This is a genomic window from Aestuarium sp., from assembly GCF_023253315.1.
GTDB lineage: Bacteria > Pseudomonadota > Alphaproteobacteria > Rhodobacterales > Rhodobacteraceae > Marivivens > Marivivens donghaensis.
In genome coordinates, this window is the sequence record NZ_JALRGW010000007.1 from 1 (window position 1) to 93,011 (window position 93,011).

Here is a 93,011-nt window from a genome sequence, read left to right on the forward strand (position 1 = left end):
CGATGTGACCTTCCTCTTTATGGGCGCTATCGCGGCCTTTGGGTTCATCAGCGCGATGATCCTATGGCCTGCGAATGACCCGCAGGTGATGGAACATGACCACAGCGACCTACCACCCGATCACCCCCACCTACGGGATCACGGCAAAATCCACTCTCACCCCCTGATCATCGATGACCTCCACCGCCATTGGCCGCGTGGAGCATAGGGCCGCCAGAGCACTTGAACGACCAAACGCTCTGGCAGTCATTTTCGTCCTCAGTTGATCCCGTTAGCGCGCTGCAATTCGCGGACATATGCAACGATCGCAGTCAAATCACTGTTCGTCACTCCCGCTTGCGGTGGCATGTTCCCAAAGGGCCAATGGTGCGCCTGCACTCCGTTCTGAACAGCCATCAGAAACGCCATATCGCCATGGTGATTGGGTTCATAAATTGGGTGAATCAACGGCGGCCCAAATCCCATCTTGCCCGTCGCATTGCTACCGTGGCAGGTGGCGCAAACCGCATCAAAGGCAGTTTTGCCGAGCTGCGCTTGAGCCGACAATTGATCGGGCACTACAATACTGACAAGCGGAGCCCCCTCGGGAGGGAGCGCAGAGCCTGCGGTCGAGGGTGCAGGTGTTTCGGGAATTGCCAGATATGCAGCAACGGAAAGGGCAGCGATTGCAGCGCCCACAATAAGTAGTTTTTTCATGATCATGTCCTGAATGGCCCTGCACTGACACAGGGTTGAAAAGCCATGGAACCGCGAGGGCTCCGTTTGATTTCAAATGATCAGGCGCGTGGAGGTGGCAGGTCTGATTGTGGACGCAAGCTCTGCCATGAGGGTCCCGCCTGCACTGGATGTGCAATCGCTATCGGCTCAGTCGGCCGAGTGTCCACATTTGGAACTATTGCATTGAACAGCCCACAGTGACCTTTTGCACAAGACATCCCATGGTCCGCAGCGTTGTCCATGTCATGCGCGCTATCAGGACAGGCATCGCAATCACTCATCGCCATGTCATGCCCCGAATACGCCTGCGTCATGCTCGGCAAAACAAGCATGGCCGACGTGAGCAGCAACAGAAGGGCAAAGATAAATCGCAAAACGATTTCCATTGTTCAGGCCCCAAACTATGGCCCCGTTTGTCGGCTCCGGTCAATGGGACGTGGCGTTGATCACGACATTGGGAAGGGTGGTCGCCCTGCTACCTATCTCGAGGATGGTCCTGTATGGCTGTTTCGGCCATTAGTATTAATTGTCAATGACTACCTCATTGACATTTGTCGTAGTAATCTAGGGACCGCTTTCGGGACCATTTCCCGGGAAAAGCTTCTCCCTAACTCTCTATATTCCCATAAGAATTTGCGATAGTCGATTGCCCTTCAGCGGCACCAGTTTTTCTGGAAGAGTATTGAGCTATTGTTTCTAGTGGATTCAGTCCGCCAGAGACTCAGCCCGCCACATCAGCGCCGTTACATTCAACCGATGCCAATGGTGCGGTCATGGCAAAGATGTCGACCAGACCGCAGTTGCCTTTGACCAGGTCTTCGAGCGTGACGAGGTCAAGCTCGTGAAAGAACGCCTCGAGTGCGCGGCCGATGGCGACGCGAAGGCGGCAGGCTTTTACCAATGGGCAGGTGTTTGTGGCTTCAGAGAAGCACTCGGTAAAAGGAACGTCCGCTTCAAAAATGCGGAACACTTCGCCGATGTTGATTTTGGCCGCGTCCCGCGCCAACCGAACCCCGCCAGTGCGACCGCGCGTTGCGTCCACGAACCCGTTCACATGCAGCGTATGAACGACCTGCGCCAAATGGTTGGCCGAAGCATTACATGCATCCGCAATGATGGACGATGGCGTGATCTGGTCCAAATGTGTGCCGCAATACATCAAAACACGTATCGCAAGGTTTGTGCGTGTGGTGAGGCGCAACTGAAACTTCCTCTTATCAACTGATTAGAGGTCAAAAATCACGTTTCTGTGCGCCCGTAACTGATCCAGATCAGAATCTTGGTGCGTTTTCGCGGAAAACTATAGTCTGATATGCAGAATTTGCCCTGATCCGATTATATTCGGATCAGAGCTGAGGCATTAGATAACGGCCTCGAACAGCGCGCGAACGTTTGCTTCGTTCAGTTCGACGGGGTTGCCGCCGCAGGACGGATCGGCCAGTGCTGCAGGAACCAGTTCGTCGATCTTGTCCAAAGTTGCACCCATTTCGCGAAGTTTGCGCGGGATGGCGAAGCTGTCGTTGAACTCTTGGACAAAGCTGCGGAACCCGTCAAAGCCACCGGACACGCCGATATAGCTGGCTGCGCGATCAAAACGATCAGCGATCAGCGGCGCGTTCAGCTCGAGAACGGCAGGCATACAGACAGCGTTGGTTGTGCCGTGATGGGTGTTGAAAACTGCGCCGATCGGGTGCGACAGCGCGTGAATAGCGCCGAGGCCCTTTTGGAAGGCCACAGCCCCCATCGCAGCCGCTGCCATCATGTTTGCGCGGGCCTCAAGGTCGGTGCCGTCTGCATAAGCGCGAGGCAGGTTTTCGACGACCAAGCGCATTCCTTCGAGCGCGATACCTTGGCTCATCGGGTGATAGAACGGGCTGCTGAAGGCTTCGACACAGTGAGCAAAGGCATCGAGGCCCGTGCCTGCGGTGATGAACTTCGGCATGCCGACGGTCAGTTCAGGGTCGGAAATCACAACGGTCGGCAGAACCTTCGGGTGGAAGATGATCTTTTTGACGTGTGTTTCCGAATTGGTGATGACCGAGGCGCGGCCCACTTCGGACCCTGTGCCAGCAGTCGTCGGAACCGCGATGATCGGCGCGATCGCGTCCGCATCCGCGCGGGTCCACCAGTCGCCTATGTCCTCAAAGTCCCAGATCGGACGGGTTTGACCTGCCATGAAAGCGACCATTTTACCGAGGTCGAGGCCAGAGCCACCACCGAAGGCAATCACGCCGTCATGACCACCCGCTTTGTAGGCTTCAACGCCTGCAGCGAGGTTCAATTCGGTCGGGTTAGGGTCTACTTCGGCGAAAATCGCGCGGCCGAAACCAGCCTCGTCCATGATGTCCAAGGTCTGCTGTGTGATCGCCATGCTGGCAAGACCACGGTCCGTTACCAAGAGCGGGCGCGTGATGCCTGCTTGGGCCAATGCCGCAGGAAGCTCTTTGATCCGGCCTGCGCCAAATTTCACAGCGGTCGGATAGGACCAGTTACCGATGAGGTTCATTTCGTCACCTTCTTGAGATGGTAGGATTTTGGACGTGTGAGGTTATGGTAGCCGATCACGGACAAGCCACCGCCGCGACCCGTATCTTTGCAGCCCGTCCAGCACAAACCTGGATCGAGGTAGTCCGCTCGGTTAAGGAACACAGTGCCCGTTTCGAGCTGATCGCCCACGGCCTGCGCGCGCTCCACATCTTGGGTCCAGAGGGACACCGTCAGGCCGTAGTCGCTGTCGTTCATCAGCGCGACGGCTTCGGCGTCGGACGAAACCTTCATGATGCCAACGACAGGGCCGAACGACTCTTCACGCATGACGCGCATGTCGTGGGTGACGTTGGTCAGGATTTGCGGCGTCAGGTAAGCTGCACCATCGTCACCTTCCATTGTCGGGATATGGGCAACGGCACCAGCCTCAACAGCCTCTGCGATCTGCGCACGGACCTCTGTTGCAAAGCGGACGTTGGCCATCGGGCCAATCGTCGTGTCGCTGTCCATCGGATTGCCGAGCTTGTAGCCCTTAACCACCGCAACGGCCTTTTCGACAAAGGCATCATAGAGGCTTTCGTGGACGTAAATCCGTTCGATGCCACAGCAGCATTGACCAGAGTTGAACATCGCTGCGTCAACCAGCGTATCAACGGCTGCATCCAGATCGGCGTCCTCCATGACGTAACCTGGGTCTTTACCGCCGAGCTCTAGGCCAACACCCGTAAAGGTGCCCGCCGCAGCGCGCTCCATCGCCTTGCCGCCGCCAACAGAGCCTGTGAAATTCACAAAGTTGAAGGCGCGACCTGCGATCAGATCATTGGTTGTGTCGTGGTCGAGGAAGACGTTGATGAACACGTCCTCTGGCACGCCAGCGGAGTGGAACGCCTTAGCCATACGTTCGCCGACCAGTAGGGTCTGCGTCGCATGTTTGAGGATAACAGTGTTACCCGCGATCAGCGCAGGCGCGACCGTATTGATCGCTGTCATGTAAGGGTAGTTCCACGGGGCCACGACGAACACGACGCCATGCGGAACACGTTTGATGTAGCGTTTAAAGGTCGCGTCTTCGCCCACTTGCATGTCCGCAAGGCTGCTTTCTGCGATCTGCGCCATATAGCTCGCGCGTTCTTCAAAGCCGCGGAATTCGCCACCGTAGCGCACCGGGCGACCCATCATATGCGCCAGTTCTGGCACGACTTCATCATTCATCGCGCCAACGGCAGCGACGCCGGCCAGCACCAGATCAATGCGTTCCTTAAGCGGACGCGCGGCCCATGCGGCCTGTGCTGCACGAGCGCGTTCGGCGACGGCAAAAGCCTCATCGCGGCTCAGCGTATCACGGGTGGCGAAAACCGACCCGTCGATGGGCGAAATACACTTCAGTTGCCCTGTCATAGTGTCCTCATAGGGTTAAGAGCGTTCAAAGCCGCGTGCGACTTCGTAATCAGTCACGACGCGGTCAAAATCTTCGATTTCTACTTCTGCGGCGCGGGCGTAATGGTCAACGGCCCAGTCACCGAATGCTTCGCGGAGCATGTCAGATTTCACCAATGCAGACCGAGCATCGCGGAGCGTTTGCGGGATCGACTCGACCTCTGCGTCATAGGCATCCCCAGTGAATGGCGCGCCGAGGGTCAGGCCCTCTTCGATACCTGCGATACCAGCGGCAAGCTGAGCCGCCATCGCGAGATATGGGTTCAAATCGGACCCACCCACGCGACATTCAACACGAACGCCTTTGGTGTTTTCACCGCACAGACGGAAGCCCGCAGTACGGTTATCGACCGACCAGATGATCCGCGTCGGAGCAAAGGTGCCTTTCTGGAACCGCTTGTAGCTGTTGATGTAGGGCGCGAGGAAATAGGTGTAATCCGCTGCGTATTTCAGCAGACCCGCCATGTAGGATTTCATCACCGCCGACATGCCGCGTTTGTCTGCGGGATCATAAAACGCGTTCGCGCCGTCTTTCCAGAGCGACTGGTGAACGTGAGCGGAAGAGCCGACCTTGCTATGGTGATACTTCGCCATAAAGCTCGCCGCGTGGCCGTTCTGCCAAGCGATCTCCTTGATCGCGTTCTTGGCGATGGTGTGGTAGTCGGCTGTCAGCATCGCTTCGGCGTATTTGATGTTCAGTTCTTCCTGGCCCGCCTCGGCCTCACCTTTCGAGTTTTCGATTGGGATACCAGCGGCGTAAAGGTGATTACGGATCGGGCGCATGACGCCTTCTTCCTTGGTCGTTTGGAAGATGTGGTAGTCTTCGTTATAGCCCGAAATAGGCTCTAAATCGCGGAAATCGCTCTTGCGGATGTGGTCATAGCTCTTCTCAAACAAGAAGAATTCAAGTTCGGTCGCCATCATCGCGGTATAGCCCAACGCCTCAAGCCGTTTGATCTGCTTTTTCAGCATCGCGCGGGGGGAGTGTTCGACTTCTTTGTGGGTGTGGTGGTCGATCAGGTCGCACAGAACCATCGCTGTGCCTTCGAGCCACGGCACAGGGCGGATCGTGCTTAGATCAGGCTTCATCACGTAGTCGCCATAACCCGCTTCCCACGAGGTCGATGCGTAGCCGTCAGGCGTTGCCATCTCTAGGTCGGTTGCCAGCAGGTAGTTGCAGCAATGGGTTTCTTCCCACGCGCTGTCGATAAAATGCTGGGCATGGAACCGTTTGCCCATGAGGCGACCCTGCATGTCGATACCGCAGACCAAGATGGTATCGTAAGTGCCGTCAGATACCCGAGCCTTGAGCGTGTCGAAGTCTAGCATGGCGATGTTCTCCGTCGTTTAGATGCCCTGCCGATGGGATACCGGCAGGGCGATTGCTCTTAGCTGTAGCGGTAAGGACGGCCAGCTTTGGCCATGTCCGCGTTGTATTTTTTGATGATTTCAACAACGCGCGCTTTGGTCGGGGATTCTGCGGCGATCTCGTCCCAGAATTCCATCGCTTTGGCTTCGACGGTTGCCCATTCAGCATCCGGAATCGAGGTGAGCTGCATCTTGGTGCCATTGACGCGCAGCGATGCTTCACCGCCCCAATACCACCATTGACGATAGTAGTGCGACTGGTCGGTGCAGACGCGGAACAGGGTCTGGAGATCCTCAGGCAGTTCGTTCCAACGATCCATGTTCGCAAAGAACGACCCTGCCCAAGCGCCAGAGATGTTGTTTGTGAGGAAGTAATTGGTCACGTCAGCCCAGCCAACGGTGTAGTCTTCGGTGATGCCCGACCACGCAATACCGTCCAGTTCGCCTGTCTGCATCGCGACTTCCACGTCTTCCCACGGAATAGTCACTGGAACGACGCCGAACTGGGACATAAAGCGGCCAGCCGTCGGGAAGGTAAAGATACGCTTGCCCTGAAGATCAGCGAGGCTGTTGATCGGGTCTTTGGTTGCAAAGTGGCAGGGGTCCCACGAACCAGCCGAGATGTGTTTGACGCCAACCTTGGAGTATTCTTCGTCCCAGATTTCGTTCAGGCCGTATTGGTTGAACAGCACTGGCACGTCGAGCGAGTAGCGTGATGCGAAGGGGAAGTAGCCGCCGAACACGGTGACTTCTGTCGGGGACGCCATGGAGTCATCGTCCGACTGCACCGCATCAATGGTGCCGCGCTGCATGGCGCGGAACAATTCGCCTGTCGGAACCAGCTGGTCTGCAAAGTAGAGTTCGATCTGCATGCGGTCGCCTGCGATCTTGTTGAACATGTCGATTGCGGGTTTCACAACATGCTCAGCCAGAGCCGGACCCGCATAGGTCTGCATCCGCCAAGTGATGGTCGATTGAGCAATAGCCGGAGCCGCGAGTGGCGTTGCCAATGCGCCGACACCAGCGGTGGCTAGAAACTTACGTCTTGTCGTCATTTCTCTTCTCCTTGTTGGGGTTGATCGGCCCTGTTCAGGCTCTTTTATTGGTTAATTTCCGTAAACCGAGTTTGGCAGCCACATCGCGATGTCGGGAATGATCATCACAAGAGTAAGTGCCAGCACCATCAGCATCACAAACGGCACGATGGAGCGGTAGATATCGCGAAGTCCGATCTCTGGCGGGGCCATGGCCCGCATAAGAAAGAGGTTATAGCCAAACGGCGGGGTCATATATGCGATCTGCGTGGTGATCGTGTAGAGAACGCCATACCAAATTAGGTCAAAGCCTAGTTGATCCACCAGCGGCACATAGAGCGGCGCCACAATCACCAGCATTGCCGTATCGTCTAGGAAGGTGCCCATGATGATAAAGCTCAGCTGCATCAGGATCAGGATTGTCCAAGGGCTCAGGTGCATTTGTTCGGTGAACAGGTCTTTGATAGCGTTCACCGCGCCCAAGCCGTCAAAGATCGCCCCAAAGCCGAGCGCGGCTAGAATGATCCACATGAACATGCACGAAATGCCCAAGGTCTGCTTGACTGAAGTCTCAAAGACCTCTTTCGTCATGCGGCCTTTCAGAACGGCGGCAACAAACGCTGCCATCGCGCCAATCGCAGAGCTTTCCACCAGCGAGGTCCAGCCGTTCACAAACGGCACCATCATCGATGCAAAGATCACCAGCGGCAGAACACCAGCGCGCAGCAGGCGCATCTTTTCAGCGGTCGAGACATTGCGCTCATCCTCGGGCAGCGCAGGGCCGAGGTCGGGATTAATGCGGCAACGGATGTAGATGTAGATGATGAACATCGCGGCCATCATCAGACCAGGCACCACACCAGCGAGCCACAGTTGCCCGACGGGCTGACGCGCGATCATCGCATAAAGCACGAGAACAACAGAGGGCGGCACGAGGATGCCAAGCGACGATCCCGCCTGAATAACGCCCGTCACCATGATCTTATCGTATTTGCGCTTTAGCAGTTCAGGCAGCGCAATCGTTGCACCAATCGCCATGCCCGCGACCGACAAACCGTTCATTGCAGAGATTAGAACCATCAGGCCAATGGTCCCGATGGCCAACCCGCCGCGCACGGGACCCATCCAAACGTGGAACATCTTGTAGAGGTCATCAGCGATCTTTGACTCAGACAGCACGTAGCCCATGAAAATGAACATCGGCAGCGTGAGCATCGGATACCATTTCATCAACTTCATCGCGGCTGAGAACGGCACGTCTACACCGCCCACACCCCAGAGCATCATGCCCGCGGCAGCACCAACAAAGCCGATAGCCCCAAAGACGCGCTGCCCTGTAAAGAGCATCACCATCATGGTGCTGAACATCACTATGGCGATCATTTCATAGGACATCAGAGTTCAACTCCACGAATGCGGCCAATATCTCGGAAGAATTCGGCAAGGACTTGTAGGATCATTAGGAAAACGCCTGCAGCGAGGATCAGCTTGATCGGCCAGATGTGAGGACGCCACGCGGTAGAGCTTCGTTCTAAATAGCCCAGTTCCTCGCCCGCTGCTGTCGGTCCGCCAGTGACAAAGGCGACGATCAGATCTTTGAAATAGGTGATCGGCTCGGTGCCGAAATATCCCAGCGAATAGGACAAAGACCCCAGCGCGCCATAGAGAAGCACGCCCAAATAAAAGAGCAGGAAGAACACGGTAAAGCCGTCCATCCACGCTTTCTGTTTGGTCGACCAATTGCCGTAAAACAGGTCCATCCGCACGTTTGACCCGAGCTGGATCGAGTATGGCCCGCCCAAGACATAGTAAGCGACCATGATGAATTGTGCTGTCTCAAGCGTCCAAAGCGACGGCGTAAAGAAGGTCTTGGACACCGACGACCAGAGCAGAACGCCGATCAGGGCGAAAATCCCATACATCGCAATCCGACCGATAAAGCGATTAATCGCGTCAATCCCGTGGATGTAGCTTACGATCACACTAGGCATTCATGACCTCCAAACTGGCGAGTGCCGGACGTAAAAGTGCCAAGAGTTGATGCGCCACATCGCGCTGGGCATCAGGTGTATCGATAAGGTCATTGCGGACCTCGATCATCACATTGGCGATGCCGTTAGAAATACCATGCAAGCGCAAAGAATGGGTTACACCATCGTCCGGTCCATAGGGCTGGTTGCGTTCAACCCCCAACTTAATGGCATCGGATTGCGCGATCATCGCATCGGCGAGCCGTGTATCGCTGTCGTGCAGGATACCGATCTCAGTCGCACGAGGTTTCCCGAAATAGATCGGGGTAAAGCTGTGCATTGTCACGATCGCCATCGGCTTAGTGCGGGTCGAGATGGCCTCGGCCACCGCTTCGCAGAAGGGCGCATAGACGGTTTCGGTCCGTTCGTCCCTTTGTTCTTGGGTCAGGCCGCGGTTGCCGGGCACTTTGATCAGTTCAGAGGTTTCAGGCATCGCGCTGGGCGCTTCGGGCGGGCGATTGCAGTCATAGACCAACCGCGACACTGCTGAGGCGACCAAAGGTGCATCCAAGGCAGCGGACAAGATTTGGGCAACGGGCAAGGCACCTGGGTCCCAGGCCGCGTGGCTTTTGCGGTCGTTTTCCGCCAAACCAAGGCCATTATACCGTTCGGGAATAGCGTGTGACGCATGTTCGCAGAGAATCACGACCGGAGATTTTCCCTCCGGATTGAACACCTCAACCGCCGATGTTCGTTGCGTTTTCGCCGCTTGGTTCATGCGATTTCCCTGTCGTTTGTAAAAATCTTTCCACACACTTTGCCAATGCGTCAATAATTTTCCTAAACGGTGGTGTTGAATCTTTTCTTGCGGTTTGATCAATCGCAGCGTCTGCTTAGGAAAGCAGCATTTGTGAAAGCGAGGCGTTGTGTCTGAACCCAAAACCACCGTGCGCGAACTGATCCGCGAGAAATACGCAACCCTCACCGCGTCCGAAAAGAAGCTCGCCAATGCGCTGTTGGAAAACTACCCAGCGGCAGGGATCGCCTCTATCACGGTCGTGGCGCAGAACGCGGATGTCTCGACGCCGACCGTGGCGCGTATGGTGGGAAAACTCGGGTTCAAGGGCTTCCCACAGTTTCACCAGTCCTTGCTGTCTGAATTGCAGGCGAAGGTTCAAGGTCCCACCCAGCGCCGCGCGAACTGGGCGACCGAGGCGCCAGAGTCACACCTTCTGAACCGCTTCTCTCAGGCGATCACGCGCAACCTCAGTCAGACACTATCCAACGTCGATCACGATAAATTCGATAAGGCTGCAGGGTGTTTGGCCGATACGAACGGGCGGCTCTATATCGTGGGTGGGCGCATTACGCGTGCCTTGGCCGAATACGCCTTTACCCACTTCCAAGCGATCCGCGAACGCGTCACCCATATGACCAGCTCGTCCGCGACGTGGCCGCACTATGTGTTGGACATGGTCAAAGGCGATACGCTGCTGATGTTCGACATTCGCCGCTACGAGACGAACCTCCTCCGCCTCGCCGAACTTGCCAAAGAGCGCGGCGTTACGGTCATCGTCGTGACCGACCAATGGGCAAGCCCGATCGCCAGCATTGCGGACTATACGTTTAACTGCTGGGTCGAAATTCCCTCGGCTTGGGACTCAAACGTTTCAACGATGATGTTGCTCGAAACCTTGATTGCTGCGGTCCAAGAGGAGAACTGGCCGCGTGCTAAGGATCGTTATGAACGGCTCGACGAAATCTTTGAAGCCGCACGCCTGTTCCGTAAACCCTAGAGCGCGATGATGTGGTTGTCCCAGTTCACGGGATGCTGGGCAATTTGCGTCGCGATGCCATCTCGAACGGCGGCGATATTGCCGAACCCATCGCTGGACAGATAGCCGTCTGCACCCGCGACCAGACCACACACATCAGGCTGGATAACCGCTCCAAGGAAGTTTCCGTTGTCATCAAACCGATGCAAACGGCCGCCCTTGGGCGATGAAATCGCAACCTCGGAACCGTCGGGGGCAAAGGCAATAGACCCCGCGTAGCCTTGCATCGGATATTCGTCAGATAAGGGCGCTTGGGCCAGAATAGGGTCTGATCCGCGACGATGAAGCCCCAACAACGGCGGTAAATAAGACGGGTCATCCTGCCACTGCATCGCAAAGGCTACGAGGCCGTCATCGCGCACTGCCAGATGGCGGATGGAGTTGAAATGCAGGTCCGCTTCGAGCTTGACGATCTCTTCCACACCATCCAGCGTCAGATATACGAGGTTCGGCTGCATCGCGCCAACATTTAGCGGCGTCCGCCCACCGGGGTCCGTTTGAATGCCTCCGTTCGCTACGACCAGCGTCAGCATGTCTGGCATCAATCGCACATCATGCGGGCCTACCCCATAGGTGTCCATTTCACCAAGGCGAGAATAACCGTTCTCGGCATCCCATAGCCCCAATCGCCCCGCGCTATCGCTAGAACGCTGCTCTGTTGTGATCAGAATACGGCCATTGTCGACATAGAGCCCATGACCATTGAAGTGGTTACCCTCGGGGGCATGCAAGTGTTGGAGAATTGATCCACTTACGCAATCAATCACTATCGCATAGTTCCCCGGACGACGGGCAAAGGCGACGGCGATGGGCTGTGTTGGGTGACCTGCGCCAGCATGTCCTCGTGCGGGCAGTGGAACCCGAAATGTGATCGCGCCCTCAGGTGTGAGGCCGAACAGTGCGTAATCGTCCCCTTTTTTCGCGGCGGCGATATAGGACGGGCTGCCCACGCTTGCCCATGTTAGACGAGGCGTCGCTGCGGCAGCTAAAAACGTGGTTAAAAAGCGGCGGCGTGTGGTCATATCAATCCCCGTCAGAGGTGTTAAAGCCCACTGAAATACCCAAGACAGAGCCTATTTCGTTCGAAATCGCGTTCTTAACCCCATCAACCTTCTGGCCGAGGATTTGCAGCTTTAGCCAGCTTTGGGAGTTGTCCGCGATATCGGAAAAGCTCGGGTCAGGGATGGCGTTCGCTGCGTCGTGGAATTCGGCAACGGCCTGCGCTGTAGCAGGCAAAGGTGTGCCCATGAGTTCGACCGCTTGGGCATATGCCGTATCGACCGCCAGCACGATATTGCGAAGCGAACGGTCGGATCGCCATGCCTCGGCCCGTGTTGGGCGCGGACGGGCAAAATCGGCTAGTGGCCGACCCACGCGACTATCGGCGGTGAATTCGAGTGAGTTCACGATCTGCGAATAGAGCGTCGCAAACGCATCGGCATCGGACACAATGGGCAGTGTTTCCCCGTCGCCCTGCCCTTGGATGATCAGCGCATAGCGATCCTGCCAGTCCGTCGCCTGTGCGTGCGCCTCGCGGGCAATGTCAGCGGCGACGCGTTGGACATAGGCACAGGTGTAACTATCGGCATCGTAGCCATCGAACCGGTCGTCAAAAAGTAGCATTTCGAGCGCGAACAAACCACGGCCTGCGATCGAAGACTCGGCAAAGCCTTCGGCATCGTTGATCAACGGGTCAGTGTCCGCAATCATCGCAGAAAGCGTCTTGGCCGTGAAACCACGCTCATCGGGCCAAAACGCGATGTACAGGGCACCATTCTCGGTCGGTCCGATCCGCAAATGTTGAACGCTCATCCAAGCGTCAAACACTGCGTTATACTGCGGACGCATCGTTTCAATACCGCAATCTGCGGTAGCCATTTCGGCCATTTGGGCTGCAACAGTGTCGAATTTTGCGAAATCTGGCAGCACGTTGTTCGACATGACCGACGCGACATCCGCCGCCGCAGGCGTTGCGCAAATCAGGGCAAAGGCGAGTGGGCGTATCATAGGCTCTCCAAGAAACGGATGAGGGCGTCGCGGTCGTCTTTCGGCATGGAAACCACTGCATCGCGATGCGGTTGTGCCTCACCACCATGCCACAAAACAGCCTCAAGCAAGGACCGCGCACGACCATCATGCAGGAAATAGGTATGACCGCTGACCTGTTCGGTCAAACCAATCCCCCAGAGCGGCGGCGTCCGCCATTCGGTGCCCGTTGCGCGAGCTTCGGGACGGTGATCGGCGAGGCCTTCGCCCATGTCGTGCAGCAACAGGTCCGAATAAGGCCAGATCAGCTGAAACGACTGCTCTGGCTGATCCTCCAATCGAGCGGTGACGAATTTTGGAGTGTGACATGCGGTGCAGCCCGTTTCGTAAAAGATTTCTTTACCGAGAAGCACCTCTGGATCATCCAAATCGCGCCGTGCAGGGACCGCCAAATTGCGAGAGTAGAAGGTCACCAGATCAAGCCTATCCGTATCAATTTCCAACCCGTCATGCGCCTCATCACCACCATCAATCGCTGCACGGCACGCGACCTGAGTGTCGGTGCATTCGCCCCACCCAGTGGGGTGCAGCGGGTTTGAAATGCCGATATCACCCGCAAACGCATCGGCGGACTGCTGACGAATGGTCGGAGCGCCCGCTTTCAGGCCGAAACGACCCAACATTGGCTGATCAAATTCGGTAGACCAAACGATATTGGCTCGACCGGAAATCCCGTCACCATCGGCATCATTTTCATCCACATGGGCGAGGATATCCACCGCTGGAATCGCTTCCAAAAGGCCAAGTCCGATCATCTGTGGCGCAATGCGCGGCGACAACATCGCTTCAGGGTGAAGGTCGCCATATCCGAGGTCAGCAGCGCGGTAGGTTGGGTTGCGAAGCGTCACCACTTCGCCGCCAGCCAGTTCGACCTCGATGTCCTCGTATTCAATGTCGAGTCGGTATTCCGCATCGTGGCCTGCGATTCCGAAATCTTGGAGCTGTAGCCCATAGGTCGGATCAGGTGCGGTTGGTATAAAATCGGATATGGCCTTGATCACCTCGTCATCTGACGCGGGGATCGAGATGCGCAGGAACATTGAAATCGCGTTGTCGTTCGGGCCTTCGGGCGGATGGCCACGACCGTCCTTGAGGTGGCAATTCTGGCATCCCCGCGCGTTATAAAGCGGCCCTAAACCGTCAGAAGCGAGCGTCGATGATGGGGCCGAAACCCATATTTTCCGAAACAGCCCGTCCCCGACTTTAAAGTCCAGTTCACGTTCAAAACTGATGTTGCCGGACGGTTGCGAAAACGCGTCAGAGGTCGAATGGACGCGCACCGTCGCGGCACCAGCGGGGCGTTCTTCGAACCGTTCAGGGGTCGTGAAATCCGTCGTCGGCTGCACAATTGCTGCGATACGCGCCGCTTCCGCCGCGGTGCGTGGCACTACGTTCAGGTGAAGGTCGCTGACCTCTTGGGCAACCGCGGCAAAGGGTAGGGTGGTGGCGAAAACAACTGAAGCAAATTTCATGGTAAACCTGTGGTGTAGAGGGCCGCGCAGCGCGCGACCCCCGATAGTGGATTATTGGAATACGGCGTTCGGATCGTCGAGGCTGTCTGACCCCTCGAACGCCACATTGTGCAGGGACAACGCGCCGACAATTTTCTCAAAGCTGCGAGTTTGGTCGATCAAGCCATTCACACCAGCCATGATCAGCGCCTCACCTTCAGCGTTCTGACGGTCGAGCATCTGGTCATACGCCATGCCGTTTTCGGCTGCAGTTACGATTGCGGTCAGGGCACCCATGGTGGCGTCCAGTTTGCCACGCACTTCGCTATCCAGCGCTGGGTTAACAGCAGCGACCAAAGAGGTCAGGCCAGGGCCCTCGACAACGGTGCCATCAATACGTTCGTAACGACCGAGATAAACGTTCTGCACGCCTTTTCCGTCGTAATAGTGACTGTTGTGAGTGTTGTCCGAGAAGCAATCGTGCTCTTCCTCAGGGTCGTTCAGCATCAGCCCTAACCGCATCCGCTGACCTGCTTGCTCACCATAGGACAACGACCCCATACCCGTGATCATTGCGACGATCCCAGCGTCTGGATCGGCAAGCAGATCAGTCCGCGCCGCACCATCTTCGTCCCACTGGTCGATGATGAATTCGAGGTCAGTGATCAGGAGGTCGGTCGCGGCAGTTAGATAATCAACGCGGCGATCACAATTGCCGCCTGTGCAACCGTCATCTTGGATAAAGTCGGTATAGGGACGATCACCCGCACCAGCATCAGTGCCGTTCAAATCCTGACCCCAGAGGAGAAACTCAATCGCGTGATAGCCACGGGCAACGTTAGTCTCGATTCCGTCGGCTTCGTTCAGCACCTCACCGATCAGTTCAGGTGTGATCACCGTTGCGTCCACATCCATGCCCGCGATCGAAAAGGTCGGGTTCGCAATGACGTTGAGCGCGGCGAATTCGTTCTCATCCGTTGGACCGCCATAAGACGCGTCCACGTAGTCCATCAAACCTTCGTCGAGCGGCCAAGCGTTCACTTTGCCTTCCCAATCGTCCACGATCGGGTTGCCGAAGCGGAACACTTCGGTCTGCTGGTAGGGTACTCGGGACGCGATCCACGCGGTCCGTGCCGCATCTAGGGTTTCGACAGAAGGCGCAGCAACGAGCGCATCAATTGCATCCTGAAGCGCCAGCGCGGTCACGAGGCTATCTGAATATCCAGCGAGAGCAATATCGGCGTAATTGGACAAAACGTTCGCGCGTTCATCCGCCAAAGCGCTCGTTGCGGTCAGGGCGAGAGTGGCTGAACCGGCTAAAAATGATCGATACATGGTGGTCCTTTCAATGCAGCTAAACTGACTGGCGAGTCAGAATGGCCATTACCTGACTAAAAATATAAGGATTGTCAATTCTGACAATTTAAGTCGGTTTATTTTGGATTGTGTCAACTCCTCAAATACGCGTCAGGGCAATTGCGCGGAGCCGTAACATTCGTCACAAGTTCTGAACCCCAAGGAGAAATCCCATGCTGGATGCAACAGTCCGAAAACTCATTGATCCGCCTCTGAATACGGCTGGGACAATTCTCGCGCGGTCGGGTGTTTCGGCAGATTTAGTAACGATTATTGGATTGTTGCTTGGCCTCACCGCAGCAGGTTTTATCGCCACGGGTGGGAATACTTGGGCCTTGATTTTTATCGTGCTTAGTCGGGTTGCCGACGGTCTGGATGGCGCAGTTGCAAGGGCCAGTAAGCGCACCGACTTCGGCGGTTACCTCGACATAACTTGCGATTTCCTGTTCTACGGCGTGATCCCGATGGCCTTTGTCATCGCTGATCCAGCGACTAATGGAACCGCGGGTGCCATCCTCCTGACGTCTTTCTATTTCAACGGGGCGAGCTTCCTCGGCTATGCGATCCTTGCCGAAAAGCGCGGCCTAGAGACCGCTGCGCAGGGCGTGAAATCGCTATATTATTCTAACGGTCTGCTCGAGGGCACAGAGACCATTGGGTTTTTTGTCCTTCTGTGCATCTTTCCTGCCAGCTTCCCAATCCTTGCTCTCATTTTTGGCGCGCTATGTTTTCTAACCGGTGCTTTGCGCCTCTTTGGCGCGCGTCGTCTCTTTGTTTCATGAAAGGAAACGCGATGAATTATCTTAGCCTTGCTTTGGCATGTGTTCTCCCAACCGTCGCTCTGGCTGATCCAAACCCATCCGACTGGGCCGCTGTACTCGATGAGGCACAAGGCCAAACGGTCTATTGGAATGCGTGGGGCGGATCGACTGCGACGAACGACTTTATCGCGTGGGTTGGCGATCGCGTTTCAGAGGACTACGGCGTTACGCTCGAGCACGTAAAACTCAGCGACACGGCTGACGCTGTGACCCGCGTTCTGTCGGAAAAGCAGGCTGGTCAAGACGACGACGGCGCTATCGACATGATCTGGATTAACGGATCAAATTTTGCGTCGATGAAAGACGCGGGCCTCCTCTTTGGTCCATTTGCCGAAGACCTACCGAATTGGACCTATGTAGACACTGAAGGTAAGACCGTTCAGACAGACTTTACCGTGCCTGTTGAAGGATACGAGAGCCCTTGGGCGATGGCGCAGGTGGTGTTCATGTATGACACGGCGGATATGGCTCCGCTGGGTGATATGAACGCTTTGCTCGACTGGGCGGTTACACATCCCGGACGCTTTACCTACCCGCAGCCACCAGATTTCCTCGGCACAACGTTCCTCAAACAGGCGCTGGTCGATCTGACTGACGACACTGCGGTCCTGTCGCAACCCGCCACGGATGAAACCTACGCTGAGGTTACGGAACCGCTCTGGCTTTGGCTCGATGAGCTGACGCCGAACCTCTGGCGGCAAGGGCAGGCCTATCCGCAAACTGGTCCAGCGCAGCTACAATTGATTGCTGACGGCGAGGTGGATTTGGCGATTTCCTTTAGCCCAGGCGAGGCCTCGACAGCGATTGCCAATGGCCAGTTGCCCGATACCGTGTGGACTTTCGTTTTGGATAAAGGAACGATCGGCAACGCCTCATTCGTCGCGATCCCTTACAATTCGGGATCAAAGGCGGGCGCGATGGTCGTCGCTGATTTCCTCATGTCCCCCGAGGCTCAAGCCCGCGCCCAAGATCCGAATGTCCTCGGCTACGGTACCGTGCTGGATATGGCGAAATTGTCTGACGATGAACGCGCTGTTTTCGATAGTCTTGACCTAGGCGTTGCGACCCTGACACCAGCCGAGCTTGGCACGGTGCAGGCTGAACCTCATCCGTCATGGATGACCCGTATCGCTGACGATTGGCAACTTCGGTTCGGCAATCAATAAGTGGCCCGAGCGCTGGTCATTCTCATTATGATCGGGCCAGTGATCGCTGGTCTGATCGGGGTGATCTTGCCAGCTCTTGGCTACTTCCCTGCGGCGGGCGCCAATCAGTTCAGTTTAGAGCCTATTCGCGCCCTATTCGCATGGAACGGCCTCGCGTCCGCCATTCGACTGTCCATCACCACAGGTCTATTTGCGACGGCGCTCTCTTGTCTGATCGCACTTGGTTTCACCGCGTCTATGATGGCGTCACCTTGGTGGCGGCGGGTTCAGTCGATACTGGGACCGTTGCTTGCCGTGCCACATGCGGCGGCGGCATTTGGGATGGTGTTCTTGATTGCACCATCGGGCTGGATCGCGCGTGCGCTGGCACCCATCATGGGATGGGACAGACCGCCCGACCTGCTCATCGTAAATGACCCGTGGGGCGTGGCGCTCGTCCTCGGTCTGGTGATCAAAGAAGTTCCGTTTCTTCTTCTCATGATTATCGCGGCCCTACCGCAAGCCGATGCCCCATCGCGGCTAAAGGTCAGCGCGTCACTCGGATATGGGCCAATCGCGGGGTGGATCCTTGCGGTGCTACCTGCCGTCTACAAACAAATACGGCTGCCGATCTACCTCGTCTTGGCGTTCTCAATGTCGGTCGTCGATGTTGCGCTGATCCTTGGTCCGACTACGCCCAACACCTTAGCGGTCCAAGTCCTGAAATGGATGAACGACCCCGATATATCGCTCCGAAGCCAAGCGGCTGCGGGGGCAATCCTTCAATTCGGATTGATCTTCGTTGCGATTTTGACCATGCGGGTATTCGAGCGTTTGATGGGTGGACTGGGGAAATGGCTCATCACAGGTGGGTTTCGTTTGGCCTTGTTAGAGCCGTTCCGCGTGCTGTTGCAATGCCTCGGAACGACGGTGTTCATAACTCTATTTGTCGGTCTTTGCGGTCTGTTGATGTGGTCAGTTGCGGGCTTTTGGGCCTTTCCCGACCTCGTGCCAAACAGCATCTCAATGTCGAACTGGGCCCGCCATTCCGATGGTTTGCTGGACCGATTGGGGCAAACGGCGATCATCGGATTCTCTGCGGCAACGATCGGACTAGTGGTCGCGGTCCTTTACCTTGAATCGACCCGAACATTGCCAAATTGGACCATTTTTCTCCCCCTTATCATTCCTCAAGTCGCATTCTTACCCGGTGTCCAAATTCTATTGTTGAACATAGGGCTAAAGGGCGGCTTGGCGATCGTGATTGCAGCGCATATGGTCTTTGTCCTGCCCTATGTGATCCTGACCTTAGGCGGCAGCTATCGCGCATGGAACCGCGATTTCGCGCGTGTGGGTCATGCCCTTGGAGCTTCACCCAGCAGGGTCTTTTGGCACATTCGTTTGCCCATGCTTTTGGCGCCGCTCGTGTCTGCTTTTGCGGTCGGCTTTGCGGTTTCCGTAGGGCAGTATTTGCCGACGTTGCTGATCGGAGGTGGCCGCATCTCAACGCTCACGACCGAGGCCGTGGCGCTGGCTTCTGGTGGTGATCGACGCGCGATTGCGGTCTTTTCAGTGTTGCAATTGCTGGCCGCTCTGGTGCCTTTTGTGATCGCTTTGGGTCTTCCAATGATCCTTTGGCGCAATAGACGAGGAATGTCGCATGGCTGACGGATTGGGGTTGAGCAATGTCGCTATATACAGGGGCGAAACGCTCTTGTTGTCCGTTGATACCCATATCAATCGAGGTGAGGCGCTGACGATCATGGGGCCGTCAGGTTCTGGTAAATCGACGCTCCTGTCCTACATCACTGGGTCGCTTGACGCTGCCTTTACGGCGAAGGGCAACGTCACCCTTGATGGTGAGAATATCGACACTAAACCAGCCCATTTACGTCAAATCGGGATATTGTTTCAGGACGATCTCTTATTTCCGCATATGTCGGTCGGCGCGAACCTGTCGTTCGGACTAGATCGTTCCATCCCGAGAGCGGAGAGAACAGATCGCATCAACGCCGCACTCGACTCCGTCGGGCTTGCTGGGTTTTTCGATCGTGATCCAGCCACGTTGTCGGGTGGGCAAAGGGCGCGCGTCTCACTCATGCGTACACTTTTATCTAACCCCAAGGCGCTCCTCTTGGACGAGCCCTTTTCACGGCTCGATCAGGATTTGCGACAGCAGGTGAGGGAACTGGTTTTCAATCACGCCAAGGCGCAGTCCTTGCCTGTGTTATTGGTGACCCATGACATGGAAGACGCTCAGGCGGCTGGCGGAGCAATACTGAGGTTAGACCGTTAGCATCTTTCTAAAGAGCTGGTCGAGGTAGGCATCAGCACCAGGGAACGGGTCTACGCCACCCAAAACGGCACGCACTTGCACGTCAAAGTCAGCGTAGTGCTGCGTCATCGCCCAAATCGAAAAGATCAGGTGATAGGGGTCGACGGGTGCGATTTTCCCCGCATCGCTCCACTCGCGGATAAGAGCGGCCTTTTCATCGACGAGAGGCTTCAGACCGTTGGTCAGATCGTTGAGGATACGCGGGGCGCCCTGTAGGATTTCATTGGCAAAGAGGCGGCTTTCACGCGGGAATTTGCGTGCCATCTCCAATTTGCCATGCACATAGGCGAGGATCTCTTCGACGGGATCGGCATCCGCTTTCATCGCACGCAACGGATCGAGCCATGTATCCAGCAAACTCTCCAACAGTTCGACGTGGATCGCTTCCTTTGATGGGAAATAATACAAGAGGTTCGGCTTCGAGAGACCAGATGCCTCTGCAATCTGGTCGAGCGTTGAACCGCGGAACCCGTATTGGGAAAAAATGCCCAAAGCGGCGTCCAAAATCGCGCCGCGGTTCCGTTCTTGAATACGTGTGCGTGTAGTAACTTTTGCCATACTTAAGATCCTCGTTACCTATATGACCCTTAGTCAACGCGAATTGAAACGGAAAATCAGCGTTTAGGCGGGACATTGGTTTACTTTCCCTTGGACCAATTGGTTGCTTGGGGGTTAACTAGATGTAACTGAATACAACCGGACGATTTATTATGACCCGTGTGTTTGCTTTTGTGCTGTTCGCCTGCACCTCTCTCTCCGCCTGCGTGATGAGCGATTTTCCTTTAGATGAGAACGGTCAACCGATCTATCCGCCAGAGATCATCGCAGCTCTGCCTGAAGGTGTGCCGCCTGCGATCGTCTTTTTGGCCGCTGATGGATGTTATGCCTATTCGATCGAGGTTTCAGAGCCAGCCACAGGTTTCCCACTTTATGGCCGTGATGGAAAACGTGTCTGCAATGCAGAAGCCCAAGCGCGGGTCGCTGCGACACCTGACGTATAACAATAGCGCAGCTTTAACTGCGCCCATAGGACGACGAGAATGGAATTTTCGGTCAAGTTCGAGAACGCACCGGGTTTGCCAGAAAACAAAGGTCCAGTGACCGTTGGATGGTTCCTGAATTCACAAAAGGCGGGTGTGATTTTCTATCCGCCCGAACGGTTCCGCAGCACGGAAAAGAATAAGACCCACGCCAAATCGGCATCACGCTGCCCCGCAGTGATCAACATGGAGAGCCGATATTTCGTATTTCGCGCTCCGTTTGACCTGCATCTGCAATTCGTGCGGGACAAGGACGGCAAACCTGGGCTGCGCAACCTGAACGGCGATCTTAGCCCCGTCAGGGCGAATAAGATCAGCCAGCACCTTCACGTGACATCTGAAAAGGAATGGCGGCATCCAAACGTGCCGACCATCCAACTGTCGCTGCCCTATGTCTTGGTCGCGGATGAGCCCGTCTATGCGACCCAGCTCGCGCCGTTTATGCACTACCAAAAGGACCCTTGGCCGGGCACGATTTTTGGTGGGCGGTTCCCGATTAATGTGTGGCCGCGCCCGTTGATGTGGGCCTTTGAATGGTACGACACGTCAAAGCCGCTCAAGATCACTCGCGGTGATCCCCTGTTCTACGTCATGTTCGAAGCCGCCACGCCCGACCGCAGTGTCGCCTTGGTAGAGACTGAATTGACCAAAGAACTGGCCGACTACGTTGATTTCGTGTCGGGCGCTGTGAACTTTGTGAACCAGACGTTTAGCCTGTTTGAACGCGCCGAAGAGGTGCGCCCCGATACGCTGATCAAACCCTTGAAGCGCCGCAAAACAGATGACTGAACGGACGGCCAGAGAGATCCGCTCTGCAGCGATCAGCGCCCATCAATCGGGCAAGCTGGATACGGCTTTGCGAGACTATGCAGACTATCTCGCGGCGCGGCCCGACGACGCCCAGATGTGGTCGAACTACGGGGCGCTGTTGCGGCGGATCAAACAGTATCACAACGCAGAACGGGCACATCGGCGCGCCTATGCCATCGACCCTGAAAATACAGTCGTGCAGGCGAACTTTGCGAATATCTTGTCGGACCTCGGCAAATACGAAGAGTCGATTGCGCTGCGGAAACTGCTGCTCGCTGAAGACCCTAACCTGCCTGAACAGCACTCCCTGATCGGGCGGTGTTTGCGCGGAATGGGGCGTTACGAAGAAGCTGTCGAGTATCTCTCTCCGCTGATCCCTCAGTTTCCCGACTATCACGACATGTCACTTCAAGCGGCTATGTCAGCACTTGCGCTGGGCGACTATGAAAAGGCCTTCGATCTCTACAAGGCGCGTTGGGGCTTGGGCGAGCTCACAAAGCGTGACTTGTCGTTTCCCGAATGGAATGGCGAACCGCTGGACGGCAAAACGATCCTTGTCTTGCCGGAGCAAGGGTTTGGCGACTGCGTTTTGATGGCGCGTCACCTGCCTGATCTGAAACGTCTGGGTGCGAAAACAGTCACTGTTTTGGCTGAAAAACCGCTGTTCCGTCTTTTCCAAGGCCTTTCGGGTGCGGATCGTGTCGTCAGTTCGATCAACGCAAAGTCCGAAGCCGACTACTGGATCAATATGATGGACTTGGGTGGTATCGCGTTGAAAACGGATGCCGATCTGCGCCACCCGACCCAGCTTTCGATCCCCGAAGATTCCCGTATTCGCGCCCGTGCCATCACCGCACCATATCGCGATAAATTCAAGGTCGGCGTCGTCTGGACGGGCTCCGTCACCTATAAGGCCAACGCGTTTCGGTCATTTAGTCACACTGACTTCCTACCCCTAGCGGATGTAAAATCTGTACAGTTATTTTCACTCTACAAGGGCCCGATGGTCGATGCCTTTTACGCTGACGGAAGCGCGGGTTTGATCGTGGATGCGGCGTCATCGGACAGGGACTTTGCCGATTGCGCAGCAACGATGGAAGAAATGGACCTGATCATTTCGTCAGACACGGCCACCGCGCATATCGCGGGATCGCTGGGTTTGCCGACGTGGGTGGTACTGCATTCCGATGCGTTTTGGGTCTATCGGCACAGCGGGGACACCACGCCTTGGTATCCGACGATGCGGTTGTTCAGACAACAAGAGGCGCTGAAATGGGATGAAGTTATGGGCCGCGTTAGGGTCGAATTGGAACGGAAGGTAGCAGCACATGGATGATATTTTGGTTCCGACTGCGCCGGGTGAATTGATCGACAAACTGACCATTCTCCGCCTGAAATCCGAACGTATCTTGGATGCGGCTAAGCTTTCGAACGTCGCCCATGAGCGCAAAGTTCTGCAAGACATCGCTGATCAGGCTCTGCCCGAGTCCAAGAAATTGGGCCTTTTGTGGGAAACACTTTACCAGATTAACGCGAGCCTTTGGGTTATCGAAGATGACATCCGCGAATGTGAATCTCGTCAGGATTTCGGCGCAGAGTTCATCCGACTTGCGCGTGCCGTGTATCAAACCAATGACCGTCGGGCGGCGGTTAAGAAACAGATCAACCTACTGCTCGGCTCGGCCATCGTTGAGGAAAAATCCTATTTCGAGGTGCCATAATGACGATTGATAGCCGCCTACGCGCTGTAAAAACCGAAATCGCCCAATTGCAGGCCGAGTTGAACGGTCTATTGGTCGCCGAAAAGACCCGCAAACGGGGTGCGATTTTACGGGAATTGCATCAACTGCGCCGCGCCTCTGATCCGACATATCACTACATGTCGCAAGCGGGTCAGGACTGGGTCATTGACCGTTTGCTGGACCATAAAACGGGCGGAACTTTCGTCGATGTGGGCGGCTATGACGGCGTAACAGGGTCGAATTCTCTGTTCTTTGAGCAAATCCGCGGGTGGACAGGGGTTCTGGTCGAACCCGTTGCGTCCCAGATCGCAAAGGCGCGGATTGCACGGAAATGTCCCTGCGTCGAAGTGGCCGTCGCCCCCACGGACGGCACCGCATCGTTTATCGCGGTGACCCGCGGCTTCACGCAGATGAGCGGGCTTGCCGATTTATATGATGAAGATTTGCTTCAAACTGTCCGCGATGACCCCCGTCACGCCGAAGAATTGGTCACCGTCGAGACGCGCACCCTGTCCCGCATTTTGACCGAGAGCGGCATCCCTCATCCCGACTTCATTTCGTTGGACATTGAGGGCGGCGAAGTCGCTGTTTTAAAGGCGTTTCCCTTTGATCAGCATCGGGTCGCGTTTTGGTCGATTGAGAACAATTCCAAGACCACCGAGATCGCCGATATCATGCGTGCGAATGGCTACGATCTGATCGAATTCGCAGGCCCTGATGAACTCTACCGTCGCCGGTCCTGAATTTACGACCTGTTAAACCTCTCCCCTTAGCCCTGATTGCGGGTGAATAAAGGTGGATGAGATGGCAGTTCAATCGAACGCGCCGGTGATCATCAAGCGCAAAAAGGTCGTGGTCGGTGACGGTCATCACGGCGGCGCTTGGAAGGTTGCCTACGCAGATTTTGTGACCGCGATGATGGCGTTCTTTATGCTGATGTGGCTTCTGAACTCCACGTCAGAACAGCAACGCACGGGACTCGCGGATTACTTCGCACCCTCGATCCCGCTCAGTCAGGTGTCTGCAAGCGGCGAGGGTATGTTTGGCGGCGTAGACATCGCGACAAGCGATACGTTTATCAAATCTGGTGACGGTGGCACGCCTGATATAGGCGGGGATGGTGGCGCCGTTCCACCCGATGTGGCTGCGCTAGAGGAACTCGAATCCATCCTGATCGGTCAAGGCGGTGAGGTTCTGCTATCTGACCGCATGATGCGCCATGTCGTGACCCGCATCACCGACGAGGGCCTAGTTATCGAACTCTTCGATGTCCCTGACGCGCCATTGTTCGATGGTGTGAACCCGTCCCAGACAACGCAAGACCTCGCAAGGGTTATCGCCCGTGTAGCAACGATGGTGACCAACGGCATTGCAATCGAAGGGCATGTCGCGGCGCGTCCGCTGGTCATCGCAGACAATCCCGTGTGGCAGTTGTCCACGGATCATGCCGCCATATTCCGAACCCTACTCGAAGGGGCAGGTTTGCCGCCAGAACGGCTCCGCCGTGTGACGGGTCATGCGGATCGCGAACCTGCGGACCCGATACCGACAGCCCTGCGGAACAATCGGCTCGAGGTCATCTTACTCCGCGGTCCGCTGCGTTAGGCGACTGTTAAGAGGTGGCGGATATTCTGCCTGAAATCATCGTCCCCGATGCAGAAAGGCTCCGTATGACGATTTCATCTTCGCTTAATGCTTCCGTTGCTGGTTTGGCCGCGAACGCGACCCGTCTGGCTGCGATCTCTGATAACATCGCGAACTCTTCGACTTATGGCTACAAACGCGCCGTGACCGACTTTCATTCCATGGTGATTGAAACGGGCACTGGCACCTATTCCGCTGGTGGTGTGCGCACGACGAACACGCGTTTGATCGACCAGCGTGGCGCACTTGTTTCTACGTCGAGTGCGACTGACTTGGCCGTTCGTGGGCGCGGCATGTTGCCCGTCACGACCGAAGCCTCGGTGAACGTCGATAACGGTGATCACCCGATGATGCTGACCACGACAGGGTCGTTTAGCACCGATGATCGGGGGTATCTCACAACGTCCAGCGGGCTTATCCTCATGGGCTGGCCGGCAAATACCGATGGCACCATTCCGACCTATCCGCGCGACACAGCGGATGGGTTGGAACCTGTCAAAATCAACACGAACCAATTCGCGGGAGAGGCGACGACCTATGTCGATCTTGCGGTGAACCTGCCCGCGACTTCAACCGACTCCTCCGCCGTCGGGGAGACCGAAGAACTATCGGTCGAATACTTCGACAACCTTGGTAAATCAGAGAGCTTAACCATTGAATTCGTGCCGATTGTACCTGCGAGCGGCTCGTCCAATTCATGGACAATGGTCGTGCGCGACAGCGCCTCTGCCAATGCGATTGTCGGTGAATATAACCTGACCTTCGACGACACGCGCGGCGCGGGCGGAACGTTGAAATCGGTCACGCCCGTTACGGGTGGCGCTTACGATGGGACCGATGGTTACATCAGCCTGAACGTGAACGGCGGGCCAATGGATCTAAACCTTGGTATTCTGGGCACCTCTGGTGGCTTGACCCAACTTTCTGACGCGTTTCAGCCTGTATCAGTGTCGAAAAATGGAACCCCCGTCGGCAATATGACCTCCATCGAAGTCGATGCGAACGGCTTTGTCTCGGCCGCCTTTGACATCGGAATCACGCGGGTGATTTACCAAATACCGCTCGTTGATGTGTCCAATATCAACGGCCTCGAATCCCTCGATTATCAAAGCTACCGACCCACCCCCGACAGCGGATCATTCTTCCTTTGGGACGCAGGTGATGGTCCGACGGGTGACATCGTGGCCTATGCACGCGAGGAATCCTCGACCGATGTGGCGGGTGAATTGACCGAACTGATCCAAACCCAGCGTGCCTATTCGTCGAACGCCAAAGTGATCCAGACCGTGGCGTTGTCCTTGGCCGAATTGACCTCTTTACCCGTGGAAATGGTGTCCTGAACCTTGGACAGGTTGCTATTGATCGATTTCAAAGTGTTCAGCGCAACCATTGCGCCGTTGTTCGTCAGAATGCTCGACATGAGTGCGAGTCCTTTTCATGGAGGGGCGCTTTTGCGCCGTGAGTTCAATGGCCATTTCGGCCGGAGAAATCGTCGTTCTGACGGGGGTCAGGTCAGGCCCGACAATCCATTTCGGATGTGAGGCCACCTTGGGCAGAGTCGGCTAACGAAGTCCTAATAGCCGCCTCAAAAATCGTTCAAATTAGATCTTTTGTTGCAGGGCTTCGGGCCGCATCACATGAACGGCATGGTGCCCAGCCGCGTCATAAGTCCCGAAGTTCGCCATCTGCTGTTTCTGATCAACGAGCCGTTTGCGCACGTTCTCAATCCCGTTCAGCGCCATCTGCAACAGACGTGCATTCCGCTCTGCCGCGGGTCGAATTGCCGCCGCGAAACTGGCATCAGTGCTGGCCTTTTCGGTGATCGCCTTCAAGGGCGCCGACAGTTGATCCAAAGCGCGATAATCCCCACATAAGGTGGCCTGTCGCGCCTGATCCAGAAGGTCCAAAGCGTGTTGTGTCTGGTCAGTCATGAGCTCTCTCCGAAAGGGCGCGAAAGATCGATTCCGAGAGGCCGATTCCGCCGCCTTCGACCATAATGCGGGCCTGTTCTTCGCGCAGAAATGACGCGAAATGTTCGCCGCCAGCGCCTGCGCCAAAGGCGCCCGACGTGTCGCCAAGTCCCGAATATTTCAGCATTTCTGCCAAAAACGCGGTTTCCATTTCGTTGGCGACCGTTCGCAATTGCGAAGTCGAACTGACTGCGCTGGGCTGTTCGGTCAAAAGGGGGATCATCGGCACCTCCGATCCGTGGGTATCGGGGATGAAATAAATCGATGGCGGTAAAGATTCGGTAAGCATCGGGCGCTAAACCCGACCCATGATGCTTCAACCCGATCTCATCTGCGCTCTGCCGATTTTGCCCCAGATTCCCGTCGAATCTGCAGAGGCAATGCCGCAAGAGCTGCCCGATTTCGCGAGGGTATTGCAGGAGATCACTGAGGTTGAGACAGACGAGCCTGAGTTGGAGGTCGGCACCGAAGTGATCGCCCCTGAGTGGGAGTTCACTACGGTCTCCGTTGTGGCTCGGGTCTTTGTGCCCCAGCCAGAACAGCCGATGGTGCCAGCGGATGAGGCGGAGCGTGACTTTACGCTCGAACCGAAGCAACCGACTGCGCCTGTGGCCGAAGTGGAACGCGCACCTGACAGCCCCGATGTGCAGGCCCCGACATCCCCTCCAACACGGGCGGAGGCGGTGCAACTCGTTTCTTTGGAAGCACCTGAACCAAAAATCAAAGAAGGTATAGAGCAACGCTCTTCCGTCCCCTCAGCTCCTCCCCCTATCGCCGAGACGCCCACATTTACGCTGCCATATCATCCGATTGCTCCCATTCCGATTGCGGCACCAAAACCGATCCTCGTCCCTGCGCAAATCGTTCGGCACATCGCCGAACAGATTCTGGTTTCGGTCGCCAACGATGACAGCGGCACCACCGAAATTGCTTTAAACCCCGAAGAACTAGGCCGCGTGCGGCTGCACATGACCGTGACGGATCAAACCGTGCAGATTGTGGTTGCTGCGGAACGACCTGAAACCTCTGACCTCATGCGGCGGCATTTGGACTTGCTTCAGCAGGAGTTTCGGTCGCTTGGCTTCCAATCCGTCGATCTGGGGTTCGCGGATGACGGTGGACGAAACTCACCCAAAGAGACCCCTAAACCGACGCAAATCCTCGTCGAAGTCCCTCCCGACGACCCAACCCCCACGCAGCAAATCATATCGACAGGCGTCGACATAAGGCTCTGAAAAGGATGATAAAATGGATGTGACCGCAACGACATCAACGACAACCACGACGGCACCCACCTCGTCATCGGCGATCAGCTCGGACTTTGAGACGTTCTTGAACATGCTGACAGTCCAGATGCAGAATCAGGACCCGCTAAACCCAACCGATCCCTCGGACTATGCCGTGCAATTGGCGACCTTTTCGTCAGTCGAACAGCAGGTCAAAACCAATGACCTCTTGGCGCAGTTGATGGCCGTTATGTCATCCTCCGCGATGTCCGACATGGGCGCGTGGATCGGTCAAGACGTCAGGGCGCCGTCCACCGCACGCTTCGACGGAACGCCCATTTCGGTCGCGACATCGGTCGACGCTGACGCGGACTCTGCCGATTTGGTCGTGGTGAACAGTTACGGGGCCGAAGTGCAACGCATCGCCATTGATCCGACCTCGGGCACCGTGACGTGGGCGGGGGTTGATGACTACGGGTCGCCGATGACCTCTGGCGACTACGGTTTCTATGTTGAGAGCTATCAATCGGACACCCTCATCGCGACCACACAGGCGAGCGTTTACGGCACCGTGGCAGAAGTCCGCACCGAATCTGGTGCGACCGTTCTCGTCCTCGAAAACGGGGCGGAGGTGCCGGTCGAAACCGTCACCGCCCTGCGTGCTAGATAAACAGCGTCGCGACCCAAGCCGCCCCAACAACCGCCGCGCCCGCAATTGCCCAGAGGGCAGAGGTGCTGCGCACTTCTTCCTCTTCGCCAAAGTTCTTACCCTGCCGCACCAGCGCGGCCTCGGCCATTTCAGGAAGGCGCGGACCAAAGCGGGACAGAACCCGCGCCGTCCGAATCAGATCACGCATGACCGCCTTGGGTCCGATCGCGTTCTTGATGTAGGACTCAACGACGGGGCGGGCATCGGCCCAGATATCGACGTTCGGATTGAGCGACCGCGCAACGCCTTCGACAACGACCATCGTGCGCTGCAGAAGGATCAGTTCGGTACGGGTTTGCATGCCAAACCGTTCCGTCACTTCAAAAAGGTAAGACAGCAGGCGCGCCATCGAAATGCGGCTCGCATCCATGCCAAAGATCGGCTCACCAACGGCACGCAGCGCACGCGCGAATTCATCAACATCTTGATTTGCAGGGACATATCCTGCTTCAAAGTGCACTTCGGCCACGCGTTTATAGTCGCGTTTGATGAACCCGTAGAGGATTTCTGCGTATACACGACGTGTATATTCATCAATGCTGCCCATGATCCCAAAGTCATAAGCTATGATGTCGCCGTTCGCCGCGACCTTGAGGTTGCCCTGATGCATATCGCCGTGGAACAAACCATCGCGCAGCGCTTGGCTTAGGAAAATTTGCAGCACGCGGGTCGCTAGCGCATTGCGGTCGTGACCCGCAGCATCCAGCGCCGCGTTGTCACCCATATTGGTGCCCTCAGCCCATTGAAGCGTCATCACACGCCGCGCCGACAACTGCCAATTCACGCGCGGAACGGTAAAGCCCTCGTCGGCTTCGGTGTTCGCCGCAAATTCAGAAGCTGACGCGCTCTCTAGCCTGAGGTCCAACTCGCCACGCACAACACCGTCGAAATGTTCGATCACCTCAATCGGGCGCAATCGGCGGGATTTGCGCGACAGAAACTCGATCATATTGGCGGCAAAGTAGAAGGCGTCGATATCCTTGCGAAACGCCTTTTCCACGCCAGGCCGCAGAACCTTTACGGCGACTTCTTCACCTGTCGACCGGAGTACGGCCTTGTGAACCTGCGCGAGCGATGCTGCGGCAACGGGTTCGGAAAAGCTGGCGAATACTTCATCGACAGAAATGCCCAGCTCGTGCTCGACCTCGCGTTTCGCGATATCGACCGAAAACGCGGGCAACTGGTCCTGCAACACGCGTAGTTCCCGTGCGAGGTCGTCGCCCACCACATCAGGACGCGTCGAAAGGATCTGACCGAATTTGATATAAGCAGGCCCCAGCGCCGTCAGCGCCCGCGTGGTCGGCGGCAGAGATGCATCGCCACGGTAGCCCAGCCAGCGAAACGGCAACGCCAGCGTCCGCGCCGTGAACCGCAGCAACGGCCCAGCCTCAAACGCGTCTAGAACGACATTCATAGCGCCCGCGCGTTCCAGCGTGGCACCCGTGCGGACAAGCCGCCAAATGTTGTGAGGACCGCGCATCAGATTTTCCACCCCGAATGCAGCGCCGCGATGCCCAGCGACAAGTTGCGATACTTCGCGTTCTCAAACCCTGCCTTTTTCACCATCGACAGGAACGTGTCTTGATCTGGGAACTTGCGGATCGATTCGACGAGGTATTGGTAGCTGTCCCGATCATTCGCGATCAGTTGGCCCATCCGCGGAATAACGTTGAACGAATAGAGGTCGTAGGCCTTTTGCATCATCGGGTTCGGCAGCTGGCTGAACTCCAGCACCATCAGGCGACCACCTGGGCGCAGAACGCGGTAAGCCTCATTGAGAGCCTCTTGGGGGCGGGTCACGTTACGGATGCCAAAGCTGATCGTGTAAACGTCGAACGTATTGTCGGGGAACGGCAACTTCATCGCGTCGCCCACAACCCAATCGAGGCTATCGGCCATATCGTCCGCCTCGGCCCGCTGACGCCCAGCCACCAGCATCGATTCCGTGAGGTCGAGCACCGTCGAATGTCCGCTGCCTGCGCGTTTCAGGAAACGGAACGAAATGTCACCGGTGCCGCCTGCAACGTCCAACAGCTTTTGTCCCGGACGCGGGGCCAGCCAATCCATCATCGCGTCTTTCCAAACACGGTGGATGCCGACGCTCATCACGTCATTCATAATGTCATATTTCGACGCGACCGAAGTAAACACGCCCTGCACGCGGCCTGCTTTTTCGTCTTCCCGCACGGTTTCGAAACCAAAGTGGGTGGTGTTTTCTGGTGTCTCGGTCATGGCACTTGCCGTCCTCGTGCTTGCGTCACATCTTTAGGGGCCAATTGGGGCATACACTGGACCCCCGCAGATAGGAAGCACGCCATGCCCGAATTGCCAGAGGTAGAGACAGTCCGCCGCGGCCTGCAACCCGCGATGGAAGGCGAAATCATCGCGAAAGCCTCGGTCAACCGTCCCGACCTGCGTTGGCCGTTCCCCGAAAATATGGCGGATCGTCTGACAGGCAAGCGGATCAATGCCCTGCGCAGGCGGTCCAAATACATCCTCGCGGACCTTGATAGTGGGGAAACGCTGCTGATTCACCTCGGGATGTCGGGGCGTATGACTGTCTCTGGCGTCACCATCGGCGAATTCCACCACCCGCACCCCGTGCCTGCGAAACATGATCACGTTGTGTTTGACATGGCGAACGGTGCGCGCGTGACCTTTAACGATGCTCGTCGGTTCGGCGCGATGGACCTTATGGAGACGGCTAAGGCCGATGACCACTGGCTGTTACGGGACATCGGGCCAGAGCCGTTTTCCAACAGTTTCAACGAACACTACCTGACCGAGCGACTCAGGGGAAAGACTTCGCCCATCAAAACGACCCTCCTCGATCAAGGAATCGTTGCTGGATTAGGGAATATCTACGTTTGCGAGGTTCTTTATCGCGCAGGCATCAACCCAAAGCGCAAAGCAGGCCAAATTTCTGCCGCTCGTATCGCATCGCTTGTCCCGATCATCCGCGAAGTCCTCTCTGAGGCGATTGAAGCAGGCGGTTCTTCGCTCAAAGACCACCGTCAAGCCGATGGAGAGCTAGGATATTTTCAGCATACGTTCCGCGTCTACGATCAGGAAGGAAACCCTTGCAAAACAGAGGGATGCCCTAACGTCATTCATCGATTCGTACTGTCGGGACGCTCAACTTTCTATTGTCCGCAATGCCAAAGATAGCTTGATCGGTGTCACAGCTTTGTTAAGCAGTTGGTCCTGTGAAAATGATAACAGAGGCTGCACATGGCTTATGAGACCATCATCGTCGACGTTCAGGGATACGTCGCACTGATAACCCTGAACCGTCCCGAGGCTCTCAATGCGCTGAACTCGAAACTTCTCGGCGAACTGTGCGATGCACTCGAAGCCGCTGATGAAAACGAGAAGGTGCGCTGCATCGTCATCACTGGTTCAGAAAAGGCATTTGCCGCTGGTGCTGACATCTCCGAAATGTCGGAAAAATCCTTCGTTGATATGGTCAGCGCTAAATTCTTTGCGACCGAAAGCGACCGTTTCAACAACACAAAGAAACCGATCATCGCAGCCGTTGCTGGCTACGCGCTGGGCGGTGGCTGCGAACTCGCAATGATGTGCGATTTCATCATCGCAGGCGACAACGCCAAATTCGGCCAGCCCGAGATCAACCTCGGTGTGATCGCTGGGATCGGCGGCACGCAGCGCCTGTCGCGCTACGTTGGCAAATCCAAATCAATGGATATGCACCTGACGGGCCGTTTCATGGATGCCGAAGAAGCAGAGCGTTCGGGCCTCGTGTCCCGCGTCGTTCCTGCGAAAAAGCTGAAAGAAGAAGCACTGGCCGCCGCTGGTAAGATCGCAGAGAAATCACTGATCGCTGCCGCTGCTGCGAAGGATTGCGTGAACAAGGCGTTCGAAACCTCGCTCTCCGAGGGCGTCGCTTACGAACGCGCGGTGTTCTACTCGCTCTTTGCAACCGAAGATCAAAAAGAAGGCATGGCTGCCTTTCTCGAAAAGCGTGAACCGCAGTTCCGCGACCGCTAAAACACTTGCCTTTTTGGGCGGCGGGCCTTAAACGCCGCCCGATACATGCGTGTGAGGCCCGCTCTGGCCAGAATCAGCCGGTTCAGAAACCCGGTCGGGCTCCGTTGCATTAACGATATTCAAATTAGCCCGAGAGAGGGGAACCGCACATGGCAAACACGCCGCAGTCCAAAAAACGCGCCCGTCAGAACGTTGTTCGCGCTGACATCAACAAAATGCGCCGTTCGCGCATCCGCACCTTCCTGCGTAAAGTCGAAGAAGCAATCGCTTCGGGCGACAAAGACGCAGCTGCTGCAGCTCTGAAAGCTGCTCAGCCGGAACTGATGCGTGGCGTCACCAAAGGCATCTTCCACAAGAACACCGCATCGCGCAAAATGTCGCGCCTTGCATCGCGTGTTAAAGCGATCGCCTGATTCCATCCTTTAGGGTAGAAAAACGAAAAATGAACGCGCCTCTCGGGGCGCGTTTTTTGTTGCCCACTTACCACCGAACCCCAATTTTATAAGCGCTTTCAAAAAACGAACAGATTCTTTTTGGCCAAAGTCCGAGTCAAGATCGTTGTTGTGTTGAAGCGGTCCGAGTGAGGTTGCTAGTGTCACTTAGCGATTCACATCGTTCCTGGGGGAGCATGGTGAAAGTGAGGTCATTGTAGCATCCGGATCTGCTCTGGATGACATCTGATTTTTGCGCTCACCTGGCCAGTACCATTTAGTACGGCCATAATGTTCTGACGTTTTTCACTCTGGCAGGGTGACGAACGCACACCCCATATTGGGCTCGTTATGTGCCGTCCGACAGGCGGTAAAACGGATCCAAACCAGAGATGCAGGTGACCTTGGCTGTCCGAATTTGGGATCGGGCAAACGATGGTGCTTTGTCTTTTGTGGAGTTGATGTGTCGGGGGAAACCTATCGCAAGAAACGTTTGGGACAGGCATTGGGATATGACGACGACTATGTGGGGCACGATTCGCGAAACGCTAAAAAACAGTGTGGGGACTGGAAATTTTGCGAACTGGATCGAGCCGCTTGAACTAGTAAGTGTGAACGAAGGCGTGGCTCAATTTACAGCGCCGACCTCGTTCTTTGGTAACTACGTCACGCAAAACTATGCGGACCAGATTATCTATCATTTGAACCGCAATGGTGCCCAAGTCGAACGCCTCGCGTTTGATGTCCGCCCTGCCGCCAACAGCGCCCGTCCCGCGCCTGTTGCTGCTACGCCTGTGCGTCAGTCCCCTGCGAGCATCGATCCCTCGATTCCCGATGCAACGCTGGACCCGCGTTACACATTCGAAAATTTCGTCGTCGGAAAACCGAACGAGCTCGCTCATGCTGCGGCCCGTCGCGTTGCCGAAGGTGGCCCCGTCACCTTTAACCCGCTGTTCCTCTATGGCGGCGTTGGTCTGGGTAAAACCCACCTGATGCACGCCGTTGCCCATGAAATCCGCCGCCGTTCGCCCGAAAAGAACGTGGTGTATCTCTCGGCTGAGCAATTCATGTATCGCTTCATCTCCGCGCTCAAAGATCGCAAGATGATCGACTTCAAACAGATGTTCCGTTCGGTCGACGTCCTGATGGTCGACGACGTTCAGTTCATCGCTGGCAAAGACTCGACCCAAGAAGAGTTCTTCCACACCTTCAACGCGCTCGTTGAATCCCGCAAACAGATCATCATTTCGGCTGACCGTGCGCCGGGTGAAATCAAAGACCTTGAGGACCGCATCAAATCGCGTCTCCAGTGTGGTCTCGTCGTGGACCTGCACCCGACCGATTACGAACTCCGCGTCGGCATTCTCCAGACCAAAGCGGAACTCTATGCAGAGCAATTCCCGGGTCTTCAGATCGACAACGGCGTGCTGGAATTCCTTGCGCACAAGATCACAACGAACGTCCGCGTTCTCGAAGGTGCACTGAACCGTCTCTTTGCGATGGCATCGCTGGTCGGTAAGCCGATCACCCTCGAGATGACGCAAGACTGCCTTGCCGACCTTCTGAAATCGTCCGAGCGTCGCGTTACTATCGACGAAATTCAGCGCAAGGTCGCAGAGCACTTTAACATCCGCCTGTCCGACCTCATCGGCCCGAAACGTCTGCGCGCCTATGCTCGTCCGCGTCAGGTTGCGATGTGGCTGGCGAAACAGCTGACCAACCGTTCCTTGCCGGAAATCGGTCGGAAATTCGGTGGCCGCGACCATACGACCGTGATGCACGGTGTGCGCCGCATCGACGAACTTTCCGCGGCAGATTCGCAACTTTCCGACGAATTGGAACTGCTTCGCCGCACGCTCGCGTCTTGACGCTGCACGCGCAGTATTAAACAGTGACAAAAAGAGCTTGAGCCGAGAGGGGAAACGTATAGTTTTCACCTCCCGGCCTTGTCAGGTCCGAGAAGCGGAGCGAGGGACATGAAATTCAGTATCGAACGCGCGGTTTTGCTCAAGGCAGTCGCACAAGCCCAATCGGTTGTGGAACGCCGGAACACTATTCCAATTCTGGCCAACGTCTTGATCGAAGCCGAAGGCGATAGCGTTCAGTTCCGCGCCACCGACCTCGACATCGAAGTCGTTGATAAAGCATCCGCAATGGTCGAACGCGCTGGCGCCACCACGGTCGCCGCCGTTACCTTGAACGAAATCGTTCGCAAACTGCCCGATGGCGCGCTGGTCACCCTGACCGAAGACGGCGTCAAAGGCCGCCTGACCATCGAAGCAGGCCGTTCGAACTTTAGCCTCGCGACCCTTCCCAAAGAAGATTTCCCCGTGATGGCGTCGTCCGACTACGCGACGAACTTTGCTGCTCCTGCACCAGTTCTGCGCCGCCTGTTCGATAAATCGAAATTCGCGATCTCGACGGAAGAAACCCGTTACTACCTGAACGGCGTCTACATGCACGTCGCCACGGGCGAAGACGGCCCCGCGCTGCGCTGCGTTGCGACCGACGGCCACCGTCTGGCCCGCATCGACGCTGCTCTGCCTGATGGCGCAAGCGACATGCCGGGCGTGATCGTTCCGCGCAAAACCGTTGGCGAACTTCGTAAACTGCTCGACGACGATGATATGCGAATCGCCGTATCGGTTTCGGAAACCAAAGTCCGCTTTGCGACACCGAACATCACCCTGACCTCCAAGGTCATCGACGGCACCTTCCCCGACTACACCCGCGTGATCCCGCAGGGGAACACCCGTAGGCTCGAAGTCGACGCGAGCGATTTCGCAAAGGCCGTGGACCGTGTAGCGACCGTGTCGTCCGAACGCTCCCGCGCCGTCAAATTGTCGCTCGACGAGGACCGTCTGGTTCTCTCCGTCAACGCCCCTGACAGCGGTGCCGCGACCGAAGAACTGGCTGTTGCCTATGACGACGAACGTCTGGAAATCGGCTTTAACGCCAAATACTTGCTTGAAATCGCATCCCAAGTGGACCGCGAAAACGCAGTATTCTTGTTCAACTCGTCTGGCGACCCGACCCTGATGCGCGAAGGTAACGACACCTCAGCCGTCTACGTCGTCATGCCGATGCGCGTCTGACCTTGGTCAGCAGCCACCGACAGACTGGAATGAGGGAGGGCCGCGCATGAGCGGCCTTTCTGTTGATGTGCTCAAGCTTTCGCACTTTCGGTCGCACAAGCGCGCCGTGGCCGAATTTGATGGCCGCCCCGTTGCGATCTATGGGCCGAATGGCGCGGGCAAGACCAACATTCTAGAGGCCGTCTCGCTCCTCTCCCCCGGTCGTGGCCTTCGTCGCGCCGCAGCCGAGGATATGATCCGCAAGCAAGAGGCGCTCGGCTGGAAAATCAGCGCGGAAATTACGTCTCTCCATCAGTTTCACGAGGTCGAGACGTGGATGGAGCCCGACAAAGGCCGCCAGCTTCGCATTGATGGTAAAGCCGCGCCGCAAGTCGCACTGGGCCGCATTGCCCGCGTCCTCTGGCTCGTGCCGTCTATGGATCGCCTTTGGATCGAGGGGGCAGACGGGCGCCGTCGCTTCCTTGATCGCATGACGATGAGCTTTGAACCCTCTCATGCCGAGGCCGTTCTGACCTATGAAAAAGCCATGCGCGAACGCAATCGCCTACTCAAAGACATGGTGCGCGACGCCCATTGGTATGCCGCTCTAGAGACGCAGATGGCGCAGGCTGGCATTGCGATCACCGCCAATCGCAACCGCGCCATAGCAGAGCTTCAGGATGCCCAAGACGCCGCCGAAACCGCCTTTCCCATCGCGGATTTGGCGCTGACCCACGCTGAGGACTTGGCCGAGGACGAAACCGCTCTGCGCGACCAATTCGCAGCCAACCGTCAGCGCGATATGTCCGCTGGCCGCACCCTGATCGGCCCGCACCGCAGTGATCTAGACGCCACATTCCGCGCCAAAGGCGTTCCCGCCTCTGATTGCTCGACGGGTGAACAAAAGGCGCTTCTGATCTCGCTGATCCTCGCCAATGGTCGCGCCTTGGCCCGTGATTTCGGCGCCCCGCCGATCCTTTTGCTGGACGAAGTTGCAGCCCACCTTGACGCGGGCCGCCGCGCCGCGCTCTATGATGAAATATGCGCGCTGGGGGCACAGGCGTTCATGACTGGCACGGGTCCAGAACTGTTCGAAGAACTGCAGTCACGTGCGCAATATATTGAAATCACAGAAGATAATGGCACGTCCATTACCACCCAAAAGGATTTGCCATGACCCCTCAGCGCGTCACCTTGATCACCCTCGGCGTGGCAGACCTCGAACAATCCAAGGCCTTCTACGCGGCCCTCGGCTGGTCACCCGCCGAAGAGCAACCTGGAGTGACGTTCTACCAACTCCATGGGCAACTCTTAGGCCTGTTCCCGCTCGACGAACTGGCGAAAGACCAAGGTCGCCCAGACGCGCAGCTCGGGACGGGTGCAGTCACCTTGGCGCAGAATTTCAACACCGTCGAAGACGTCGACGCTGCCTTTGACCTCGCCTTGTCCGCTGGCGCGACCTGCCTGAAACGGCCCGAGAAAGTGTTCTGGGGTGGATACTCTGGCTACTACGCCGACCTCGACGGTCACGTTTGGGAACTCGCTCACAATCCATTTTGGCCGCTCTCCGACGACGGCAGCTTAACTTTACCGAGGTCCGAATGACCCTGACGATTCAACAGCTTGCGCTTTACGCAGGCGCTCTGTTCATTCTGTTCATGACCCCTGGTCCTGTCTGGGTTGCGCTGATGGCGCGTGCTATGTCGGGCGGATTCCGCGCTGCATGGCCACTCGCCCTTGGCGTGGTGGTCGGCGATGTCATGTGGTCCGTCCTCGCCATCCTCGGCGTGTCGTGGATCGTAAGCCAATACGCGGGCTTCTTGGACCTGATGCGCTATGTGGCCTCACTTACGTTCCTGTTCATGGGTTACATGGTCATCCGTAACGCCGACAAAACCATCGCCTCTGACAGCCGCCTAACCCGTCCGGGCGTCATCGCAGGCTTTGTCGCGGGCCTCGCCGTGATCATCGGAAACCCCAAGGCGATTTTGTTCTACATGGGTATGCTGCCGGGCTTCTTTGACCTGTCCCAACTCACCGTCGCAGACATCGTCGCCATAGGTGCGCTCTCGGCCATCGTGCCGCTGATCGGCAACCTTATCATGGGCGCATTTATCGGTAAGGTGCGGGCGCTTCTGACCTCACCACGCGCGCTCAAGCGGATGAACCTGACGGCAGGGTGGCTACTGGTAGCTGTCGGGGTCGTTATCCCCTTTTTATAAACACAAAATATGGTGCGAATTGCGTGACATTCCCCCGCCAATTTTCTATATTTTGGCAACTGAATAACGGGAAAACACCGAATGTCCGATCAAGAGCAGCAGCCAGCCGAGTATGGCGCCGATTCTATTAAAGTTCTCAAGGGCTTGGACGCTGTCCGCAAGCGCCCTGGGATGTATATTGGCGACACCGACGACGGGTCTGGCCTGCACCACATGATCTATGAGGCCGTCGATAACGGCATCGACGAAGCACTAGCTGGCCACGCCGACCATGTTTCTGTGAAAATCCACGCGGATAGCTCTGTTTCCGTGACCGACAACGGCCGCGGTATTCCCGTCGATATGCACCCCGAAGAAGGCATCTCCGCAGCCGAGGTTATCATGACCCAGCTGCACGCGGGTGGTAAGTTCGACCAGAACTCCTACAAGGTCTCTGGCGGTTTGCACGGCGTGGGTATTTCCGTTGTGAACGCGCTGTCCGACTGGCTCGAACTGCGCATCTGGCGCAACGACAAAGAACACTACGTCCGCTTTGAAAAAGGCGTGACCGTCGAACCGCTACGCGTGGTTGGCGACACTCCGGGCAAAAAGGGCACGCAGGTGCGCTTTATGGCGTCCTCGCGCACCAATGCGCCCGACGGCACCTTCTTGAACCTCGAATACAGCTACGATGTTCTGGAAAAGCGTCTGCGCGAACTGGCCTTCCTGAACTCTGGCGTCCGCATCCTCGTCGAAGACGACCGTCCCGCTGAAGCGATCAAGACGGAGCTGTTCTACGATGGCGGCGTGAAAGAGTTCGTTAAATACCTCGACCGCTCCAAACACCCGATGTTCCCAGAGCCGATCTTTGTGACAGGCGAACGCGATGGCATCGGCGTCGAGGTCGCGATGTGGTGGAACGACAGCTACCACGAAAACGTTCTGCCCTTTACCAACAACATCCCGCAGCGCGATGGCGGCACCCACTTGGCCGGTTTCCGCGCCGCGCTGACCCGCACCCTGACCAAATACGCGCAGGAAAGCGGTATCGCGAAAAAGGAAAAGGTTTCCTTCTCTGGCGACGACGCCCGCGAAGGTCTGACCTGTGTTCTCTCGGTCAAAGTGCCTGATCCGAAATTCTCGTCACAGACCAAGGATAAACTCGTTTCGTCCGAGGTCCGTCCTGCGGTTGAGAACCTCGTTGGCGAAAAACTGGCCGAATGGTTCGAGGAAAACCCCAACGAAGCCAAACAGATCGTCGGCAAAATCATCGAGGCCGCTCTGGCCCGTGAGGCAGCTCGTAAGGCCCGCGAATTGACCCGCCGCAAAACCGCGATGGACGTCAACTTCCTCGCTGGGAAGCTCAAGGATTGTTCGGAAAAAGACCCGTCCAAGACCGAAGTCTTCCTCGTCGAGGGTGATTCCGCAGGTGGCTCCGCGCAGACAGGCCGTGACCGTAGCACGCAGGCTATTCTGCCGCTCAAAGGTAAAATCCTGAACGTCGAACGCGCTCGTTTTGACCGCATGCTGTCGTCGCAGGAAATCGGCAACCTCGTCATGGCGCTCGGCACTGGCATCGGTCGCGACGAATTCAATCTGTCCAAGCTCCGCTACCACAAGATCGTCATCATGACCGACGCGGACGTGGACGGCGCACACATTAGAACGCTGCTCTTGACCTTCTTCTTCCGTCAGATGCCGCAACTGATCGAAGCAGGTCACCTCTACATCGCGCAGCCCCCGCTCTATAAGGTTTCTCGCGGTAAATCAGAGGTTTACCTCAAAGATCAGGCCGCGATGGATGAATACCTCATCCAACAGGGCGTTGACGGTGCGATCCTTCGCTTGTCGAACGGCGCTGAACTTGCGGGTCAGGACTTGCTCCGCGTTGTTGAAAACGCACGCAGCCTCAAACGCGTGATCGACGCCTTCCCGACGCACTATCCGCGCCACATCCTCGAACAAGCGGCCGTTGCTGGTGCCTTTGTTCCGGGTGCTGTGGACGCTGACCTTCAGGGCGTCGCGGACAAGGTCGCGAAACGTCTGGACCTCATCGCACTCGAATACGAACGTGGCTGGACGGGCCGTATCACTCAGGATCACGGCATCCGTCTCGCCCGTATTCTGCGCGGCGTAGAAGAGGTCCGCACCCTCGACGGCGGCATGCTCCGCTCTGGCGAGGCGCGCAAAACGGGCTCCTTCACCGAGGCGCTGCAAGAAGTCTACAACGAACCCGCGAAACTGATCCGAAAAGACCGCGTTCAGGTCATCTACGGCCCGCTCGGCCTGCTGCAAGCGATCCTTGAAGAGGGCGAAAAAGGTCTTTCGATTCAACGCTATAAAGGTCTGGGCGAGATGAACCCTGACCAGCTTTGGGAAACCACCCTGGACCCAGATGCACGCACCTTCTTGCAGGTTAAGATCGACGATCTGGTTGAGGCCGACGACATCTTTAGCAAGCTGATGGGCGATGAAGTTGAACCACGGCGCGACTTTATCCAGCAAAACGCGCTGAGCGTCGAAAACCTCGACTTCTAATCAATCTGACCCGCCCCAACTGGGCGGGTCTTTTGCTTTCGGCCCGACGACATGGAAAAAATCCGTTCCCTCTACGAAGACGACACCGTCGCCGCACATCGGTTTCGCTACGGCGTCCTCGTGTTCGACATCGCGACAATCCTCTTTGTGATTGGAACGTCATTCTACGATCATACCGTCACCATCGAAATCATCGATGCGGTATTCGGCGTTTTGATCCTGACGGACTTTTTCATCCGTTTCTGGATCGAAAAAGAAAAACGCCTCATGGCATTCCGCCTCGCGACATGGGCTGATGTTGCAGCGGTACTATCCTTCCTCGCGCCGATCACAGGCGAAGGCGTCGGCTTCCTCCGCATCCTTCGTACGCTCCGCTTACTGCATACATATCAATTACTTAGCAGACTTCGTCAGGACTTCAGCTTCTTCCGAAAGAACGAAGACATCGTCCTCGCCTCCCTGAACCTCGGCGTGTTTCTCTTTGTAATGACGGGCCTCATCTACGCGACTCAAGTCAATGTGAACCCAGAGATCCGCAACTACGCCGACGCGCTCTATTTCACTGTGACGACGCTGACCACGACGGGCTTCGGCGACATTACCCTGACAGGACCGTGGGGCCGCATGCTATCGGTCGGCGTCATGATCTTTGGTGTGACGCTCTTCTTGCGCCTCCTCCAAGTCCTCTTTCGCCCGTCCAAGGTCCGTCAGGAATGCAAGACCTGCGGCCTCATCCTCCACGATGCGGACGCCGTTCATTGCAAACACTGCGGCGAAACGATCTACATTCGGACCGAAGGCGACGTGTGATCAGAACACGATTGCCCAGAGCACAGGCAGCAAGATCGCGGTCGCTAACGCATTGAGGCCCATCGCTAATCCCGCGAACGCCCCCGCAACTTCGTTGACCTGAAGCGCCCGCGCCGTCCCGATCCCATGGCTCGCCGTGCCCATCGCGAATCCACGCGCGGCCCAGTCTTTGACCCCGACCGCATTCAAGACGAACGTCCCGAACATCGCGCCGAAAATGCCCGTGATAATCACGACGACCGCTGTCAGCGACGGCAGCCCGCCGATCTTTTCCGCGACGGCCATCGCGACGGGCGCCGTGATCGATTTCGGCGCGAGGGTGGCGAGGATATCTGGCCCTCCGCCGAGCAGCCATGCGATGCCCACAGCGGTGAAAATCGCGGTTAACGACCCACAGAGCAGGCTCACGCCAATTGCCAAGGCCGACTGTCTGACCTTTGCCAATTGTCGATAGAGCGGAACCGCCAGTGATACCGTCGCAGGACCAAGGAGGAAGTGCACGAACTGCGCTCCTTCAAAGTATTGCGGGTAACTTGTCCCTGTCGAAATCAGCACCCCGACGATCACGATCACCGAAATTAGAACGGGATTCAAAATCGGGTTCCGCCCCGCCTTTTCAAACAGCCAAAACGCCCCCTGAAACGCGATCAGCGTCAACGTCAGGTGAAACAGCGGCGAGGCGCTCAGATAAACCCATGTATCGCGCAGGTTTTCCATCAGTTGCCTCGCTTCATCAGGCGGCTCATGATGAGGGCCGTCACCGCAATTGTGGCCAGCGTGCTGACGACCAGTGCCGCCGCGATGGGCACCGCCGCCTCACCGATCAGCCCGAAATGCATCATGACGCCCGCGCCCGCAGGGACGAACAACAGCGACATGTATTTCTGCAATCCGCCCGCGACCTCGCCCAAATCATCCGGAACAAAACCACGTATTATCAAGTAGATGAACAGCAGAACCATGCCGACCACGGGGCCGGGGACGGGTAGGGCGAGCGTGCCCACGATGACTTCGCCGATCAATTGGCAACTGAAAATCAGTGTTAGATAGCCCAGCATCTCGTGCCTCCCGCTGTCGTATGATTAAGGGGTAAAGGGGCAAACCGCTTGGCGCAAGTTCGCCGATCTTTTCGCACCCACTATCCGACGGTATCGCCCCACGCTAAGACAGGCCATGATCACACGTCGCCACGCCATTTTCTTTGCTCTCTCCGCGCTCGCTGCTTGCGGCAAAGGCGGGGATTTGACCACTTTCGACCACGGCTATAACCCGCCGCTTTTCCCTGGTGAGACGCCTGAAATGCGGGTCTTGGTGAACAAATGGGCGGATAGGCACGAAATTCCTAGAACGCTGCTCCACCATGTAATCCAGCGCGAAAGCGATTACCGCGCGGGTGCCCGCAATGGCCCCTATTACGGCCTCATGCAGATCCTTCCGCAGACGGCGCGCACGATGGGGTATGAAGGCCCTGACAGCGGTCTTTTGGACGCAGAAACTAACCTGCATTACGCGGGACGTTACTTGCGCGGCGCATGGCTCGTCTCTGGCGGAGACGAGGACGAAGCGATCATGTGGTATGCGCGCGGCTACTATTACGAGGCCAAACGCCTTGGCCTGTTGGTCGAAACGGGCCTTCGTGCGGGTTAACGACCCAAGTGCTTCTCGCCTCGTTCACGGGCAAGCTCGATCTGTTTCTGGCGCATACGGAACCGTGCCTTATCCTCGTCCGAGGTCTCGTTAACGCACTGGTGGCAGGACACGCCGTCTTCCCATTCTGGGCGCGATTTGTCCTCTGGCATCACAGGGCGACGGCACGCATGGCAGAGCTCATGCGGACCCTCGACCAACCCATGCCCAACCGACACACGCCCGTCGAACACATAGCAATCACCCTGCCATTTGCTGTCTTCCTGAGGCACCTCTTCGAGGTATTTCAGGATGCCGCCCTTGAGGTGGTAAACTTCGTCAATGCCTTGTTGTTTCACGAAATTCGTCGATTTCTCGCAGCGAATACCGCCCGTGCAGAACATCGCGATCCGTTTGTTGTGGAACCGATCTTTGTTCTCTTCCCACCACTGGGGGAAGTCGCGGAACGATTTGGTCTGCGGATCAATCGCGCCCTCAAAGGTGCCGATCGAATATTCGTAGTCGTTGCGGGTATCGATCACCACAACGTCGGGCGCGGTGATCAGATCGTTCCAATCTTTCGGCTCAACGTAGTGGCCCACGGCAGCACGCGGATCGATGTCCGGCTGGCCCATGGTCACGATCTCTTTCTTCAGGCGCACCTTCATTTTGCCAAAGGGCTGATCCTTCGCGGTCGAGTTCTTCCAAACCAGATCGTCACAGCCGGGCAGGGCACGGATATGCGCCAGCATGGTATTGATCGCAGCTTCAGAGCCAGCAACGGTGCCGTTGATCCCCTCTTTCGCAAGGAGGAGCGACCCTGTGATCTCTTCGCGTTGGCACAGCTCAAGGAGCGGCCCACGGATTGCAGCGGGGTCGGGGAACGGGGTGAAATGATAGAGCGCGCAGACAGTATACATGGGATTTCCATACGCCTGTCGCAGCGTGCGGGCAAGTCTGGCCAAACGAGGTAGGCGCATTGACGGTGGTCCTGCAACCGCTAGGGTATCACCACGCCGAAAACGGAGAGTCCCATGCACCCCAAAACCCACGCGCTGATCGTAATCGATGTTCAAAACGACTTCTGCCCCGGTGGTGCGCTCGCCGTTGCGGGTGGGAACGACATCGTCAGTGGGATCAACGCGCTGATGGATGACTTCGGGGTTGTTGTGCTGACCCAAGACTGGCACCCCGCGGGCCATTCCTCCTTTGCCTCGTCGCACGCGAGCAAATCCCCGCTCGAACTGATCGACATGCCCTACGGCCCGCAGGTCCTATGGCCCGATCACTGTATCCAAGGCACCACGGGCGCCGATTTCCACGCAGCACTCCGCACCGATGCCGACCTCATCATCCGCAAGGGCATGAACCCCGCCATCGACAGCTACTCTGCGTTCTTTGAGAATGATCATACCACCCCAACGGGCCTTGAAGGTTACCTTCGAACGCGCGGCATCACCGACGTCACCCTTGTCGGCCTCGCGACGGATTTCTGCGTGAACTACTCGGCGGTTGATGCGGCGAACCTCGGGTTCAAAGTGACCGTTCGAACCGACCTCTGCCGTGGGATCGACTTTGACGGATCGCTTGCCGCCGCCATTGATGGGATGAAAAGCGCAGGCGTATCGGTCCTCTAAATTTCCTTGCAATAACAGCAGTTGAGGAGCAGCATCCGCCCGAGAGGACGGACATCATGACCCCCAAATTGCTATCGACCCTGCCAGCGACCACGCTGGCCAGTCTGCGTGCCGATGTGTTTGCTGGCATCACCGTGGCGATGGTGGCTTTGCCGCTGAGCCTCGCGATTGCGATTGCCTCTGGCGCTGATCCGTCGACGGGGCTGGTCACTGCGATTGTCGCGGGCTTCTTGATCTCGGCCTTTGGCGGTAGCCGCGTGCAGATCGGCGGCCCGACAGGTGCGTTTATCGTTGTCGTCTATGACGTGATTGCCCGCCACGGGTTTGACGGCCTCCTGATCGCGACCTTTTTGGCGGGGATCATCCTGATCATCGCCGCCACCCTGCGCGCTGGCACCCTCATCCGACATATCCCCGAAGCCGTCATTAACGGCTTTACCATCGGCATCGCTGTCATCATCGCATCCAGCCAGATCAAGGACGGTCTGGGCCTGACGATGGACCATCTACCCGCCGATATGATCGAGAAAATCCCGGCCCTGTGGGAGGCGCGCGACACCCTTTCCCTCTCCGCTGTTGGGGTCACGCTGGTGACGATGGTATTGATCTATACACTGCGCCGTGCCGCCCCTCGTTGGCCGGGTTTGATCGTCGCTGTCGCCGCGACCTCGGTCGCTGTGCCGCTGTTTAACCTACCCGTTGATACGATTGCCGACCGTTTCGGCACGCTCTCCGCATCTCTGCCTGCCCCGCAGCTCCCCGACATGGATTTCGCCCGTCTAAGGGAACTCTTCCCCTCGGCCCTGATTATCGCCTTCCTCGCTGGCATTGAATCCCTGCTGTCCGCCATCGTCGCCGACCGCATGATTTCGGACCGTCATAAACCAAACGCAGAGCTTTTGGCCCAAGGCATCGCCAACCTCGCCTCGCCGCTCTTTGGCGGATTGCCCGCGACAGGCGCTATCGCCCGCACCGCAACCAACGTGCGGGCAGGGGGGCGGACACCGCTCGCGGGCATGATCCACGCGCTGGTGATACTTGTCGTGATGTGGGTCGCAGCCCCGCTCGCATCTGGTCTAGCAATGCCCGCGCTGGCTGGTCTCCTGATCCTCACCGCGTGGAACATGGCAGAGCCGCACAAATGGGGCGAATGGATGCGCGATGACCGCGCAAACGTCGCGCTCCTCCTGATCACGCTCGGCCTGACGGTCCTCACCGACCTCACCATCGCCATAGGCACGGGCGTCACGCTGGGCCTCGCCCTGCGCCTTCGCCGCAACGCAAATCCACCCGATTGGACCCCTCGGGACAAGTGAACCTTGCACCTGCCCCCTGATCTTTGATCTAAGCGGCCCTAACGTAATCCGAAAGGCCCCGTGTCATGGTCGATCTCGCAACCCGCGTCTATAACCACAAATGGAAGATCGACCCCATCGTGCGGTCGCTCATCGATACGGACTTCTACAAGCTCCTGATGTGTCAGTCGGTGTTCCGCAACAAACGCGACACCCGCGTGACCTTTAGCCTGATCAACCGCGCCAAACACATCCGCCTTGCCGACATGATCGACGAAGGCGAACTGCGCGAACAACTCGACCACGTGCGGTCCTTGTCGCTTACCCGCGGGGAATCCACTTGGCTGCGCGGTAACACCTTCTACGGCAAACGCCAGATGTTCCGCCCCGACTTTATGGAGTGGTTCGAGAACCTCCGCCTGCCCGCCTACCACCTCGAAAAACACGACGGCCAATACGAACTCACCTTCGAAGGCTCCTGGCCCGAGGTCATGCTCTGGGAAATCCCCGCGCTCGCCATCCTGATGGAACTCCGCTCCCGCGCTGTCCTCAACACCATGGGTAAATTCGAACTCAAAGTGCTCTACGCACGCGGCATGACGAAACTCTGGGAAAAGGTGGAATCCCTCCGCACGATCCCCGACCTGAAACTCGCGGACTTCGGCACCCGCCGCCGTCACGGCTTCCTCTGGCAGGACTGGTGCGTTCAGGCCCTCATCGAAGGCCTCGGCGATAAATTCATCGGCACCTCGAACTGCAAAATCGCCATGAAGCGCGACATCGAAGCCATCGGCACCAACGCCCACGAGCTTCCCATGGTCTACGCCGCCCTCGCCCAAACCGACGAGGACCTCCGCCGCGCGCCCTATGATGTGCTCGCCGATTGGCACGAGGAACACGACGGCAACCTCCGCATCATCCTGCCCGACACCTACGGGACCAAGGGCTTTCTCGACAACGCCCCCGATTGGCTCGCCCAGTGGACGGGCATCCGCATCGACTCTGGCGATCCCGCCGAAGGGGCCGAGACCGCGATCCAATGGTGGAAGGCCCGTGGCGAAGACCCCACGAAAAAGCTCATCATCTTCTCGGACGGGCTGGACGTGCACAAAATCCACGAACTGTCAGACCAGTTCCGTGGCCGCGTGAAGGCTTCCTTTGGCTGGGGCACCATGCTCACCAACGACTTTATCGGCCTCACCGACGGAGACGCCCTCGCCCCCTTCTCGCTCGTCTGTAAAGCAGTCGAAGCCAACGGCGCCCCCACCGTCAAACTCTCCGACAACCCCAACAAAGCCATGGGCCCCACCGAAGAAGTCGCCCGCTATAAGCGAGTGTTTGGAGTCGGTGAGCAGGAGGCGCGGGAGGTTAGGGTATAAATAACAAAGACCTCGTACATGGTACGAGGTCCTGCCAGCACTGACGAGAAGCTTGTAATCGCTGAGACGTCAGTGGCCCTATGGGTCTTAATGCGGATGTTTCCAGAGCCGCCACACTTCTTACATATCTCTGCCAGCGATTTTGTCAATATTATTGGAGCAATCCAAGGCCATGTAGAATGCAATCATGGATTTGTGACATCGTGGCTTCATCGAGTAAGCTTGTTTGATACAGTCTTTTACCATGCTCTCCCTTACCAATTCGTAAAAGGTCCAATCGGTGCCATCCGACCGCGCAGATCATATCTCCCTTCAGCCAGCGTTGCTGGTTGCCCCAGTTCTTAGGTAGCTCAAAAGGTATGTTTATAGCCATGTGATATGGCATTATTATCTTTGGTTCCGAGAGACTTAGAGGAACAATTGTACAAAGACCTCTTCGCTGCTGTATCTGAGGAGAAACGACGACTGCTAGACGCTTCTTGACCATTTCCGGTTCTTTAAAGCCCGGATAAAAGTCTGCTGTAACAATTGTTCCCTTTTTAGGTGCGTAGCTTAAGGGCAATCGAGTTCTCTTCGGCTTGAGGTTGATGTGCTGAATTATTTAAATCGGAATAGATGTATTTGTCTTCTTTTGATTAATCAACCTTCCCCCTGAGCGCCTTAACCTCGCCCCTAATCTTCTTCGCCTCAAGCCGTCTCCTCACCGACCCCTTCGTGGGCTTTGTGGGGATGCGGCGTTTGGGGACGTGGGTGGCTTTGAGGATCATTTGGGCGAGGCGGTCGCGGGCGATCTCTCGGTTGGTGGCCTGCGAACGGGTGTCCTGCACAAAGATCACGATGGCGCCGTCCGTCGTCCATTTGGACCCCGCGATGCGCCGCAGTCGTCGTTTCACCGCATCGGTCAGAGAGGGGCTGCGTTCGGCCTCGAACCGCAGCTCGACTGCCGTTGACACTTTATTCACGTTCTGACCGCCGGGGCCGGAGGCGCGGACAAATTGCTCGGTCAGTTCCCAGTCTTGCAGGGTGATTTCGTTAGAAATCCGTAACATAAGCGTAAATAAGACCTGTTTTGCGGCGAAAAGGGTGCGATTGCGGGTTTTGCGGTATCTGGATACCGTCTGTGGCTCCCCAAATACGTCCTGAATCTGCCCGAAACAGGTGCGATTGCAAGGAAAAGGGCCGCCCCGGCGATGAGGCGACCCTTCGAAAGTCCAGGAGGTGGGTGCGGTTAGGTCGTCCCACCTGAGTTCGTCGTCAGCCAAGGGCTGCCTTAGCTGCGATCCCCCCAAGCTGTCCCGACACCATTCTCCAATACCTTTCTTGACACTGGATCACCTCCTTTCAATGAGTTTCGCCTGTAAGCTCAGGGTGACACAGATGTCGTGTATGTCAAAACTTTTTGTGCCAGATTTAGTGAAACTTTTGTTACGCTGCCGATTTTTTGGCCAACATTTGGCCGACAATGACGCGGAAAGGCACAAGCGCGAGAAGCGCAATCGCCAGTTTCACGGCATAGTCCGCAACGCCCAAAGTCACCCAAAACGGCATCTCAGCGCCCACCGTCATCAACGGCATCGCGTCCCAAGCCCAAGAAATCTCAGCATTCGCCGTTTCCCCGAAATTGATGAACGCAGCAAAAGCGATGGTGAAGAAAAGCACAGCATCAACGGTCGATGAGATGACAGTCGAGATGATTGGAGCTTTCCACCAGTTGCCATCACGAAGGCGGTTAAAGATAGCAACATCAAGGAGTTGCGCGACGAGGAACGCCGTTGCAGACGCGATCGCGATACGCAGCGGAACGGCTGGGCCGAACTCGAGTTGGATCTGGTTGCCGATCAGCGAGCAGATGATACCGACGATAAAGCCAGCAAAGATCACCTTGCGAGCAGCCTGCGCGCCATAGACGCGGTTCATGATGTCGGTCACGAGGAACGCGATCGGATAGGTGAAGGCACCCCATGTCAAGATCCCATCAAGAATGAGGAACTGAACGAGGATGTTTGAGGCCACAACAACGATGGCCATGGCGAGAACGCCAGAGAGGATACGGGTCATGTCTATATTCCGTTTTTACAAGGTAGCGGCGACTTGGCCCCTTTCGGGGACGCGGTTGATTAGTGCCGCTGCGACCTTCTGTCAATCGGTCAGTTGATACTCGACCAGAGTGCTGGGGCCAAAGGTCTGGCCGTTGTCGGACACCATGGTGAGGCGGATATGGCCTGTTGTATCACGCCAGACGGCGATGCCCTCGAGGTTGCTGTGGGTGCGCAGTTCGGTCTGGAGGAGGGTTTCCTCATTCGTGCCGTCCATGTCGAAACGACGGACACGGGACCGAAACCCGATGCCAAGGAAGTCGCGTTCAAGCAGGTAGAATTTACCATCGGGGCCAATGTCCGCGCCCGTCACGAGGAAAGAGTCACTGCGGGGGATGGTAAAGGCGACGTCCCAATCGCTGCGGTAGCGGTAGACGGGAAATGGTAGATCAAAGCGGCCAGACCGTTCGGGGATCGTATAGATAGTGCCGTCTGGCCCAGCGGCGAGCGCCTCTAGTCCTGAATTGGATTGAAAGTTGTCAAAGGCGGCGGCGCGTTTGAAGGGCCGCGCCGCACCATCGGGCTGATCGTAGGCCATGATGCGGGAACGACCTTCGAAGCTGATATAAAGCTGGCCGTTGGGACCAAAGGCGATCCCTTCGGAGTCGGTTTGTCCTTCGCGCAGAGGCCGACCATCCTCTCCGTTTAGGGGGATCATTTGTCTGACGGACAAGCCCGTCAGAACCTCGTCGTTTCGGGTCAATTCGCCCTTCAGGAGATAGCCGCGGTCCGTGACCATGGTGAAGGCCGTGCCCGTTGGGTCAAGCTCAATAGCGGACAGCTCCTCTGCTCCTGGGATGTTGAAGGCGAACTTGGCGACAAGTTGGGCTTCGGACAGCGCAGGGGTGGCCCCGAGCAGGGCGAATGCAACAGTAATCCAGTGTTTCAATGTCAGCGTCCAGCGACCACAGCGCATTGATCGGGAAGGTCATTCATCCGCAGTGGACCACGTGGCGGAGCAGGCGGTTGGCCTGAGGGCGGCGGCGGATTGAGGATGTCATTCACCCATTTTTCCGCATCTTCGCAGCCATCGCCCGCAGGAATAGGGGCCTGATCCTGACAGGCGTCATCGCCAGCGGGACAGTTCAAACGCACGTGGAAATGGTAGTGGTGGCCCCACCATGGACGGATTTTGCGGAGCCAATCACGATTGCCTGTCGCGTTCTTGCACATTTCGACCTTGGCCCCTGCGAACACAAAGATACGGGCGACGCGGGGGTCTTCGGCGGCGCGACGAAGGATGGCCTCGTGTTGTGGCGACCAATCGTTGTTGGTGTAGGCACCGTTCGCACGTTGCATGGTGATGGAGGAGAGGCTTTCGCGCTCTGCCTCGGACAGGTCGAGGCGGCTGGGGGGAAGCATCCAGATATCGACGTCGAGGCCGATTTGGTGGCTGGCGTGACCCGTGAGCATTGGGCCGCCACGCGGTTGGCTCATGTCGCCAATATAAAGGCCGTCCCAACCTGGCTGGGTCGCGGCAAAGGCGCTGAGGTCTTCGACAAAGGACACAAGCTGCGGCTGGCCCCAGTTGCGGTTACGGCTAAGGCGCATCGCTTGCCATGTTTGACCGTTTTCAGGCAGCTCCATCGCGCCGGATTGGCACCCACGGGCATAGGAACCGATGGCCTCTGACGCGCCGTTGCTGGGTGTCGGGATGTGGCCGAACACCTCTTTGGCGACGCGTGTGTCGTTCGAAGATTGTGACGACATCACCGATGTCGTTGTCTGTGCGGTGTCGTTTGCCTTGCAGGCCGTGAGGGCCAGCAATACACACAATGCCCCTAGTGTGCGGACCATGCTGCGCGATCTCCTTCGCTGTTGACCCAGCGTAGCATTAGAAGACCGATCAGGAAAAGGACGATTACAGGGATAAAGCCCAACTGGTTGCTGCCCGTGGCGTAGGTCGTGATGCCGATCATCATGGGCGCGAGGAACGCGGTTGCCTTGCCTGTGAGAGCAAAGAGGCCAAAGGCTTCGGCGGGGCGTTCGGGGTTCGTGTGGCGCACCATCAAAGAGCGCGATGCAGAATAGAGCGCACCGCCCGCACCGCCAATCGCGGCCCCACAGATGTAGAAGATGATATCGGGCAGGCTCGATCCTTCGGGCAAGGCTATCGGGCCAATGTGAGTGCGCGACATGCTGACGATTATCGTGCAGACGATCATGAGGACGACGATGGCCGCTGTGATCACCGTTTTAGGGCCGTATCGTTTGTCAGCTATGCCGCCGATCCATGTGACGATCGCTGCGGTGATTGCGCCGATGATACCAAAAACGCCGATTTGCATCGTGGCCCAACCCAGCACCAATTTCGCGTAGACGCCGCCAAAGGCATAGAGCGAGTTCAGCGCGTCGCGGTAGAGCATGGAGCCTACGAGGAACGAGGTCAGGCTGCGGCTTTGACCGATGGATTTCACCGCGCGGATCAGTTCGGGGACGACTTCGCCAAAGCTGGTTTTGCGGCGAGGCGTTGAGGTGTCATCGCGGACCCAGAGGAAGAACGGGATCATGAACACGAGATACCAGATCGCGATGAAGGGACCGACCGAACGGGTGCCTTCGCGGGTCGAGGCGTCGAGGCCAAAGATGGGGTCGATGCCCAAAAGTGTTTTGCCGCTGTCACCTTCGGCCAGCAGCAAGAGCATAATGAACAGCGATACCACGCCGCCCCAGTAGCCGAACGCCGAAGCCGAGCCAGAGATTTTGCCTACCTCTTTGTCCGTGCCGAGCGAGGGCAGGATCGCGTTGACGAAATTGAGGCCCGATTCAGCGGCGATGAAGCCGATGTAGAAGATGATCAGCGAAATGGTGAGGGTGGCACCATCTGGTGTCAGGCCCCAGAGGAAGGCAGAGGACACCACGTAAATCACTGAAAAGAAGGCGATCCACGGGATTTTGCGTCCGCTGAGGTCAGCCCAAGCTCCCATGAACGGCGCCGAAATTGCGATGATCACGCCGGCGATGGCAGAGCCGAGGGACCAGAGCGATTGCGCGTCGGCTTCGGGTGTTGCGGAACCGCTCGCGGTGAACCAGTCGGCTGCGACGGCAGCGAAATAGGGGCCAAAGATAAACGTCAGGCCGAGCGTGTAATAAGGCTGTTGCGCCCAATCAAAGGACATCCAGCCCCAGATGCGCTTTTTCGCGGATACTGACATGACATCCCCCCATGCGTTTCAATGATATAGACAGAGAAACAGCGGCTATGGCAAGCACGCCTTTAGGAACAGGGCGTTATCAATGCTGCGGCGGCCAAGGGCGTTTGGTCTCTGCCTCGATCCACGCTTTGACCCATTCGCCCAAGTCTGGCGAGGGGCCTGTGTGCCCCATGATTGCCGCGACTTTTTCAGGCGCGACGATGCCCGATTTGCTGGTCACTGCAGAACGGATCAGAACGTGGTTCGCGCATTCCCCGTTAGAGAGCCACATGCTCTGCTCAATGTAGATGAATTTATCGTCCCAACCGACCGGAACGGACTTCATCGTGATTTTATCGAACATGCGGATACGACGGCGATAGCGCGGGGTCGAACCAGCAACCGTTAGGCCCCAGCCGTTCTGTTTGAGCGCTTTGAGTAGCCCAGACGCCTGACCGAGCGGCAAACGACCCATGTCAAACAGGGTCAGCGTCCGTCCATTGTTCAGTTCCCACCAGAGGTCGAGGTCCCACGGCCAGCAGATATGGTGGGTCACATAGGTTTCGCCAAAGTTTACCTTTGGGTCGTTACGATGAACGAACATCTGCCAAATCAATCGGAGGAACGGATACATGTGTGACCTTTCATTCTGCAGATGCAAAGAAACGTCAGCCGCACCCAAGGTCAACTGGAACGTTGGGGCAGGGATTGCCGAATGGCCCTGCGCACATTACCTGATGAGCAACTGAAAGGACGCGATATGACCTCTATCTTCCAAATCCTGCTGATGATTATCGGTGTGGCTCGTTTTATGATCTTCGCTCACTTTATCATGAGCTGGCTGATCAGCTTCCAAGTTCTCAACGTGCGTCAGCCTCTGGTTGCGCAGGTTTGGTATGGTCTTGAGCGGTTGCTCGACCCGATTTATCGCCCGCTGCGGAATTTCCTGCCGCGCATGGGTGGGTTGGATCTGTCGCCAGTTGTCGCGCTTTTGGGCTTAGAGGCAATCCGGATCATACTGATCAACAACATCGCGATGTTCTACTGATCGGGCCTGTCGGCGGACGGATCAAACGTCCGCCGATACACCGTTTGATTGCGGTAAAATGAGTATCCCAGATGTATAAATTTTATTCTTTGATCAAAAATTTAATTCTGGGGTTTGGTGTAAAAAGAATTACGTTCTGTTCACCACCGAACGAAATTTGGCAAAATTTTGGGAATTTTCAAAAAACAAGGGTGCATCTACGCACTTTACGTTAGTCTGATCCGCCGATGTAGGTGCTGCGCTACCCCTTTGGGAATTCCTGATACTTCGGAATGCTTTTCTAACTCTTCGTACGCGATAATCATCAAATCTGAGTTATCAGATAGTTCCGCTCTGGTTGTCTAACGCAAACAGAGAGTGCCTTAAATATTCAGTTTCATCCTCGCTGCCTTCAAAATGCTCCTCACATTTTTCGGGGCCGCCAGTGGTGAGATTAAGTCAAAGCCTCGACGGGTTCTTGCGTCATCTCTTGTAACGATGTTGCTCTCAATTGGACTTCCACAGGCCGCTGTCGCACAGTTCTATGACGTTGCAGGTGGTACGCTCGATTTTTCTGGTGGACCAACCTCGGGTTTCCCAAACGCGATTGGTGAGAGCTATACATATCCCAACGTAATCACGATTGGTGGGGCCCAGATCGACGCTAAGGTCGAAGTTGTTGGCTTGTCCAATGCTACCATTGGGGCATTCGACAGTACCAGCAACCCATATTCGACCAATGCTTACTTTCAGCCTAACCTCACTATGAGTGCCGTTGGCGGGTATGCAGAGTTTGCCTTTACCTTTTTGGATGGCAGCACTCCGGTAACGCTGGAAAACGTCTACATCAACACATACGACCTCGATGGTTCGGGGGGTAATCCGGGTAAGCAATTTACAGATTTTTCGGGTATCACGAGCTTTGCTCTAGACGCCAATACAAAGCTCGAAGCGGTCGACCAAGGGTCGGGCGTCACTCGTTTCTTGCCGATCGTTGACACTGATAACATTACCTCAGCCCCTGGCACGGCTGTCGGTGACCAATACCGAGCACGTGTTTTCTATAGCACGTTGGCATCGCCCATTCGAATTAAGATTGGTGACCAAACGCAAAGTGGCCTTGCCTATTACGGGATCGACTTCAGCCAAGGTATTGCTTACGCAAACCCTCCTGTAGATGAACCTATTGCAGCCGACCCGCTTCTGCGTCTTACCAAAAATTTGCCAGTAATTAGTTCGCTCTCTGACGGCGCGGATATCGGTGACACGATAGAATACACGATCACCGCTGAAAACATCGGCGTTGTCGATGTCACCATGGGTTCGTTGACCGATACGTTCACAAGAACAACAAACAGTATTGCTTCGGCGATCACTCCGGCGGGCACTCTGTCGTCTGCTTCATGTTCCGGTGGCGCAAACAGCAGCGACGCAGTTCTATCTGCAAACGAAACCTGCGTATGGACCTATTCTTACACACTCGTTGCAGCGGACTTGAACGCCGACACGATTGAGAACATTGCGACCCTCCCATACACCGTCGATGGCATCAATTACATTGACCTCGAAAGCTCTGCTTCGGGCAATGAAACAACGGGGACACCGACGAATAATAAATATTCTGGTACGGTCACTCAGCGTCAAATCCTGATCCGAGAGTTGACGGCGCAAAAGACGGTCACGTCGGTTGCTGATACGAATGGTGACTTGAAGGATTCGGCCGGCGATACCGTGAACTTTGAGATCACAGTGTCGAACACAGGTGAGGTCGACTACGAGTCTGTATCCCTGTCGAACGATACTCTGACACGCGGTACCGATGGTACGGGCGCGACCTTGACCATGACGGCTCCGTCGACGAACGATAACACCTTAGACACGACATTGGCAGTTGGCGAAACATGGACCTACACAGCGTCTTATGTCCTGACCCAAGATGACATTGATGCCGGTGGCGTTTCCAACATCGCTACCTTCACAGGTACGCCGCGCAATTCAATCACTCCCGAAAGCGTTGAGACTAGCTCGACTGGTAACACGACGATTGGTGCAGGGAATGGGTCTGCCACGTCCAAGGTAATTACGCAGGATCCCAGCATCAACGGCACCAAGACTGCGGCGTTGACCAACGATGTGGGCAGCGATGGCTTTGGCGTTGGCGATACAGTGACCTACACCGTGACGGCGACGAACACCGGCAACGTCACTCTGACGAATGTGGGCGTGTACAGCGATACGTTGACGCAAGCGGACGATACCGCTCCTGCGAACAGCCTGTCGTCCTTCACGATCGAAACCAACGGTTCGACGACACTGGCGCCTGGTGAGAGCGTGTCGTTCACAGCGACCTATCTTGTGGACCAAGCCGACATCGACGCTGGTGGTTTGTTGAACACGGCCACCGTGATCGGTACGCCTCCGTCCGGCACAGGCAACGAGGTCACCGACGTGACGGACGATGCTGACGACGCCGACGGCAACACCGATGACGACAAGACTGAGTTGCGTTCAATTAAAAATCCTGTGCTTGAAGTTACGAAGACTGTTGATGACGCATCTCTTGATGACGGTGTGCGTGCGGGCGATGTTCTGGTCTACACGATTACGGCCAAGAACGTTGGTAACGTCACTCTTGATACAGTGACGATCGCAGATACGCTGACCCCGACGGGTGGAACGGGGATCTCTCTGACGCCTGTGTTTGACGCGGAGAGTGACGCTGGTTCGGATCAGAAAATCTCGGTCGGTGAAACTTGGACGTGGACTTATGAGTACGCTCTTCTCCAGTCTGATCTGGATGCAGGTGGTGTTGCCAACGTGGCTACGGTCTCTGCTGAAGATCCGCAGGGCGATCCTGTTGTGGCTCAGAGTAAGGTTGACGGGAACACCAACGCAAACGGTGATCCAACCTCGACTGGCTTCCCTGGTGAAATCAGTGGTTCGGTGATCGAGTACCAAGCGGGTGTGCCGAATATCGAGGTCTACTTGCTGGAAGAAACGTCGCCGGGTGTCTTTGACTATGTGATTGACCCAGAGACGCAATCGCCAGTGACGACGATCACTGATGAGAACGGTGACTATACCTTTGTTGGTCTGCCAGCGGGGAGCTACGGCGTGGAATTCCACAACCCCGAAGCAACCTCTGAACCGACAGCTACAAGCGCTGAGTACACGGAAACTGCGAACCGCATCACGGGGATTGCAGTGGAGGCAGGTGCTGTCGAGATTGATCAGGACGCGTTCTTGGTCGACCCGAGCGGTGTAGTCTATGACTCGCTGTCCTATGCACCGATCAGTGGCGCTGTTGTGACCCTCTACTATCAAGCGTCTGCAGGTGCAGCCTCGACCGTTGTTCCTGACAGCTGGCTTGATACAAACTTGGGTGATGCGAACGGCGTAAGCACCGCGGCTGACGGTCAGTACACCTTCTTCCTTGATCCGAGTGTTGCTCAGGACGGCATTTATTCGATCCAGGTTGTGAAGGCGGGCTACAGCTACGTTTCCCAGATTATCGAGCCGAATGTCGGCCCGTATAATCCGGGTCTGGGTGGTTCGGTTGTGAACATCAGCAGTGATGCGACAACAAGCGACACGATGGATACGACGTATTACACATCGTTCCGCATGGTGTTTGATGCTTCAAACATTAACGCGACCTCCAACGGTGTGGCTCAGAACCACATTCCGTTGGACGCGTCGATTATCCCTGAGATCGAGGAAGATCTGACCGAAATCCTCAAGGATGACCTTGCTGCGACGATGACCCAGCATAGCCGTCAGATGTCGAGCTTTGCGGCTGGTGCGCTGAACCGCTTGAAACAGCGTGATGCGAATACCTGTGCGGCAGATATCGCTGATATCCTCGAGCAGGCACCGGTTCAGTTCGCAACGGCTTCGGCTGTGATCCTGCCGCAGAGCGCGGGAACGCTGGATGCCATCGCGGGTCTGTTGGAAACCTGTCCTGAGGCTGCATTCGAAGTTGCAGGTCACACTGATGACCGCGCAAGCGACGAGTACAACTTGCAGCTCAGCCAGTCTCGTGCGGCCTCTGTTGTGGCGGCCCTGCGTCAGCGCGGCGTGCCGGTCGATCGCTTGGCCTCTGCGGGCTACGGTGAGAGCCGTCCGATTGCAGACAATGCGACCGAAGAGGGACGTCAGCTGAACCGTCGTGTGGAGTTTGTGCCGCTCGAAGCGCAAGCCATCGAAATGCCGTGCCGTGATACGACCGAAGTGGATCGTAACATTGATCTGCAGGCGAACGAAAACGGTGTCTCTGGAAGTGGTGACTTCAACAGCGAAACCCGCGACTGTGCGATTGATGGCTGGCGTATCTTCTCGGGTTCGCTGAGCTATCTTGAAACGGATGATGGCATCGCACAGGGTATGTTCTCGCTGAACTATCGGGTCGAGCGTTTCGTGAACAACGACCGCGTCTCGGGCTGGTTCGTGGGCATGTACTCCGCGAAGGATGACATCACAGGTCTGGCAACCGGCGAGATCAATGGCTTCGGTCTGAACGGTGGCATCTACGGTGCGCTCCGCCTGCAGGAAAATCTGTTCGCAGATTACTACTTGGGTGCAGCGGCTGGCCGTCACACGTTCAACCTCGACTTCGATCGTCCGCTGGGCACGATCAATGTGGATGGGTTCTACACCTACTACGCATTGTTCGCTGGTGGCGCGCTCTCGGGTGAGTTCGACGTGAGCGACTATGTCATCGCGCCGCGCGTCGGTGTTGACCTCGCTTGGTCGCCGGGTGGTGAAGCCGATCTGACAGCAAGCCGCGCAGGCTTCGAAGAAGCGGGTTCGCTCTCGACGGGCACTGTCTCTGGTGGTCGCGTGTTCGCTGAGGTGAGCTTGGTCGATCTGCTGGTGGATCAGCCAGAAGTGCTGAGCTTCACCCCGCGTGTGTTCTGTGATCGTGGTATCGGTTCGACTGAGACCAGCTGTGGCTTCGGCGCGACGATCGAGTTCTCAAGCGAGAACGAGCGGACAGGCGAAACCTTCGGCATCGCCCTCGACGTTGAAGGCACAGAGGACAGCGAACGCTACGCTCTGACCGTCAATATGGGTCAGCCGCTGTTCGGTGGCCAGCTCGAGACCTCAGGCGGTGTGACCCAAAGCGGTAACCTCGACCTCGGTCTGAACTTCTCTAAAGAGTTCTAAGAAAATAGGTGAGCGTGTTTCTGACACGTTCACCATCCCAAAACCAAAATCGGCCGCGCATCGTGAGAGGCGCGGCCGATTTGTTTTTGGGATTTTGAAAGCCTTAGCTGCGCATCAAGCTGGGCAGATCACCAGTGAGGCCAGCGGCCTCACGGACGAAATTGCGGCGTAAGGCGGGGATGGAGTTTACCACGCCCATGCCCACATCACGCACCGCCCGCAGCAGCGGGTTGTCGTTCGAGAAGAGTTTGTTGAACGTGTCCGTCGCGACCGCGAGCGTTGCCGTGTCAAAGCGGCGCCATTGTTGGTATTTGTTCAGAACGATTGGGCTACCGATGTCCTGACCTGTGTGACGCGCATCGCGGAGCACGTCGGCGAGCGCCGCGATATCCCGTAGACCAGCGTTCAGGCCTTGACCCGCAATGGGGTGCATCCCGTGGGCCGCATCACCAACCAGAGCGATACGATCGGCGATAAAGCTATTCGCGAGGGTGAGGTTCAGTGGATAGGTGAACCGCTTTCCTTCGAGGCTAATCTCGCCGAGAAAGCTGCCAAAGGCGGGTTTGAGGACCTCGAGGAAGGTCGCATCATCCATTGCGGCACATTCGGCGGCGCGGGCGTCAGTTTCGCTCCACACGATAGAGGAACGGTTGCCTTTGAGCGGCAGGATGGCCAGTGGGCCGTGCGGCATAAAGAATTGATGGGCGACACCGCCATGGGGTTTTTCATGCGCAACGGCGCAGACGATGCCCGTTTGTCCGTAGGTCCAACCTGTGCGTTTGATGCCAGCGCGCTCGGCGGTGCCTGATTTGCGTCCGTCACAGCCAACCAGCAGGGCCGCAGTCAGCGTTTTGCCCGAGGCGAGCGTGACGCTGATCCCGTTTTCGGTCAGCGATTGGGCGGTCACGGTTTCGGGTGCGTAAAGGGTGATACGGTCGCTTTCCTCCATTGCTTCCATAAGGGCAGGGCGGAGGTGGCGGTCTTCGACCATGTAGCCCATCGGGCCTTCTTCGATTTCGGCGTGGTCGAAATGGAGCATCCACGGGGCAGGGCCTTGGCCTGCGATACCGTCGGTGACTTTGATCTCGAGCATTGGTTCGGCGTGGGCCGCGACTTTGGACCAGATGCCGATCCCTTTGAGCAGGCGTTGAGACGCGAGGGCTAGCGCATAGGCTCGACCGTCAAAGGATGGGTCCTTATAAGTGTCGAGCGGCACAGTATCGATAACCCCGACCGAGAGGCCGAAGTGAGCAGCAGCCAGAGCAAGCGCGGGGCCGTTTAGAGCGCCGCCGACGATCAGAATATCGTGGTCATGGGTCATGGCGTGAATATGGGCCAATTCGCGGGATTGTCCATGCGACATCGTCCCGCTAGCGTTGAGTCAATTGTACGAGGGAGATTGCCATGCAGGATTGGCGGTGGATGACAGCGGCAGACTTGGGTCGCGGGATCGGTTCGGGGGAAATTGACCCCGTTGAACTGACAAAGGTGTTTCTGACCGCCATCGATGAACACGAACATCGCGACCGCATTTATGCGCGGGTCACGCCTGAGCGAGCGTTGGCAGAAGCAGAGGCAGCGTCAAAGCGGGCCAAGGCGGGTTTGCGGCGGTCTGCGTTGGATGGGGTGCCGATCAGCTGGAAAGACCTGTTCGATACGGCGGGGACCGCGACAGAGGCGGGGACGCTTTATCTAAAGGATCGCGTGCCTTCGCGGGATGCAGAGGTTTTGCGGAACGCGACCGCTATGGGTTTGGTTTGTTTGGGTAAAACCCATATGACCGAGATAGCCTTTAGTGGTTTGGGGTTAAACCCGATTACGGCAACGCCGCCTTGTGTGAACGATCCCGAAGCCGTTCCCGGTGGATCGTCGTCGGGCGCTGCGGCCTCGGTCGCCTTTGGTTTGGCCGCCGCCGCGGTTGGGTCGGATACGGGTGGATCGGTGCGGGTGCCGAGCGTTTGGAACGATCTGGTCGGTCTAAAGACAACGCATAGTTTGCTGTCGCTTACGGGCGTGGTGCCGCTGTGTAAGACTTTTGATACCGTCGGGCCGCTCTGTCGGTCGGTCGAGGATGCGGCCCTGATGCTGGGTGCATTGGGTGGGCGCGTGGCGGACATTCACGGCGCTTCGCTCGAGGGTGTCGAATTCGCGATCTTGGACACCATTGGGATGGAGGATTTGCGCGATGCACCTCTGGCTGCGTTCGTCAGCGCAGTCGAGCGGTTACAGGCGGCTGGCGCAAAGGTTCGGCATGTTCGATTTGAGCCGCTGCGACGGGCGTTCGAATTGGCGGGGGTGCTTTATACCGTGGATGCCTATGCCTATTGGCAAGACATCATCGAGGCGGACCCGTCGAAAATGTATCATCAAATTCTGACCCGAATTCGTGCTGGGGCAGGGTTTACGGCTGTTGATTACGTTTCGGCTTGGGCGGAATTGATGGAAATTCGTGACGAATATCATGCGATGATGGCGCGCTTTGATGCGGTGATCCTGCCGACAGCGCCGATCCTTCCGCCCAATGCGGCGCGGCTTGAGACGGATGGAGATTACTTCGTTTCTGAAAACCTCATGGCCTTGCGCAATACCCGCGTGGGCAACCTGATGAACTGCTGTTCCGTGACGCTTCCGACGGGCGTTCCGTCCTGTGGCATCATGCTGAACGCGGCGCCAATGAGCGAAGCGCGATTGCTGCGGATCGGTGCAGCGGCAGAGCGCGCCTTGGCCTAAATGCCACATTTCTGACGCGGGGCGCTCTGGATTCGTTCCGTTTTTCTGGACAGCGCAGGCGGTCGGGGGTTATCAAGGTACAAAGCGGGACGAAAATGATCTCGCAACTTTGAGGCAGAAATGATCTATCCGGAGCGGTTCTCGAACCTTGCGGACTACGCATTCCCGCGTTTGCGGGCTCTACTCGACGTCCATGAACCGGGCGGAGAGCCTCTGGCGTTGACCATTGGAGAGCCACAACACGCGTTCCCGTCGTGGGTTGGGGATGTCTTGGCCGACAACATCGCTGGTTTCGCGAAATACCCGCCCAATGATGGCGAGCCTGATCTGCTGGCCGCAATTTCTGCATGGATTGACCGTCGCTATGGCGTCGTCGTTGGGCCTGATCGGATCATGGCGCTGAACGGCACGCGTGAGGGACTGTATAACGCTGCAATGGCGCTCTGCCCTGAAACGAAGAACGGCAAACGGCCTGTCATCCTGACGCCGAACCCGTTCTATCAAGTCTATATGATCGCTTCGATTTCGGTGGGTGCGGAGACTGTTTTCGTTCCTGCGACTGCCGATAATGGGTTCCTGCCTGACTATGCGTCGATGCCAGCGGATGTGCTGGATCGCACGGCGATTGCTTACATCTGTTCCCCATCGAACCCGCAGGGTGCAGTGGCGTCGCGGGACTACTGGCGCGAGCTGATTGCGCTGGCCGAGAAACACGATTTCCGCATTTTCGCAGACGAGTGCTATTCCGAGATTTACCGCGATGAAGCGCCTGTGGGTGCTCTTGAGGTAGCCGCCGAAATGGGTGCGGACCCAGAGCGGATCACGATTTTCCATTCGCTGTCCAAACGGTCGAACTTGCCCGGTTTGCGGTCTGGTTTCGTTGCGGGCGGGACAGAGTCTATACGGCTGATCCGTCAATTGCGGGCCTATTCGGGTGCGCCTCTGCCGCTACCTATACAACGTGTATCTACACGTGTTTGGAGCGACGAAGAGCACGTGATTGAGAACCGCGCGCTCTACAACGCGAAATACAAGATGGCCGAAGAGGTTCTGGGGAACCTGCCTGGCTATCACACGCCCGAGGGCGGATTTTTCCTGTGGTTGCCTGTCGAAGACGGCGAGGCGGCTGCATTGAAGCTATGGCGAGAAACCGGCGTGCGTGTGCTGCCCGGCGGATATCTGAGCCGTGATGTTAACGACAAAAACCCCGGTAAGGGGTTCATTAGGGTCGCCATGGTGGCTCCGATGGAAGAGATGCGACGCGGTCTGACTTTGATCCGCGAATGCCTCTACGATTAAAGGGATTTTGGTATGGCCTCTTATTCGACACGTCAGCGCGACCCGCTCTTGGATAGCACCACGCAGGCTATTCTGGAAAAACGTGGCAAAGAGCTTTTGGGCCTCGGCCTGATTGCACTGGGGGTCATCGTGGGGCTGATGGTTGGGTCCTATTCGCCCGAAGATCCAAGCTGGATGCTCGCCACCGATGCGCCTGTCCAAAACTGGATGGGCCGTATGGGTGCGTCGATTGCCGCGCCGTTGATGCTGGTCGTTGGCAAGGCGTCGTGGTGGCTGGCGCTGATCCCTATGGTTTGGGGGCTGCGGTTGACGCTGCACTACGGCGCAGAGCGTGCCTTTGGTCGTTTGGTGTTTTTCCCGATCCCGATTGTCGTCGCGGCGATCTATTTTGCGACATACTCTGCCGATCCAAGCTGGACGCATTCGTTTGGTTACGGCGGGATGCTTGGTGATACGGTTCTGGGCATGATCCTGACGCCGCTCGTGGCGGGTTCCCTGCTGTGGGTGAAGGTCGCGGCCCTGATTTCGGGTATCGCGATGCTGGCGCTGGGTGCGTTTGTGCTGGGCTTTACGATGCCAGAAATTCGCACGGGCTGGCGTTTCTTCCTCTATGGCCTCGTTGTCCTCTACGATCTGATTTTGCGCCTTGTTGGGCGCGGTGCGGATATGTCCGTTCGTGCGGCGCAGGTTGGATATGCCAACGTACAGAGCCGTCGTGATCAGGCTCGCAGTGATCGCAAATATTCCCAAGACGAGATTGACGCGTTCTACGCTGTGCCTGATCCAGAAGAGCGTCAGCGCGTGGCGAATGTTGTTCGTAGTAACCCTATCACCGCTGATACGATGCCGAAGATGCCGAAAATCGTTGCTGCGGCGACGATGGCGGCTGCAGCACGTCCTGCGCAGGCAGAGGCCTCTGGTCTGCGCGGCCTGATGCCGAAAATGTTTGGTCGTTCGCCTGAGGTGGAGCTAGAGCCAGAATTGATCGAATCCGAGCCGCCGATGATGGCAGGTTCGCAAGCGCCTGACGATGATCGTATTCGCGCCCGTATTTCTGATGTGATCCGTAACCGTAACGTCCAGCCTGTGGTTGAGCAAAAACAGCCGCCGATCGTTCGCACGGCAGACGGCGTGCGGATTGAACCGACCTTGGTTGCGGGGCGTGGTCCTCGTCCGCTCGTCGCGCAGCCTACGATTGCGGCGCCTCATTCTGTTGAGCCGCCAGTGATGCGTCAGCCGATGCCAGAGATGGGCATGGAGATGCCGCAGTGGGACGATGAGACCGAAATTCTTGTCGATGGCGACGACTCCAACATCTTTGCTGACATTGATCGTGATGACTACGAGCCAGACTATGAACCTGCGCCGATGCCGCAAATGCGTGCTGCGCCGATTCCGACGGCAGAGCCGCGTCGTCTGGTTCAGAACTCGTTGAAACGGTCTGTTGTTCCGTCGAAGCAGGCGCGTGCTGAAGCCCAGCCTTCGTTGTCGTTCGAAGACAAAGGGATGGACTATGAGACGCCACCGCTGAACCTGTTGATGGACCCAGCGGATGTTGAACGTCACGTTCTGTCCAACGAAGCGCTCGAAGAAAATGCACGGATGCTCGAGGCGGTTCTGGATGACTATGGTATCAAAGGTGAAATCGTATCGGTTCGCCCCGGTCCTGTTGTCACGATGTACGAACTTGAACCTGCGCCGGGTCTGAAGGCGAGCCGTGTTATCGGTCTGTCCGACGACATCGCGCGTTCGATGTCAGCCCTGTCCGCACGTGTATCGACGGTTCCCGGTCGTTCGGTCATTGGTATCGAACTTCCCAACGATAAGCGCGAGATGGTGAGCTTCCGCGAAATCCTGTCGAGCCGTGATTATGGCGATGGCAATCATCGTCTGCCGTTGGCGCTGGGTAAGGACATTGGCGGTGAGCCGGTCGTGGCGAACCTCGCGAAGATGCCTCACTTGCTGATCGCGGGTACGACGGGTTCGGGTAAATCGGTTGCGATCAACACGATGATCCTGTCGCTGCTTTACAAGCTGACGCCAGATGAATGCCGTCTGATCATGATCGACCCGAAGATGCTCGAACTGTCGGTCTATGACGGCATTCCGCACCTTCTGTCGCCTGTTGTGACGGACCCGAAAAAGGCGGTCGTTGCCCTGAAGTGGGTCGTTGGTGAGATGGAAGAGCGCTATCGCAAGATGTCCAAGATGGGCGTTCGCAACATTGAGGGTTACAACGGTCGCGTTCGCGATGCGCTGGCGCGCAACGAGATGTTCGAGCGTACGGTTCAAACTGGATTTGACGAAGTGACGGGCGATCCGATCTTTGAAACCGAAGAATTCGCACCAGAAGCAATGCCCTATATCGTCGTTATCGTCGACGAAATGGCAGACCTTATGATGGTTGCGGGCAAGGAAATCGAAGCCTGTATTCAGCGTCTGGCACAGATGGCGCGTGCTTCGGGTATTCACCTGATCATGGCAACGCAGCGTCCGTCCGTGGACGTGATCACCGGCACGATCAAGGCGAACTTCCCGACGCGTATTTCGTTCCAAGTGACCTCGAAAATCGACAGCCGCACCATTTTGGGTGAACAGGGTGCCGAACAGCTGCTCGGTATGGGCGACATGCTCTATATGGCTGGCGGTGGCCGCATCACGCGTATTCACGGCCCATTTGTCAGCGACGAAGAAGTCGAAGAAATCGTGACCTATCTGAAGTCCTACGGCCCGCCAACCTACGTCGGCGGTGTAGTCGAAGGTCCAGATGAGGACAAAGAGGCTAACATCGATGCAGTCCTTGGCCTAGGCGGTAACACGAATGGGGAAGACGCCCTATACGACCAAGCCGTTGCTATCGTGATCAAGGACCGTAAATGTTCCACCTCCTACATCCAGCGGAAACTGGGCATCGGCTACAACAAAGCTGCGCGTCTGGTTGAGCAAATGGAGGACGAAGGTGTGGTTTCGTCTGCGAACCACGTCGGAAAGCGCGAAATATTGGTGCCTGAACAGCACTAAGAGCGAGAGGCGCGGAGGATGAGGACCCTCCGCGCCTTTTATCTTTTTACCGAATAACACTGGCTTGTTATCGCTTATCCGTTGGAAAACAGGTCGATTGTCCCCATGTTTTGGGGCAAGAACGCCTCGTTTGATAAAGGTAAGTTGATGAATAAACTTCGCCGTACATTATTGGCCGCCCCGCTTTTGCTGGCTGCACTGGGTGGGCACGCACTACGGGCTGAGCCTTTGTCGCTCGGGCAGATTTCGGATTTCTGGAATGGTCTCCAGACGGCTGAGGGCACGTTTACCCAGATCGCGTCTGACGGAACGATGTCGACGGGAACGCTGTATATTAAGCGCCCAGGTCGTATCCGCTTTGAATATGATCCACCCGAAGAGGCGATGGTGATTGCGGGCGGCGGGTCGCTCGCGATTTTTGACCCGCGGTCGAACACTGGCCCTGATCGCTATCCGCTGAGCGAAACGCCACTGAGCATTATTCTGCGTCGGGACGTTGATCTGACCGATGAAAGGATGGTGGTTGATCATCGTTCAGACGGGGCGACCACTCAGATCACGCTGCAAGACCCAGATCACCCTGAATACGGGAACATCAAACTGGTGTTCACCGACCCGCCGATGCTCAACCAGTGGATTGTCACGGATAACGCAGGTGGGCAGACGACGATGGTGCTGAATACGCTTCGGATTGGCGGACGGGTCCCAGACCGGTTGTTCAATATCATCGCGGAAGAACGCGATTGGCAGAAATAAGAAAGGCGGCCTAGGCCGCCTTTTCCATTAGAACCGTGCAGCGCGGCAGCGTAATAGCTGCTGTTGATACATGGTCGAACGATCTGCGACTTCGCCCGCGATCCGCACGAGCCACGATTTCGCGCGGTAAGTGCCGCGCAGGTAACCCGTCCGACCCTCGTGGTAGGCGAGGTATTGGTTACGGGTGTCGTTGAGTGGGATACCCGTGTCTTCGGTCGTTTGGGTCATATACCAACCCATGAAGTCGGTGGCGTCTCGGATGTCATCACGACGCGCGCCCATGCCGCCTTCGGCCCGTTGGTATTCGCGCCATGTTCCGTCCAAGGCTTGGCTATAGCCGAACGCGGACGACTGTCGACCCATCGGAATGACGCCCAAAGCATATTGATGCGGCGTGCGGTTGTTCGAGATGAATTTGCTTTCCTGATAGATCATCGCCATCAGAACATGGGGTTCGACGCCCCAATTGCGCTTTGCAGCGCGGAAAGCACTAACGTATTGCGGGCGCTCTGTCAGAATTGCGCAGGCGTTATCGAGGTTCCGCGGAGCGGTCCCTTCGCGCTCGCCACAACTGCCAAGCACCAGCACAACCAACAATGCGCGAAAGATTCTGCTCATCTGCCTCTCGCTCTCTATTTTTGAAGAAGTTTAGCCGATTTCAGCGGTCAATGAAACGTGAATCCCTGATTGCGTCATAAAGTTTACTGTGCGCGGGTTGATTTGGTTTACAGACTGTTTCCAACGTTTTGTCTCACTAGCGTAGACATTCGGGGTGAGGCACGGATAGTAGTTAACGGGGGTACTGCTATGCTTAAAACGCGCGCGCGCTATCAATTGGGTCAAGTTGTTCGACATCGGAAGCATCCCTTCCGTGGTGTCGTCTTTGACGTGGACCCAGAGTTTTCGAATACCAACGACTGGTATGAAGCAATCCCGGAAGACAGCCGACCCCGTAAGGACCAGCCGTTCTATCACCTTTTGGCTGAGAACGACGAAAGCTACTACGTCGCCTATGTGTCCGAGCAGAACCTCGTTGCTGACTACTCAGGCGAACCCGTTCGTCATCCTGACCTAGAAGAATTTTTCGGGGGCTTTCAGGACGGCCAATACGAAATGTATGTCCAATTTAACTGAGTAGCTGAACCTCGACGCCACACAACTGGGTGGGGGCATTAGTGCATAGCGCCGAGGGAAGCATATTGCAGCTACGATTGTATTATCTCTCCTTATGCGGGCAATCGCATGTTCGAATAAGGGCAGTCTGGTGGCGCGATCGGATATACCGCAGAGCAGTTGCACTATGCTTGTAGACTGTTTCGACCTTAAAGGTGGCTCTGCACTAGTTTTTGCGGTTTAGTCAGACTATCCCAAGGTTTGGATAGACTTGAGAGAAAGGCATTCAAACCATGAGAGTGACCTATTCCGAATTGGCAAAAACCATCGATGCGCTGACGGCGGGTGAAACCGATGAGGTCGCGCTGATGGCAACCGTTGCGTGTGAAGTGCATCACGCCGATGATCGGTTCGATTGGACCGGATTTTACCGTGTGGTTGAACCCGAGGTGCTAAAGATCGGGCCGTATCAGGGTGGGCATGGCTGTCTGGTGATCCCGTTTGCGCGTGGCGTGTGTGGCGCAGCTGCGCGGACCCAAGAGATCCAGCTGGTGCCTGATGTCGAAGCGTTCGAGGGTCACATCGCCTGTTCGTCCTCGACGCGGTCTGAAATCGTTCTGCCTGTATTTAACGGTGCGGGTGATCTGATCGGTGTTTTCGATATTGATAGCAATCAGCCAGACGCCTTTACCGAAGAAGATGCTGTGGAGTTGAGCGCCATTCTAGCGGCTGTGTTCGGGCGTTCCCTGACATGAGCGACGACTATAATCCGCCCCAAGATCCGCTTGTGGTTCTGCATCAAGACCATGAGATTTTGGTCGTCGACAAACCCTCTGGGCTATTGTCCGTGCCAGGGAAGGGTGAACATCTTGCCGATTGTCTGATCGCTCGGGTTCAGGCGGCTTTTCCCTCCGCGCTTCTGGTGCATCGTTTGGATCGGGACACGTCGGGCGTGATGATCTTTGGCCTGACGCCACATGCGCAGCGGCATTTGGGAAAGCAGTTCGAGGATCGACGCACGAAAAAGACATATGTGGCAAGGGTTTGGGGTGAAGTCGCCGCAAAGACTGGCACGATTGATTTGCCGTTGATCGTGGATTGGCCGAACCGTCCCTTGCAGATGGTGGACCATGAAAATGGGCGGTCTGCGGTGACGGATTATCGGGTGATGCGCGTTGGCAAAGGGGAGTCGCGGGTTAGGCTCTACCCAAAAACAGGGCGGTCCCATCAGTTGCGTGTGCATATGAAAGAGATCGGGCATCCGATTTTGGGCGACCCGTTCTATTCGACGGGCGCAGCCCGCGATTTTCCGCGTTTGATGCTACATTCAGAGACGTTGCAGTTCTTACACCCTGATGGTGGGCAGGGGATGCGGGTCACGGCTAAAGCGCCGTTCTAGTCATGAAAAAGGAGGGGCGAGCCCCTCCTTTAATCGTTTGATTTGTCTTAGGATTATTCGTCCCATCCAGCGATGGTTTTGGATTCAAGGAACTCTTCGATCCCCCAAACGCCGCCTTCACGTGCGCGGCCAGAGGCTTTAACGCCACCGAACGGTGCGCCCGCTGCACGGCTACGACCGTTCATTTCCACCATGCCAGAGCGCAGGACGCGCGACAGGCGGCGACGGCGTTCGGTGCTGGTGGACTGAACGTAGTTCGTCAGGCCGTAGGGCGTGTTGTTGGCGATCGCGATGGCTTCTTCTTCGGTATCGAAGGGGATGATCGACAGTACGGGGCCAAAGATTTCCTCTTTTTCGATGGTCATACCCGGCTTCACATCGGCGAAAACGGTCGGACGCACGTAGAAGCCCTTGTTCATCCCTTCGGGTAGGCCAAGTCCGCCTGCAACCAAACGCGCACCTTCGTCGATGCCCTTTTGGATGTAGCCTTGGATCTGGTCCCACTGGCGTTTGTTCACCACGGGGCCGATGTGATGACCGCTTTGATCTGCTGGGGCGACCTTGGTCTTTTCGGCGGTTTCCTTCGCGATTTCAACGGCCTGATCGTAAATGCTGCGCTCGACTAGCATACGAGTCGGGGCGTTACAGGACTGACCAGAGTTGTTAAAGCAGTGACGCACACCACGCACGACGGCCTTTTCATCGGCGTCTGCAAAGATCAGGTTCGCGCCTTTGCCACCGAGTTCGAGCGTCACGCGCTTCATCGTTTCGGCGGCTGTCTTGGAGATCGCACGGCCAGCGCGGGTCGAACCCGTGAAGCTGATCATTTCCACGTCTTCGTGTGCGGACAATTGGGTGCCAACACCCATGCCGTCGCCATTCACGAGGTTGAACACGCCAGCGGGGATGCCTGCATCGTGGATGAATTCCGCAAAGAGCATCGACGACAGTGGCGACTCCTCAGAGGGTTTCAGGACGATAGTGCAGCCAGCGAGCAGCGCGGGGATGACCTTGAGCGTGACCTGATTCATCGGCCAGTTCCAAGGTGTGATCAGACCGACGACGCCAATCGGTTCTAGCGCGATTTGGGTGTCGGTGACGCTGTCACGCAGCGGACGGATCCATTCGACTTCGTCAAAGGCCTTGAGGAAGTTACCGAGGTGCCACGGAATGCATTCTGCCTGATCGTCGCGGGACATGTCGATGGGCGCGCCCATTTCCATGCTGATCGCTTGGGCCATTTCCTCTTTGCGGAGGTAATACTGGTCTAGGATCTTAGCGACGAGCGCCTTGCGCTCTTCGGGCGCAGTTGCAGCCCATGCGGGGAACGCAGCCTTTGCCGCGGCAACAGCTTTGTCCGTATCTGCCTGACCACCAAGCGAGATCACGGCGCACGGCTCCTCTGTCGAGGGATTGATTACCGCACAATCGTTTGGCGTCGCCGGAGCAACCCATTCACCATTAATATAGAATTCGCGTTTCTCGATCATCTCACCCTCTCTCCGATAATTTGATCATATCTGAGCGGACCCTATCAACGTGCGACAAAAGCGCAAGGGTGGGTAGCGATAACGTTACAGACTTCATATATCTCGGACCAATGACATCCATAGGAGGTAGTTATGGGTCTTCGTATTAACGACATTATCCCGAATCTGACTGTCGAAACCGATCAGGGCACCTTTGCGCTGCACGATTGGATTGGCGATCAGTGGGCCATTCTTTTCTCGCACCCCAAAGATTTTACACCTGTTTGCACCACCGAATTCGGCGCTGTTGCTCAGCTCGCTGATGAATGGGCAAAACGCGGCACCAAAGTGATGGGTATCTCCGTTGATGGTGTTGAAGAGCACAAGAAATGGAAAGGCGACATCGAAGCATTTGCAGGCGCAAAAGCTGGTTTCCCGATCATTGCTGACACCGACCTCGCTGTTGCGAAAGCATTCGACATGCTGCCTGCCGAAGCCTACCTGCCCGATGGCCGCACACCTGCTGATACCGCGACTGTGCGTTCGGTATTCATCGTGTCCCCCGACAAAAAGCTCCAGCTGACAATGACTTACCCGATGTCCGTTGGTCGTAACTTTGCCGAAGTTCTGCGCGCGCTGGATGGTCTGCAGGCAACCTTTGGCAACCCGATTGCGACGCCCGCGAACTGGACCGTTGGTCAGGATGTTATCGTTGCTCTGTCGCTAAACGACGATCAAGCACGCGAAAAATTCGGCGAAATCGACGTGAAGCTGCCGTATCTGCGCACTGCAAAACACAACGCCTAATCCTTTTTGGATCAGGTCAAAGCCCCGCCTGTGTTGCGGGGCTTTTTCTTTTCGTAGACAGGCTCATCAGGTTACGATAGCGGAGCGTCACGAACCTATGAGTCTGCGTATGGCTACCAAACCCCCTATCATTATTGGATGGCGTGAATCCGTTGCCCTGCCTGAGCTGGGCATCCAAGAAGCCATTGCCAAGATTGATACAGGCGCGCGGACCTCTGCGATCCATGCCACGCGGATCAAAGTGTTTGAAAAAGACGGGCAGGACTGGGTGCGGTTCCACGTGCCGCATGCTGGGCTTGAGAGCGCAGTCACCTGCCAAGCCCGTCTGGTTGATCGTCGCGAGATCAAGAATACCTCTGGTATTCCCCAAGAGCGCTTGGTGATCGAAACCCAATTGGTGCTGGGGCCACATACTTGGAAAGTGGAGGTGTCATTGGCGAACCGTGCCAATATGAACCTGCCCCTCATCCTCGGGCGAACTGCGATTCGCCGTCGAAATATTCTTGTTCATCCCGGCCGGTCGCATCTGGCGGATGGCACCCGAAAGGACCACAAATGAAAATCGCGATGCTGGCGCAAAACGCCGATTTGTATTCCCATCAGCGTATGAAAGAAGCGGCTGAAGCGCGGGGTCATGATTTTGATATCATTAAGACTTTGCGGTGCTACATGAACATCGCGAGCCGTCGGCCCGAGGTCTATTACAACGGTGAAAAGCTGCCGCATTATGACGCTGTTATCCCGCGTATCGGGGCAAGCGTGACGTTCTACGGCCTCGCTGTGTTGCGTCAGTTCGAGATGATGGGCGTCTATCCTTTGAACGAATCCGTCGCGATTGGGCGGAGCCGCGATAAGCTGCGGTCGATGCAGTTGATGGCGCGTGATGGCATCGGTCTGCCTGTCACGACATTCGCGCATGACCCGAAAATTACCGACGAGGTGATCAAGCTCGCTGGTGGTGCGCCTGTGGTGGTGAAGCTGCTCGAAGGGACGCAGGGGATCGGTGTGGTGCTCGCCGATACCGACCGTTCGGCAAAGTCCGTGATCGAAGCGTTCCGCGGTGCTGACGTGAACATCATGGTGCAGGAGTTCATCAAAGAGGCTGGTGGCACGGACATCCGCGCCTTTGTGATCGGTGGCCGTGTTGTTGCCGCGATGAAACGCACGGGCGCTGAGGGCGAATTCCGTTCTAACCTGCATCGTGGCGGATCGGCTGAGGTTGTCCGTTTGTCCCCCGAAGAACGCTCGACCGCGATCCGTGCGGCAAAGGCGATGGGCTTGAATGTCTGTGGCGTCGATATGCTGCGCGCGAACCACGGTCCAGTAGTGATGGAGGTGAACTCGTCGCCGGGTCTTGAGGGTGTTGAGGCTGCGACGGGTATCGATATCGCGACTAAGATCATTGAATTTATTGAGAAAAACGCAAAAATCGGAAAGACAAAGACAAAGGGCAAAGGATGACGACATCTCGTAAGCCCTTTGAAATGGCGGGGCGCCGTATCGCGCCCGGCCAGCGCAGCACCGTTGATTTACCCGTTAGTACTCTGTCTGATCACACCCCTGTCACCATGTCGGCGCATGTCATTCATGGTAAAAAACCGGGTCCTGTGATGTTCGTGTCGGCTGCGATCCACGGCGATGAGGTCATCGGGGTTGAGATCGTTCGTCGTCTTCTTCGGACGCCGAATTTGGATCGTTTGGCGGGGACGTTGATTGCGGTTCCGATTGTGAACACCTTCGGTTTTTTGAACCAGTCGCGTTATCTGCCCGACCGCCGTGATTTGAACCGTTGTTTTCCGGGGTCGCCATCGGGCTCGCTCGCTGCACGGTTGGCGTATCTGTTTTTGACAGAGATCGTTGAGCGGTCGGATTTTGGCATCGACCTTCACTCTGCCGCGATCCAGCGGACGAACTTGCCGCAGGTGCGAATTAACCCTGGGAATGAACGTCTGATCAAAATGGCAGATGTTTTTGGCGCTCCTGTGATCATTCCATCAAAACAGCGTGATGGTAGCCTTCGCAAAACGGCTGCTGAAGTGAACTGCGATATGCTTCTTTATGAGGCTGGCGAGGGACTTCGGTTCGACGAATATGCTGCACGCACTGGCGTGATGGGCATTCTGCGGGTGATGCGCGAACTGGGTATGATCTCGTCTCGTGGCGTGACCAAACCCAAGGTCCGCCCCGTTCGCGCCACGACATCGTTCTGGCTGCGGTCCCCTGCGGGCGGATTGCTGCGGATGTTCCGTCAGACGGGCGATGCAGTGCGCGAGGGCGACGTTCTGGGTATCGTGTCTGACCCGTTCGGCGAGAATGAGACAGAGATCGTCGCGGATCAGGCGGGGATCATCATTGGTCGGTCGAACTTGCCCGTGATCAACGAAGGCGACGCACTGTTCCATATCGCGGTCTTGCCACGACCGAAGGCGGCGACCGAGACCGTAGAGACCCTTGCAGAGCAGTTGGTTGAAGCTCAGCCGCTCTTTGATGAGGATGAAATCATTTAATAGGCGTGGATGACCGTTCCGATTGGAACGCGATTATAGAGGTCAATCACGTGGCTATTATACATGCGGAAGCAGCCGTTTGAGGACGCGCTGCCGATGCTGCGGGGGCTCGTCGTGCCATGTACGCGGATCGCCGTGTCGCGGCCGTTTTCGTAGACATACATCGCGCGCGCGCCGAGCGGGTTTTGCGGGCCACCGGGCATACCGTCAGCGTATTGCGCATAAGCATCGGGGTTCCGCTGGATCATCTCTGGCGTTGGTGTCCAGCTCGGCCATTCGACCTTGCGACCGATCACGCCAGTGCCGAAATAGGCCAGACCTTCCTGACCGATGGCGCAGCCGTAGCGGATGGCATAGCCCTCAGCGACGGTGAAATAGAGGTGTTTGCTCTGCGGGAGGATGTGAATTTCCCCGACGGGCAGATTCGGGTTCACCGATACCACGGTCGCCCAGTATTTTTCTGGGATCGAGTAATTGCCTTCGGTCTTGCCCGGTAAGGTCGCGCTTAATTCGCTGAGCCATGTCGATTGCGGAGCTGTCTGGGCAAATGCGCTGGTTGCAAAAAGGCTGGCAGCGGATGTTGTCAGGAAAGTGCGGCGATTGATCATGGCAAACCTCATGGAACGGATACCCTACAATACAGTTTAAGCGTGTTTTCGCATAGGTCACACACGATGCTGTGAACTGGCAAGCCTCGATTCACAGGGTAGGCCAAAAAGAAAACCCCGACGCGAGCGCCGGGGTTCCCAAGATTTCGAAGGAAGAACGCCTTATTCTTCGGCAGCTGCTTCTTCTACTTTTGCTTCTTCGCCAGTTTCCTGATCGACAACTTTCATCGACAGGCGAACCTTGCCGCGATCGTCGAAGCCGAGGAGTTTCACCCAAACTTCTTGACCTTCTTTGAGAACGTCAGACGGGTGGTTCAGGCGACGGTTTTCGATCTGCGAAACGTGCACCAGACCGTCACGTTTGCCGAAGAAGTTCACGAAAGCACCGAAGTCGACGAGTTTGACGACTTTGCCTTTGTAGATTTTGCCTTCTTCTGGTTCTGCAACGATCGAGTAGATCATGTCGTAGGCTTTCTGGATCGCTTCGCCGTTGGCGGATGCGATTTTGATGATGCCTTCGTCGTTGATGTCGACTTTTGCGCCCGATACTTCAACGATTTCACGGATGACCTTACCGCCCGAACCGATCACTTCACGGATCTTGTCGGTCGGGATCTGCATGGTTTCGATGCGCGGAGCGTGAACCGAGAACTCGTTAGCCGAGGTCAGAGCTTTGCTCATTTCACCGAGGATGTGCAGACGACCCTGACGGGCTTGCTCAAGTGCCTTCTCCATGATGGCCGGAGTGATGCCCTGAACTTTGATGTCCATCTGCAGCGAGGTGATACCTGCTTCCGTGCCTGCTACTTTGAAGTCCATGTCGCCGAGGTGGTCTTCGTCGCCAAGGATGTCGGTCAGAACAGCGTAGGAACCGTCGTCTTCGAGAACGAGGCCCATTGCAACGCCAGCAACAGGTGCTTTGAGCGGAACGCCAGCGTCCATCATCGAAAGGGAGCCACCACAGACCGAAGCCATGGAGGACGAACCGTTCGATTCAGTGATCTCGGATACAACGCGGATGGTATACGGGAAGTCCGTCGCTGCTGGCAGAACTGCCTGAAGCGCACGCCATGCCAGTTTACCGTGACCGATTTCACGACGACCCGGCGAACCAACGCGGCCAACTTCACCAACCGAGTACGGAGGGAAGTTATAGTGCAGAAGGAAGTTCGAACGGAAGTTGCCGTGCAGAGCGTCGATGATCTGTTCGTCGTCGCCGGTGCCGAGGGTGGTAACAACCAGACCTTGGGTTTCGCCGCGAGTGAATAGAGCCGAACCGTGCGTACGCGGCAGCAGGCCAGTTTCACATACGATCGGGCGAACCTGATCCAGTGCACGACCGTCGATGCGCTTACCTTCTTTAACAACCGAACCACGGAGAACCGAGGATTCGAGCTTTTTCAGCGCGGAGCCGAGGTTGCCGTCTTCGAGTTGTTCTTCGGTCAGGGTCGCTTTGATTGCTTCTTTTGCAGCAGCAACAGCAGCAACGCGTTCCTGTTTGTCGGTGATCGCATAAGCAGCGCGCATTTGCTCTTCGCCAGCTGCTTTCACAACTTCGTAGAGGTCAGAGTAGTTAGGCGGAGTGAAATCGAACGGCTCTTTTGCGGATTCTTCTGCCAGATCAATGATCAGGTCGATAACCGGCTGGATTTGCTGGTGAGCAAAGTTCACAGCGCCGAGCATTTCTGCTTCGGTCAGCTCGTAAGCTTCGGATTCAACCATCATCACAGCATCTTTGGTGCCTGCAACAACCAGGTCGAGGCGCTGCTCCGGGTTGGTGCGCAGGTTCTGCATATCGTCAACTTCAGGGTTGAGGACGTATTCGCCATCAACGAAACCAACGCGGCAGCCAGCGACTGGGCCCATGAACGGTGCGCCAGAGATGGTCAGTGCAGCCGAAGCAGCGATCATCGCAACGATATCGGGATCGTTAACGAGGTCGTGGCTCAGCACGGTGCACATCAGAAGAACTTCGTTTTTGAAGCCAGGTGCGAACAGCGGACGGATCGGACGGTCGATCAGACGCGCGGTCAGCGTTTCTTTCTCGGTCGGGCGCGCTTCGCGCTTAAAGAAACCGCCCGGAACTTTACCGGCGGCATAGTATTTCTCTTGGTAGTGAACCGTCAGGGGGAAGAAGTCCTGACCCGGTTTCTGTTCCTTAGCAAAGGTCACGTTTGCCATGACCGAGGTTTCGCCAAGGGTGGCAATCACGGTGCCGTCAGCCTGACGGGCAATCTTGCCGGTTTCCAGAGTGAGCGTTTCTTCGCCCCACTGGATGGATTTTTTCACTTCATTGAACATCAGCGTATCCTAATTGGGAGCACTCCCGCCCCTGCGGGTCTCCCGTTTGCATGGTGGCCCCATTGCCACCGACCCCTCTATCCTAACTCGAGCGCCGGGGTCTAAGCGCAGCGTCTCAGATAGCGGGCGGATACAGGAAAAATAGGGTTTTGGGAAGTCTTGTGTTTGTAGGCGTCCCGATGGGCCGCTTAAACGAAAATCGCCCGCTCGGGAACCGAACGGGCGATCAAAATCACAAAACCTGGCGCGATTAGCGGCGGATGCCGAGGCGCTGGATCAGGGACTGATAACGAGCTTCGTCTTTTGCTTTGGTGTAGTCGAGCAGCTTACGGCGCTGAGCAACCATCATCAAAAGGCCACGACGACCGTGGTTATCTTTTTTGTGGGTTTTGAAGTGTTCTGTCAGCGTCGCGATGCGCGAGGTCAGGATTGCAACCTGAACTTCGGGCGAACCTGTGTCACCTTCTTTGGTGCCGAATTCTTTGATCAGACGTGCTTTTTCTTCTGGCGTAATCGACATCGGGGTCTCCTTTAGGATTAAGGGTTATGGCGCGTGCCGGGATGTCGTCCAGCAAGGCCCGTGGAGTATCAAGCGGTCCAACGACCGAAGATTGGGGGCGAATAGTCGATTCCTTGCATAAAATAAAGGGAAATCGTCAGAGGGCGACAAGTTGGACCAGCGACATGTCCAAATTGGCGACCCCGTGTAGGTAGGCGATTGATGTTCCGTCCGCCAAAAGATGGAGCCCGCCATCGTCGGTCATTGTCGTCAGTTCGGGCAAAGTTCCCTCGTAACTGATCACGATAACGTCCTCGTCGGTCATATCATCAATGTCGACTTCGGTCGTGGAACGCGACAGGAGGGCAAAGATGTCCTCGCCCGCGCCGCCGTGCAGATTATCGCCGTCACCGCCCAAGAGGACATCGTTGCCTGCCCCGCCATTTAGGTAGTCGCGGGTTTGGAAGTCCGTCTCTCGGCCGTTCAGGATATCGTCGCCTGAACCACCGTGGAGCACATCAGACCCCGATCCACCGTCCATCACATCATTCCCGAGCGAGCCAAGGAGCGAATCGTTTCCATCGCCGCCCGCCATCAGGTCGTCACCATCGCCGCCAATGATCTGATCGTCGCCGGTTCCGCCCAGAATTGTGTCAGTGCCAATGCTGCCAAAAAGACTATCATTCCCAGCATCGCCAAAAACGGTGTCGTCACCTGCGCCGCCGATCACTTCGTCATCGTCATTGCCACCTGACAGGATATCGTCGCCACCGCGCCCGTCGATGAAATCTGCGCCATTTCCCCCCGATATTTCGTCGCTATCTTCGCCGCCCAGCAGGATGTCGTCCGCATCAGATGTGACGGGGATAAGGGCCGCGCCCATGGCGGCAATGCTCATCAAACCGAGTAGCCAGAACATTTGAATCCTCATCCACAACAGAACATGCCGCGACCATAAAGCAGTTCGGCCTAGGCTGAGAGGATTCTCGGGTTAACTGGTTAACCGACCCAGAGTTCGGGTTGGCGATCGTAGCCAATATAGAGTGGGTGTTTGGGGTGGCCTGATTTGGTTACACCTAATGAATACAGGGGTTTTCCGACAGCACGCAGTAATGTTTTAACCTGCTTGCCTCTGTCCAGATGATCACCGTGGGCACCCCAAGCGCAGATGATCTGATCGCCGTCGCGGATCCAGTCACGTGCAGAATTTTGGATGGCCTCGTCATTCAGAGGGCCGACGGGATCGGCCGCCGCGCGCATCTTTTTCGGGTCTGTGTCGCGCCACGCAAAGATATTCGTCACCCGAAAGGCACCAAAGCCAAGCGCACGGGCACGGCGTTCGCAGCGTTCAACAGTGGGATCGTTCTGAACTTCGGTCGCGGTCGATGGGTTCAGCATTATAAAAAGGGCACGCCGACCTGATGGGTCCCACTCGCGCGTAAGGTGATATCGGTATTTTTCACAATCCGAATAGGTTGCAACTGACGCTGCATCGCCTTTGAGATGCCTTTTTTCGATCATGTTCCGACATAAATTGAACCAAATTTTCGCTACTATGATGAGGAACTCGCCGGATTGGAAGCGAGATAGGAAACGAATCGAGAGGCAGACCGATGGACTGGGGAAGCTTATTGACCTTTGCCACGCTTGGCGTGGGCGCCGCTGTTGATTTCACGTCAGGCGGTAAAGATGCCGATGTGTCGGCAGAGGCTGATCATCTTCATGACGAAGAAGGTTTTGACGATGTGGCGACAGCTTCGCTGGACCCATTGTTTGATGACGCGGCAGACGAAGATGACGGTTATTACGCCGTAGCGGATTTCTATCCGACGATTGATCCGCAGACGGCGATTTTGCCTTGGGGCGATCCCGAGGTGGACGGTGATTTCGACGATAGCGACTTTACGCTGGGACTTGCTGCTTAACGAACAAAGACGCGGGCGGGATGGATTTCGCCTGCTTTGAAGACGCCGACAGCGACCGCTTCGCCATCAAAACTTGCCCAACATTCTTCGCCGTATTCGACGTCGTGCGCGATCACGACTGCAGGGTTGCCGTTGCGCAGTTTTGCGAGGCTTTCGGGCGGGCAGCGGACTTCGGCGATGTCAGCGAGGCCTTGTTCGAGCGGGCGCAAGTGGTTGTCCAACTCGGGTTGCTTCGCCAATTCTTCGAGTTTTTCCAGAGACATACCCTCTTCGGCGGTGAAGGGGCCTGACCAGATGCGGCGCAGGTGATGGACGTGGCCGAAGCATCCGAGTGCCTCACCCAGATCACGCGCGATAGAGCGCACATAACCGCCCTTGCCGCAGGTCATTTCTAGGACGACGTGATCTGCATCGGGGCGGTCAACCATCAGCAGCTCTTCGACCCAGAGGGGACGGGCTGCGATTTCGAACTCTTCGTCATCGCGGGCCAGTTTGTACGCACGCTGGCCGTCGATTTTCACGGCAGAGAATTTCGGTGGCACCTGCATGATTTCACCGAGGAAACCACCCAAGGCACCTTTGATCTCGTCATCGGTGGGACGTTGATCCGAAGATTTGATGATTTCGCCTTCTGCATCGTCGGTATTCGTCGCAGCGCCGAGGGTCACAGTGAACTCATACGCTTTGAGTGCGTCGGTGATGTAGGGGATCGTTTTTGTCGCCTCGCCCAGCGCAACAGCCAAGACGCCAGTCGCTTCGGGGTCGAGCGTCCCAGCGTGTCCCGCCTTTTTTGCACCAAATGCCCAACGGACCTTATTCACGACGGCAGTCGAGGTGATGCCAGCGGGTTTATCAATCACCAGCCAGCCGGAAATATCGCGACCTTTGCGTTTGCCCATGTTCACCTCCGTCATGTCGGGTTGCGCCCACTATCGCTCATAGGCCTAGGGGTCAACCATAGGCTAGGGTGCGACGATACCAACTATTGGTCCCATGCGTACGCCATTCGCGGTCCGACCAAGCTGTGGTGCGTAGAGACGTGACACTCGTCCATCGAGGTATAGCGCGTTCTGTGTCCGCAGTATGTCACGGAAGAATTCGCCCATCTCCCAAAAAGTTACTGGTTGGTTAGAAATTGCAAAATAAGTGGTTCCGTCGGCTCCGACGCCAACACCGTTCCGAAAGTTGCGGGATGTGCTGTCACGGAGAAAGCGTGGGTGGAGGGCACCGTCAATCACCAACATGGGGCCAGATTGGGTGGCGTAGGTGCAGTCGGGAGCCTCGGTTTCAAAGCGAAGCGTTTCGATAACGCGGGCGCTATTTTCGGTGATGCACAGCACGCCATTGGGCAGCATTCCGAAGTTCCCCGGACCTGCGTTCGTCACTAGTCGCATGGTTTGGATGCCGTCCTCTATGTAGAGGCCGACGGGGCTGCGGTCTTCGTGATACATGCCCGCGTTCATCGCAAAGGACAGTGGGCCTACGTCTGCTTCGACTGCGGAAAAGCTGCCGTAGACTGCGCCGTTGTCATCGCTGTGAAACAGCCGCAGGTCTTCTGTCGCGGGATCGACCGCGCAGACGGTGAAATCACCAGCGTCGGTGCAAATGACCGCCTTTGCAGGTCCGCACAGGATGCAAAGCAGGGCGATTAGCCCACGTATCGGGGTCATTCTTCTTCGTCGGAGCGGTCCAGATCGCGACGCACGTGTTCATCAGCGAACATGCGGCGCGTGTCATCCATACGGTCGAACGTCTCGTCGAGTTCGAACTTGATCTGAGGCGCGAACTTTAACGTGATGCCGCGTGTCACCAGATGGCGGATCTCTGCCGTATTACGGCGGAGCGCCTGCAGACACAGCTCTTTATCTTTGCCGCCAAGCGGAAGGACGTAAGCTGTCGCTGTTTTCAGATCGTTGGAAACACGCACTTCGCCAACGGTGATCGACATGCGCCCGAGTTCGGGATCATGCACGTCGCCACGGGCGAGCACTTCGGATAGGGAGCGACGAACAACTTCGCCAACGCGCAACTGGCGTTGGGATGGTCCGGCACCTTCATGTGAACGGTTCTTTGCCATATTGCTCATGTAAGCCTGTTGTCGGCCCTTGCCAAGCAGGGCTTTGGGGGGCAAGCAGGGGTGCACGCAGGAATAAACGCACGCAAAGGACGCCGATATGACAGATTTACCAGGTATTGTGATCACCGGAGCTTCGGGCCGCATGGGTCAGATGTTGATCAAAACCGTGGTCGAATCGGACAAAGCGCGCCTGGTAGGTGCGATTGAGCGGGCAGGCCATGCATGGGTGGGTCAGGACGTTGGCACGGCTATGGGTGGGGCTGCGCTGGGCGTGATTGTCACGGATGATACGGCTGCCGCGTTTGCAAATGCTGATGCTGTCATTGATTTTACCGCGCCCGTTGCGACGATTTCCTTTGCCCAAGAAGCTGCGAAAGCAGGCGTTGTGCATGTGATCGGCACCACAGGTTTCGAGGATGAACATTTGGCCGAGGTTGCGGCTGCGGCCTCTAAGACGCCGATCATTCGTGCAGGGAATATGTCGTTGGGTGTGAACCTTCTGACCGTACTCGCTAAGAAAGTCGCTGCGGCCTTGGATGACGATTTCGACATCGAGATCATCGAGGCGCATCACAACAAAAAAGTGGATGCTCCGTCTGGGACTGCGCTGATGCTGGGTGAAGCTGCCGCCGAAGGGCGCGGGGTTTCGCTCAAGGACGTGCGCGATTCGGGGCGTGACGGGATTACGGGCGCGCGCAACAAAGGCGACATAGGTTTTGCGGTTGTTCGTGGCGGCGATATCGTTGGCGAACATGACGTGATGTTTGCCGCTGCTGGGGAACGGATCGTGCTGCGCCACATCGCAACGGATCGCGCTGTTTTCGCCCGTGGTGCTCTCAAGGCTGCGCTTTGGGGGCAGGGCAAACCTGCTGGTGAATATTCGATGATCGACGTTCTGGGCCTTTAATACAGGCCGATCAGAAGTCGATTGCGATTCCTTTTTTCTCCCAATCACCAAAGCGCACGGCCTCCGGGCCGTCGCGTCCGCCGAGTTCGGTGGGCAGGTCCAACGGCTTTGCAGCTTTGCGGCGTTCTTCGGCTTCGGCCAATGCGCGGAGTGCTGCGGGCGGTAGGTCTTTTTGATCAGTCATGGGCTTTCCTTGTCCCTGTGGTTCCTCTGATATAGTCGGGGTTATCTTTTCGGCCAAGAGGACGCCATGACACAGACCGGCATTGCCCCGCGCCTAGCCGCGCATAGACTGCTAAACGCCGTGACCGAAGATGGTCGTCTTTTGTCCGAAGTGACAGCGCACCACTTGGCCAAGCTCGAACCCGAAGATCGGGCTCGTGCCCAGCGGTTGGTTGTCGATACCCTGCGCGGATTGGGGCGTGTGGATCGTGTTTTGAAACCCCATTTGCGGAAAATGCCGCCTTTGTCGGTGCAAAACGCGCTGCGGTTGGCGTCCTTTGAATTGCTGACAGGCGCGGCAGGTCATGGCGTTGTGAACGCCTATGTCGAAATCGTCGGTAAGGATCGCAAGACGGTTGGCCTTAAGGGTCTGGTGAACGCCGTGCTGCGCAAGGTCGCTGCCGAAGGGTCGGATAACTGGGGCAAGCTGCCCGTTCCGCAATTGCCCAAATGGCTCCGTGTTCCGCTGATTGAGGCGTGGGGCAACAAGGCCGTTATGGCGATGGAGCACGTGCAAATGCGTGGCGCGCCACTTGACATCACTGTCAAAACCGATCCCGAGGCCGTGGCGACCGCATTGGGTGGCGAAGTGTTACCAACAGGGTCCGTGCGTCTGGCTGACGGCGGGCAGGTTTCTGCCCTCGCTGGCTTTGACGCTGGTGACTGGTGGGTTCAAGACGCGGCAGCGGCGATCCCCGTTAAGGTTTTGGCCCCGAAGGCAGGTGAGACCATTCTCGACCTTTGTGCGGCTCCTGGTGGTAAAACGATGCAATTGGCGGCGGCTGGTGCTGAGGTCACGGCGTTGGACGTATCGGAATCGCGGATGGCACGGGTGCAGGAAAACCTGACGCGCACAGGTCTGGCGGCCAAGATCGTCGTTGCGGACGCCTTTGCGTTTGACGAGGGCGGGTTTGATGCGGTCCTACTGGACGCGCCGTGTTCTGCGACGGGCACAATCCGTCGCCACCCTGACTTGCCTCATGCGAAAAACGGGAGCGAGTTTGGGGCTCTGATCGACCAACAGGTTGGTCTGATCGATCACGCGTTGTCGCTGGTGAAACCGGGTGGGCGATTGGTTTACTGCACCTGCAGCCTTTTGCCCGATGAGGGCGAAGTTCAGATCGAAGAGCTGCTCGAGCGTCATCCTGACCTGACCATCGACCGTGATGCGCTGTTGATCGAGGGTGTGGACCCCGAATGGATCACCGAAGAAGGCGGTCTGCGTCTGCGTCCAGACTACTGGGCGGACAAGGGCGGTATGGACGGATTTTACCTTGCAGTTGTGCGAAAGCCTGCGTGACACACGTTGCTTTGGCAGCTAACATCCGCGACAAAACAATGACGCGGACACCGCAGACCGAGGCAGACCTGATTTGGCCCAACCAACGACACGGCGTGGGAAATATACCCATTTCATGAACCGCTTTCAGGCGCGGTTGGCTGGCCGTAAGCGGTTGCCAACGGGCTTCGTGTCGCAGCCAGAACCGCAGTCGATTGGTCTCTTCGCCAAAGGCCGTCAGCTCTGTGCTGGTAACTTCTTATTCGCGGGTCAGTTGGTCGAAGCACCCGACACGTCGATTTGGGATATCGCATCCGAAGAGTCGGCGATTGCGCCGTTGTTGCATGGCTGTGCGTGGTTAGATGATCTTGCTGCGGTTGGGGATCACAAGGCCCGCACCAAAGCGCAAGATTGGGTGTTTGAGTGGATCGACCGCTACGGGCGAGGTCGCGGGCCAGGTTGGACGCCTGACCTCACTGGGCGGCGTCTGATCCGGTGGATCAACCACGGCTTTTTCATCATGCGGTCGCGAGAAAAGGTCGATATCGACAAATACCTGACGAGCCTCGCGCGACAGACGTTGTTTTTGTCGCGGCGTTGGAAATCCACTCTCCCCGGCTTGCCACGGTTCGAAGCGCTTTCTGGCATGATATATGCGGGCCTCTCGCTTGAAGGAATGTCGTCGCATGTTGCCCCCGCCTTGGCTGCGCTGTCGCGGGACTGTCGGGATCAGATCGACGCTGAGGGCGGTGTTCCGACACGCAATCCCGAAGAGCTATTGGACGTTTTAACTCTGTTGTGTTGGGTCGTTCAGGCTCTTGAGGAAAGTGAACGTCCCGTTCCTGAAACCATCACCGCCGCGATCAATCGGATTGCACCAACCCTACGTGCGATGCGTCATGCGGACGGTGGGTTGGCACGGTTCCATGGTGGGGGACGAGGCATCGATGGGCGGCTCGACTATGCGCTGGGCGCATCGGGGAATAAGGACCTGCCCGATCACAGCCGACATATGGGGTATGGCCGACTGGCGGCTGGGCGCACGACGGTTGTGATTGATGCGGCCCCGCCTCCTACAGGTCAGGCGAGTTATGATGCACACGCATCGACCTGTGCGTTCGAGCTGACCTCTGGACGTCGCCCTGTTGTAGTATCCTGTGGGTCTGGCCGAAATTTTGGCACGGATTGGCGGCGGTTTGGTCGTGCAACGGCCAGCCATTCGACTTTGTCTCTGGCTGGGTATTCCTCGTCCCGTCTGGGTGCGCCAAGCCGATTGAACGGCATCCGTCATGAGCTGTTGGTGGATACACCCGACCTTGTTCCTGCCGAATATTCGACGACGCAGTTCGGCACTCGATATGAAGTCGCCCATAACGGCTACCAGATGACCCATGGTTTGACCCATGCGCGGACGCTGGATTTGTCGGTCGAAGGGCGGGATCTATCGGGCGAAGACCTGCTGACCACGCTGAGTGACGCCGACAAACTGCGGTTTGACCGCGCGATGGAGCGTGATGCGGGGGGGATTCCCTTTGGCTTGCGGTTCCATCTGCATCCCGAGGTCGAAGCCTCCTTGGATATGGGGGGCACGGCTGTGTCGCTGACGCTCAAGAGTGGTGAGATTTGGGTGTTTCGACACGATGGATCGGCTGAAATGCGGCTTGAACCGTCAGTTTTCCTAGAAAATGGCCGACTAAAGCCCCGTGCGACACAACAAGTGGTTTTATCTGGGCGCGCGATGTCCTATGCGACGCGCGTTCGCTGGACTCTGGCAAAGGCGCACGAGACACCAAATGCGGTGCGTGATTATGCCATGGACGATCCGGCAGGGCTGGAAAACGACTGAACCGGAGAAAACGATGACCGACCTTTACCCCGTGCGCCGTGCGCTGCTTTCTGTATCCGATAAAACCGGATTGATCGAACTGGGGCAGGCGCTTGCTGCTCGTGGTGTCGAGTTGTTGTCGACTGGTGGGTCGGCGAAAACCCTGCGTGATGCTGGTCTGACGGTGAAAGACGTGGCTGACATCACAGGTTTCCCCGAGATGATGGATGGTCGCGTAAAGACCCTGCACCCGAATGTGCATGGTGGCCTTCTCGCCCTGCGTGACAATGCGGATCACGTTAAGGCGATGGAAGAGCACAACATTGGTGGCATCGATCTGTTGGTCGTGAACCTCTACCCGTTCGAAGCTGCTCTGGCCCGCGGTGCTGACTACGAAGAGATGATCGAGAACATCGATATCGGTGGCCCTGCGATGATCCGTGCCTCTGCGAAGAACCACGGTTTTGTTGCGACGGTTGTGGACGTTGAGGATTATGCTGCCCTGTTGGCAGAACTAGACGCAAACGACGGTCAGACCACTTATGCGTTCCGCCAGCGTTTGGCGCAGATCGCTTATGCACGCACCGGTGCCTATGACGCTGCCGTATCGAACTGGATGGCCAAAGCAATCGGCGAGGACGCTCCACGCCGTCGCGTTGTTGCTGGCGAAATCAAACAAACTCTGCGCTACGGCGAAAACCCGCACCAGAACGCTGCGTTCTACGTCGACGGCACGGCACGCCACGGTGTTGCGACTGCAGTTCAGCATCAGGGCAAAGAGCTGTCCTATAACAACATCAACGACACCGACGCGGCCTATGAACTTGTTGCTGAGTTCGATCCAGCCAAGAGCGCTGCCGTTGCGATCATCAAGCACGCAAACCCTTGTGGCGTTGCCCAAGGCGCGACCCTGATCGAAGCCTACCAAAAAGCATTCGATTGCGACCGCACCTCGGCGTTTGGTGGTATTGTTGCGCTGAACCAACCGCTCGACGCTGAAACCGCTCAGGCGATCACCGAGATCTTTACCGAAGTCGTTATTGCACCCGGTGCATCGGACGAAGCGAAGGCGATCTTTGCGGCTAAGAAAAACCTGCGCCTCCTGACTACGGAAGGTCTGCCCAATGTCCTCGACACATCGTTCACCGTGCGTCAGGTCGCTGGAGGTATGCTGGTGCAGGACAAAGACGCAGGCTTTATCGGTATGGACGACCTGAAGGTTGTCACGAAAAAGGCACCGACTGACGAACAACTGGCGGACCTTCTGTTCGCGTGGAAAGTCGGCAAGCACGTTAAGTCCAACGCAATTGTTTACGTCAAAGACGGCGCAACGGTTGGTGTCGGTGCGGGCCAGATGAGCCGCGTCGACTCTGCCCTGATCGCGGCCAAGAAAGCTGAACGTATGGCGGATGTTCTGGGCCTTCCCGCACCGCTGACCATCGGTTCGGCTGTTGCCTCTGACGCGTTCTTCCCGTTCCCTGACGGTCTGATGGAAGCCGCTGCTGCTGGCGCGACCTGCGTGATCCAGCCAGGTGGTTCGATGCGCGATGATGAAGTGATCGCAGCCGCAGACGAGGCGGGCCTCGCGATGGTCTTCACCGGCATGCGCCACTTCCGTCACTGATGACTGGGCGCGCAACACGTAACGGATTCCGGCTCGTTTTTTGGGCCGGATTCTGGACCTTCCTTTTGGATCAGATCACCAAGTTTTTGGTGGTTCACGTTCTGGGCCTGCGTGTGCTCGAACGGATCGAAGTCTTGCCGCCGTTCATCGAATTCCGGATGGCGTGGAACCCCGGCGTGAATTTCGGACTCTTTGCAGGGTTGGATATGCGCTGGGCGTTGATTGCGTTGGCAGTTGGTATCTCGGGCTTTGTCCTCTGGTGGTTAAAGCGTGAAGGCGGCAATCGCTGGACGTATCTATCGGCGGGTCTGTTGATCGGCGGTGCGATTGGCAACGTCGTGGATCGGGTTCTCTACGGCGCGGTGGCAGATTTCTTGAATATGTCCTGCTGTGGCTTTGAAAATCCTTATGCGTTTAACGTTGCAGATATCGCGATTTTTATAGGTGCGTTGGGGCTTGTGATCTTTACTGGAGAGCGGAAGCCCGCCAAGCCGCAGAAATAGACCCCGTGACGAGCGCCTCATCCTGCGCTAAACACAAGGCGAAATCCGGAGGGTATCAAATGCGTGGATTACTACTGGCCCTATGTGCGGCGCTGACGTTGTCGGCCTGTGGCGGCGGTGAACGCACCCTGCACCGGACCAGTCTGACGGATGGATCGCCTGATGAATTCGGCGTTCAACCCACGCGTACCTTAGAACTTCCACAGTCGATGAACCTGTTGCCCACCCCGACCCCGGGCGGTGTGAACCTCGCGGATGCAGACCCTCAAGCGGATGCCATCGCGGTTTTGGGTGGATCTGCGACGGGTGGTGTCGGTGGCGACGCGGCTCTTATGGCGCAAGTGTCCCGTTTCGGCGTTGATCCGTCGATCCGTTCTGTTTTGGCGGCTGAGGATGCTGCGTTTCGCAAGCGTCGCACCAATTTGTCTCTGTTCCGCATCTTCAATCGTGATCGTTATTTCCAAGCGTATCGTGGTCAATCTCTGGATGCCTATGCAGAGCTAGAACGTTTCCGCTCCTTGGGCGCTGCGGTGCCCTCTGCACCTCCAGCTAACTGACGGTAACAACTGCGTTTCCCTGTCTTGCGGTGGTCGCCCTGTGGGGTAGGTTCTGTGCGACCATGTTGGAGGATGCGTATGTTCCGATCTTTGTTTGCCGCCCTGTCCCTTTTGGCTATGCCTGCCATCGCTGAAGAGGTGACGACCTTTACCCTCGATAACGGGATGGATGTGGTGGTCATCGAAGACCATCGTGCCCCTGTTGTTGTGCATATGGTTTGGTATCGGCGGGGCTCTGCGGATGAGCCGCTGGGGCAATCGGGCGTCGCGCATTTCTTGGAACACCTGCTGTTTAAGGCGACCGACAACATGGCGTCGGGTGAACTGTCCGAGGTCGTCGCGGCGAATGGTGGGTCGGATAATGCGTTCACGAGTTATGATTATACCGCCTATTATCAACGGGTTGCAGCGGACCGCTTGCCGTTGATGATGGAGATGGAAGCTGATCGGATGGTTAATCTGCGGCTGACCCAAGCGGACATTGCCACTGAACGCGACGTGATCCTCGAAGAACGAAATATGCGGGTCGAGAACAACCCGTCCGCCTTGGCGCGTGAACAGATGATGGCCGCGCAGTATTTGAACCACCGTTATGGGGTTCCTGTGATCGGTTGGAAGCACGAGATGGAGAGCCTCGAGCTAGAGGACGCCCTTTCGTTTTACGACCTCTACTACAGCCCCAATAACGCCGTACTAGTCGTCGCTGGTGATGTTGATCCTGCCGAGGTGCGATCGCTTGCTGATCAATATTACGGTGTCATCCCGCCCGAGGAAAACCTGCCCGAACGGCTACGCGCCGAAGAACCTCCGCAGACCGCTGCGCGTCGATTAACCTTTGTCGATCCGCGTGTGTCGCAACCATATTTGGCGCGCAGCTATCTGGCGCCTGAACGGGATAGTGGCGATCAACAGAAAGCTGCGGCGCTAGTTTATTTGGCGGAAATGTTGGGTGGATCACCGTTTTCGTCCGCGCTTGGAACGGCGCTCCAATTTGATACGCAGCTCGCTGTTTATACTGGTGCTGGATACGATGCCGATAAATTGGATGATACCACATTTTCGCTGAGCGTGGCCCCAGCTGAGGGCGTCGCTCTATCCGAAGTAGAGGCCGCAATGGATGCTGCGATCGCAGAGTTTCTGGCCGCGGAGATTGACGCGTCTCGGCTAGAAAGCATTCGCACACAACTTCGCGCGGGGCAGATTTACGCACGTGATAACGTTGAAGGGCTGGCCAATCGCTACGGCGCCGCACTGTCCCAAGGGTTAACTGTTCAAGACGTTCAGGATTGGCCGGCCGTACTAGAGGCCGTAACCGCCGATGACATCAAATCGGTCGCAGCAGAGGTTTTGGACACCAAGAGGTCCGTCACAATGTGGGTTGCTGCCAGCGAAGGAGACCTGAAATGATCCGCTTGATCGCTGCTTTTGTAGTCGGTTTCGCTGCTATTGCCGCGCGTGCTGACGTTGCCATTCAGGAATTCACAACGCCATCAGGTATCAATGTTTGGCTTGTAGAAGAACATTCCATTCCCTTCGTTGCGCTTGAGGTAAACTTTGTCGGCGGCACGGCCTTGGATGAGGCAGGAAAGCGTGGCGCGACAAATCTGATGATGGCCCTGATCGAAGAAGGTTCGGGCGACATGACTGCCCAGCAGTTTCAAGCGGCGCGGGAGGCATTGGCCGCAACCTACGAATTTGATTCTTACGACGACGGCGTGACGATTTCGGCGAAGTTCCTAACTGAAAATCGTGATCAGGCGGTCGCACTTTTGGCTCAGGCGATCAATCAGCCGCGGTTCGACCAAGACGCCATAGATCGTGTGCGGGGACAGGTTTTGGCCAATATCGCGTCCAGTGCTAAGAACCCAAATCGGATCGCTGGAGAGGCATTCTACAGCGCTGCGTTTGGCGATCATCCTTATGGCTCGGACGACAGCGGAACTGTTGAGACGGTCAATGCGCTGACCCAAGACGACATGTTCACAGCCCACCGAAATGCTTTGGTACGGTCGCGCGCTTTTGTGTCTGTCGTTGGTGATATTGATGCAGAGGCAGTTGGTCCAATGGTTGATCAGCTTTTGGCTGGTTTGCCAGAAGATGGCCCTGCGTTGCCAGGTCACGTCGACTTTGGTCTCAAGGGTGGGGTGACGGTGGTGCCGTTTGATACCCCGCAATCTGTTGCTCTATTTGGTCAGGCGGGTCTAAAGCGCGATGATGAGGATTTCTTTGCCGCCTATATCCTGAACACCATTCTAGGTGGGAACGGCCCTCAGTCGATCCTGATGGAAGAGGTGCGCGAAAAACGCGGGCTGACCTACGGGATTTATTCGTATTTGGTTCCTAAGGATCACGCCGAAATATGGCTCGGTTCTGTTGCGTCAGCGAACGATCGCATGGCCGAAACACTGGATGTCGTCATGGATCAGTGGGCGCGCGTTGCAACTGTTGGTGTGTCCCAAGAAGAACTCGATGCGGCGAAGACATACCTAACGGGGGAGTATCCGCTTCGGTTTGATAGCAATCAGGCGATTGCAGGTATAATGGTTGGGATGCAGGTTGAGGGGCTTCCGGTCGATTATGTGATCCATCGGAATGACTATATTAACGCGGTGACATTGGAGGATGTGAACCGAGTGGCGCGCGAAATTCTCGACCCCGAAGCCCTGCATTTCGTGGTCGTCGGTCAGCCTGTCGGGTTGGAAACGACAGAGTAATGTTCACGAAATACCCCTGTTAGAATCGTGCGGGGCCGTGCTAAACCTTGTGGCATGGCCTTACCTGACCCCAATATACCCGAAACCCGTCCGCATATTCGACAATTGGACGATGCCGCGATTAATAGGATCGCGGCGGGTGAGGTGGTCGAACGCCCAGCTTCTGCCGTCAAAGAACTGGTCGAGAACTCTATTGACGCAGGATCGCGTCGGATCGAGGTCGTGATTGCTGATGGTGGTAAGACGCTGATCCGTGTGACGGACGATGGCTGGGGGATACCGTCGGATGAATTGCCTTTGGCCCTGTCGCGTCATGCGACCTCGAAAATCGATGGCTCCGATCTGCTGAACATCAACTCCTTCGGGTTTCGTGGCGAGGCGCTGCCGTCGTTGGGTGCGGTTGGTCGTTTGTCGATCACCTCTCGCGTTGCGGGGGCCGAGGCCGCAACAATTACGGTCGCGGGCGGACGGATTGAGGCGGTTAAACCTGCAGCGCTGTCCTCTGGCACAGTCGTTGAGCTGCGGGATTTGTTCTATGCGACCCCTGCGCGACTGAAATTCCTGCGGACCGATCGGGCAGAAATGCAGGCGATCACGGATGTCGTGAAACGTCTGGCGATGGCTGAACCCTATGTCAGCTTTTCGTTGATTGATGCGTCGAACGGTGATCGGCGTGAGGTGTTCCGCGCGGACTCAGAACAAGGTGAAATGTTCGATGCTTTGAACGGTCGTCTTGCAGCGGTGTTGGGCCGTGAATTCGCCGACAACGCATTGCCGATTGATGCAGAGCGGGATGGGTTTCACCTGACGGGTTATGCCGCGTTGCCAACCTATTCGCGTGGCTCTGCCGTGGCGCAGTTTCTTTTTGTGAATGGTCGCCCTGTTCGGGACAAGCTTTTGGTGGGCGCTCTGCGCGGTGCCTACATGGATTTCTTGAGCCGTGATCGACATCCTGCGGCGGCACTGTTCGTCGATTGTGATCCGACACTGGTCGATGTGAACGTCCATCCCGCAAAGTCCGAGGTGCGTTTTCGAGAGCCCGGCATTGTGCGCGGGTTGATCGTGTCTGGGCTGCGCCACACGCTTGCAAATGCAGGGCATAGGGCATCGACGACTGTGGCTGCGGATACGCTAGGTGCGATGCGTCCCGAAGCGCCGCAGAGGCCGATGTATCAGATGGACCGTCCGTCCTACGGGGCGCGTGCGATGACCTATCAGATGCAAGCCCCTGCACCGCAGACAATGGGATTCGCCGAAATGGCGGCACCCTCGGCGCGGTTCGAAGAGGTGACTGAGGACGAGGT

At 56.8% G+C, this 93,011-nt stretch carries 91 protein-coding genes and 2 pseudogenes; 52 read left to right on the forward strand and 41 right to left on the reverse strand.

The genetic code is table 11. The annotated features are described in order from the left end of the window. Positions 1 to 208, forward strand: a pseudogene (locus AC1QQ2_RS05765) (MFS transporter); the annotation flags it as partial. A gap of 50 nt (positions 209 to 258) precedes the next feature. Here AC1QQ2_RS05765 and AC1QQ2_RS05770 read toward each other — a convergent pair. From AC1QQ2_RS05770 to AC1QQ2_RS05810, 9 genes are all read right to left on the reverse strand, one after another. Beyond that, positions 259 to 696, reverse strand: a complete 438-nt coding sequence (locus AC1QQ2_RS05770; RefSeq protein WP_479712419.1) for a c-type cytochrome — start codon at positions 694 to 696, stop codon at positions 259 to 261. 742 nt (positions 697 to 1,438) lie between these two features. After that, the gene (locus AC1QQ2_RS05775; RefSeq protein WP_105236216.1) at positions 1,439 to 1,918 is read right to left on the reverse strand and encodes an RrF2 family transcriptional regulator; all 480 of its coding nucleotides are present in this window, start codon (positions 1,916 to 1,918) and stop codon (positions 1,439 to 1,441) included. 159 nt (positions 1,919 to 2,077) lie between these two features. Beyond that, positions 2,078 to 3,223: an iron-containing alcohol dehydrogenase gene (locus AC1QQ2_RS05780; RefSeq protein ID WP_479712420.1), complete on the reverse strand. Its 1,146-nt coding sequence runs from the start codon at positions 3,221 to 3,223 to the stop codon at positions 2,078 to 2,080. Then, positions 3,220 to 4,602 (reverse strand): aldehyde dehydrogenase family protein, encoded by a 1,383-nt coding sequence (locus tag AC1QQ2_RS05785; RefSeq protein ID WP_479712421.1) that lies wholly within the window; start codon positions 4,600 to 4,602, stop codon positions 3,220 to 3,222. Before AC1QQ2_RS05785 ends, AC1QQ2_RS05780 begins: the two co-directional genes overlap by 4 nt. Before the next feature lie 15 nt (positions 4,603 to 4,617). After that, positions 4,618 to 5,970: a glutamine synthetase family protein gene (locus AC1QQ2_RS05790; protein WP_479712422.1), complete on the reverse strand. Its 1,353-nt coding sequence runs from the start codon at positions 5,968 to 5,970 to the stop codon at positions 4,618 to 4,620. Positions 5,971 to 6,029: 59 nt separating this feature from the next. After that, entirely contained in the window at positions 6,030 to 7,064 is a 1,035-nt protein-coding gene (locus AC1QQ2_RS05795) for a TRAP transporter substrate-binding protein (protein ID WP_249946225.1), read from the reverse strand. 51 nt (positions 7,065 to 7,115) lie between these two features. Further along, the gene (locus tag AC1QQ2_RS05800; RefSeq protein WP_479712423.1) at positions 7,116 to 8,438 is read right to left on the reverse strand and encodes a TRAP transporter large permease; all 1,323 of its coding nucleotides are present in this window, start codon (positions 8,436 to 8,438) and stop codon (positions 7,116 to 7,118) included. Continuing rightward, on the reverse strand, positions 8,438 to 9,034 hold the full coding sequence (locus tag AC1QQ2_RS05805) for a TRAP transporter small permease subunit (protein ID WP_479712424.1): 597 nt from the start codon (positions 9,032 to 9,034) through the stop codon (positions 8,438 to 8,440). The genes AC1QQ2_RS05800 and AC1QQ2_RS05805 overlap by 1 nt, the downstream gene beginning before the upstream one ends. Beyond that, on the reverse strand, positions 9,027 to 9,791 hold the full coding sequence (locus AC1QQ2_RS05810; protein ID WP_479712425.1) for an N-formylglutamate amidohydrolase: 765 nt from the start codon (positions 9,789 to 9,791) through the stop codon (positions 9,027 to 9,029). The genes AC1QQ2_RS05805 and AC1QQ2_RS05810 overlap by 8 nt, the downstream gene beginning before the upstream one ends. A gap of 148 nt (positions 9,792 to 9,939) precedes the next feature. Between AC1QQ2_RS05810 and AC1QQ2_RS05815 the strand changes: the two genes are divergently transcribed. After that, positions 9,940 to 10,809, forward strand: coding sequence for a MurR/RpiR family transcriptional regulator (locus tag AC1QQ2_RS05815; RefSeq protein ID WP_067551751.1), 870 nt, complete (start codon positions 9,940 to 9,942; stop codon positions 10,807 to 10,809). On the opposite strand, the gene AC1QQ2_RS05820 is transcribed toward AC1QQ2_RS05815, so the two are convergent. The 4 genes from AC1QQ2_RS05820 to AC1QQ2_RS05835 are packed head-to-tail and all read right to left on the reverse strand — an operon-like array spanning position 10,806 to position 15,680. Beyond that, positions 10,806 to 11,870 carry a DUF1513 domain-containing protein gene (locus AC1QQ2_RS05820; RefSeq protein WP_479712426.1) on the reverse strand — a complete coding sequence of 355 codons (1,065 nt, stop codon included), beginning with the start codon at positions 11,868 to 11,870 and terminating at the stop codon, positions 10,806 to 10,808. The two genes, AC1QQ2_RS05815 and AC1QQ2_RS05820, sit on opposite strands and share 4 nt — an antisense overlap. Position 11,871: 1 nt before the next feature. Continuing rightward, the gene (locus AC1QQ2_RS05825; RefSeq protein ID WP_479712427.1) at positions 11,872 to 12,855 is read right to left on the reverse strand and encodes an imelysin family protein; all 984 of its coding nucleotides are present in this window, start codon (positions 12,853 to 12,855) and stop codon (positions 11,872 to 11,874) included. Next, entirely contained in the window at positions 12,852 to 14,366 is a 1,515-nt protein-coding gene (locus AC1QQ2_RS05830) for a di-heme oxidoreductase family protein (protein WP_479712428.1), read from the reverse strand. The genes AC1QQ2_RS05825 and AC1QQ2_RS05830 overlap by 4 nt, the downstream gene beginning before the upstream one ends. Positions 14,367 to 14,417: 51 nt before the next feature. Continuing rightward, the gene (locus tag AC1QQ2_RS05835; protein ID WP_479712429.1) at positions 14,418 to 15,680 is read right to left on the reverse strand and encodes an imelysin family protein; all 1,263 of its coding nucleotides are present in this window, start codon (positions 15,678 to 15,680) and stop codon (positions 14,418 to 14,420) included. Positions 15,681 to 15,874: 194 nt separating this feature from the next. On the opposite strand from AC1QQ2_RS05835, the gene AC1QQ2_RS05840 reads away from it, so the two are divergent. The 4 genes from AC1QQ2_RS05840 to AC1QQ2_RS05855 are packed head-to-tail and all read left to right on the forward strand — an operon-like array spanning position 15,875 to position 19,963. After that, positions 15,875 to 16,483: a CDP-alcohol phosphatidyltransferase family protein gene (locus tag AC1QQ2_RS05840; RefSeq protein ID WP_479712430.1), complete on the forward strand. Its 609-nt coding sequence runs from the start codon at positions 15,875 to 15,877 to the stop codon at positions 16,481 to 16,483. A gap of 11 nt (positions 16,484 to 16,494) precedes the next feature. Continuing rightward, on the forward strand, positions 16,495 to 17,688 hold the full coding sequence (locus AC1QQ2_RS05845) for an ABC transporter substrate-binding protein (RefSeq protein WP_479712431.1): 1,194 nt from the start codon (positions 16,495 to 16,497) through the stop codon (positions 17,686 to 17,688). Continuing rightward, positions 17,689 to 19,335, forward strand: coding sequence for an ABC transporter permease (locus tag AC1QQ2_RS05850; RefSeq protein ID WP_479712432.1), 1,647 nt, complete (start codon positions 17,689 to 17,691; stop codon positions 19,333 to 19,335). Then, positions 19,328 to 19,963 (forward strand): ATP-binding cassette domain-containing protein, encoded by a 636-nt coding sequence (locus AC1QQ2_RS05855; RefSeq protein WP_479712433.1) that lies wholly within the window; start codon positions 19,328 to 19,330, stop codon positions 19,961 to 19,963. Before AC1QQ2_RS05850 ends, AC1QQ2_RS05855 begins: the two co-directional genes overlap by 8 nt. On the opposite strand, the gene AC1QQ2_RS05860 is transcribed toward AC1QQ2_RS05855, so the two are convergent. Then, a complete protein-coding gene (locus AC1QQ2_RS05860; protein WP_105236233.1) occupies positions 19,952 to 20,560 on the reverse strand; it encodes a TetR family transcriptional regulator C-terminal domain-containing protein in 609 nt (202 codons plus the stop codon). The genes AC1QQ2_RS05855 and AC1QQ2_RS05860 overlap by 12 nt on opposite strands. Before the next feature lie 152 nt (positions 20,561 to 20,712). Between AC1QQ2_RS05860 and AC1QQ2_RS05865 the strand changes: the two genes are divergently transcribed. The 7 genes from AC1QQ2_RS05865 (at position 20,713) to AC1QQ2_RS05895 (ending at position 26,578) form a co-directional block, all read left to right on the forward strand. Beyond that, positions 20,713 to 21,003: a hypothetical protein gene (locus AC1QQ2_RS05865; protein WP_249946212.1), complete on the forward strand. Its 291-nt coding sequence runs from the start codon at positions 20,713 to 20,715 to the stop codon at positions 21,001 to 21,003. Positions 21,004 to 21,042: 39 nt separating this feature from the next. Then, positions 21,043 to 21,831 carry a hypothetical protein gene (locus tag AC1QQ2_RS05870; RefSeq protein ID WP_479712434.1) on the forward strand — a complete coding sequence of 263 codons (789 nt, stop codon included), beginning with the start codon at positions 21,043 to 21,045 and terminating at the stop codon, positions 21,829 to 21,831. Then, positions 21,824 to 23,188 carry a tetratricopeptide repeat protein gene (locus tag AC1QQ2_RS05875; RefSeq protein ID WP_479712435.1) on the forward strand — a complete coding sequence of 455 codons (1,365 nt, stop codon included), beginning with the start codon at positions 21,824 to 21,826 and terminating at the stop codon, positions 23,186 to 23,188. The genes AC1QQ2_RS05870 and AC1QQ2_RS05875 overlap by 8 nt, the downstream gene beginning before the upstream one ends. Beyond that, entirely contained in the window at positions 23,181 to 23,573 is a 393-nt protein-coding gene (locus AC1QQ2_RS05880) for a DUF6165 family protein (protein WP_479712436.1), read from the forward strand. Before AC1QQ2_RS05875 ends, AC1QQ2_RS05880 begins: the two co-directional genes overlap by 8 nt. Next, on the forward strand, positions 23,573 to 24,337 hold the full coding sequence (locus AC1QQ2_RS05885) for an FkbM family methyltransferase (RefSeq protein ID WP_479712437.1): 765 nt from the start codon (positions 23,573 to 23,575) through the stop codon (positions 24,335 to 24,337). The genes AC1QQ2_RS05880 and AC1QQ2_RS05885 overlap by 1 nt, the downstream gene beginning before the upstream one ends. 61 nt (positions 24,338 to 24,398) lie before the next feature. Further along, positions 24,399 to 25,199, forward strand: a complete 801-nt coding sequence (locus tag AC1QQ2_RS05890) for a flagellar motor protein MotB (RefSeq protein WP_479712438.1) — start codon at positions 24,399 to 24,401, stop codon at positions 25,197 to 25,199. Positions 25,200 to 25,264: 65 nt separating this feature from the next. After that, complete coding sequence (locus AC1QQ2_RS05895; RefSeq protein WP_105236239.1) at positions 25,265 to 26,578, forward strand: flagellar hook protein FlgE; 1,314 nt, start codon at positions 25,265 to 25,267, stop codon at positions 26,576 to 26,578. Here AC1QQ2_RS05895 and AC1QQ2_RS05900 read toward each other — a convergent pair. From AC1QQ2_RS05900 to AC1QQ2_RS05910, 3 genes and pseudogenes are all read right to left on the reverse strand, one after another. Next, positions 26,518 to 26,658: pseudogene (locus tag AC1QQ2_RS05900) on the reverse strand (flagellin N-terminal helical domain-containing protein); the annotation flags it as partial. The gene AC1QQ2_RS05895 and the pseudogene AC1QQ2_RS05900 overlap by 61 nt on opposite strands. A gap of 181 nt (positions 26,659 to 26,839) precedes the next feature. After that, positions 26,840 to 27,169 (reverse strand): hypothetical protein, encoded by a 330-nt coding sequence (locus AC1QQ2_RS05905; RefSeq protein ID WP_479712439.1) that lies wholly within the window; start codon positions 27,167 to 27,169, stop codon positions 26,840 to 26,842. Next, entirely contained in the window at positions 27,162 to 27,431 is a 270-nt protein-coding gene (locus AC1QQ2_RS05910; protein ID WP_479712440.1) for a rod-binding protein, read from the reverse strand. The genes AC1QQ2_RS05905 and AC1QQ2_RS05910 overlap by 8 nt, the downstream gene beginning before the upstream one ends. A gap of 85 nt (positions 27,432 to 27,516) precedes the next feature. On the opposite strand from AC1QQ2_RS05910, the gene AC1QQ2_RS05915 reads away from it, so the two are divergent. Then, positions 27,517 to 28,443, forward strand: a complete 927-nt coding sequence (locus tag AC1QQ2_RS05915; protein WP_479712441.1) for a flagellar hook-length control protein FliK — start codon at positions 27,517 to 27,519, stop codon at positions 28,441 to 28,443. 13 nt (positions 28,444 to 28,456) lie between these two features. Continuing rightward, complete coding sequence (locus AC1QQ2_RS05920; RefSeq protein ID WP_479712442.1) at positions 28,457 to 29,104, forward strand: flagellar hook capping FlgD N-terminal domain-containing protein; 648 nt, start codon at positions 28,457 to 28,459, stop codon at positions 29,102 to 29,104. On the opposite strand, the gene ubiB is transcribed toward AC1QQ2_RS05920, so the two are convergent. Together ubiB and ubiE are read right to left on the reverse strand one after the other, a co-directional pair. Next, positions 29,097 to 30,623 carry a 2-polyprenylphenol 6-hydroxylase gene (gene ubiB / locus AC1QQ2_RS05925; RefSeq protein ID WP_249946203.1) on the reverse strand — a complete coding sequence of 509 codons (1,527 nt, stop codon included), beginning with the start codon at positions 30,621 to 30,623 and terminating at the stop codon, positions 29,097 to 29,099. The two genes, AC1QQ2_RS05920 and ubiB, sit on opposite strands and share 8 nt — an antisense overlap. Further along, positions 30,623 to 31,375, reverse strand: coding sequence for a bifunctional demethylmenaquinone methyltransferase/2-methoxy-6-polyprenyl-1,4-benzoquinol methylase UbiE (ubiE, locus tag AC1QQ2_RS05930; RefSeq protein ID WP_067551887.1), 753 nt, complete (start codon positions 31,373 to 31,375; stop codon positions 30,623 to 30,625). Before ubiE ends, ubiB begins: the two co-directional genes overlap by 1 nt. An 84-nt stretch (positions 31,376 to 31,459) precedes the next feature. Here ubiE and mutM point away from each other — a divergent pair, with 84 nt between their 5' ends. From mutM to AC1QQ2_RS05980, 10 genes are all read left to right on the forward strand, one after another. Beyond that, positions 31,460 to 32,311, forward strand: coding sequence for a bifunctional DNA-formamidopyrimidine glycosylase/DNA-(apurinic or apyrimidinic site) lyase (gene mutM, locus AC1QQ2_RS05935; RefSeq protein WP_479712443.1), 852 nt, complete (start codon positions 31,460 to 31,462; stop codon positions 32,309 to 32,311). A 63-nt stretch (positions 32,312 to 32,374) separates the two neighbouring features. Next, positions 32,375 to 33,151, forward strand: coding sequence for an enoyl-CoA hydratase (locus tag AC1QQ2_RS05940; protein ID WP_105236246.1), 777 nt, complete (start codon positions 32,375 to 32,377; stop codon positions 33,149 to 33,151). 149 nt (positions 33,152 to 33,300) lie between these two features. Further along, on the forward strand, positions 33,301 to 33,564 hold the full coding sequence (gene rpsT, locus AC1QQ2_RS05945) for a 30S ribosomal protein S20 (protein ID WP_105236247.1): 264 nt from the start codon (positions 33,301 to 33,303) through the stop codon (positions 33,562 to 33,564). Positions 33,565 to 34,094: 530 nt separating this feature from the next. After that, positions 34,095 to 35,450, forward strand: a complete 1,356-nt coding sequence (gene dnaA, locus AC1QQ2_RS05950; protein WP_479712444.1) for a chromosomal replication initiator protein DnaA — start codon at positions 34,095 to 34,097, stop codon at positions 35,448 to 35,450. Between the two features lie 108 nt (positions 35,451 to 35,558). After that, positions 35,559 to 36,677 (forward strand): DNA polymerase III subunit beta, encoded by a 1,119-nt coding sequence (gene dnaN, locus AC1QQ2_RS05955; RefSeq protein ID WP_479712445.1) that lies wholly within the window; start codon positions 35,559 to 35,561, stop codon positions 36,675 to 36,677. 46 nt (positions 36,678 to 36,723) lie between these two features. After that, a complete protein-coding gene (gene recF, locus AC1QQ2_RS05960) occupies positions 36,724 to 37,833 on the forward strand; it encodes a DNA replication/repair protein RecF (protein ID WP_479712446.1) in 1,110 nt (369 codons plus the stop codon). Further along, a complete protein-coding gene (locus AC1QQ2_RS05965; RefSeq protein ID WP_105233971.1) occupies positions 37,830 to 38,261 on the forward strand; it encodes a VOC family protein in 432 nt (143 codons plus the stop codon). The genes recF and AC1QQ2_RS05965 overlap by 4 nt, the downstream gene beginning before the upstream one ends. Beyond that, positions 38,258 to 38,878, forward strand: coding sequence for a LysE family translocator (locus AC1QQ2_RS05970; protein ID WP_479712447.1), 621 nt, complete (start codon positions 38,258 to 38,260; stop codon positions 38,876 to 38,878). The genes AC1QQ2_RS05965 and AC1QQ2_RS05970 overlap by 4 nt, the downstream gene beginning before the upstream one ends. An 81-nt stretch (positions 38,879 to 38,959) precedes the next feature. Beyond that, a complete protein-coding gene (gene gyrB / locus AC1QQ2_RS05975; RefSeq protein WP_479712448.1) occupies positions 38,960 to 41,395 on the forward strand; it encodes a DNA topoisomerase (ATP-hydrolyzing) subunit B in 2,436 nt (811 codons plus the stop codon). 51 nt (positions 41,396 to 41,446) lie between these two features. Continuing rightward, on the forward strand, positions 41,447 to 42,205 hold the full coding sequence (locus tag AC1QQ2_RS05980) for a potassium channel family protein (RefSeq protein WP_249946196.1): 759 nt from the start codon (positions 41,447 to 41,449) through the stop codon (positions 42,203 to 42,205). Here the strand turns inward: AC1QQ2_RS05980 and AC1QQ2_RS05985 are convergent, their stop codons facing one another. Continuing rightward, positions 42,206 to 42,922 (reverse strand): LrgB family protein, encoded by a 717-nt coding sequence (locus tag AC1QQ2_RS05985; protein WP_479712449.1) that lies wholly within the window; start codon positions 42,920 to 42,922, stop codon positions 42,206 to 42,208. It abuts the gene before it with no gap. Next, positions 42,922 to 43,263: a CidA/LrgA family protein gene (locus tag AC1QQ2_RS05990; RefSeq protein ID WP_479712450.1), complete on the reverse strand. Its 342-nt coding sequence runs from the start codon at positions 43,261 to 43,263 to the stop codon at positions 42,922 to 42,924. Before AC1QQ2_RS05990 ends, AC1QQ2_RS05985 begins: the two co-directional genes overlap by 1 nt. Positions 43,264 to 43,378: 115 nt before the next feature. Between AC1QQ2_RS05990 and AC1QQ2_RS05995 the strand changes: the two genes are divergently transcribed. Then, a complete protein-coding gene (locus AC1QQ2_RS05995) occupies positions 43,379 to 43,852 on the forward strand; it encodes a transglycosylase SLT domain-containing protein (RefSeq protein WP_479712451.1) in 474 nt (157 codons plus the stop codon). On the opposite strand, the gene trhO is transcribed toward AC1QQ2_RS05995, so the two are convergent. Further along, the gene (gene trhO / locus AC1QQ2_RS06000; protein WP_479712452.1) at positions 43,849 to 44,751 is read right to left on the reverse strand and encodes an oxygen-dependent tRNA uridine(34) hydroxylase TrhO; all 903 of its coding nucleotides are present in this window, start codon (positions 44,749 to 44,751) and stop codon (positions 43,849 to 43,851) included. The two genes, AC1QQ2_RS05995 and trhO, sit on opposite strands and share 4 nt — an antisense overlap. A gap of 114 nt (positions 44,752 to 44,865) precedes the next feature. Between trhO and pncA the strand changes: the two genes are divergently transcribed. From pncA to pncB, 3 genes are all read left to right on the forward strand, one after another. Further along, positions 44,866 to 45,468, forward strand: coding sequence for a bifunctional nicotinamidase/pyrazinamidase (gene pncA / locus AC1QQ2_RS06005; protein WP_479712453.1), 603 nt, complete (start codon positions 44,866 to 44,868; stop codon positions 45,466 to 45,468). Between the two features lie 56 nt (positions 45,469 to 45,524). Next, complete coding sequence (locus AC1QQ2_RS06010; RefSeq protein WP_479712454.1) at positions 45,525 to 46,784, forward strand: SulP family inorganic anion transporter; 1,260 nt, start codon at positions 45,525 to 45,527, stop codon at positions 46,782 to 46,784. A 65-nt stretch (positions 46,785 to 46,849) separates the two neighbouring features. Beyond that, positions 46,850 to 48,142: a nicotinate phosphoribosyltransferase gene (pncB, locus tag AC1QQ2_RS06015; RefSeq protein WP_479712455.1), complete on the forward strand. Its 1,293-nt coding sequence runs from the start codon at positions 46,850 to 46,852 to the stop codon at positions 48,140 to 48,142. 151 nt (positions 48,143 to 48,293) lie between these two features. On the opposite strand, the gene AC1QQ2_RS06020 is transcribed toward pncB, so the two are convergent. The 7 genes from AC1QQ2_RS06020 to AC1QQ2_RS06050 form a co-directional block, all read right to left on the reverse strand. Further along, positions 48,294 to 48,704: a type II toxin-antitoxin system PemK/MazF family toxin gene (locus tag AC1QQ2_RS06020; RefSeq protein ID WP_479712456.1), complete on the reverse strand. Its 411-nt coding sequence runs from the start codon at positions 48,702 to 48,704 to the stop codon at positions 48,294 to 48,296. A 73-nt stretch (positions 48,705 to 48,777) separates the two neighbouring features. Further along, positions 48,778 to 49,191: an alternative ribosome rescue aminoacyl-tRNA hydrolase ArfB gene (arfB, locus tag AC1QQ2_RS06025; protein WP_479712457.1), complete on the reverse strand. Its 414-nt coding sequence runs from the start codon at positions 49,189 to 49,191 to the stop codon at positions 48,778 to 48,780. Positions 49,192 to 49,567: 376 nt separating this feature from the next. After that, a complete protein-coding gene (locus tag AC1QQ2_RS06030; RefSeq protein WP_479712458.1) occupies positions 49,568 to 50,200 on the reverse strand; it encodes a queuosine precursor transporter in 633 nt (210 codons plus the stop codon). An 81-nt stretch (positions 50,201 to 50,281) separates the two neighbouring features. After that, positions 50,282 to 51,127 (reverse strand): esterase-like activity of phytase family protein, encoded by an 846-nt coding sequence (locus AC1QQ2_RS06035; RefSeq protein ID WP_479712459.1) that lies wholly within the window; start codon positions 51,125 to 51,127, stop codon positions 50,282 to 50,284. 2 nt (positions 51,128 to 51,129) lie between these two features. Beyond that, positions 51,130 to 52,035, reverse strand: a complete 906-nt coding sequence (gene mepA / locus AC1QQ2_RS06040; protein WP_479712460.1) for a penicillin-insensitive murein endopeptidase — start codon at positions 52,033 to 52,035, stop codon at positions 51,130 to 51,132. After that, positions 52,020 to 53,393 (reverse strand): MFS transporter, encoded by a 1,374-nt coding sequence (locus AC1QQ2_RS06045; protein ID WP_479712461.1) that lies wholly within the window; start codon positions 53,391 to 53,393, stop codon positions 52,020 to 52,022. Before AC1QQ2_RS06045 ends, mepA begins: the two co-directional genes overlap by 16 nt. A 79-nt stretch (positions 53,394 to 53,472) precedes the next feature. Beyond that, positions 53,473 to 54,006 carry an acyl-CoA thioesterase gene (locus tag AC1QQ2_RS06050; protein WP_479712462.1) on the reverse strand — a complete coding sequence of 178 codons (534 nt, stop codon included), beginning with the start codon at positions 54,004 to 54,006 and terminating at the stop codon, positions 53,473 to 53,475. 126 nt (positions 54,007 to 54,132) lie between these two features. Here AC1QQ2_RS06050 and AC1QQ2_RS06055 point away from each other — a divergent pair, with 126 nt between their 5' ends. Both AC1QQ2_RS06055 and AC1QQ2_RS06060 read left to right on the forward strand, forming a co-directional pair. Continuing rightward, complete coding sequence (locus AC1QQ2_RS06055; protein ID WP_105233988.1) at positions 54,133 to 54,420, forward strand: YggT family protein; 288 nt, start codon at positions 54,133 to 54,135, stop codon at positions 54,418 to 54,420. A 477-nt stretch (positions 54,421 to 54,897) separates the two neighbouring features. Then, positions 54,898 to 59,565, forward strand: coding sequence for a DUF7507 domain-containing protein (locus AC1QQ2_RS06060; protein ID WP_479712463.1), 4,668 nt, complete (start codon positions 54,898 to 54,900; stop codon positions 59,563 to 59,565). A gap of 103 nt (positions 59,566 to 59,668) precedes the next feature. Here the strand turns inward: AC1QQ2_RS06060 and AC1QQ2_RS06065 are convergent, their stop codons facing one another. Then, on the reverse strand, positions 59,669 to 60,886 hold the full coding sequence (locus tag AC1QQ2_RS06065) for a UbiH/UbiF/VisC/COQ6 family ubiquinone biosynthesis hydroxylase (RefSeq protein WP_479712488.1): 1,218 nt from the start codon (positions 60,884 to 60,886) through the stop codon (positions 59,669 to 59,671). 83 nt (positions 60,887 to 60,969) lie between these two features. Here AC1QQ2_RS06065 and AC1QQ2_RS06070 point away from each other — a divergent pair, with 83 nt between their 5' ends. From AC1QQ2_RS06070 to AC1QQ2_RS06085, 4 genes are all read left to right on the forward strand, one after another. After that, positions 60,970 to 62,295: an amidase gene (locus tag AC1QQ2_RS06070; protein ID WP_479712464.1), complete on the forward strand. Its 1,326-nt coding sequence runs from the start codon at positions 60,970 to 60,972 to the stop codon at positions 62,293 to 62,295. 120 nt (positions 62,296 to 62,415) lie between these two features. Next, positions 62,416 to 63,594, forward strand: a complete 1,179-nt coding sequence (locus tag AC1QQ2_RS06075; protein ID WP_292251942.1) for an aminotransferase class I/II-fold pyridoxal phosphate-dependent enzyme — start codon at positions 62,416 to 62,418, stop codon at positions 63,592 to 63,594. A 12-nt stretch (positions 63,595 to 63,606) separates the two neighbouring features. After that, positions 63,607 to 66,615 (forward strand): DNA translocase FtsK, encoded by a 3,009-nt coding sequence (locus AC1QQ2_RS06080; RefSeq protein ID WP_479712465.1) that lies wholly within the window; start codon positions 63,607 to 63,609, stop codon positions 66,613 to 66,615. A gap of 147 nt (positions 66,616 to 66,762) precedes the next feature. Next, entirely contained in the window at positions 66,763 to 67,371 is a 609-nt protein-coding gene (locus AC1QQ2_RS06085) for a LolA family protein (RefSeq protein ID WP_479712466.1), read from the forward strand. A 27-nt stretch (positions 67,372 to 67,398) separates the two neighbouring features. On the opposite strand, the gene AC1QQ2_RS06090 is transcribed toward AC1QQ2_RS06085, so the two are convergent. Further along, positions 67,399 to 67,989, reverse strand: coding sequence for a transglycosylase SLT domain-containing protein (locus tag AC1QQ2_RS06090; RefSeq protein WP_479712467.1), 591 nt, complete (start codon positions 67,987 to 67,989; stop codon positions 67,399 to 67,401). Between the two features lie 189 nt (positions 67,990 to 68,178). On the opposite strand from AC1QQ2_RS06090, the gene hspQ reads away from it, so the two are divergent. The 3 genes from hspQ (at position 68,179) to AC1QQ2_RS06105 (ending at position 69,883) form a co-directional block, all read left to right on the forward strand. Beyond that, complete coding sequence (gene hspQ, locus AC1QQ2_RS06095; RefSeq protein ID WP_105233995.1) at positions 68,179 to 68,505, forward strand: heat shock protein HspQ; 327 nt, start codon at positions 68,179 to 68,181, stop codon at positions 68,503 to 68,505. 272 nt (positions 68,506 to 68,777) lie between these two features. Continuing rightward, positions 68,778 to 69,239, forward strand: coding sequence for a GAF domain-containing protein (locus AC1QQ2_RS06100; protein ID WP_479712468.1), 462 nt, complete (start codon positions 68,778 to 68,780; stop codon positions 69,237 to 69,239). Further along, positions 69,236 to 69,883, forward strand: a complete 648-nt coding sequence (locus AC1QQ2_RS06105) for an RluA family pseudouridine synthase (protein WP_479712469.1) — start codon at positions 69,236 to 69,238, stop codon at positions 69,881 to 69,883. The genes AC1QQ2_RS06100 and AC1QQ2_RS06105 overlap by 4 nt, the downstream gene beginning before the upstream one ends. 53 nt (positions 69,884 to 69,936) lie before the next feature. On the opposite strand, the gene AC1QQ2_RS06110 is transcribed toward AC1QQ2_RS06105, so the two are convergent. After that, complete coding sequence (locus tag AC1QQ2_RS06110; RefSeq protein WP_479712470.1) at positions 69,937 to 71,373, reverse strand: aldehyde dehydrogenase family protein; 1,437 nt, start codon at positions 71,371 to 71,373, stop codon at positions 69,937 to 69,939. Positions 71,374 to 71,505: 132 nt separating this feature from the next. On the opposite strand from AC1QQ2_RS06110, the gene AC1QQ2_RS06115 reads away from it, so the two are divergent. From AC1QQ2_RS06115 to AC1QQ2_RS06130, 4 genes are all read left to right on the forward strand, one after another. Beyond that, positions 71,506 to 72,159, forward strand: coding sequence for a peroxiredoxin (locus AC1QQ2_RS06115; protein ID WP_479712471.1), 654 nt, complete (start codon positions 71,506 to 71,508; stop codon positions 72,157 to 72,159). Positions 72,160 to 72,268: 109 nt separating this feature from the next. Further along, positions 72,269 to 72,718 (forward strand): ATP-dependent zinc protease family protein, encoded by a 450-nt coding sequence (locus AC1QQ2_RS06120; RefSeq protein WP_105236250.1) that lies wholly within the window; start codon positions 72,269 to 72,271, stop codon positions 72,716 to 72,718. Further along, complete coding sequence (gene rimK / locus AC1QQ2_RS06125; protein WP_067551991.1) at positions 72,715 to 73,620, forward strand: 30S ribosomal protein S6--L-glutamate ligase; 906 nt, start codon at positions 72,715 to 72,717, stop codon at positions 73,618 to 73,620. The genes AC1QQ2_RS06120 and rimK overlap by 4 nt, the downstream gene beginning before the upstream one ends. Beyond that, positions 73,617 to 74,666, forward strand: coding sequence for a succinylglutamate desuccinylase/aspartoacylase family protein (locus AC1QQ2_RS06130; RefSeq protein WP_479712472.1), 1,050 nt, complete (start codon positions 73,617 to 73,619; stop codon positions 74,664 to 74,666). Before rimK ends, AC1QQ2_RS06130 begins: the two co-directional genes overlap by 4 nt. Here AC1QQ2_RS06130 and AC1QQ2_RS06135 read toward each other — a convergent pair. From AC1QQ2_RS06135 to AC1QQ2_RS06155, 5 genes are all read right to left on the reverse strand, one after another. Then, the gene (locus tag AC1QQ2_RS06135) at positions 74,663 to 75,274 is read right to left on the reverse strand and encodes a L,D-transpeptidase (RefSeq protein ID WP_479712473.1); all 612 of its coding nucleotides are present in this window, start codon (positions 75,272 to 75,274) and stop codon (positions 74,663 to 74,665) included. The two genes, AC1QQ2_RS06130 and AC1QQ2_RS06135, sit on opposite strands and share 4 nt — an antisense overlap. Before the next feature lie 162 nt (positions 75,275 to 75,436). Beyond that, positions 75,437 to 77,575, reverse strand: a complete 2,139-nt coding sequence (pnp, locus tag AC1QQ2_RS06140; RefSeq protein ID WP_479712474.1) for a polyribonucleotide nucleotidyltransferase — start codon at positions 77,573 to 77,575, stop codon at positions 75,437 to 75,439. Between the two features lie 250 nt (positions 77,576 to 77,825). After that, positions 77,826 to 78,095 (reverse strand): 30S ribosomal protein S15, encoded by a 270-nt coding sequence (gene rpsO, locus AC1QQ2_RS06145; RefSeq protein WP_067551996.1) that lies wholly within the window; start codon positions 78,093 to 78,095, stop codon positions 77,826 to 77,828. 136 nt (positions 78,096 to 78,231) lie between these two features. Next, on the reverse strand, positions 78,232 to 78,993 hold the full coding sequence (locus tag AC1QQ2_RS06150) for a calcium-binding protein (protein WP_479712475.1): 762 nt from the start codon (positions 78,991 to 78,993) through the stop codon (positions 78,232 to 78,234). Between the two features lie 80 nt (positions 78,994 to 79,073). Further along, on the reverse strand, positions 79,074 to 79,595 hold the full coding sequence (locus AC1QQ2_RS06155; RefSeq protein ID WP_479712476.1) for a DUF1643 domain-containing protein: 522 nt from the start codon (positions 79,593 to 79,595) through the stop codon (positions 79,074 to 79,076). Positions 79,596 to 79,687: 92 nt separating this feature from the next. On the opposite strand from AC1QQ2_RS06155, the gene AC1QQ2_RS06160 reads away from it, so the two are divergent. Beyond that, positions 79,688 to 79,999 carry a hypothetical protein gene (locus AC1QQ2_RS06160; RefSeq protein WP_479712477.1) on the forward strand — a complete coding sequence of 104 codons (312 nt, stop codon included), beginning with the start codon at positions 79,688 to 79,690 and terminating at the stop codon, positions 79,997 to 79,999. Here AC1QQ2_RS06160 and truB read toward each other — a convergent pair. The 3 genes from truB to rbfA form a co-directional block, all read right to left on the reverse strand. Next, on the reverse strand, positions 79,996 to 80,898 hold the full coding sequence (gene truB / locus AC1QQ2_RS06165; RefSeq protein WP_479712478.1) for a tRNA pseudouridine(55) synthase TruB: 903 nt from the start codon (positions 80,896 to 80,898) through the stop codon (positions 79,996 to 79,998). The two genes, AC1QQ2_RS06160 and truB, sit on opposite strands and share 4 nt — an antisense overlap. A 63-nt stretch (positions 80,899 to 80,961) precedes the next feature. Further along, the gene (locus AC1QQ2_RS06170) at positions 80,962 to 81,669 is read right to left on the reverse strand and encodes a phosphodiester glycosidase family protein (protein ID WP_479712479.1); all 708 of its coding nucleotides are present in this window, start codon (positions 81,667 to 81,669) and stop codon (positions 80,962 to 80,964) included. Next, positions 81,666 to 82,076, reverse strand: coding sequence for a 30S ribosome-binding factor RbfA (gene rbfA / locus AC1QQ2_RS06175; RefSeq protein ID WP_105236253.1), 411 nt, complete (start codon positions 82,074 to 82,076; stop codon positions 81,666 to 81,668). The genes AC1QQ2_RS06170 and rbfA overlap by 4 nt, the downstream gene beginning before the upstream one ends. 97 nt (positions 82,077 to 82,173) lie before the next feature. Here rbfA and dapB point away from each other — a divergent pair, with 97 nt between their 5' ends. Further along, entirely contained in the window at positions 82,174 to 82,983 is an 810-nt protein-coding gene (gene dapB / locus AC1QQ2_RS06180; RefSeq protein ID WP_249946163.1) for a 4-hydroxy-tetrahydrodipicolinate reductase, read from the forward strand. Between the two features lie 10 nt (positions 82,984 to 82,993). On the opposite strand, the gene AC1QQ2_RS06185 is transcribed toward dapB, so the two are convergent. Next, positions 82,994 to 83,167, reverse strand: coding sequence for a DUF1674 domain-containing protein (locus AC1QQ2_RS06185; protein WP_249943133.1), 174 nt, complete (start codon positions 83,165 to 83,167; stop codon positions 82,994 to 82,996). 66 nt (positions 83,168 to 83,233) lie between these two features. On the opposite strand from AC1QQ2_RS06185, the gene AC1QQ2_RS06190 reads away from it, so the two are divergent. From AC1QQ2_RS06190 to mutL, 8 genes are all read left to right on the forward strand, one after another. Continuing rightward, entirely contained in the window at positions 83,234 to 84,505 is a 1,272-nt protein-coding gene (locus tag AC1QQ2_RS06190) for an RsmB/NOP family class I SAM-dependent RNA methyltransferase (RefSeq protein WP_479712480.1), read from the forward strand. Positions 84,506 to 84,620: 115 nt separating this feature from the next. After that, positions 84,621 to 86,330, forward strand: coding sequence for a heparinase II/III family protein (locus AC1QQ2_RS06195; protein WP_479712481.1), 1,710 nt, complete (start codon positions 84,621 to 84,623; stop codon positions 86,328 to 86,330). Positions 86,331 to 86,343: 13 nt separating this feature from the next. After that, on the forward strand, positions 86,344 to 87,933 hold the full coding sequence (gene purH, locus AC1QQ2_RS06200; RefSeq protein WP_479712482.1) for a bifunctional phosphoribosylaminoimidazolecarboxamide formyltransferase/IMP cyclohydrolase: 1,590 nt from the start codon (positions 86,344 to 86,346) through the stop codon (positions 87,931 to 87,933). Continuing rightward, positions 87,933 to 88,436, forward strand: a complete 504-nt coding sequence (lspA, locus tag AC1QQ2_RS06205; protein WP_479712483.1) for a signal peptidase II — start codon at positions 87,933 to 87,935, stop codon at positions 88,434 to 88,436. Before purH ends, lspA begins: the two co-directional genes overlap by 1 nt. Positions 88,437 to 88,495: 59 nt before the next feature. Beyond that, positions 88,496 to 88,993, forward strand: coding sequence for a DUF3035 domain-containing protein (locus tag AC1QQ2_RS06210; RefSeq protein WP_479712484.1), 498 nt, complete (start codon positions 88,496 to 88,498; stop codon positions 88,991 to 88,993). Positions 88,994 to 89,071: 78 nt separating this feature from the next. After that, positions 89,072 to 90,400, forward strand: coding sequence for a M16 family metallopeptidase (locus AC1QQ2_RS06215; RefSeq protein ID WP_479712485.1), 1,329 nt, complete (start codon positions 89,072 to 89,074; stop codon positions 90,398 to 90,400). Further along, positions 90,397 to 91,707 (forward strand): M16 family metallopeptidase, encoded by a 1,311-nt coding sequence (locus tag AC1QQ2_RS06220; protein WP_479712486.1) that lies wholly within the window; start codon positions 90,397 to 90,399, stop codon positions 91,705 to 91,707. The genes AC1QQ2_RS06215 and AC1QQ2_RS06220 overlap by 4 nt, the downstream gene beginning before the upstream one ends. A 54-nt stretch (positions 91,708 to 91,761) precedes the next feature. Continuing rightward, a partial coding sequence (mutL, locus tag AC1QQ2_RS06225; RefSeq protein WP_479712487.1) for a DNA mismatch repair endonuclease MutL occupies positions 91,762 to 93,011 on the forward strand: 1,250 nt, incomplete at its 3' end.

Bases quoted from the DNA above. Each gene is read 5' to 3' on its own strand.
- AC1QQ2_RS05770 (WP_479712419.1), bottom strand. From the start codon at position 696: ATGAAAAAACTACTTATTGTGGGCGCTGCAATCGCTGCCCTTTCCGTT.
- AC1QQ2_RS05780 (WP_479712420.1), bottom strand. From the start codon at position 3,223: ATGAACCTCATCGGTAACTGGTCCTATCCGACCGCTGTGAAATTTGGC.
- AC1QQ2_RS05785 (WP_479712421.1), bottom strand. From the start codon at position 4,602: ATGACAGGGCAACTGAAGTGTATTTCGCCCATCGACGGGTCGGTTTTC.
- AC1QQ2_RS05790 (WP_479712422.1), bottom strand. From the start codon at position 5,970: ATGCTAGACTTCGACACGCTCAAGGCTCGGGTATCTGACGGCACTTAC.
- AC1QQ2_RS05795 (WP_249946225.1), bottom strand. From the start codon at position 7,064: ATGACGACAAGACGTAAGTTTCTAGCCACCGCTGGTGTCGGCGCATTG.
- AC1QQ2_RS05800 (WP_479712423.1), bottom strand. From the start codon at position 8,438: ATGTCCTATGAAATGATCGCCATAGTGATGTTCAGCACCATGATGGTG.
- AC1QQ2_RS05805 (WP_479712424.1), bottom strand. From the start codon at position 9,034: ATGCCTAGTGTGATCGTAAGCTACATCCACGGGATTGACGCGATTAAT.
- AC1QQ2_RS05810 (WP_479712425.1), bottom strand. From the start codon at position 9,791: ATGAACCAAGCGGCGAAAACGCAACGAACATCGGCGGTTGAGGTGTTC.
- AC1QQ2_RS05820 (WP_479712426.1), bottom strand. From the start codon at position 11,870: ATGACCACACGCCGCCGCTTTTTAACCACGTTTTTAGCTGCCGCAGCG.
- AC1QQ2_RS05825 (WP_479712427.1), bottom strand. From the start codon at position 12,855: ATGATACGCCCACTCGCCTTTGCCCTGATTTGCGCAACGCCTGCGGCG.
- AC1QQ2_RS05830 (WP_479712428.1), bottom strand. From the start codon at position 14,366: ATGAAATTTGCTTCAGTTGTTTTCGCCACCACCCTACCCTTTGCCGCG.
- AC1QQ2_RS05835 (WP_479712429.1), bottom strand. From the start codon at position 15,680: ATGTATCGATCATTTTTAGCCGGTTCAGCCACTCTCGCCCTGACCGCA.
- AC1QQ2_RS05840 (WP_479712430.1), top strand. From the start codon at position 15,875: ATGCTGGATGCAACAGTCCGAAAACTCATTGATCCGCCTCTGAATACG.
- AC1QQ2_RS05845 (WP_479712431.1), top strand. From the start codon at position 16,495: ATGAATTATCTTAGCCTTGCTTTGGCATGTGTTCTCCCAACCGTCGCT.
- AC1QQ2_RS05855 (WP_479712433.1), top strand. From the start codon at position 19,328: ATGGCTGACGGATTGGGGTTGAGCAATGTCGCTATATACAGGGGCGAA.
- AC1QQ2_RS05860 (WP_105236233.1), bottom strand. From the start codon at position 20,560: ATGGCAAAAGTTACTACACGCACACGTATTCAAGAACGGAACCGCGGC.
- AC1QQ2_RS05865 (WP_249946212.1), top strand. From the start codon at position 20,713: ATGACCCGTGTGTTTGCTTTTGTGCTGTTCGCCTGCACCTCTCTCTCC.
- AC1QQ2_RS05870 (WP_479712434.1), top strand. From the start codon at position 21,043: ATGGAATTTTCGGTCAAGTTCGAGAACGCACCGGGTTTGCCAGAAAAC.
- AC1QQ2_RS05875 (WP_479712435.1), top strand. From the start codon at position 21,824: ATGACTGAACGGACGGCCAGAGAGATCCGCTCTGCAGCGATCAGCGCC.
- AC1QQ2_RS05880 (WP_479712436.1), top strand. From the start codon at position 23,181: ATGGATGATATTTTGGTTCCGACTGCGCCGGGTGAATTGATCGACAAA.
- AC1QQ2_RS05885 (WP_479712437.1), top strand. From the start codon at position 23,573: ATGACGATTGATAGCCGCCTACGCGCTGTAAAAACCGAAATCGCCCAA.
- AC1QQ2_RS05890 (WP_479712438.1), top strand. From the start codon at position 24,399: ATGGCAGTTCAATCGAACGCGCCGGTGATCATCAAGCGCAAAAAGGTC.
- AC1QQ2_RS05895 (WP_105236239.1), top strand. From the start codon at position 25,265: ATGACGATTTCATCTTCGCTTAATGCTTCCGTTGCTGGTTTGGCCGCG.
- AC1QQ2_RS05905 (WP_479712439.1), bottom strand. From the start codon at position 27,169: ATGACTGACCAGACACAACACGCTTTGGACCTTCTGGATCAGGCGCGA.
- AC1QQ2_RS05910 (WP_479712440.1), bottom strand. From the start codon at position 27,431: ATGATCCCCCTTTTGACCGAACAGCCCAGCGCAGTCAGTTCGACTTCG.
- AC1QQ2_RS05915 (WP_479712441.1), top strand. From the start codon at position 27,517: ATGATGCTTCAACCCGATCTCATCTGCGCTCTGCCGATTTTGCCCCAG.
- AC1QQ2_RS05920 (WP_479712442.1), top strand. From the start codon at position 28,457: ATGGATGTGACCGCAACGACATCAACGACAACCACGACGGCACCCACC.
- ubiB (WP_249946203.1), bottom strand. From the start codon at position 30,623: ATGCGCGGTCCTCACAACATTTGGCGGCTTGTCCGCACGGGTGCCACG.
- ubiE (WP_067551887.1), bottom strand. From the start codon at position 31,375: ATGACCGAGACACCAGAAAACACCACCCACTTTGGTTTCGAAACCGTG.
- mutM (WP_479712443.1), top strand. From the start codon at position 31,460: ATGCCCGAATTGCCAGAGGTAGAGACAGTCCGCCGCGGCCTGCAACCC.
- AC1QQ2_RS05940 (WP_105236246.1), top strand. From the start codon at position 32,375: ATGGCTTATGAGACCATCATCGTCGACGTTCAGGGATACGTCGCACTG.
- rpsT (WP_105236247.1), top strand. From the start codon at position 33,301: ATGGCAAACACGCCGCAGTCCAAAAAACGCGCCCGTCAGAACGTTGTT.
- dnaA (WP_479712444.1), top strand. From the start codon at position 34,095: ATGACGACGACTATGTGGGGCACGATTCGCGAAACGCTAAAAAACAGT.
- dnaN (WP_479712445.1), top strand. From the start codon at position 35,559: ATGAAATTCAGTATCGAACGCGCGGTTTTGCTCAAGGCAGTCGCACAA.
- recF (WP_479712446.1), top strand. From the start codon at position 36,724: ATGAGCGGCCTTTCTGTTGATGTGCTCAAGCTTTCGCACTTTCGGTCG.
- AC1QQ2_RS05965 (WP_105233971.1), top strand. From the start codon at position 37,830: ATGACCCCTCAGCGCGTCACCTTGATCACCCTCGGCGTGGCAGACCTC.
- AC1QQ2_RS05970 (WP_479712447.1), top strand. From the start codon at position 38,258: ATGACCCTGACGATTCAACAGCTTGCGCTTTACGCAGGCGCTCTGTTC.
- gyrB (WP_479712448.1), top strand. From the start codon at position 38,960: ATGTCCGATCAAGAGCAGCAGCCAGCCGAGTATGGCGCCGATTCTATT.
- AC1QQ2_RS05980 (WP_249946196.1), top strand. From the start codon at position 41,447: ATGGAAAAAATCCGTTCCCTCTACGAAGACGACACCGTCGCCGCACAT.
- AC1QQ2_RS05985 (WP_479712449.1), bottom strand. From the start codon at position 42,922: ATGGAAAACCTGCGCGATACATGGGTTTATCTGAGCGCCTCGCCGCTG.
- AC1QQ2_RS05990 (WP_479712450.1), bottom strand. From the start codon at position 43,263: ATGCTGGGCTATCTAACACTGATTTTCAGTTGCCAATTGATCGGCGAA.
- AC1QQ2_RS05995 (WP_479712451.1), top strand. From the start codon at position 43,379: ATGATCACACGTCGCCACGCCATTTTCTTTGCTCTCTCCGCGCTCGCT.
- trhO (WP_479712452.1), bottom strand. From the start codon at position 44,751: ATGTATACTGTCTGCGCGCTCTATCATTTCACCCCGTTCCCCGACCCC.
- pncA (WP_479712453.1), top strand. From the start codon at position 44,866: ATGCACCCCAAAACCCACGCGCTGATCGTAATCGATGTTCAAAACGAC.
- AC1QQ2_RS06010 (WP_479712454.1), top strand. From the start codon at position 45,525: ATGACCCCCAAATTGCTATCGACCCTGCCAGCGACCACGCTGGCCAGT.
- pncB (WP_479712455.1), top strand. From the start codon at position 46,850: ATGGTCGATCTCGCAACCCGCGTCTATAACCACAAATGGAAGATCGAC.
- arfB (WP_479712457.1), bottom strand. From the start codon at position 49,191: ATGTTACGGATTTCTAACGAAATCACCCTGCAAGACTGGGAACTGACC.
- AC1QQ2_RS06030 (WP_479712458.1), bottom strand. From the start codon at position 50,200: ATGACCCGTATCCTCTCTGGCGTTCTCGCCATGGCCATCGTTGTTGTG.
- mepA (WP_479712460.1), bottom strand. From the start codon at position 52,035: ATGGTCCGCACACTAGGGGCATTGTGTGTATTGCTGGCCCTCACGGCC.
- AC1QQ2_RS06045 (WP_479712461.1), bottom strand. From the start codon at position 53,393: ATGTCAGTATCCGCGAAAAAGCGCATCTGGGGCTGGATGTCCTTTGAT.
- AC1QQ2_RS06050 (WP_479712462.1), bottom strand. From the start codon at position 54,006: ATGTATCCGTTCCTCCGATTGATTTGGCAGATGTTCGTTCATCGTAAC.
- AC1QQ2_RS06055 (WP_105233988.1), top strand. From the start codon at position 54,133: ATGACCTCTATCTTCCAAATCCTGCTGATGATTATCGGTGTGGCTCGT.
- AC1QQ2_RS06060 (WP_479712463.1), top strand. From the start codon at position 54,898: ATGTTGCTCTCAATTGGACTTCCACAGGCCGCTGTCGCACAGTTCTAT.
- AC1QQ2_RS06065 (WP_479712488.1), bottom strand. From the start codon at position 60,886: ATGACCCATGACCACGATATTCTGATCGTCGGCGGCGCTCTAAACGGC.
- AC1QQ2_RS06070 (WP_479712464.1), top strand. From the start codon at position 60,970: ATGCAGGATTGGCGGTGGATGACAGCGGCAGACTTGGGTCGCGGGATC.
- AC1QQ2_RS06075 (WP_292251942.1), top strand. From the start codon at position 62,416: ATGATCTATCCGGAGCGGTTCTCGAACCTTGCGGACTACGCATTCCCG.
- AC1QQ2_RS06080 (WP_479712465.1), top strand. From the start codon at position 63,607: ATGGCCTCTTATTCGACACGTCAGCGCGACCCGCTCTTGGATAGCACC.
- AC1QQ2_RS06085 (WP_479712466.1), top strand. From the start codon at position 66,763: ATGAATAAACTTCGCCGTACATTATTGGCCGCCCCGCTTTTGCTGGCT.
- AC1QQ2_RS06090 (WP_479712467.1), bottom strand. From the start codon at position 67,989: ATGAGCAGAATCTTTCGCGCATTGTTGGTTGTGCTGGTGCTTGGCAGT.
- hspQ (WP_105233995.1), top strand. From the start codon at position 68,179: ATGCTTAAAACGCGCGCGCGCTATCAATTGGGTCAAGTTGTTCGACAT.
- AC1QQ2_RS06100 (WP_479712468.1), top strand. From the start codon at position 68,778: ATGAGAGTGACCTATTCCGAATTGGCAAAAACCATCGATGCGCTGACG.
- AC1QQ2_RS06105 (WP_479712469.1), top strand. From the start codon at position 69,236: ATGAGCGACGACTATAATCCGCCCCAAGATCCGCTTGTGGTTCTGCAT.
- AC1QQ2_RS06110 (WP_479712470.1), bottom strand. From the start codon at position 71,373: ATGATCGAGAAACGCGAATTCTATATTAATGGTGAATGGGTTGCTCCG.
- AC1QQ2_RS06115 (WP_479712471.1), top strand. From the start codon at position 71,506: ATGGGTCTTCGTATTAACGACATTATCCCGAATCTGACTGTCGAAACC.
- AC1QQ2_RS06120 (WP_105236250.1), top strand. From the start codon at position 72,269: ATGGCTACCAAACCCCCTATCATTATTGGATGGCGTGAATCCGTTGCC.
- rimK (WP_067551991.1), top strand. From the start codon at position 72,715: ATGAAAATCGCGATGCTGGCGCAAAACGCCGATTTGTATTCCCATCAG.
- AC1QQ2_RS06130 (WP_479712472.1), top strand. From the start codon at position 73,617: ATGACGACATCTCGTAAGCCCTTTGAAATGGCGGGGCGCCGTATCGCG.
- AC1QQ2_RS06135 (WP_479712473.1), bottom strand. From the start codon at position 75,274: ATGATCAATCGCCGCACTTTCCTGACAACATCCGCTGCCAGCCTTTTT.
- pnp (WP_479712474.1), bottom strand. From the start codon at position 77,575: ATGTTCAATGAAGTGAAAAAATCCATCCAGTGGGGCGAAGAAACGCTC.
- rpsO (WP_067551996.1), bottom strand. From the start codon at position 78,095: ATGTCGATTACGCCAGAAGAAAAAGCACGTCTGATCAAAGAATTCGGC.
- AC1QQ2_RS06150 (WP_479712475.1), bottom strand. From the start codon at position 78,993: ATGTTCTGGCTACTCGGTTTGATGAGCATTGCCGCCATGGGCGCGGCC.
- AC1QQ2_RS06155 (WP_479712476.1), bottom strand. From the start codon at position 79,595: ATGATCGAAAAAAGGCATCTCAAAGGCGATGCAGCGTCAGTTGCAACC.
- AC1QQ2_RS06160 (WP_479712477.1), top strand. From the start codon at position 79,688: ATGGACTGGGGAAGCTTATTGACCTTTGCCACGCTTGGCGTGGGCGCC.
- truB (WP_479712478.1), bottom strand. From the start codon at position 80,898: ATGGGCAAACGCAAAGGTCGCGATATTTCCGGCTGGCTGGTGATTGAT.
- AC1QQ2_RS06170 (WP_479712479.1), bottom strand. From the start codon at position 81,669: ATGACCCCGATACGTGGGCTAATCGCCCTGCTTTGCATCCTGTGCGGA.
- rbfA (WP_105236253.1), bottom strand. From the start codon at position 82,076: ATGGCAAAGAACCGTTCACATGAAGGTGCCGGACCATCCCAACGCCAG.
- dapB (WP_249946163.1), top strand. From the start codon at position 82,174: ATGACAGATTTACCAGGTATTGTGATCACCGGAGCTTCGGGCCGCATG.
- AC1QQ2_RS06185 (WP_249943133.1), bottom strand. From the start codon at position 83,167: ATGACTGATCAAAAAGACCTACCGCCCGCAGCACTCCGCGCATTGGCC.
- AC1QQ2_RS06190 (WP_479712480.1), top strand. From the start codon at position 83,234: ATGACACAGACCGGCATTGCCCCGCGCCTAGCCGCGCATAGACTGCTA.
- AC1QQ2_RS06195 (WP_479712481.1), top strand. From the start codon at position 84,621: ATGAACCGCTTTCAGGCGCGGTTGGCTGGCCGTAAGCGGTTGCCAACG.
- purH (WP_479712482.1), top strand. From the start codon at position 86,344: ATGACCGACCTTTACCCCGTGCGCCGTGCGCTGCTTTCTGTATCCGAT.
- lspA (WP_479712483.1), top strand. From the start codon at position 87,933: ATGACTGGGCGCGCAACACGTAACGGATTCCGGCTCGTTTTTTGGGCC.
- AC1QQ2_RS06210 (WP_479712484.1), top strand. From the start codon at position 88,496: ATGCGTGGATTACTACTGGCCCTATGTGCGGCGCTGACGTTGTCGGCC.
- AC1QQ2_RS06215 (WP_479712485.1), top strand. From the start codon at position 89,072: ATGTTCCGATCTTTGTTTGCCGCCCTGTCCCTTTTGGCTATGCCTGCC.
- AC1QQ2_RS06220 (WP_479712486.1), top strand. From the start codon at position 90,397: ATGATCCGCTTGATCGCTGCTTTTGTAGTCGGTTTCGCTGCTATTGCC.